The following is a 115343-nucleotide window of genomic DNA, read 5'->3' on the forward strand; positions in this document are numbered from 1 at the left end:
TCGTCCTCGGCGCGGTGATGGTGCTCGGCGCCTTCACCTTCCTCTGATCCACCCGTGACCTCGTTCCTCGATTCCATCGGATACAACGGCTGGATCCTGCCGGCGCTGCTCGGGCTGCCGCTGGCAGGCGCGGCCGTGCTGTTCGCCCGGGCCGGACGCCAGGGCGATGCCGCAGCCGTGATGGCCTCCGACCGGCAGTTGGCGCTGGGCATCTTCCTGCTCGAAGCGCTGCTCTCCCTCGGCCTGTGGTGGTCCGTCGACACCACGCTGGCCGGCTGGCACGCGGTGGTGGACTTGGCGTGGATCCCGGCCTGGGGCGTGCGCTTCACGGTCGGCGTGGACGGCATCGCGTTGATGCTGGTGCTGCTGACGACGCTGCTGATGCCGCTCGCCGTGCTCGGCGGCTGGACCAGCATCCGCGAGAAGACCGGCTGGTACTACGGCCTGCTGCTGGTGCTCACGACCGGGATGCTCGGCGTGTTTATGGCGCTGGACCTGGTGCTGTTCTACGTGATGTGGGAAGTGATGCTCGTACCGATGTACCTGATCATCGGCGTGTGGGGCGGCCAGCGGCGCCTCTATGCGAGCCTCAAGTTCTTCCTCTACACGATGGTCGGCTCGCTGCTGATGCTGGTGGCCGTGGTCTGGCTGGGCCTGCAGGCGGGCGTGGACGGCGTGCCGAACTTCTCGTACGACGCCATCCTCTCGCTGTCGAAGGGCAGCTGGTGGAGCGGCTCGATCTGGCTGTTCGGCGCCTTTGCGCTGGCCTTCGCGGTGAAGGTGCCGATGTGGCCCTTCCATACGTGGTTGCCCGACGCCCACGTCGAGGCGCCCACCGCCGGCTCGGTGATCCTGGCGGCGATTATGCTCAAGATGGGCACCTTCGGCTTCGTGCGCTTCGCGCTGCCGCTGTTCCCGGCCGCAGCAATGCACCCGACCGTGCGCGGCGTGATGCTCGCGCTCGCGGTGATCGGCATCGTATACGGCGCGCTGGTGGCGTTGGTGCAACCGGACTTCAAGAAGCTGGTCGCGTACTCCTCCGTCAGCCACCTGGGCTTCGTGATGCTCGGCATCTTCGCCGGGACGGTGGAGAGCGTGCAGGGCGCCTTGGTGGTGACCATCGCGCACGGCATCTCGACCGGCGCGCTGTTCCTGCTCATCGGGATGATCTACGAGCGGCGCCACACGCGCCTGGTGGACGACTTCGGCGGCATCGCCAAGGTGATGCCGATGTTCGCGGTGTTCCTGACCATCGTCGCGCTCTCGAGCATCGGCGTGCCCGGGACCAACGGCTTCGTGGGCGAGTTCCTGGTGCTGATCGGCTCGTACAAGACGATGCCCTTCCACGCCGTCATCGCCGCCACCAGCGTCATCTTCGCGGCGGCCTACCTGCTCTGGGCCGTGCAGCGCATCATCTACAATCCGCTGGTCAAGCCGGCCAACCAGGCCCTCGCCGGAATGGACCTGAACCGGCGTGAGATCGGCCTGCTGGTACCCCTCGTGATCGGCATCCTCTGGATCGGCGTGTATCCCAAGCCCCTGCTGCAGAAGACCGAGACGGCGGCCACGGCGCTGGTCCGGATGCTTGACGCCGTCCCCGTGCGCTCGATGCTGGGGGCGGGCCGATGACCTTCGATCTCGCGCTGCCGCTGCAGCTCGCCTCGGCGCTGCTGCCGGACATCGTCCTGATGGTCGGGGCGATGGTCCTGATGCTGTACGCCGCGTGGCGGCCGGACTCCGTGGCGCACCAGCGCTCGGTCGGCGTCGCCGCGATGAGCCTGCTCGTCGCCACCATCGCGGCCGTCGTCTATATGGCGGCGCGCGGCGACGCGTCCGGCGCCGGCATCATCGCCACCGACGGCCTGCGCTGGACCATCGACCTCGTCGTGCTCGTCGCCGCGCTGGGGACGGTGGCCCTGGCCATCGAGTACAACGACAAGCACGGCATCCCGCACGGCGAGATGCACGTGCTCGTCTGCTTCGCGACGGCCGGGATGATGATCCTCGCCGCCGGCCGCGACCTGATGGTGATCTTCCTCGGCATCGAGATTATGTCGGTGGCCGTGTACGTGCTGGCCGGAATGAACCGCCGCAGCGCCAAGGCGGCCGAGTCGTCGCTCAAGTACTTCCTGCTCGGCGCCTTCGCGACCGGCTTCCTGCTCTACGGAATGGCGCTGGTGTACGGCGCCACTGGAGAGACGCAGCTTACCGCCATCGCCGACCGCGTGCTCGGCTACGCCCTCGGTGACCATCCGATGTTGGTGGTCGGGGTGGGGCTGTTGACCATCGGTCTCGCGTTCAAGGTGGCGCTGGCCCCATTCCATATGTGGGCGCCCGACGTGTACGACGGCGCCCCGACGCCGATCACGGCGTATATGGCCGCCGCCGTGAAGGCCGCCGCGTTCGCCGGTTTCGCCCGCATCTGGTACGAGTGCTTCTTCCTCGTCACCGCTTGGCCCTTCGTCTTCTGGATCCTCGCCGTCGTCTCGATGATCGTCGGCAACGTCGTCGCGCTGCGGCAGCAGAACATCAAGCGGATGCTGGCCTATTCCAGCATCGTGCACTCCGGCTACTTGCTCATCACCATCCTCGCCTCCACCGCGATCGGCACGACGGCGCTGATCTTCTACGTGCTGGCATATACGCTGGCCACCTTCGGCGCTTTCGCCGTGGTGTCGGTGATGCAGGACGGCAGCGAGCGCAGCCCGATGATCGGAGACTACGCCGGGCTGTGGCACGTGCGTCCGATGCTGGCGGTGGGGATGTCCGTGTTCCTGCTGGCGCTACTCGGCTTCCCGGTGTTCGGCGGCATCGGCTTCTTCGCCAAGTGGTACTTGGTTAGCGCGGCGCTTTCGTCGCCGTTCAAGCTGTATTCGCTGGCGGCAATCCTGGTGCTGACCTCGGTCATCTCGGCGGGCTACTACCTCCAAGTGGTGCGCGTGATGTTTATGCAGCCGCGTCCGGAGGGAGCGCCGGCCGTACCCAGCGCCGGTCCGCTCACGCGGCTGGTGTTGGTCGGCACCGCGACGGCGATCCTACTCTTCGGCATCCTGCCCGGTCCGGTGGCCAATTGGGCCTCCGGCGGCGCGCAGTTGCCGATGAACGCCACACACAGCGCGCCGAATCAGCTGTGGCGGTGATCGCCGCCGGGATCTTCCGGCAGTACGACATCCGCGGCGTCGTCGGTCAGGACCTGACTCTCGAGGCCGCGGAGGCCATCGGGCGTGCCTACGCGGTGCTGCTCGCGGAGCGTGGCATCGTCGGCGCGGTCGCCGTCGGCCGCGACAACCGGCCCAGCGGGGCGGGGCTCCGCGACGCGCTCGTGCGAGGGCTTACCGAGAGCGGCGTCGACGTCATCGACGTCGGCATCGTCCCGACGCCGCTGCTCTACTGGTCGCTGCACCACCTCCCGGTGGTGGCGGGCATCCAGATCACCGGCTCGCACAATCCGCCGGAGTACAACGGCTTCAAGTGCTGCGTCGGGACCACCTCGCTGCACGGCGAGGGCATCCAACACCTGCGCGGCCTGATCGAGTCGGGCGCCGCGCGCAGCGGGAAGGGACGCGTCCGCCACGAGGACATCCTCGACCGCTATGTCGCCGACATCGTCGCGCGCATCGGGCCGCTACCGACGGATCTCAAGGTCGTCATCGACTGCGGCAACGGGGTCGGGGCCGTGGTGGCACCGAAGCTCTTCGCCGCCCTCGGCGTCACGCCCACGTGGCTCTTCGCCGAGAGCGACGGCAGCTTTCCGAACCACCACCCCGATCCGACCGTCGTCGAGAACCTGCAGGATCTCATTCGCGCCGTGCGCGAGACCGGCAGCGAGCTGGGCATCGGCTTCGACGGCGACGCCGACCGCATCGGGATGGTGGACGGCGACGGCAGCATCGTCTGGGGCGACTACCTGCTGCTGCTCTATGCCCGCGACGTGCTCGCGCGCACGGGGAAAGGCCAGTCGATCATCTTCGACGTCAAGTGCTCGCAGGCCCTGCCGGACGGCATCGCCGCTGCCGGAGGCAATCCGGTGATGTGGAAGACCGGCCACTCCCTCATCAAGGAGAAGATGAAGGAGTTGCAGGCGCCGATCGCCGGCGAGATGTCGGGACATATGTTCTTCACCGAGGGCTTCTACGGCCACGACGACGCGCTCTATGCCGCCGCGCGCCTGCTGCGCATCGTCGCCGACGCACGTCAGCCCGTGAAGACCCTGCTGGCCGACGTGCCGCGCTTCGTCTCCACGCCGGAAATCCGTGTGGACTGCCCGGACGACCGCAAGGAGGCCATCGTCGCCGAGGCGCTGGCCTACTTCCGCAGCAAGTACCCCGTGAGCGATGTTGACGGCGTGCGCATCCTCTTTGACGGCGGCTGGGGCCTGATCCGGAGCTCGAACACGCAGCCCATCCTCGTGATGCGCTTCGAGGCCTCGAGCGCGGAGCGGCTGGCGGAACTGCGCGGCGAGGTCGAAGCCTGGCTCGTCGCCCGCGGCGTGTCCCTGACCGCCGCCGGCCACTGAGCTGAGCGTGCGGGGGCGGCGCAGCCTCCTCGGGTTCCTCGCCGGGGGCGCACTGGCCCTGCTGGCCGGCCGGGCCGTGGCCGGCATCTACGCGGACTGGGCGTTCCACCAGGCACTGGGCTTCGGCGAACTCTGGGAGCTCAAGGCCGCGACCGTGCTCGCGCTCCGCAGCGGAGCCTTGGTCGCCGCGACGCTCTTCGCCTTCGCGAACCTCTACGCCGTCCGGCACTCGATCGTCTCGCTGGTGCTGCCGAGTCAGTTGGGCGACCTAGAGATCCCGGAGGCCGTGCCCACGCAGCGCCTGACCTTGGTCGCGGCGCTGCTCGCGCTGCTCGTGGGAAGCCTCTTCGCGCTCCTGCCGATGGACTGGCACCAGGCCGCCTTGGCTTGGGAAGGGGTGCGCTTCGGCGAGATCGACCCGTACCTCGAGCACGACTTGGGGTTCTACGTGGCGTGGTTGCCTTGGGAGCGCGCGCTGCAGGCCCGCCTGATGTCGCTGACCATCGTCGTGGCGGCACTGGTGACGCTGCTGTATGCGGCCACACCGAGCATCCGCTGGACCGCGTCGGGCCTGTACGTCTCGACCTGGGTACGGCGGCACCTCTCGGTGCTCGGCGGGCTGGCGGTCGCGTTGATCGGCTGGGGCTGGCGTCTCGACCGCTTCGAGCGCCTCAGCCCTGGCAGCGGGGTCTGGCTCGACGCCACGACCGAGGCCGTGTTCACGAGCTTCGACCACCGCATAGCCCTGCCGTACCGCGCCTTCGCCGCATTTGCCACGCTGCCCCTGGCGGCGGTGCTTGTCTACGCGGGCTGGCGTGGATACCTCCGCAGCGCCGTCGCGATGCTCGGGATGCTCATCGCGTTGGGGCCCATCGCCAGCGCGCTCCTCCCGGCGGTGGCCAAGCGGCCCCTGAATTCCGCCGAGGGCCGCCAGCAACAGCGTCCGTATCGCAACACGTCCGCCCTATTCACTCGCCGGGCCTTCGGCGTCGACCAAATCGCCACCGCGCGCGCGTCCCTCGGCGTGGTGCCAGCATCCCGCGTGAGCCGCAGCGTGAGTGCGTGGGATCCGGCCGCCCTGGAGGCGCTGAGCGCCGACGGGCAGCGCCGTGACTCCGTGGTGGCCATCGGCTGGCACGGTGGCCGCGACGGGCTCGAGGCGCTGGCACTGCTGCGGCCGCGGTCGCCGCGCGATGGCGACTGGCACGCGGCGCGGTACCTCGCGCCCAGCGCCGACGACGCCGGTCGGCCCTTTCACGCTCCGTCGCTGGGGGACGGGCGACTGCCCGAAGTTCTGATCCACCCGGGCGCGGCCCGGGTCGCGCTCATTTCGGACCTGCGTGGCGACCTTGCTGGCGCGCCCTTCGAGACCACGTGGCAGCGCATCGCCCTTGCGTGGGCGGAGCAGGATCCCAGGCTGCTCGCCCGTGACGCGCCGTCGCCGCGGCCGGAGCTCGTGACGGCGCGCGACGTGCTGCGCCGCGTTGCCGCCGTGGTGCCGTTCCTCGAGGCGGGACCGACCATCCAGCCGTATGTGCGCGTGGACTCGCTGTACTGGTTCGTGGAGCTCTTCAGCACGGCGACGCGCTATCCGCTCAGCGAGAGCGTCACGTTCAACGGCCGTGAATGGCGTTACGTGCAGCACGCGGCGACGGCCGTGGTGCAGGCGCAGACGGGGCAGGTGACCATCATCCCCGTGGAGCGGCCCGATCCGGTGCTGCGGGTCTGGCTCGAGCGGGCGGGCAGCACGTTCACGCCGCTGGCCGCCGCGCCGGACTGGATGCGCCGCGAGCGCCCCCCAGTGGTGGACTGGATGGTGGTGCAGGGCAGCGCGCTCGCCAGGGTGGGCTTCCAAGGCGACACCCTGGGCGCGCGCCGCTTGACGCGCCCGGACGATGCCGATGCCGACCTCGCCGTCGGTGGACCGACGCCGTTTCAGCTCGACAGCAGCGGCGCACTGGGCTGGGCGCTCCCGGTGGACATTCCGTGGGCGGGGCGGACGCTTGGCGTGCTGGTCGCGCGTGGTGGGACGGAGCGCCGCAGCGAGTTCCACGAGGACGCGCGGCCGCGGTGGACGACCATCCTTGAACGGCTGCAGGGCGCGGCGGACGAGGCGGGCTTCGGACGGACGCTGCCGAACGTGCGGCGAGGCCGGGTCCAGAGCATTCCCACAGCGGACGGCGCGCTGTGGGTCCAGAGTTATTACGAGTGGCCACGCGACGGTGTCCCGCGGTTGGCCGGCGTGGTCGTGAGCAGCCGTGCGCAGACCGTGGCGGCCCGCACGCTCGGCGAGGCACTCGGCGAACGCCGGCCGCCGACGCGGCTCGATGGCGACGCATTCCGCGCGCGGGTCTCGCGGCTCTACGACGCGATGCAGGCCGCCCAGCGCAGCGGGGACTGGCGCGCCTACGGCGAGGCGTGGACCGCCCTCGGACGCCTGCTCGAACGCCCCTGATTCCCTGCGCGCGGCGGTGCCGTTCGCGCGCGTGATGGGCTATTTTTGTAGGCTATTCCACAACTCGATTCCACCACGGAGACCGTGTGAACATCCACGAGTATCAGGCGAAGGAGATCCTGCGCGGCTACGGCGTGCCGATCCCGCCGGGCGAAGTCGCCACGACGCCGGCGCAGGCCGAAGCGATCGCCACCAAGTACGGCACGGCCGTGATGGTCAAGGCCCAGGTGCACGCCGGCGGGCGCGGCAAGGCCGGCGGCGTGAAGTTCTGCAAGACCCCGGCCGACGCCAAGGAGAAGGCGACGGCGATTCTCGGGATGACGATCAAGGACCTCACCGTCGAGAAGGTGCTGGTGACGGTCGCCGCCGACATCGGCAGCGAGGCCTACGTCGGCATCATCGTCGACCGCGCCACCAAGAAGCCGGTGTTTATGGTGTCTGCCGCGGGCGGCATCGACATCGAGGAAGTCGCGGCGAAGACGCCGGAGAAGATCCTCTACGTGCCGGTGGACGTGCGCTACGGCCTGCCGACCTATGACGCGATGCGGATGGGCTTCTTCCTCTACGAGGACGTGAAGCTGGCCCGTGCCGCCGCGAAGATTATGCAGCAGCTCTACGCCGCCTTTATGGCCGCCGGCTGCTCGCTGGCCGAAATCAACCCGCTGGTCGTCACGCCGACGGGCGAGCTCATCGCGGTTGACGGCAAGATGGTGATCGACGACAACGAGCTCGACCGCAAGCCGGAGATCGCCGCGCTGCGCGACGAGTCCAGCGAAGAGCCCTCCGAAGTGGACGCCCGCAACTCGAACCTCACGTTCATCAAGCTCGACGGCGACGTCGGCTGCGTGGTGAACGGCGCCGGCCTCGCGATGGCGACGATGGACCTCGTGAAGTACTACGGCGGCGAGCCGGCCAACTTCCTCGACATCGGCGGCTCGTCGAATCCCGAGAAGGTGGTGAATGCGCTGCGCATCATCACCGCCGACCCGAACGTGAAGGCCATCCTGTTCAACATCTTCGGCGGCATCACGCGCACCGACGACGTGGCCAACGGCATCGTGACGGCCACGAAGCAGAATCCGCTGAAGGTGCCGATCGTCATCCGCCTCACCGGCACCAACGAAGAGATCGCGATGCAGATCCTCAAGGAGAACGGATTCTCCGCCTCCAGCGATATGGACACGGCCGTCAAGAGCGCGGTCGAGCTCGCCAAGGGAGGCAAGTGAGATGAGCGTCTTCATCGACAAGAACACCAAGCTCGTCATCCAGGGCATCACCGGCCGTGACGGCTCGTTCCACGCCAAGCAGATGATGGAGTACGGCACGCAGGTCGTCGCCGGCGTCACGCCGGGCAAGGGCGGCCAGAAGTTCGAGGGCACGGTGCCGATCTTCAACACCGTCGCCGACGCCGTGAAGGCCACCGGCGCGAACACCAGCGTCATCTACGTGCCGCCGCCGTTCGCCGCCGATGCGATTATGGAAGCGGCCGCCGCCGGCGTCTCCCTCGTCGTCTGCATCACCGAAGGCGTGCCGGTGCTCGATATGACGAAGGTCTACCCCTTCGTGAAGGAGCGCGGCGTACGCCTCCTCGGTCCCAACTGCCCGGGGCTCATCACGCCGGGCGAGAGCAAGGTCGGCATCATCCCCGGCCGCATCTGCCTGCCGGGCCCCGTCGGCGTGGTCTCGCGCTCGGGCACGCTCACGTACGAGGTGGTGTACCAACTCACCCGCGCCGGCATCGGCCAGACCACCTGCGTCGGCATCGGTGGCGACCCGATCAACGGCACCAACTTCATCGACTGCCTCGAGGCCTTCGAGAAGGACCCGAAGACCAAGGCCATCGCGATGATGGGCGAAATCGGCGGCACCGACGAGCAGGAAGCGGCCGAGTTCGTCAGGAAGCATATGAAGAAGCCCGTCGTCGGCTTCATCGCCGGGCAGACCGCACCGCCGGGTCGCCGGATGGGCCACGCGGGTGCGATCATCTCCGGTTCGGCTGGTACCGCGGCCGAGAAGATCGAGGCCTTCAAGGCCGCCGGGATGGGCGTGGCGGCGCGGCCGATTGATTTCGTTGAGCTGATCCAGGCGCGGCTCAAGTAACGGCAGTTCACCACAGAGGGCACAGAGGACACAGAGAACGGCAACAGCTGTTCTTGGGGGTGTGGCGCCGGAGCATTAGTGCGCGCCCCCTCCGCTCCTGTTGTTCTCTGTGTGCTCTGTGCCCTCTGTGGTAAAGCGCAGTTCCTCGACCCCGACACCCGACCCTCGTATGGCACTCAACTACACCTTCTCCATCATCAAGCCGGACGCCTTCAACACGGGCAAGGCCGGCAAGATCCTCGCGCACCTCGAGGCCCAGGGCTTCACCCTCAAGGCGGCCCGCGTGGTGCATATGTCCAAGCAGCAGGCCGAGGAGTTCTACGCGGTGCACCGCGGCCGCCCGTTCTTCGGCGAGCTGGTGGCCTTTATGAGCTCCGCGCCCTGTATGCCGTTCGTGCTGCAGAAGGACAACGCCGTGCACGCCCTGCGGGACGCCATCGGCGCGACGGACCCGGCCGAGGCCGCGGCCGGCACGGTCCGGAAGCTGTACGCGGAATCGAAGGGCAAGAACGCGATCCACGCCTCGGACTCCGACGAGAACGCGCTGCGCGAGAGCCGGTTCTTCTTCGCGGAAGCGGACACGATCTAGCGGACAAGACGGAAGACTGAAGACGGAAGGAGTTCGCGTCCGGGCACCTTCCGTCTTCAGTCTTCCGTCCCGTAGCTAAGCCGTTGCAACGCCCCAGTTTATCCGCTTGACCAACCCCTCACAGCGCGATTAGTTTACTTGGCTATGCTTTCGTTCCCCATTCGCACCCTGGCGCAGGGCGCGGCGCAGGTTGAAGGTGACCTCGCCTCCGACGACGCGGTGTGGCTGGAGGGCGACGTTCGTCCCGTTGGGGCGGTCCGGGTCACCGGACGCCTGAGCGGGGCGGGGGCAGGGCGGTATTACTTCTCCGGCGGGTTCCACGGGACCGCGGCCGGCGAGTGCCGCCGCTGCCTCACGCCGGTGGAGTTCGTGGTGCAGAATGAGGCCCACATCATCTTCGCCGACGCGGACGACGAGAACGCGGACGAGCCGGATGTCTACCCGCTCGCCGAGGCCGGGACTTCCCTGGACCTCAGCCCCGCGATTCGCGAGCACTGGCTGCTGGATGCCTCTGGGTTGCCGTTGTGCCGTCCTGACTGCAAGGGACTGTGCCCGACGTGCGGCGCGGAGCTCAATGCTGGACCCTGCGCCTGCCCCACCGCAGCCGCGTAGGCATTCTCTCCGACTGTTCGTTCCACTCACTCTGCAGAACCGAGACTCCGATGGCCGTCCCGAAGCGCCGTACCTCCAAGCGCAAGAAGCGCGCGCGCAACACCCACAAGGTGGCGCCGAAGATCAATATCCAGGCCTGCCCGAAGTGCGGCGCGATGAAGCGCCCGCACCACGTGTGCGAGGAGTGCGGGTTCTACGCGGGTGAACAGCGGGTCGCGGCGCGCGACGCCTGATTATGGCCCGCATCGCGCTGGACGCGATGGGGGGCGATCACGCGCCCCAGGCCCCGATCGCCGCCGCCCTCCTGGCGGCGGCCGAGCTGGGCCCAGACCACACCCTGCAGCTCGTCGGTCAAGAAGCGGTCATCCGCGAGGAGCTCGCCAAGCAACTGGCTGAGGCCTCGGCGGATGTCCGTGCCGCCGCCGAGCGCTTCGAGATCATCCACGCCCCGGACGTCATCACGATGTCCGACAAGCCCTCCGTGGCCATCCGCGGCAAGCCGAACGCCTCGATGGGTGTGGGCCTGCGCCTGCAGCCTGAGGGCAAGAGCGACGCCTTCGTCTCGGCCGGCAACACCGGTGCCCAGATGGCCGCCTCGGTGTTCATCCTGCGCCTGCACGAGGGGCTGCAGCGCCCCGCCATCGGCACGGTGTTCCCGACGGCGACCCAGCCGGTCGTGGTCCTGGACTCCGGCGCGAACGTGGACTGCTCCCCGCAGGAGTTGCTCAACTTCGCACAGCTCGGACACGTGTACGCCAAGGACATCCTCGGGCGCGCCAATCCCGCCATCGGCCTGTTGTCCGTGGGCGAGGAAGCGGAGAAGGGCAGCGCGGCCGTCAAGGAAGCGCATCAACTGCTGCTCAAGAGCGGCCTCAACTTCGTCGGCAACGTCGAGGGGCGCGACATCCCGCTCGGCGCCTGCGATCGCGGCCCGATTGACGTCGTGGTCTGCGATGGCTTCACCGGCAACGTCCTGCTGAAGTTCTATGAAGCGGCGCCGAAACTGTTCGGCGGCCTGATGCTCAAGGCCGGGGTCTCCAAGGAGACGCTCGGCGCGGCGCTGGGCCAGCTCGACTACGCCAAGTACGGCGGCGCACCGCTGCTCGGCGTGAAGGGCGTGAGCATCATCTGCCACGGCAAGTCGTCGCCCGAGGCGCTCAAGAACGGCATCAAGGCCGGCCTGCGCGCCGTGGTGTCAGGGATGAGCCGCCACATCGGTGAGGAGGTACACGCGTGAAGCGCCCCGTCGCGATGTTGGGCCCCACCGCGCACGCGGTGCCCGAGCGCATCCTCAAGAACGCCGACTTTCCGGCGATGGGGATCGACACGTCGGACGAGTGGATTCGCGAGCGCACGGGCATCCGCCAACGCTTCATCTGCGGGGAAGGCGAGAACCTGACGTCACTGGCGACGCAGGCCGCGAAGGACGCGATGGCGGCCGCTGGCGTCACCGCGGCGGAGCTTGACGCAATCATCCTCGGCACGGCCTCGCCGGACCGGCTGCTGCCGTCCACGGCGGTGGAGGTGCAGGCCGCGCTTGGCGCCACGCGTGCCGTGGCCTTCGACATCGACGCCGCCTGCTCAGGCTGGCTCTACAGCGCCCAGATCGCCGAAGGCCTGATCGCGACGGGGGCCTACGAGACCATCCTCGTGATCGGCGGCGAAGTGCTCAGCCGCATCATCAACTGGAAGGACCGCAACACCTGCGTCCTCTTCGGCGACGGTGCCGGCGCGACGATCGTCAAGAAGTCCACCAAGGGACGTGGCATCCTCTCGGCGTATATGCGGTCCGACGGAACCCTCGCCGACCTGCTGCATCGTCCGAAGGGCGCCGGCAACGCGCCGGTGACGCCCGAGATCATCCTCGAGGGTTCGCACTACATCCAGATGGCCGGCCGCGAGGTGTTCAAGAACGCCGTGCGCTCGATGGCCGACGCCGCCGACCGCGCGCTGGACGGCGCGAAGCTCTCCGCCAGCGACATCGACGTGCTGATTCCGCATCAGGCCAACATCCGCATCATCGAGGCCACGGCCAAGCACGCCAACATCCCGGCCGAGAAGGTCTTCGTGAACGTGGACCGCTACGGCAACACCTCGGCGGCGTCGATTCCGATCGCGCTCAGCGAGGCAATGGCCCAGGGACTCGTGAAGGAGGGCACGACCGTGATGTTCGTGGCCTTCGGGGCGGGCTTCACCTGGGGCTCGATGGTGGTGCGCTTCTGATGATCCTCCTGTTCCCGGGGCAGGGCTCGCAGAAGCCGGGGATGGCGAAGGACCTCGCCGAGGCCTTCCCGGTGGTGAAGGACGTGTTCGCGCGCGCCGACGAGGCACTGGGCGCGCCGCTGAGCACGCTGTGCTTCGAGGGCCCGGCCGAGGAGCTCACACTGACGCACAACGCGCAGCCGGCGCTGCTCGCGCACGGCGCCGCCGTCTGGGCCGTGGTGAAGGAGCAGTTGGGCTCCAAGGTGCAGGGCGCGGCGGGACACTCGCTGGGCGAGTTCTCGGCGTACCACGCCGCAGGCGCGCTGGGGCTGGAGGACGCCCTCAAGCTGGTCCGCCGTCGCGGCGAGCTGATGTATCAGACCGGAGTGGACGTCCCCGGCGCGATGGCTGCGATTCTCGGCGAGATGTCGCGGACCATTGAAGAGATCTGCGGCGAGGCGTCGGCGGCGGGCGTGGTCGTGCCGGCCAACTACAACGCGACCGAACAGATCGTGATTTCGGGCGAAGTGGCTGCCGTGGAGAAGGCGATGGAGCTGGCCAAGGCGGCCGGCGCCAAGCGCGCCCTGCGCCTGCCGGTGAGCGGGGCATTCCATTCGCCGCTGATGCAGCCCGCCGCAGGCGGACTCGAGACGGCGCTGGACGCTGCCCGCTGGCGGGACCCCTCGTGGCCCGTGTGGAGCAACGTCACTGCCGAGGCGGTCGGCGACGCGGCGACCGCGAAGGACCTGCTGCACCAGCAACTCACCAGCCCGGTGCGCTGGGTTGAAGTGGTCCGGAATCTCGCGGCGCGCTTCCCCGGCACGACCTTCGTGGAGATGGGCCCTGGCGCGGTGCTCAGCGGTCTCGTGAAGCGCCTCGCCCCCGGCTGCACGACGATGACCTGCGGCACCGTGGCCGAGGTCGAAGCGCTGCTCAAGCTGTGAACGCGCACTCCTTCCGTCTTCAGTCTTCCGTCCCGATTTCCCAATGAAGATCGATTTGAGCGGCAAGGTCGCCCTCGTCACCGGCTCCACCCGCGGCATCGGCCGCGCCATCGCCGGCACGCTCGCGTCCTGTGGCGCGACGGTCGCGATCGTGGGCCGTGACCAGGCCAAGGCGGATGCCGTGGCGGCGGAGATCGGCGGCGGGGCCAAGGGTTTCGCCTGCGACATCAGCGACGCGGCGCAGGTGCAGGCGCTGGTCGAGGGCGTCGAGCAGGCGCTGGGCGGCTGCGACATCCTCGTCAACAACGCCGGCATCACGAAGGACAACCTGATGCTGCGGATGAAGGACGAGGACTGGAACGCGGTGCTCGAGACCAACCTGCGCTCGGCGTTCGTCGCCATCCGCGCCGCGCAGCGCGGGATGATGAAGAAGCGCTGGGGCCGGATCATCAACATCGCCAGCGTGGTGGGGCTGATCGGCAACGCCGGCCAGGCCAACTATGCAGCCAGCAAGGCCGGGTTGATCGGCCTCAGCAAGTCGGTGGCGAAGGAGCTGGCCAGCCGCAACGTGCTCTGCAACGTCGTCGCGCCGGGCTTCATCAAGACCGATATGACCGACGCGATGGCCCCCGAGGCCGTCGCCAAGCTCTCCGCGCAGATCCCGCTTGCGCGTTTCGGGACCCCGGAGGACATCGCCGGCGCGGTGGCCTTCCTGGCGTCCGACCACGCCGCCTACGTCACCGGGCAGGTCCTGACGGTGGACGGCGGAATGGTGATGTAGCGCGCGATTTCCCGCTATATTTTCCGACAGTCACCGCAGCGCCCACCCCACAGGAGCAACACCCAATGGCCGACCATTCCGCGAAGGTCAAGGACATCATCGAGAAGGAGCTCGGCGTCGAGCGCGAGAAGCTGACCGACGGCGCGTCGTTCATCGAGGATCTCGGAGCGGACTCGCTCGACATCGTCGAACTCGTGATGGAGTTCGAAAAGGAGTTCAACATCGACATCCCGGACGAGGATGCCGAGAAGCTCCGCAACGTGGGCGACGCCATCGCCTACCTGAACGGCAAGCTCGGTTAAGCGGTGGCATCGACGAAGCGCCGGGTCGTCATCACGGGGGCGGGCGTCGTCACCCCCGTGGGCAATGACCTTCCGTCGACGTGGGAGGGGCTGCTGGCCGGCAAGTCCGGCGGCGCGCCGATCACGCGGTTCGACACCACGGACTTCAAGGTGAAGTTTGCCTGCGAGACCAAGGGGTTCGACCCGGCGCTGTATATGGACCGCAAGGAAGTGAAGCGGTCCGACCTGTACACGCAGTTCGCGATGGCGGCGTCGGTGCAGGCGATGACCGATGCCGGCCTGGCGGAGGGGGGCTTCGACCCGCTGCGCACGGGCGTCGTGATCGGCTCGGGCATCGGCGGCATCGCCACGTTCGAGGACCAGCTCAAGGTGTACCTGTCGAGCGGCCCGAATCGCATCTCGCCGTTCTTCATCCCGATGTTCATCGGCGACATCGCCGCCGGCGTGGTCTCGATGCGCTTCGGCGCCAAGGGACCCAACTACGCGGTGCAGTCGGCCTGCGCCACCAGCGCCCACGCCATCGGTGACGCCTTCCGGATGATCGCCTACGGCGATGCCGACGTGATGATCGCCGGCGGGTCGGAGGCGGCGGTTACGCCGATGTCGATCGGCGGCTTCGGCAATATGCAGGCGCATTCGACGCGCAACGACGAGCCGGCGACGGCCTCGCGGCCTTTCGACGCCACTCGCGACGGCTTCGTGCTCGGCGAGGGCGCGGGCATCGTGGTGCTGGAGGAGCTGGGGCACGCGGTGAAGCGCGGCGCCCGGATCCTGGCTGAGATCGTCGGCTACGGCGCCACCGGCGACGCCTATCACCTCACGGGGCAGCCCGAAGACCACGAGGGCCTGCAGCGCGCGATGCGCCGCGCCCTCGAGGACGGCGGCCTGGCACCGGAGGAAGTGCAGTACGTCAACGCGCACGGCACTTCGACGCCGCTCAACGACCCGAACGAGATCCGTGCCATCAAGAAGGTCTTCGGTGCGCACGCCACGGCGCTCAATGTGTCGTCCACGAAGTCGGCGACGGGACATATGCTCGGCGCCGCCGGCTCGGTCGAAGCCGTCTTCACGACACTGGCCATCGTGCACGGCGTCGTCCCGCCGACGATCAACTACAAGACGCCGGATCCCGAGTGCGATCTGGACATCACGCCGAACACGCCCGTGAAGCGCGAGGTGCACGCCGCGCTGAGCAACTCCTCGGGCTTCGGCGGCCACAACGTCTCGATCGCGCTCCGGCGATACACGGAGTAGGCCTCCGATGCCCGATGCGCTGACGATCCCGTTCGAGCGCATCACCGACAAGGTGGTGCGCCGCATCGCGGAGCGCGTAGCGGCCGGGGAGCGACTGGCGCAGGCGGACGGCGTCGCGATGTTCGAGTCGCGCGACCTGACGGGCATCGGGCTGCTGGCCGATGCCGTGAACCGCGCCAAGCACGGCGACGTGGTCACCTTCGCGTCCAACCAGCACATCAACCCGACGAACATCTGCACGCTGCGGACAACCTGCGTGTTCTGCGGCTATGCGCGGCTTCCGAAGGAGGAGGGCGCCTACCGCTACACGCTCGAGCAGGTGATGGCCGAGGCGCGGCAGGCCAAGGACTCGATGACCCGCGAGTTCCACATCGTGGGCGGCCTCGATATGCAGGCCGGGCTCGAGTACTACACGACGATGTTCCGGGCCATCAAGGCCGAGCTGCCGCACGTGCACATCAAGGCGCTCACGGCGGTGGAGATCGCGCACATCGCGCGGATCGAGAAGAAGTCCTGGGACGAGGTGCTCATCGCACTGCGCGAGGCCGGGCTCGATACGATGCCCGGCGGCGGCGCCGAGACCTTCTCGGCGGCCGTGCGCGAGGAGATCGCCCGCAAGAAGCTCGGCGCCGGCGACTATGTAGGCGTGCATCGGACCGCGCACAAGCTCGGCATCCGCACGAACACGACGATGCTCTATGGCCACGTCGAGACCTACGCGGACCGGATGGAGCACCTGCAGATGCTGCGCGACCTGCAGGACGAGACCGGTGGATTCCTCGCGTACATCCCGCTGGCCTACCACCCCGACGACAACGAGCTCGGCAAGACGCTGGGGCGCACCGGCATCGCGACCAGCGGCACCGACGACCTCAAGAACCTCGCCATCGGGCGGCTCTTCCTCGACAACTTCGAGCACATCAAGAGCCACTGGATTATGGTCTCGCCGTTCCTGAGCCAGATCGCGCTGCACTACGGCGTGAACGACCTCGAGGGCACGGTGGTGCGGGAGAAGATCTACCACGCGGTGGGCGCCACGACGCCGCAGGGGATGACGTTGGAGGCGTTGCTGAAGCTGATTCGCGGGGCGGGGAAGGTTCCCGTCGAGAGAGACTCGTTCTACCGGCAGGTTCGCACGTTTGATGATGGACGGATGACGGATGACGGAAGCCGCACGGATCGGAGCATCCGTCATCCGTCATCCGTCGAAGCCGACACGGCGGCATAAGTGCGCGTCGGCCGCATCCCCTACATCAACTGCTACCCTGTGTACGGTGGCGTCGACCGCGGTCTCGTGCCGCTCGACGCCACGCTCGTCGATGGGGTGCCGACGGCGCTGAACCGGATGATGGCGTCCGGCGAGCTGGACGTCTCCGTGGTCTCCGCGGTGGAATATGCCCGGGACGCCGAGCGCTACCTGCTGCTGCCCGAGCTGGCGATTTCCTGCGACGGGCCGGTGCGCAGCGTGATGCTCTTCTCGACCGTGCCGGCGGAGCAGCTCGGCGGCCAACGGGTGCTGGTGAGCCGCTCGTCGATGACTTCGGTGCACCTGCTGGAGCTGCTCTTCGAGCACGTCTGGAAGGTCGCGCCGGAGTTCGTCCCCGGCGACGCGGAGGCCGACGCGGTAGCCGCGGGTGCCGCCGCGGATGTGGCGGCCCGGCTCGTCATCGGCGACGCGGCCCTGATGCTGCAGAGCGCCGAGCATCCCGTCGCGCGTGGGCACGGCCGGGTCTACCCGCACGTGTACGACCTCGGCGCCGAGTGGAAGCGCTGGACGGGGCTGCCGTTCGTCTTCGCGGTGTGGGTGGCGCAGCGCACCACGCCCGTCGAGGCCGCCCTGAAGGTGCACGCGGCCTTGATCCGCTCCCGGGACTGGGGACTCGCGCACCTGGATGAGCTCTCCGCCCAAGCCAGCCGCAACACCGGAGTCAGCCTCCCGGAGTGCCGCGAGTACTTCGCCGGCCTCGACTGGCGGCTCACGATGCCCGACCTCGAGGGCCTCACCGAGTTCCTGCGCCGCCTCCAACTCGCTGGACGCGTTCCGAAGGGGAAGCTGGCCTTCTTGCCGGCCGCGAACTCAGGCCGCTAATCAGGGATTTGCTTAGATTGGGACGGAAGACGGATGACGGATGCAACACCGAGTCCGCATTAGCATCCGTCATCCGTCATCCGTCAAGGGCCCAACTCGGAAATGTCTGAACATACCGACCTTCTCGATTACTACGAGCGCTCTCCCCTCCTCGAGCTCGGCGCCGCCGCCAACGCGGTGCGCACCCGGCTGCACCCCGAGCCGATCGTCACGTACATCGTGGACCGCAACATCAACTACACGAACGTCTGCGTGGCCGACTGTGGCTTCTGTGCGTTCTACCGGCGGCCCAAGGATGCCGAGGGCTGGACGCTGTCCTACGAGGAGATCGGCGCCAAGATCGACGAGGTGAAGGCGCTTGGCGGCGTGCAGATCCTCATCCAGGGCGGGCACAACCCGTACATCCCGTTCGAGTGGTATCTCGAGCTGCTCAAGTACATCAAGCGCCACCACCCCATCCACGTGCACGGCTTCAGCCCCAGCGAGGTGGACTTCTGGGCGACGCTGTACCGAATGGACGCCCGCACGGTCATCCAGGAGCTGGTGAAGGCCGGCCTGGATTCGATCCCCGGCGGTGGCGGCGAGATCCTCGTGCAGCGCGTGCGTGACAACGTGGCCAAGAAGAAGGCTGGCGCCGACCGTTGGCTCGAGGTGATGGAGATCGCCCATCAGGAAGGCCTCAGGACCTCGTGCACGATGATGTACGGCATCGGCGAGACGAAGGCCGAGCGTGTCGAGCACCTGCTGCGCCTGAAGGAGGTGCAGAAGCGCACCAACGGCTTCACCGCGTTCATTTGCTGGCCGCTGCAGCCGGAGAATACGCCCGAGATGAGCCATATGCCGAAGACCGACGCGGTGGAGTATCTCCGCACCACGGCCTTCGCGCGCACGGTGCTCGACAACATCCCCAACATCCAGGCCAGTTGGGTGACGATGGGGATGAAAGTCGGCCAGACGGCGCTGCACTACGGCTGCAACGACTTCGGTTCGCTGATGCTCGAGGAGAACGTCGTCTCGGCGGCCAACACGACGCACCGCACGACGATCGAGGAGATGGAGACGCTGATCCGCGAAGCCGGGTTCACGCCGCGCAAGCGCAAGCAGGACTACTCGCTGCTCGACGCCGCGCCCGAACTGGTGGGCGCGTGACCACGCCCGTGCGAGTTGGCATCGGCTACGACTCGCACCGCTTCGTGGAGGGTCACGGCGTGCTACTCGGCGGCGTGTTGATTCCCGCCACCGTGCGCTGCACCGGTCATTCCGACGCCGATGCCGTCTGCCACGCCCTCACCGACGCCATCCTGGGCGGCGCTGGCCTCGGGGACATAGGCGAGATGTTTCCGGACACGAAGGCAGAGAATGCCGGCCGCGACAGCCTCGAGATGCTCCGCCTGGCCGTGGCGCGCGTCCGCGCCGCCGGTTGGGCCTGCGCACAGGCCGACCTGACCGTCATCGCGGAGTTCCCGAAGATCGGGCCGCACCGCGACGCCATCCGCGAAAAGCTCGGCGCCGCACTCGGCATCCCCGCCGCCGACGTGATGGTCAAGGGCAAGACCAACGAGAGTATGGGGTGGATCGGCCGGGGGGAGGGGATCGCGACAATCGCGGTCGCCACTCTGGTCCGTGCTGCCTAGCCTCTCCGCATTCCAGCCGGTGCTCGACCGGCTCGAAGGGCTCAGCGTCGGCTCTATGTACGTGGTGATGGGGGTGCTGGCCTTCTTGGAAGGCGCACTCCCTCCCATTCCCGGCGACGTCGCAGCGGCCTTTCTCGCCTTTCTCTCGGCGCGCGCCGGCGGACTCTGGTTGCCGACGACGCTGATCATCACGACGGGCAGCGTCGGCGGCGCCTCGGTGCTCTGGTGGATCGGCAAGAGCTTTGGCGCCGAGTGGCTGACACACCAGCTGGGGCGGCTCGGTCTTGCCAAGAGCGAGCTGAAGGCCGAACGCGCCGAGCACCGCATCGAGGACGCCTACCGGCAGTACGGCTGGGTGGCGCTGTTTCTTAGCCGTTTCATCCCCGGCGTGCGGGCTATGGTGCCGATCGCCGCCGGCGCGATGCGGGTGCCGCTGTGGGAGACGCTCGGCATTATGTGGGTGTCCTCGCTGATGTGGTACAGCGTGCTGGTGTGGATCGCGATGCGCCTCGGCCGCGATTGGGAAGGCGTGAAGGCCGGGATGCAGCAGTTCGCGCAAGGCGCCGGACTCGGCGCGCTGGGCCTCGCCGTGATCCTCGGCATCGTCGGTTGGGTGCTCTGGCGCCGTCGCCGGCGGCTGCCGCCGCAGTAGATTTTGCGGGTGAGCCGCACCAAGGCCCCCGCCATCCCTGACGACATCTCGCGGCGCTTCCTGCTGGAGCGCTTCGCCGAGTACCTGGAGCTTGAACTCGGCTCCAGCGCGCGCACGCGCGAAGCCTACCTGCGCGACGTCGGCCTGCTGGCGGCCTGGGCGACCGAGCGCCATCGCGTGACCGGCGCGCCCGCCCTCGAGGCGGCACACCTCCGCGAATGGGTCTACTCGCAGAAGGATCAAGGGCGGGCCGCGACGACCATCAAGCGCCGCATCTCGGCGCTGCGCACCTGGTACCGCTTCCTGCTGGCCGAGGGCGTGGTAAAGGCCGACCCCAGCGAGAAGTTGGAGAGTCCGCGCGGCTGGCGGCGCCTACCCGACGTGCTGACGGTGCAGGAGGTCGAGCGGCTCATCGATGCCGTCTCGCTCGACGACGACTTGGCGTTCCGCGACCGGGCCTTGCTCGAGCTGGCCTACGGCGCCGGCCTGCGCGTGAGCGAGTGGTGCTCGCTCGAGGTGAAGGACGTGATGCTCGACGAGCTGGTGGTGCGCGTATTCGGCAAGGGCGGCAAGGAGCGGCTGGTGCCGATCGGGCGCAAGGCAGCCGGGGCGGTGGCGATGTACCTGCGCGAACTGCGGCCGCGCCTGGAGCAAGGGAAGGGGCAGAACCGACTGTTCCTGAACTCGCGCGGTCGCCCGTTGCAGCGGATGACGGCCTGGCTGACGCTCAAGAAGATCGTGGAGCGCAGCGGGCTGACGAAGCCCGTGACGCCGCATACCTTGCGACATTCCTTCGCGACGCACCTCTTGGAGGGCGGCGCGGACCTGCGAGCGGTGCAGGAGATGCTTGGGCACGCCGACATTTCGACCACGCAGCTGTACACGCACGTGGACCGGGAGCACCTGCGGCAGGTGCACCGGCAGTTTCATCCGCGGGGCTGACAACTTTTCGCGCGCCAGAGGTGTCTGTTCAGTAATGCTCCTCGTCCTCGACAATTACGACTCCTTTACCTACAACCTCGTCCAGTACCTGGGCGAGTTTGGCGCCGAGCTGCACGTGGTGCGGAACGACCAGGTAACGCTGGACGAGGTTGCCTCGATGCGCCCGCAGGCCATCGTGCTCGGGCCTGGCCCCGGCACCCCGGCCGACGCGGGCGTCACGGTACCCGTCATCCGGCGGTTCGGTGAAACGATTCCGATGCTCGGTGTCTGCCTGGGCCATCAAGCAATCGGCGAGGCGTATGGCGGCGAGGTCATCCGCGCCCCACGCGGCGTGATGCACGGCAAGACCTCACGGATCCGGCACGACGGCAGCGGGCTCTTCGCCGGCATCGACTCGCCGGCCGAAGTGATGCGCTACCACTCGCTCGTCGTGAAGCACCAGTCGTTGCCGGCGTCGCTGGAAGTCACGGCGACGGCCAGCGACGACCCCACGGAGATCCACGCGTTGCGCCACCGCGAGCATCCGGTGTACGGGGTGCAGTTCCACCCGGAGTCCATCGGCACGGCGGCAGGCAAGCGGATGCTGCAGAACTTCCTCACCCTCGCAGGAGTCACCTGATGCAGAAGTGGATCGCTGGGTTGGCCCTCGTCGCGGCCGCGAGCGCCTGCGGCGTCTCGGATAGCGGACGCGAGATCTCCGATATGCCGTGGCAGACCGCGGTGGACAGCACGGGCGACACGATCCAGGTGCGCATCACCGGTCCGGTGCCGGACGACCTCGTCCGCACGCTGGTGACGGAGCTGGCCGTCGGCGAGACCGACGGCGAGGAGGAGTACACGTTCGGGCGCGTGGGGGCCGTGCTCGAGGGCCCAGGTGGGGGCCTCGTAGTCTACGACGCCCACAATACGAGCGGTCTCATCCGCATCTACGACGGGGAGGGGAAGTACCTGCGCACTGTGGGGGCAAAGGGCTCGGGGCCGGGCGAGTACCAGCAACTGAACGGCTTGGTCCGCCTCCCCAACGGTCAGCTCGTGATCTGGGACGGCAACAACACGCGGCTGACCCGCTACGCGGCCGACGGCAGCTTCCTGAACTCGTGGACGCTCTCGATGGGGGGATGGTTCACCTCAAACGGCCTCCACACCGACGCGTCCGGCTTCGTGTACCGCTGGACCATCATCGACCGCGGCGACGAGGCGAACGGCATCCCGTCCACCTCGGGCCTCATCCGCAGCGATAGCGTGGGCACTGTGCTCGACACGCTGGTGTATCCCCGCTGGTCGCCGGGCGTGCCTCCGTTCCTTCAGGCCGCGAGCCCCGACGGCCGGATGATGACCCGCACGTCGCCGCCATTTATGCCCGGCACCGCGGTGCGCGTCGGGCACCGTGGCGGGCTGGTGAGCGGTCCCGGCAACCCGTACGTGATCTATCTGCTGCCACCGAACGGCAAGCCGACGCGCGTCGAGCGCGAGCACACGCCGGTGCCAGTGCAGGCAATCGAAAGCTCGGAGCGCCGTGCGCAGATCGAACGGATGATGAAGGGCGTGAATCCGTCGTGGTCGTGGACCGGCCCTGGCATTCCGTCCACCAAGCCGGCGTACACGGGGCTCGAGGTGGCCGAGGATGGGCGCATCTGGGTGCGCCTGAGCACGGCAGGGGAACCGATCCCTGAGGCCGAGCTCCCGCCAGTGCCGTCGGGGGTCACGCCGCCGCCGGTGCGCCTTACGACGCGCGACCCGGTCGTGTACGACGTGTTCTCGCCGGAGGGCAGGCTGCTGGGCCGAGTGAAGTTCCCGCCGCGGACCAGCTTCAACCGAGCGCGCGGCAATTGGGTCTGGGGGCTCCAGCGGGACGAGGACGACGTCGAGCGGGCGGTGCGGATGCGAGTTGATCCAGCGTTTCCGTAGCCTCGGCGGGCCGTGGAAAGCACGGAGGGACAAGGATTTGTGATACCCTCTTGTCCCTCAAATCCCCGTCCATAGATTCCTCTGGCGTGGATTTTGCTACGGCCGCCGCCCGCCGGGAGGTGCTGAGATGAGCATCCTGGCCGTCATCCCCGCTCGACTCGGGGCCACTCGGCTCCCCCGCAAGCCCCTCCGGCTCTTGGCCGGCACTCCGCTGGTGCTGCGCGTACTGCAACGGGTCGAGTCACTCAAACTGGCGGACGAAGTCGTTGTCGCGACGGAGTCCGAGGAAGTCGCCAAGATCGTCCGCGAGGCCGGCGGGCGGGCTGTTCTGACCTCCGAGGCACACCCGTCGGGCACGGACCGAGTGGCTGAAGTCGCTGCCAGGCCTGAGTTTACGGCCCACGACATCATCGTAAATGTGCAGGGCGACGAGCCCTTTATGCGCGGCGATGCGATGGCCGGGGCGATTGCGATGGTGCGCGAGCGCGGCTTCGAGCTGGGCACGGCTGCCGGCAAGCGGGACGGGGCCATTCTCGCGGACGCCAACTGCGTGAAGGTCGTGCGGGCCGACGACGGCCGTGCGCTGTACTTCTCGCGCGCACCGATTCCATTCCTGCGCGAGGCGGCGGACGCGCCGATGCGGGACGGACTGATCCTGCAGCATATGGGCATCTATGCCGCGCGGCGCGAAGCGCTCGCGCGCTGGGTGTCGCTGCCGCCGCACCCGTTGGAGTTGGTCGAGAAGCTTGAACAACTGCGCGCACTCGCCGCCGGAATGGCGATGGGCGTCGCGATCGTCGATGCCCCGTCCTGGGGCGAAGTGAACACCGAGGACGACCTGGAGAGCGCCAATGCGCACTGGTCGGCCCTCCACGCCGGATGACCTGATGACCCCGACTTCTTCGCATTCGTCCGCCAAGTACATCTTCGTGACCGGGGGCGTCGTCTCGTCGCTCGGCAAGGGCATCGCGGCCGCCTCGCTGGGCCGCCTGCTCGTCGAACGCGGCCTGCGCGTGACGATGATGAAGCTCGACCCCTACCTCAACGTGGACCCGGGCACGATGTCGCCGTTCCAGCACGGCGAGGTGTTCGTGACCGACGACGGCGCCGAGACGGACCTGGACCTCGGGCACTACGAGCGATTCCTCGACCGGTCGCTGACGCAGGCGAACAACATCACGACGGGGCGGATCTACTCCAACGTCATCACGAAGGAGCGCCGCGGCGAGTACTTGGGCTCGACGGTGCAGGTGATTCCGCACATCACCGACGAGATCAAGTCCGCGGTGCGCCGCGTGGCGCCGGACAACGATGTGGTAATCGTGGAGATCGGCGGCACCGTGGGCGACATCGAGTCGCTGCCGTTCCTCGAAGCCATCCGCCAATTCCGCCACGACGTGGGGCGCGAGAACACGCTCTTCGTGCACCTCACGCTGGTGCCGTTCATCGCCGCCGCAGGCGAGGTGAAGACCAAGCCGACGCAGCACTCCGTGCGCGACCTGATGGAGATCGGTATCCAGCCCGACGTGCTCATCTGCCGCACCGAGCGCCCGCTGGCCGAGGACGTGAAGCGCAAGATCGCGCTGTTCTGCAACGTCGAGTTCGGCGCGGTGGTCGAGAGCCGCGACGTGAAGACCATCTACCAGATCCCGCTGGCCTTCCGCGAGCAGGGGCTGGACGACCTCGTCTGCCGCAAGCTGGGCATCGATTCACCGACGCCGGACATCTCCAAGTGGCAGGCGATGGTGCAGCGCGTGATTGCGCCGGCGCGTCGCGTACGCATCGGGGTGGTCGGCAAGTACACCGACTACGTGGACTCGTACAAGAGCGTGCAGGAGGCGCTGGTCCACGGCGGCATCGCGAACGACGTGGGCGTGGACATCGCCTGGACCTCGAGTGACCTGTTCACGGATGCCGCCCGCGCCAAGGAGCTCGTCGCGGGCTTCGACGGCCTGCTGGTTCCCGGCGGCTTCGGCGTGCGTGGTGTGGAAGGGATGGTCGAGGCCATCCGCGCGGCGCGCGAGACGGGCACGCCGTTCTTTGGCATCTGTCTCGGGATGCAGGTGGCGATCATCGAGTTCGCGCGCAACGTCTGCAAGCTGGACGATTCCAACTCCAGCGAGTTCGCGCCGGAGTGTTCGCACCCGGTCATCGCCTTGCTCGAAAGTCAGCAGGGCGTGAAGGATATGGGCGGCACGATGCGTCTGGGCTCGTACCTCTGCCGGCTCAAGCCGGGCTCGAGGGCGGCGGAGATCTATGGGCAGCCGGAGATCAGCGAGCGCCACCGCCATCGCTACGAGGTGAGCAACCAGTACCGCGAGCAGTTCCAGCAGGCGGGGATGCGCCTCGCGGGGCTCTCGCCCGACGGCTCGCTCGTGGAGATGATCGAGCTGGTGGACCATCCGCACTTCGTGGCCTGCCAGTTCCATCCGGAGCTGAAGTCGCGCCCGACGCGTCCGCATCCGCTGTTCTCGGCGTTCGTCGCGTCGGCGGCCAAGCGAGCCTCGGCGGCGCCGGCCGCGGCGCGTGGCGCGGCCCTCGCCGAGGCGAACTGAGCCCGATGCCGCACCGCGCGACGTTCCCTAAGGACCGGCTGTTCCTGATCGCCGGGCCCTGCGTCATCGAGAACGACGACATACTGTTCGCGGTCGCCGATCGCCTCGCCGAACTGGCCCAACTCCTGCCCGGCGGCGTGATCTTCAAGGCCAGCTTCGACAAAGCGAACCGCTCCAATGCCGGCGCCTTTCGCGGCCCGGGCATCGAGGAGGGACTGCGCGCATTGCAGCGCGTGCGCGAGCGCACCGGACTGCCCGTGCTCACCGACGTGCACCTTCCCGAGCACTGCGTACTGGCTGGGCAGGCGGTGGACGTGCTGCAGATTCCGGCGTTCCTCTGCCGGCAGACCGACCTGCTCGAGGCCGCCGGGGCGACGGGCCTAGCCGTGAACGTCAAGAAGGGCCAGTTCCTGCATCCCGAGGGGATGGCGGGGGCGGTGAAGAAGGTGCTCGACGCGAATCCGGAGGGCCTCGTGACCCGCGAGGGGCACTGCGACGTGGCGGTGACGGAACGCGGGACCTTCTTCGGCTACGGCGACCTGGTCGTGGATATGCGGGCCTTCCGTCGGATGCGTGAGGCGACCGGTGTGCCCGTGATCTTCGACGGCACGCACTCGGTGCAGCAGCCCGGCAAGGGGCAGGGCGGGGCCAGCGGCGGGCTTCGGGAGCACATCCCGGCACTGACCTATGCCGCCTGCGCCGCCGGTGCGGACGGGCTGTTCCTGGAAACGCACCCGACGCCGGACTCAGCGCCGAGCGACGGGCCGAATATGCTGCCGCTCGACCAACTCGAGGGCGTCATCCGCAAGGCGGTGGCGTTCTGGGAGCTGGCGCAGGGATGATCCTCGGCCTCGGAGGCGGTCCGGCGGGGTCGCACCTGGATGCCGCGCTGGCGGCCCGGATCCGGCTCGTCTGTTTCGACGTCGACGGGGTACTCACGGACGGCGGCATCGTCCTTGGGGACAGCGCCGGGAAGCGGGTCGAACTCAAGCGCTACGACATCCAGGACGGATTGGGCATCAAGATGCTGCAGCAGGCTGGAATCCTCACGGCGATCATCACCGGTCGCGAATCCGAGAGCGTCGCCCTTCGCGCGGCAGAGCTCGCGGTGGACGACGTCGTGCAAGACAACCAGGCCCGCAAGGTCCCGGCGCTGCGTCGCATCCTGCAGCGCCGCGGCCTCGACTGGAGCGAAGTCGCCTTCGTGGGCGACGATCTCCCGGACATCGGCGTGATGCGCCTGGTCGGGTTACCCGTCGCGGTGGGCAACGCCTCGCCTGATGCCGTCCGCGTGGCCAAGGTCAGCCTGACGCGCAGCGGCGGCGCCGGCGCGGTGCGTGAGTTCTGCGAACTGCTCCTGCGCGCGCGCGGCGAGTGGGACACGCAGGTCGAGCGCTACGTCGCGAGCCGCTCGGAGGAGCGATGAGCGAGTCGGCACGGATCGTCGCGCGCGGCAAGCGCGTGCTCGAGCTGGAGCGTGATGCCGTCGGCGAGGCCGCTGCGCGGCTCGATGACGCCTTCGCCGAGGCCGTGCGGCTGATCCAGCAGGCCAAGGGCCGCGTGATCGTGGCGGGCATCGGCAAGAGCGGGCTGATCGCGCGCAAGATCGCCGCGACGATGACCTCGACCGGCACGCCGGCGTACTTCCTGCACCCCACCGAGAGCGTGCACGGCGACCTCGGCATCGTCAGCGACCAGGACGTGGCCGTGCTGCTCTCCAAGAGCGGTGAGACGCAGGAGCTGCTGCCCTTGCTCGAGCAACTCACGCGCCTCGGCGTGCCTTGCATCGCCATCACCGGCAACCGCGAGTCCACGCTGGCCCGCAACAGCCGCGTGGCGCTCGATGGCTTCGTGCGCGAGGAGGCTTGCCCGCACGATCTGGCGCCGACGACGAGCACCACACTGGCCCTCGCGCTCGGCGATGCGCTGGCGGTGGCCTTGCTGGAGGAGAAGGGCTTTCGCCGCGAGGACTTCGCCAAGTTTCATCCGGGCGGGGCGCTCGGGCGCAAGCTGTTGCTCCGGGTTCGCGACGTGATGGTGCCGGAGCCGCTGCCGACGCTGGACGCCGACGCCACTATGCGCGCCGCCATCGTCGTGCTGGCCAAGCAACGCGGCCTCGCGGTTGTGCTCGAGGGCGACGGGCAGCTCGCCGGCTTGCTCACCACCGGCGACCTCACCCGCCTGATGCAGCGCGACGGCGATGTGATGGGCATCCGCGTCGGCGACGTGATGACGCGCCGCCCGCACACCGTGGACGCCGACGCGCTCGGCAGTGCCGCCGTGCACACGATGGAGCAGTTTGGCGTGATTGCGCTGCCGGCGCTGGACGCCGACGGGCGCGTGGTCGGCATCGTGCACCTGCACGACCTGATGCGCGCGGGGGCCGCCTGATGCGCCGTGCCGTACTGCTCCTGGCCGTGGCGACTGTCCTCGCGGCGGCTTGCTCCAAGAACGAGACGCAGCTCGGTACGCTGGGCGACGGCGGCCTGCTCGACTCCGCCGACCAGGTCGCGTTCAACTCCCGCACGGTGCTCACCGACGCGGGAATGCTGCGCGCCGAGATCTTCGCGGACACCACGCTCTTCCTGCAGCAGAACACGCGGATTGCGATGCGCGTCGTGCAGGGCGTGTTCTTCAACGCCCAAGGCTCGCGCGACGGCACGATGACCGCCGATCGCGCCCACTACGATTCGCGCGCCCAAGTGCTCGAGGCCTACGGCAACGTCATCGTCACGTCAGTGGACGGCCGCGTGCTCAAGTCGCCGATGCTGCGCTTCGAGAACCTGCAGAACCAGCTCTATTCGGATTCGGCCTTCGTGCTCACCGAACCCGATGGCAAGGAGATGCGGGGCGTCGGCTTCCGCGCCGACCCGAACCTCGAAGTCGTGACCGTGCTCCGCGTGGATCGCGGGCGCGGCGGGACGGTGCGGTTGTCGCCGTGATGCGTCGCCTGCTGCTGCTACTCGCTCTCGCTGCGGCGGGGGCGCCGTCGGGCGCGACCGCACAGGATTCGCGCCCGTGCTCGCTCTTGCTCACCGGCGTTGAGAGCGGCCCGCGCATTACGCGGATGCGCTCGGTCGAGCTGCCGTCAGGCGCGCGCAACACCTTTGTGGGCGGAGCGGTGGATGCCACCTGCGAAGGGCAGGGGAATCGTCTGTTGGCCGACAGCGCCGAGCACTACGCCGAAACCGGCGTGCTGATCCTCTTCCACAACGTGCGCTACACCGAGCCGCGAGTGACCATCAACTCCGATCGGATGATCTACTACACGGTCGAGGAACGACTGATCGCGGAAGGCAACGTGCGCGGCGTGACCGCCTCGGGCACGCGGTTCAACGGCCCCAAGATGGACTACTACCGCGCCAAGCCCGGATTCCGCGAGGAGAACTTCTGGATCGCGACCGGGCGGCCCTTCGTGCGGATGAGCCCCACCGAGGGCGGAGGCGCACCCGGAGCGGGCAGCGATTCCACCGACCTCACCGCCGACTTCGTGCGCTCGCAGAACGATTCGCTGCTCTACGCCAGCGGGCGCGTGGTGCTCGACCGCGAGGATATGCGGGCCACCTCGGACTCGGCGTTCGTGGACAACGGCATCGAGTTCGTGCGCTTCATTCGCGAACCGCGCATCGTCGGCAAGGGCGAACGTCCCTTCGAACTCGATGGCGTCCTCATCGAAGTCTGGTCGCGGGAGCGGGAGCTGCAGCGCGTGCTGGCTTCGGGTGACGCCCGAGCGGTCAGCGACTCGATGACGATGACCAGCGATTCGATCGACCTGCGTTTCGAGGAGCAGCAGATCGCCCGCATCTTCTCCTGGGGCGGCCGCGCCAAGGCCGAGGGCGGGCCGCAGCTCATCGAGGCGGATTCGATGGACCTGCGGATGCCGGGCCAGCGCCTCGAGGCGCTGCACGCCGTCGGTTCGGCGGTGGCCTTCTCCGATCCCGACAGCCTGCAGATCATCACCAGCGAACGCGACTGGATTGTCGGGGACACACTGATTGCCCGTTTCGAGGCCATCGTGGACTCGCTCGGTGCATCGCAGACACGGATGCGCGATGTGGAGGCCATTGGGAATGCGCGGGCGTTCTATCAACTGGCACCGGCGGGCGGGACGCGCGGTGCGCCCAGCCTCAGCTACAACCGCGGACGGGTCATCAAGGTCCAGTTCGCCGACGGGGAGATGTCCAGCGTGATCGTGAGCGAGCGAGCCTCGGGGCTCTATCTGGAGCCGGCCACGACCGATACCGCGGCGACCGCGGCGAGGCCTGCGCGCGGGAGGCGCCCGTGAGCCACGATCTCGTGATGCGGCTGACGGCGGGCGACCGTTCGGAAGCGCTCTGCCTCCTGGCGCTGGCGCAGAACGCAGACGCCGGGGGTGCGGCGACCCTGCACGACATCGTGGTGAGCTACCGCGACGACTACCTCAAGGCGCTCGAGGCGGAAGGGCGTGACGTCCAGTCTGAAGCCGGCCGCCTCAGCGTGGACGAGGTGCGTACACACCTGACGGGCACGGTGGTGCCACGGCTTTCGGCTGCTGGCGTCGTACGGGTCTCGGCCACGCACATCAGCCTCGCCGGTGAGGCGTTGGCGGCGTTCCAAGCAGACCGCAACGCGCTGCTCGCGGCGCTCCAGGAGACAGGGGAACACCCCAGCGCGCGCGTGCGTCGCCACACCGGCCCCATCGAAGGCGGGAGCGTCCTCGCGGCCACCGGCCTGGTGAAGACCTACAAGAAGCGCCACGTCGTGAACGACGTCTCGCTGGAACTGCGCCAGGGTGAGATTGTCGGACTGCTTGGCCCCAACGGCGCCGGCAAGACGACGACGTTCTATATGGTCGCCGGTCTCATCCCGCCCGCAGCCGGGAGCATCCTGCTCGACGGCGAGGACATCACGCGGATGCCGATGTTCAAGCGTGCGCGTCGCGGCATCGGCTACCTCTCGCAGGAGCCGTCGATCTTCCGCAAGCTCACGGTGGAGGAGAACATCCTCGCCATCCTCGAGACGCTGCCGCTGTCGCGCCAGGAGCGCGAGCATCGCCTCGAGACGCTGCTCGACGAGCTCAAGATCAAGCACCTGCGCCTCAGCAAGGCCTTCGCGCTCTCTGGCGGCGAACGCCGCCGCCTCGAGATCACCCGGGCGCTGGTGACCACGCCGAAGTTCATTATGCTCGACGAGCCCTTCGCCGGCGTCGATCCCATCGCCGTGAACGACATCCAAGGCATCGTCGCCTCGCTGCGCGACCGCGGCATCGGCGTGCTGATCTCGGACCACAACGTGGAGCAGACGCTGGACATCGTAGACCGGGCGTACATTATGTTCGAGGGTCAGGTGAAGGTGGCTGGCCCGGTCCGCGAGTTGATCTTCGACGACACGGTCTCGACCGTGTACTTCGGGCCGACGCTGACGGCGCGACTGCGCGCCCGCTTCACGGACGGCGGATGAAGGGAGGAATGCAGCAATCCGCGCGACTGGGACAGGAACTGCGGGCCAACCCGCGCCTGTACCAAGCGATGGATATGCTGTATATGCCCTTGCTTGACCTGCAGCAGCATCTCAAGGCGGAACTGCAGGAGAATCCCTTCCTCGAGCTCATCGACGAAGAAGAGGAAGAGATCGTCGAGAGTCCGAGCGTCGAGCTGGCCGAGTCGCAGAGCGTCGAGCCGGAGCCCGAGGAAGGCCTGCCGAAGGAGGAGCGCGAGGACGATTCCCGTTGGGAAGAGATTCTCCTCGACGGGATGGAGTCCGGCGGAATGCCGGAGCCGCGCGACGACCGCGAGCCCTACGAGCCGGTCACGGTGGAGTCTCGCGGCCTCGACGATCACCTGCGCGACCAGATCGCGCTGCTCGACCTCTCCGACCGCGACCGCCTGCTGGCCGAGGAGTTCATCGGCAACATCAACGAGGACGGCTACCTCGCGGCCGACCTCGACGAGATCCTGCGCGGCATCAACGACGTGGTGCTCCGCGCCGCCGAGGCCGAGGACGAGGAGCGCGAGATCCCGCTCTTCACGCCAGCCGACGCCGAGCGGATGCTGGGCATCGTGCAGGGATTGGACCCTGCCGGCATCGCGGCGCGGACGCTGCAGGAATGCCTCACGCTGCAGCTGCCCGCGGCCGGGCTCGAGGGCACGCTGGCGGCGCGGATGGTCCACGAATGCTTCGCCGAGCTGATTGCGCACAAGTGGGCGGATGTCGGCCGGAAGCTGGGCTGCAGCCCCAGCGAGGCACAGGCCGCGGCCGATGCGCTGGCCAGGCTCAACCCCAAGCCCGGGCGCGCCTTCGCCGAGGGTGACGGGAACTACGTGGTACCGGATCTCATCGTCGAGAAGGTGGACGGTGAGTATCTCGTGTTCACCAACGATCACAACCTGCCGCGCCTGCGCCTGTCGAAGTCGTACCAGGACATCGCGCGTGACAAGAAGCGCTTCGACGCCGAGCACAAGGAATTCATCACCAGCCGGCTGAGCGCGGCCCAGTGGCTGATCCAGGCCATCGAGCAGCGCCGCCAGACGATGCTCAAGGTGATGCACTTCATCGTCGACCGGCAGCGCGAGTTCTTTGAGAAGGGCGAAAAGGGCCTGCGGCCGCTCACGCTGCGCGAGGTGGCGGACGCCATCGGGATGCACGAGTCCACGGTCTCGCGCGTCACCAACGAGAAGTACGCGCAGACCCCCCGCGGCGTGCTACCGCTCAAGGGCTTCTTCTCCGCCGGCCTCAAGAGCACGGACGGCGAGGACGTCTCCTCGCGGAGCGTGAAGGCCACCATCCAGAAGCTGGTGGCGGCCGAAGATCCCCGGCAGCCCCTCACCGACGACGCCATCGTCAAGCGGCTCGCGGCGGACGGACTGCAGATCGCCCGCCGCACCGTCGCCAAATACCGCGACGAACTCGGCATCCTCAAGGCGCAGATGCGCAAGCGGCTCTGACCCCCCGATGACCACTCCCACCGCCGCCCCGCAGGTCTCCGTGCTCGTCCCCGCCAAGGACGAGGCCGAGAACCTCCCGACCTTCCTCGAGCTCTGCGACGCGATGATCCGCGCCGCAGCCGCCCCCTACGAAGTAATCGTCGTGGACGACGGCAGCACCGACGGCACGCCGGCGCTGCTCGCCGCGCTGGGCGCCAAGTATCCTTGGCTGCGGAGCGTGCGGCACCGCGCCCAGCGTGGCATCGCCGAAGCCCTGCGCAGCGGCTACCTCGCATCCCGCGGTCGCATCCTGGTGTTCTATCCCGCGGACCTGCAGTTCAAGCCCGAGGACATCCCGCGCCTGGTGCAGCCCATCCTGGACGGTCAGTCCGATATGGTCACCGGCTTCAAGCAGGGACACTACGAGAAGGCCTTCGTCTCACGCATCTACAACGGCCTCTCGCGCGCGCTCTTCGACGTGCCCGTGCGCGACCTCAACAACGTGAAGGCCTATCGTCGCGAGATAATGGCCGACCAGCCGGCCCGCCCGGACTGGCATCGGTATATGATCGTGCTTGCGCACGCGCAGGGCTACAGCGTGAGCGAGATCCCCGTCCCGCTGTACCCACGCAGCGCGGGCAAGAGCAAGTTCGGGCTCAGCCGCATTCCGATTGGCGTGCTGGATATGCTGGCTGTGTGGTTCGAGCTGCGCTTCGGCCAGAAGCCCTTGCTCGCGTTCGGGATGCTGGGCGCCGCGCTGTTCGCCGTTGGCGTGCTCGCCGGCGTCGCCGCGCTCATCGTGCTGCTGGTGCAGGGCATCGGTCTGCGCTGGATCTGGACCTTGATCCAGACCTGCCTGCTGCTCGGCTCGATCTTCTTCGCGACTGGGTTGCTGGGCGAGCAGGTCGCCGTCACGCGCGCCGAGCAGCGGGAGCTGCGTCGGCGCCTCGACGCCCTGCGCTCCGACACGGAGCGATGAGCGCTCGACGCGTCCTCTTCGTCACGCACGCCTACCCGCGGCACGCCACGGACGGGGCAGGGTCGTTCTTGCACCGGCTGGCGCTCGGGCTGCAGGCCGGGGGCTGCACGGTGCGGGTCCTCGCTCCCAGCGGGCCCAAGCTGCCGCCGCGCGAAGCGCTCGAGGGCGTGGAAATCCGTCGCTATCGCTACGCGCCGGCGGGGATGGAGTCGTTGGCCTACACCGGCACGATGGCCGAGCAGGTGCTCGGGTCGTTGAGCGGGACGGGCGCGATGCTCGGGATGCTCACCGCCGGCACGATGGCCGTCCGCCGGGCCATCGAGGACTTCGACCCCGATGTGGTCCACGCGCACTGGTGGTTCCCCTCGGGCCTGCTGGCCATCGGCGCCGACAGCGAGCGCCCGCTCGTGACGACGATGCACGGCTCGGACGTGCGACTGGCGCGCAAGCTGAAGCTCTCGCATCCGTTCTTCCGGCGCGTGATGGCGCGTTCGTCGGCCGTGACGGTGGTGTCGAGCTGGCTTGCCGGTGAGGCGCGCGCGATCGCGCCGACCACGGACTTCCGCGTCGCGCCGATGCCGGTGGATACCGCACTGTTCACGTCCGAGAGCGTCACCCGCGTTCCCGGCCGCTTTCTCTTCGTCGGACGGCTCAACGCGCAGAAGGGAGTGCGGGACCTGCTCGAGGCACTGTCCTGGGCGCCGGCCGCCACGAGCCTCGACGTCGTCGGCGCTGGGGAAGACCGCGAGGCGCTCCAGGCGCGCGCGCGTGAGCTCGGCGTGGATATGCGGGTGCATTGGCACGGGCACCTCGATCGGTCGGCGCTCCCGGCGCTGTACCGCCGGGCGCAGGCGGTCGTGATGCCTTCGGTGAACGAGGGGCTCGGCCTGGTCGCGGTGGAGGCCCAGCTCGCCCGCACGCCAGTCATCGCCTACCGCTCCGGTGGCCTGCCGGATGTGGTGGACGCATCGTGGGGAGGCATTCTCGTCAAGAGCGGTGATGTGCGGGAGCTTGCCGCGGCGATGGCCCGCGTACACGCCGACCCCGCTGCGGTGGACGGCTGGGGCGCGGCCGCGCGCTCGGTGATGCTCGACCGCTTCGCGCCGAGTGTCGTGTGTGCGGGGTATCGCGCGCTCTACGACCGCGTCGTCCGATGAGTGCGTCGCGCCTGCGCGCCCCGTTCGCCAGCGAGCGTGGGCCGGAAGCTCGCTTGATGGGCTCCACCGCGTTGGGCCAACTGCTGGCATTGGCCGTCGCGCCACTGCTCGGCCGCCTCCTCGGACCCGAGGCGTTCGGCAGCTTCGGCATCTATCTCGCGGTACTCGGCACTGTGGGGGGGGCTGCCTCGTGGCGGCTGGGACTTGCGGTTCCGGTGCCACGCGACGACGATGCCGCCCTGGACGTCGTGGCGGCTGGACTCAGCGCCACCGCAGTGTCCGGCGCCGTCGCGCTTGGGCTCGTCTGGGCGCTCGGATCGCCGCTGGCAGGGACCCTTGGAGCACCCGACGCAGCGCCGCTGCTGTGGTGGATCCCGATCAGCATTGTTGGAGTCGGCGTCACCGACGTGCTCTCGGGCTGGTGTTTGCGGTACCGCGAGTTCCCGGCGCTGGTGCATCAGCGCGTGGTGCGCGCCGTCGGCACAAGTGTGTGGCAACTCCTGCACGCGCTGCTCATCCGGGCCTCCGCGATTCCGCTGGTCATCGGCGAGGCACTTGGGCGCCTAGCGAGCATCCTGGCAATGGCGGGCATCATCTGGCGGCGCGAGCAGGCGCGCTTTCGCGCCATCACGGCGGCGCGGATTGCGGGGGCGCTGGGCGCGCAGCGAGCCTTTGTGCTGGTGGCCACGCCCTCGCATCTGGTGAATATGCTCGGACAGTGGATTCCGGTCTTCCTGCTGACCTACTGGTGGGGTGCTGCAGCTGCGGGGCTCTACGTCGTCGGGCAGCGAGTCATCGGCATTCCGATCGGCCTGATTGGCGACTCCGCAGGGCAGGTGTACCTCGCCGACCTCGCGGCGCGCTCGCGCAATGCGCCAGCCGAGATGCCCGCGCTCTTCCGCGAGGTGGCGCTCCGGCTTGCCAAGCTTGCCGCCGTCATTGCCATCGTCCTGATTGCACTCGGTCCGATTGGTTTTTCGCTGGGCTTCGGGTCGGTATGGACCGACGCCGGTCGGATGGTCCGCTGGCAGGGGCTCGCGCTGGCCGCCCAGATGGTCGCGATTCCGATGGCGCACACGCTGGTGGTCCTGCGCTTCCAGCGGCGGCAGTTGCTGTGGGACGTGTTCCGGCTTGTGTTCACCAGCGGCGGCTTCGCGCTCGCCCGTCGGCTGGGTGCGGACGCCGTCAGTGCCGTGGCCATCCACGGCGGCGTGACCGCGCTGCTGTACTCGACGCTCGTGTGGCTCAGTTGGCAGGCGGTGGTACGACGCGGCAGCGACGATCCGGGTGCCGCGACCTAGGGCGACGCTTACCTTACTTTCCTATGGCTGATACTCCTCGGCGGTTTCCGATTCACCCAGGCATCGCCTTTGCGATTGGCTGGGCCCTCCTCCTCGGCCTCCTGTTCGCTCCGCTGTTTTCGGGCGGCGTGATCGTCAATCCGATGAGCGACGGCAAGGACGGCTACGTGACACGCCACTTCGCCGCCGTGGTGATTGCCCAGTGGGGCGAGGTCCCGCGCTGGAATCCATACATCTTCGGCGGGATGCCGTTCTTGGGCGCGATGCACGGCGACCAGGTGTATCCCATTTCGGTCGCCTTGCGTGCGGTCTTTGCGCCGGCGCTCGGCATTGGGCTCGGAATGGTGCTGCACGCCTGGCTCGGGGCGGTCGGCCTCCTCGCCTTCCTGCGGAAGCAATCGCTGAGCTGGAGCGCGGCCGTTGTCGGAGCCACGGCCTATGGAATCAGCGGCCCGCTGCTCTCGCTGTTCTATCCAGGGCACGACGGCAAGATCTACGTCCTTGGGCTCACGCCTTGGGCCCTGTTGGCAATCGCCGAGGCTTGCCGCACCCGCCGGCCGCATTGGTTTGCGCTCTGGGGCCTCTTGGTCGGCCTGATGCTGCTTTCGCCGCATTTCCAGATGACGTATTACTCGTCGCTGCTGATGGGCGCCTTCTTGTTCTTCACACTGTTTACGCAGACAGAACGCCCGGCACGACTGGTGGTCCTGGCAGGTTTCGGCGTGGCCAGTGTCCTCGCCCTGGCGACGGCCGCAGCGCAGTTGATGCCGTTCGCCGAGTATCTGCCGTTTAGTCCGCGCAGTGCAGCCGGTTCCACTTCCACCGGATGGGAGTACGGCACCAGTTGGGCGATGCCGGCCATCGAACTGATCGGAACAATGTGGGGCGGTTTCAACGGTTGGCTGCTCCAAAGCTATTGGGGAACCAACACCTTCAAGCTCCACTCGGACTACCTCGGCCTCTTGGTCGGTGTGCTGGCGTTGACGGCCATCCTGCGCACGCCAGCCGGGGCCGAGCGCAAGCGCCTCTGGTTTTGGGTGGGTTGCGTGATCTTCGGAACGCTCTGGGTGCTCGGCGGCCAGACCCCGTTCTACCGGATTCCGTATCATCTTTTCCCGATGATCAGCAAGACGCGCGCCCCGTCAATGATGTGGGGTCACGTCGCGCTGTGTTTTGGTGTGCTGGCCGGGCTCGGGATGCAACAGTGGCTGTCGATGGCTGGTGACGCGCGCGCGCGCTGGGCCAAGCGACTGGCCATCACCGTGGGGGTCGCGGCCACGGTTCTGCTCGCGGCAACCGATGGACTCATCACGACATTGGCACCGGACTTCCGTACCGATGCCGCATTTCTCGCGGTGCGCGATGCACGCCTCGGCCTGCTGCTCGGTGCTGCGACGGTGCTGACGTTTGCGGCGGTGGCGTGGCGGGCGCCGCGCTGGCTCCCGGGCGCCGCGGTTGTGCTGCTCCTGGCCGATCTCGGCACGCAGGTGCGCCGGTTCATCGTCATTGACGAACGTGGGGCGGAGGTGTTCGCCGCGGATGACGTCGTACAGGCGCTGCGGCGGGACGCTGACGGCACCACCCAGCCGTGGCGCGTGCTGCCGCTGGGGCGTTCGTATATGGACGACTATCTGATGGAGCACCGCGTCCGCTCCGTGCTTGGCTACCACGGGAACGAACTCCACACCTATGACGAAACGCTCGGCGGCAAGAATCGCTGGGTGAATCGCGGGAACCCACAGTCGTGGCGGCTGTTCGGTGTGCGCTATGTGTTCGTCGACGAGGTGCCGCCGCAGCTTCCGCCCGGCTTCACCGTGGTCGGCGAGCGCTTGCGGACGTGGTTAGGCGAGCAGACGGCCGTGTTACGCGTGCCCGAGCCAGGGGAGTGGGCGGTCATCGCGCCGCTGGCCTTCAAGCTCGACGATGAAGAGGCGACGATCGGCACCGTGATGAATCCGCAGTTCGACCCGCGGCGCATCGTGCTCGTGGCTGGCGATGCCGCCTTCGGCGACACCACGCCACCGCAGGCACTGCCGGCGCCGATCAGTCCCGCACCACAGATTGTGGTCGAGGAACGGCAGCCCGGAGTCTATGTGCTGCGGGTCGATACGCTGGCGCAGGACGGCTACCTCGTCGTCAGCGAGAACCACCTGCCGACGTGGACCGCGACGGTCGATGGCGTGGCTGCCCCCGTGGCACGTGCCAACGGCACGTTCCTCGCCGTCCCCGTGAAGGCCGGTAGCAAGGAGATCGTGCTTTCGGTGGAATCGCGCGGCGACCAGCTCGGCCTCAAGGTCTCGCTTGCCGGTCTCGGAGGCCTGGCGCTGCTGGCACTGGCTGGTCTCTTCGTGCGGCGACGCGAAGGCGAGGCGGGACGTGACTGAAGTCCGGGTGGTGCCATTCGAGGCCCGGCACACCGAACCCGTACTCGACCTGATGCGCCGCTGGAGCCCCGAGCATCCGGAGCTGGCCGAGCGGTCGTTGCTTGAGTGGCAGCGCTGCGCCCGCTTCGTGGCGCTGCGCGGCGAGGATGTCGTGGGGCAGATTTGCCAGGTCGCACACGAGTTTCGCTACAACGACGAGCGGCCCAGTGTGCAGGTCGGGTGGGGAATCACCTTGGTGCTCGATATGTCGGACGACGCGACGCGCAAGGCGGCTGGACGGCAGCTACTCGCCGCTTGCGAGAACGCCGACGGTCTCAAGTACGGCGCGGTCGGCGTCGTCCCAATGATCGAGCCGGCGTACCTGCGTCGCGGGCATCGGCTCACCCGCGACTCGTCAGCCTACTTCGCACGATTCTTCCGGCCGGGGAAAGCCCTCGCGTACTGGAAGAAGCCGACGTTCGTGGCACCGGCGGTGCACGTGGGGAACCTGTTCCACCGGCCACAGGGACCAAGCGGCGCGGAGCGGACTGAACGCATCGAGCGCTTTGATCCGGCGTGGGACGCGACGTGGGACCGGCTGCTCCGCGCCCGCTATGAGTTGAGCGGCACGCGGACGGCGGACTATCTCAACTACAAGCTGTCGCAACCGCGCCGGGAGTACCACACGCGCGTCCACCGCGATGCCGAGGGCACGGTGGATGGCTACCTCGTGTGGCGCCGCGCCAAGCACCTCACGCGGGATCTTGATCTCGTGAAGATCTGTGACTTCGTCGGCACCGATGCCGCGCTCGACGCGCTGCTGCCAGAAGCCGTGCGATTCGCACGCGACGAGCAGGCCCGCGGCACTTATGGCATCGTCGCCCTCAGCGCGATGCGTGACGCCCCGGCGCTTAAGCGCGCCGGTCTCTGGGTGCGGCGCCCGTACCCCGTCGTGCTCGCGGGCGGCACCGAAGGCGCGATTCGTGTCTCGTTCTTCGATTCCGACCTCGATGATCTCTGGTGAGCCGCCGGTAGACTGGCGCATCCCGATTGTTATCGGCTGCGACACCGACCCGGATCGCAGCGGTTTCGTTGGCGCGCTGCCGAGCGATCGGCTCGTCTGGCGCGGAATGCTCGAGGGCATTCCGGCCTTGAAAGACGCCGTCCGCAACCTCCGCGACGACGCCGGTTGCGCGCCGCGGTTCACGTGGTTGCTGCGTGCCGACGAACAGGTCCGCGACCTGATGGGGAGCTATTCGTGGTGCCTCGAGGCCCACGGCGCGTTCCTCTCGCAGTTGGTCGCCGACGGCGATGCCCTAGGCTGGCACCCACACTTCTGGCGACTCGACCGTGGGACCAGCCGCTGGTATCAGGAGGTCGAGGACCGCGAGTGGCAGGTCGCGATGCTGCACGCCGCACATCACGCGCTGCAGACGGCGGGCCTCTCGCCCGCAAGCGCCCGGATGGGGTGGACGTACCACACCAGCGAAACATTCAACACGTTGGACGCGCTGGGCGTGCGCCTCGAGTTCTCACCCTTTCCGGGACTGCGCAGCTACCGGAGCCGACCTGCGACTCGCTCCGAGAACCAATTCGACTGGAGCATCACGCCGACGCAGTCGTTCTTCGCCAGCCGCCGCGACCCGCGCAAAGCGGCGGGGGCAGGGGAGCCTGCCTGCCGGATGCTAACGCTGCCCTGTTTCGTGGCGCAGCAGCGCGCCTGGGGGTTCGTCGCCGGCGTACAGATGGCGCGCAAGTCCGCGTCGCCGGGGCCGATCTGGGATGCCATTCGCCGCCCGAGCTACGTCATCAACCTGACGGCGCGCCCGACGCTATTCGCGCCACTGGTGAACCAGTTGCGCGATTCGGTGCACTCGGCGCGTGCCGGGCGTCGACCTGCACCGGCGTTTGCAACATATTTCCATCCCGACGAACTCATTCCGAATCGCAGCACGATGTACGCGCTGCAGCACGTGCGGGAGAACATCGTGGCGCTCGTGGATTGCATTCGCAGCGCCGGCGCATCTCCGGCGTTTGTTACCGCAGACCAGTATGTCAACCTGTGGGGCGCGGAGACGCGATCCACCTCTTGAGCGATATGCCCGAAGCGACGCAGCGGGGACTGGTCATCGTCCCCACATATAATGAAAGCGAGAACATCCGCAGCCTGATCACGGCCGTGCTGGCCGCCGACCCTCGGCTCGAGATGCTCATCGTCGACGACAACTCACCGGACCGCACCGGTGACATCGTCGAGGAGATCCAGCGCGGCGAACCGCGCGTGCACATTCTTCGCCGCCCCGGCAAGATGGGACTCGGAACGGCCTACCGAGACGGTTTCCGCTGGGCCTTGGCTCGCGATTACGAGCTGATCTTCGAGATGGACGCCGACTTCAGCCACAGCCCGGCGCACCTCACGGAGTTTCTCAAGGCGGCCGAAACCGCCGACTTCGTGCTGGGCTCGAGGTACCTCAACGGAAAGGTCACGGTGGTGAACTGGCCCATCAGCCGGTTGCTGCTCAGCTACGGGGCCAACATCTATGCCCGCATCGTGACTGGAATGAAGCTCTGGGACGGCACCGGCGGCTTCAAGTGCTTTCACCGACGCGTGCTCGAGGCCATCGACCTCGGCGACGTGCGCTCCAACGGCTACGCCTTCCAGATCGAGATGTCGTTCCGTGCGATGCGGAAGGGCTTCAAGCCCGTCGAGATTCCGATCGTCTTCACGGACCGGACTGAGGGTGAGAGCAAGATGTCTGGACACATCGTGCGGGAGGCCGTGCTTATGGTGTGGCGCCTCCGCTGGTGGGCGATGACGGGGCGTCTGTGAAGTTCTACAAGATGTCGGGGTCGGGAAACGACTTCGTCTTCATCGACGGCATCGGCCAGCCAGACCAGGCGACGGTGGCGATGGACCCCGACTTCGTCCGCACGGTCTGCGCCGCGCATACGGGTGTGGGCGCGGACGGGCTGGCGGTCTTCCTGCCGGACGCCGAGCTCGAGTTCTCGCTGGCCTACTTCAATAGAGATGGCAGCGTCGGCGAGCTCTGCGGCAATGCGTCGCTGTGCGCCGTTCGGCTGTCGAACGAGCTGGGACTGGCCCGCCAGTCCGGGCTCCGCTTTCGCACCCCGGCCGGGGTCATCAACGGCCGGATCCGCGACGGGCGCCCGGAGGTCGACCTGCAGGCGGTGCAGGGGCTCCGGCCGGACGCCGGCATCCCGCGGCGGAGCGCTGAGCGAGCCCTTGGCTTCGTCGACTCCGGGGTCCCGCACCTCGTGGTGCGGGTGGACTCCCTCCAGGGCATCCCATTGGATTCCCGGGGCCCGGAACTCCGCCACCACGCCTCGCTGCCGGCCGGCGCCAACGTCAACTGGGTGGCCAAGGACCCGGTCGGAGCCTGGGAGATTCGGACGTTTGAGCGTGGGGTGGAAGCCGAGACCTTGGCCTGCGGGACCGGTGCGGTGGCGGCGGCCGTGCTGTTGGAGGCTTGGGGCGAATCAGGGGACTCGACGACCCTCCGTACCAAGTCGGGTCAGCCTTTGCAGGTGCGCCTCAAGGCCGCCGGAGGGGGGACAATCCCGACGCTGGCGGGCGAGGGGCGGATCGTGTTTGAAGGGACACTTCGGGAGCTCTAGGCAGACGCCGTGGGGAAATCTCCTGGTTTTCCCCAGAGCGATTATACATAATACATATTATACGTAGTTACTGGATTGAACAGACAGTCCTCCACGCCGTCCATTTTCCGGGCCACCAAGGCGACAGCGCGCTGCGTGAATCAGGCCACGAAAATGGCGGGGTCAACGATCGTCGACCCCGCCTTTCTGATAATCCAGTTGAACTGACTACGCCTTAGCTCTTGCCTCGCCTAGTCTTAGGCGCGCCTCACCTGCGAACGGTGAGTCCTCTCGGCTGGAAATCTCGGCGTAGATGGCGGCTGCGGCAGCCGCATCGCCTCCAGTCATCAGCGAGCGCGCTGCTTCCATCCGATATCCGTCCTTGTCCGCCGGGAACCGGGCGGCCGCCGCCGCAGCCTGGTAGTCCGCAGCTGCCCCGCTGTAGTCGCCCTTGATGGACTTCCCAGCCGCCTGAAGCGCCAGCAGCCCAGGACGCAGATGCCGCGGGGCCTTCGGCATCACCATCGCAATCACCGCGAGACCAGAGTCGGCCTGCTCGATCTCGTAGTGCCACTGGGCGGAAAGCATAGCCGCCGTGGTCCCGGCGTTCGTCCCCGCGTAGCGCACGATGACCCGGGCCAGCTCCGGCTGGGCAGCGGCGGGGCCGCCCGTGTTGTAGGCGCCCTCAGCGGCCGCCACGGCAGCCGATGCACGCTGCTCCTTGATCTGGGCCGAGCGCTGGGCCATCCAGTAGCCGCCTGCCCCGAGTGCGAGCACGATGGCCGCGATGCCGATGGGACGCTGATAGCGCTGGAGCAGCTCGATTCCGGACTCTTCGTCATCGAGGACAATGGGGGGCCGCGCGGCGTCGCCGGTCTTGGTCATAGCTGGGACTGTTAATGAAGGATGTCAGGTGCCCGAAACGGGCCTGGGCCGGATTGCCGGCGCACGGCCGAAAGTTAATGGACCCTACGCCCACTCTCTATGCCCCCGGGCGGACTCGAACCGCCGACCTGCGGTTTAGGAAACCGTCGCTCTATCCACCTGAGCTACGGGGGCCACTCGCCTACCAACATAATGCCATCGGCGTGAACGATTACAGGGTTCGGGACGTATCTAACGTGCACGCAGGATTCCCCGAATTTCGCACCCTCAGGCGATGCGCCTCCTCACACATACAACCCTCGCCGCGCGCGCCGCGGTCCTCCTCACCTTCGCGGCCCTCGCGGCCTGCGGAACCGACACCGCGTCGTCGGCCACGCCGGGCAGCACCGGCGGCGGACCTGGCGGCCCCGGCGGCAACCGCGGCCCTGGCAACGGCCAGCCGGCCCCCGTCGAGATCACCACCGTCGAGCGCGTGCGGATGTCGCGCACCTCGATGGTCGCCGGGCAGCTCGCGCCGCTGCGCGTCGTGGGCGTCACCTCGCAGGTCGGCGGTGCCCTGCTCCGCGTGCCGGTCGAGGAAGGCTCGCGCGTCAGCCGCGGCGACATCCTCGCCGAGCTCGACTCGCGCGAACTCGATGCGCAGCTGCGTGCCGCGGAGGCGAACCTCACGCTGGCCCGCACCACCGCGCAGCGCTCGGAGCAGCTCCGGCAGAACGGCGTCGTGACCGCGGCCGAGTACGAGCGCGACCAGGCCACGCTGGTGGCCGCCGAAGCCACCGTCGCGCAGCTCGAGACGCGGGTGGGCTTCACCAAGATCCGCGCGCCAATCGACGGCGTAGTGACCCAGCGCTTCGTGCAGGCCGGCGACATCGTCGGCGGGCAGACGCGGATGTTCACCGTGGCTGACGTCGCAACGCTGGTGACGCAACTGCCCGTCTCGGAACTCGAGGTGCCGCGCCTCACGGAAGGCTCCGCCGTCGAGGTCCAAGTCGACGCACTCGGCGGCCGCGCCGTGCCCGGCCGCATCCGCCGCATCTTCCCCGCCGCTGACAGTGTCAGCCGACTCGTGCCGGTGGAGATCGCCATCAGCGGCGCCGAGCGCTTCCAGCTGAAGCCCGGTTACTCCGTGCGCGTCACGCTGCAGCTCGATGAGCGCGACAATGCCCTCGTCATCCCGACGCGGGCCGTGGTCGGTGCCGCCGGCAGCCAGAGCGTCTACGTGATCCGGGACGGCCGCGCCGAGCGCAAGCGCGTGCGCGTGGGCCCCGACGCGGATGGCCGGATGGAGGTCTACGAGGGCCTCGCCGCCGGCGACACCATCATTACAACCGGCAATGCCCTGCTCCGCGACGGCGCGCAGGTCCGCATCGTGCAACCGCTCGCGCCCGAGGCGCCGTCGGCGTCGCGCACCGTTCCTGCCACGAACCCGGGAGCCCGTCCGTGAGCAACCAGAAGCGACGCGGGATCTCCAGCTGGGCCATCTCGCGCCCAGTCGGCACCTTGATGCTCACCAGCACGTTGCTGGTGCTGGGCGTGGTGTACATCGGCCGGCTGCCGGTGGACCTCCTCCCGCGCATCATCTACCCGCAGGTGCGCGTGAACGTCAGCAACCCGGGCGTGGAGCCCGTGGTGCTCGAGGAGACGGTTGCCAAGCCGCTCGAGACCGCCCTCGCGACGGTCGAAGGCCTGCAGCGCCTGCAGACCAACGTCAACGAAGGCAGCGTCTCGGTTGAGCTGAACTTCGCCTACGGCACCAACGTCGACATCGCGCTGCAAAACGCCGCCACCGCCGTCGAACGCGTGCGCTCGCGGCTGCCGATCGAGGCCTCCGCGCCGACGGTCAGCAAGTCCGACCCGTCGCAGATGCAGATCTTCCAAGTCGCGTTCTCCTCGTCCGAGCGCGACCTGGTCTCGCTGCGCCAGTGGATTGACCAGCGCCTGCGGCCGCAACTGCTCGCCGTCGAAGGCGTCGCCTCGGTGGATCTCTCGGGCGGCCTCGTCCGCGAGATCCAGGTCGAGATCAACCCGGAACGCCTGCGCGGCTTCGGGCTCTCGGTCTCCGACGTCCTCGGCTCGCTCTCCGGCGAGAACCAGAACATCGCCGGCGGACGCGTCATCGCGCCCGACCGCGAGATCGTCTCGCGCACCACCGGCCGCTTCACGTCCACCGAGGAGATCAAGGGCGTCCTCCTCACCGGCGCCGGCGGCACGCGCGTGCCCCTGAGCGAGATCGCCACCGTAAGAGACACCTCGGCCGACCAGCGCTTCTGGGCCCGCCTCAACGGCACGCCGGCGGTGCGCATCGGCATCCAGAAGCAGCCCGAGTCCAACACCGTCGAGGTCGTGGACCAGGTACGGGCGCAAATCGCGCGTCTGGAATCCTCGCAGTTCATCCCGCGCGACATCCGCTATCAGGTCACCTTCGACCAGTCCGGCTTCATCCGCGACGCACTGAGCTCGGTGCGGAACTCGGCGCTCATCGGCGCCTTCCTGGCCGCCATCGTCGTGCTGGTGTTCCTGCGCTCGATCCGCAAGACGTTCATCATCGCGGTGTCGATCCCGCTGGCCATTATGGCGACCTTCGTGATGATGGGCGCCGGCGGGCTGACGCTCAACATTATGTCGCTCGGCGGCCTCGCGATGGGCACGGGCCTGTTGCTCGACAACGCCATCGTGATGCTGGAGAACATCTACCGGCGCCGCGAACTCGAGGGGCTCGACCCGGAAGAAGGCGCGCACGTCGGCTCGGCCGAGGTCACCAGCGCCGTCGTCGCCTCCACGACCACGAACCTCGCCTCGGTGGCGCCGTTCCTGCTCATCGTGGGCCTCGCCGCGCTCATCTTCCGCGAACTGATCCTCACGATTTCGTTCGCCATCCTCGCCTCGTTGCCGCTGGCCTTGACGCTGGTGCCGATGCTGGCCGCCCAGTTGGGCAAAGTGAAGTTCAAGAGCGGGCTCGAGAACAACCGCTTCCTGCTCGCCTTCGACCGCTGGTTCAGCCGGATGGGCGGGCGCTACGAGCGCGCGGCCGAGTGGACGGTGCGGCACAAGTTCATCGTGCTGGGCACCGTGGTGCTGGTCGCCGGTGCCCTGTTCGCGCGGGCGCGCTCGATCCCTTCGGAGTTCCTGCCGCAGGTGGACGACGGCTCGGTCGGCGCCTTCGTGCGCCTCGCCCCGGGCTCCACGCCGCAGCAGACGGACCGCATCACCCGCGAAGTCGAAGGCATCGTCGCCAAGATGCCGCACGTGGAGGCGGTGTTCGCCACGGCCGGCGGCTTCCTCTTCGGAGGCTCGTCGTCAGCCAACGCCGGTCGCGGCTCGCTCGACATCCTGCTGGTCCCGGTATCGCAGCGGAATATGTCGGCCGACCAGTGGGTGCGCGCGTTGCAGGACTCGGTCAACGCACGCGGCTTCGCGGGTGCCCGCGTGGGCGTCCGTCCGCCGCGCATTCGCGGCCTGCGCACCTCCTCCAGCGGCGAGGCCGTCTCGGTCGCCGTGCTCGGAGACGACATCCTCACGCTCAACGAGATCGCCCTCGCGGTCGCCCGGCGGGTGCAGGGCATCCCGGGCCTCGAGAACTTCCAGAACCCGCAGGACGAAGGGTCTCCCCTGCTCTCGATCGAGTTGGACCGTGAACGCGCCCGCGCCCGCGGCCTGAACGTGCAGCAGGTGGGCGCCGCCGTGCGCACCGCGCTCGACGGCACCGTCGCCACGCGCTACGCCGAAGGAAACTTCGAGTACGACGTGCGCGTGTTCTTCCCCCGCGGACGCTTCCAAAGCACCACCGACCTGCTCGACATCCCGCTCGTCGCCACGCGCGGCGCGCCGGCCATCCGCCTCGGCGACGTGGCCGATGTGAAGACCGTGCTGGGCCCCAATGGCATCACCCGCGTGAACCAGAGCCGTCAGGTGCAGATCAACGGCGATGTCATCACCGAGATCGCCACCGTCGGTGCCGTCAGCGACTCCATCCGCGCCCGGCTGGCCGAGCTCGAGCTGCCGGACGGCTACGGCCTCATCATCGGCGGCGAGCAGGAGGCCATCGACGAGAGCAACCGCCAGCTAGCCCTCGTCATCGCGCTCGCCATCTTCCTGGTCTTCGTCGTACTGGCGGTGCAGTACGAGAGCTTCATCAATCCCTTCGTCATCCTGGCGTCGGTCCCGCTCGCGATGATGGGCGTGTTCGCCATCCTGCTCATCACCGGGACGCCGTTCAGCGCGCCCGTGACGCTCGGGATGATTATGCTCGCCGGCATCGTGGTGAATAACTCCATCCTCTTGGTGGAGTTCGCCGAGAACTTCGTCGCGGAGCAGCACTCGCGGCTCGAGGCCATCGTCAAGGCCGGTGGGGCGCGCCTGCGCCCTATTATGATGACGACGTTCACGTCGCTGGTCGGCACGCTGCCGCTGGCGCTGGGCCTCGGCGAAGGCGGCGAGCTGATGCGCCCGCTGGCCATCGCGGTGGTGGGCGGCCTGTCGGTATCGACCTTCCTCACGCTGTTCGTGGTGCCCTGCACCTACCTGATCGCGCACGCCATCGGCGACCGCGTGAAGGGGTTGCTCTATGGTGGAGCCGCCGCGACGCCGAGCGGCAGGGTAGCCGAGCAGCGCGGCTAAATCGCGACGCGGGCCGGACACAGAGCTACGGGGTGCGCGGCTTGGCCGTGCGCCCCGTCGTGCTTCCGCCCGATCCACCGCTGCGCACGCTTCCGGAACTGCCGGCCGAGCGCGTCAGCGCACCGCTCGAGCTTGACGGCCTCGGCGAGCTCGCGGTGCGGGTGCTGCCTGAGCTGCCCTGCGAGTAGCCCTCGCCCTTCACCACACGCCCGCCGCTGGCGGGAATGCGGCGGGAGCTGACATCAACCCGCACCGGCACCCCGACAAAACCCGGCCGTACGCCCTGGAACCCTTGGCCGACCCAGAAGCCGGACATCGACCAGCGCGAGTAGAAGCCGAGTGGCGCACACTGGCGGAGCCAGTAGTTGCCGGACATTCCCAGCATCGGAAATCCCAAGGTCCCCCACGGCCCCCACGCGCCCATCGGGAAGTCGTACATCCAGTCCATCATCCACAAGGACGAGCGCAAGCGATCGCACATCGCCAAGGTGCTCATCCCGCTGCCTGCAGCCGACGGCATCGGTTCCACACGCGCCGTCGTGATGACATCGCGCTCGAGTGCGACGCGGAATGCCTGTGGGTTGCCGAGAATGACCGCCATATCGATCACGCGGCCTGGGACGCGCGCGGCGGCCAGCCGCTGCAGGTCGCTGCGCGTCGTACGGAACCCCTCCACGTCCCGACTCGACTCGACCATCCACGCCTCCGCCGCGTACGCATCGACAGCCGCCGCGACGTCGACGATGGCGGCGGTGGACAGCGGCTTCGCCGCGGACACCCTTGCACCGTCAACGCGTCGCAACACGCCATCGAGCGTTGCCCGCACGCCGTCAGGCATCAGCAGCCACGGGAGCGCGCGCAAGCGCTGCACCCGGAGACTGCGCTGATCCCCCACGCGCAACGTGGACACGAGCACGAGGTCGCCGGTCGGGGCGATCGAAACAATCCCCGAACTGCCCTGCGGCGGCACGTCGGCGCAACTGGCCTCTCCTCTGGTGTAGACGCGCGCGCCATCGTTGCTGAAGCGCGCCGACTCCCAGCCTCCGCAGGTTTCGGCGTCGATCTCCACGCGGCGACCGCTGGCATCGAGGCGCGCGCGCTCCAGCACCGTCTCGCCGCGCACGAACAGGCGCTCCGCAATGGCCGGCTGCCCCGCGACGGGCACGAAGCAGGTCAGCGGTCCACTCCCGGCATCGCTGCTCGCGCTCCAGCAGCCAAGGAACGCGGCCCAGGGCAGCGGCTCACCCGTCGCCTGTGCGTCCAGCGGGTCGCCTCCGACGAACAGGCCGGACGATGCGAGTATGAGCAGTGCGCGCCTCATCTCTACTCCTTGCTGAAGCGAAGGGTCAGGCCGAGCGTGGTGCTGAAGCCGGAGAGGTCGAGCCGGTCGAATCCTTCGAACGATGGCCGCCCTGAGGCGCCGGAATGCAGATATCGCACCTCGCCCGTCAGCACGAAATTGGGGCTGAGGGTCCAGCCGGCTCCGGCGCTGGCCTGCAGAAACGACGACCGCCCCTTGGCCGTGAACCGGTCCGTGAACACATCCGATGTCTCGCTGTCCACCCAATCGCCGGCCTGCACGAACTGGTAGCTCATTGTCCCCGCCCCGGCTCCCACCCACGGGACAAATGACGCGGGAATCCACGCGATGGTCCCGATACGCTGGCCGCGCGGCACGAGCGAGTAACGCAGCGACGCGCTGAGCGGGCGCCGCTCGAAGCGCGTCTCCTGCTCGATCGGCAGATCGTCCTGATCGACCCAGTCTCGGAACTCGCTGCGGCTCGTGCGGCCGTTGACGGCCCAGCCCAGCACGAGGTCGGTGCGCGGAGACAGCCGGAACGCGATGTCAACACCACGGTCAAAGGCCGCGAAGTCCCGCCGCGCGAGTGTCAACTCGTCGAAGGTGAAGCCCCAGATGTCTCCCGAGGCACCGGGGAGCGAGACGCCGCCGTAGACCGTCAACGTGACGGGCGGCTCGCTCAGCAAGTAACCCTGCGCGCGCCCACCCTGCGCCGGAAGCAGCGCCGGAGCCAACAGACCCAACAGCAACGGGACGGCAACGCGCACAGGGACTCCGCGTGGGGGTTGCTACACCCCAATGTACCCCAGGGGCCGCTCCGCCGTTCCCCGAGATCAGGCTCGCGTCCGACTCAGGAGAAGCTGACCAGCGTCTCCACGTGCACCCCCGCCAGCGCCTTGCGCCACGGCAGAAAGGCGAGGTCGATCACCACGCCGATGCCCGCCACGCCTGCACCGAGCCGATGCGCCAGTCGCCGCGTGGCCGCGGCCGTGCCACCGGTCGCGAGCACATCGTCGATGATCAGCACGAGCGAGTCGGCATCGATGGCGTCCGTGTGCACCTCCACCGCGTCCTCGCCGTACTCGAGCGCATAGTGCTCGGTGACGTGCGCGTGCGGCAGCTTGCCGGGCTTGCGCACCGGCACCAGCGCCGCCCCGAGGTGTTGCGCCACCGGCGCGCCGAACAGGAACCCGCGCGATTCAACCGCCAGCACGTGCGTGATGCCCTTTCCTCGCCACGGGGCCGCCAGGGCCGCCGTCACATCGGCGAACAGCACGGCGTCGTGCAACACCGGCGTGATGTCCTTGAAGACGATGCCCGGCTTCGGGAAATCCGGGACGTCACGGATAGCGGACTTGAGTCGGCTGGACAGGTCGGACATCGCTGGGAGGGCTGGGGTCTGAAGGGACGCGCTCAGGTCGCGAAACCGTGCTCACCGATCAAGGGCACGAATCGCATCGCGTCGAGCCGGTGGGTCACGAATCCCTCGGGGGTGCGCCGGATGCGCAGGAGCTGCTGCGTGTCGCGGTCGCCGACGGGAATCAGCAGTTGGCCGCCCGGTGCCAGTTGCTCGAGCAACGGCTCCGGCACGTCTGGCGAGGCGGCACCCACGAGAATCGCGTCGTAGGGTCCGTACTCCGGCCAGCCCAGCGTGCCGTCGCCGACGCGCTGGATCACGTGGTCGATCCCACAGCGGCGCAACGCCTCGCGCGCGGCCTCGGCGAGCGGCGCGAGGCGCTCGACGGTGAACACGTGACGGGCAAGCCTGGTCAGCAGGGCCGTCTGGAAGCCGGAACCGGTGCCGATCTCGAGCACGCGCTCGTCGCCCGTGAGCTCCAGCAACTCGAGGTACTTGGCGTGCACCCAAGGCTGCGAGATGGTCTGCCCGTGCCCGATGGGCAGCGGCGCATCCTCGTACGCGCGGTGTCGCAGCCCGGAGGGCACGAACTCGTGCCGCGGCACGTCGTCGAAAGCCTTGAGGACGCTGAGGCTGCGGATGCCCTTGCGCTGCAGCTCTTCGATGAGACGCCGCCGCGCTCCGCCGAACTGCGGCGTCAGAGCGGCCGCCACCACCGCTCCGCGTCCTCCAACCGATCGCGCGCCGTGAGGTCCAGGTGCAGCGGCGTGACCGAGACGTAGCCGTCCCGCAGCGCCTGGAAGTCCGAGTCGTCCGAGCCACTCCACTCCACCGACCCGCCGCCGATCCAGAAGATCTCGCGCCCCCAGGGGTCCTTCATCGGCGTGAGCGAGTCGCTGAACACGCGACGCCCGAGCCGCGTGAGCTTGACGCCCTTCACGTCCTTGGCGGGAATCGCCGGCAGGTTCACGTTGAGCAAGGTGTCGGCCGGGAACGCCGGCAGCGACGTCAGGTGCCGCAGCAGCGTCGTGAGCGTCTTCACGTGGTCACTGAGCAGCGAGTCGTCTGCGCGCAGCACGCGCCCGCCGAAGGACACCGCGATGCTCGGGACGCCCAGGGCGAGCCCTTCCATCGCCGCGGCGACGGTCCCCGAGTACAGCACGTCCTCGCCCATATTCGGGCCGTGGTTGATGCCGCTGAGCACGAAGTCGGGCCGCGCCGGCAGCAGCGCCTCGATCGCCAGCATCACGCAGTCGGTGGGCGTGCCGTCCACCTGCCACCGCTGGGCGCCCAGTTGCACCGGCCGCAGCGGATGATGCAGGGTCAGCGAGTGGCTGGTCGCGCTCTGCTCGCGGTCCGGCGCCACCACCCACACGTCACCAAGGGGACGCGCCGCGCGCTCGAGGCACTCGAGGCCTCGCGCCAGGATTCCGTCGTCGTTGCTGATCAACAGCCGCATTCAGTCCTTCCGCTCCAGGATGTCGAGGATGGCCTGCAGGTCCTTCTCGAGAAGCTGCACCGTCTCGGCGTCGAGCCCCTGCCGCGCCGCCGGCTTCACGCCGCCGCTCTTGCGGTGCTCGTCCACCTTCTGCTTGGCGCCCTCGATGGTGTACTTCTCCGTGTACAGCAGGTGCTTCACCAGCATCACCAGTTCCACCTCGCGCCGCGTGTACACGCGATTGCCCGAGCGGTTCTTGGCCGGCGAGAGGAACTTGAACTGGCTCTCCCAGTAGCGCAGGACGTGCGGCTTGAGTTCCGTGAGCTCGCAGACGTCCCCGATGGAGAAGAACTCCCGGATCGGCTCCGATCCCGAGGCCATCAGTCTCGCTCTCCCTTCAGGTCGCGGGTCATCAGTTCCACCAGGGCCCAGCGCGCGGGCTGGCGCTCGAACAACACCTTGTGCACGGCGTTCACGATCGGCATCTCCACGTCGTGTCGCTCGGCCAGCCGCTTGGCGGTCTCCGTCGTCGTGACGCCCTCGGCCACGGTCTCGCGGCCCTGCAACACCTCGTTGAGCGTCGCGCCGCGACCGATCTCGAGGCCCACCGAGCGATTGCGCGAGAGCGATCCCGTGCAGGTGAGCACCAGGTCGCCGATGCCGGCCAGGCCGGCGAAGGTCTGCGGGTCGGCCCCGAGCTTCACGCCGAGCCGCGTCATCTCGGCGAGACCGCGCGTGATCAGCGCCGCGCGGGCGTTGTAGCCGAGCTGCAGCCCGTCCGCGATGCCGGTCGCCACCGCCATCACGTTCTTGAGCGCCCCGCCCAGCTCCACGCCGATCACGTCCGACTGCGTGTACACGCGGAAGGCCGAGGTGCTGAGCGCGCGCTGCGTCAGCAGCGCCGCCTCAAGGTTCGCCGACGCCGCGACGATGGCCGTCGGGAGGTGCTGCGCCACTTCCATCGCGAAGCTCGGGCCGCTGAGGGCGACGATCGGATGCCCGCCGATCTCCTCGTCGACGACGTCCGTCATCAGCGAGAGACGCTCGCGATCGATGCCCTTCGTGGCCACGACCAGCGGAATCCCCGTCGGGGTATGCCGCGTGCAGCCCGCCGCCACCTGCCGCAGCACGTGCGAGGGCGCGACGAACAGCGCCAGCTCAGCGCCCTCCAACACCTGCTCCTCGAGGCTCGAGGCGCGGAGGTTGGGATGCAGCGGCACACCGGCGAGGAAGCGACGGTTCTCCGCCGCCGTGTTGATGGTTTCGACGACGTCGGGCTCGTAGGCCCAGAGCATCACGTCGTGCTCGTTCTCGGACAGCAGGCTGGCGAGCGCGGTGCCCCAGGCCCCCGCGCCGATCACGGCGACTCTCACTTGGCCTCCCGTGGCTTGCCGAAGGTCTTCGGCTCGGTCCCGGCGCGCAACCGCGCGATGTTGGCGCGGTGCGACCACACGACGAAGGCGGCCACCATCACCGCCACCAAGAACACCGGCGACTTCACGCCCATCGTCACGGCGACGGCGATCGGCAGGACGACGGCAGCGGCGATGCTGGCCAGCGAGACGAAGCCGCTGCCCGCCACGACGGCGACAAACAGGATCAATGTCACGCCGAGCGCCTGAGGCGCGAGCGCGGCAAACACGCCCGCCGCGGTCGCCACACCCTTCCCTCCCCCCTTCCACAGGAGGAAGATCGGCTTCGCGTGGCCGAAGATCGCAGCCACTCCGCAGGCGAGGCCCCACCACAGAAGGTCGTTCGTCTGAAATCCAAACACGCCCGCGATGCGCACCGGCAGGTAGAGTACCGGCAACGCGCCCTTCAGCGCGTCCAGCAGCAACACGCCGATCGCCGGTACCGCCCCGAGATTCCGATAGACATTGGTCGCGCCGAGGTTGCCCGAGCCGACGGTGCGCAGGTCCACGCCCTTGAGCAGGCGCCCGGCGAGGTACGCGCTCGGCAGCGAGCCGCTCAGGTACGCGAGCGCCAGCGCCAGCGACCAGTGCATCCCGCCGCCGAAGTACTCACTCATTGCGACCGCCCTTCCGGCGCATCAGCACCCGCAGCGGATTGCCGAGGAATCCCCACTTCTCGCGGAAGCCGTTGTGGAGATAGCGCACGTAGTGCTCCTGGACGAGATCCGGATGATTGCCCATCACGACGATGGCCGGCGGCGACGTTTCCACCTGCGTAGCGAAGTTGAGCTTGACCTCGTGCCCGGCGGCCTGCGGCGGCTGACGGCGTGCCAGCAGTTCCTGCAGGGCATCGTTCACCTCGGACGTCGAGATGCGTTTGCCACGCTCTGCCTCGACTTCCAACAGCAGGTCCAGCACCTTCGTCACCCGCTGGCCCGTGACCGCGCTGGTGAACAGGAACGGTACCCACTTCAGGTAGGGCGCCTTCTCCACGCACTCCTTCTCGAACTTCGCGGCCGTCTTGTCGTCCTTCTCTTTCAGGTCCCACTTGTTGACGACGATGATCATTCCGCGACCCGACTCCCAGGCCAGCGTGGCGATCTTGAGGTCTTGGTTGTGCAGGCCCTCGACCGCGTCGATCATCAGGATGCAGATGTCGGCGCGCTCGATGGCGCGGCGCGTGCGCAGCGAGGAGTAGAACTCCACGCCGTCGTCGATCCGGCTCTGCCGCCTGAGGCCCGCCGTGTCCACGAAGATGAACGGCCGTTGGTGGTACGTGAACGGCGTGTCGATCGAGTCGCGGGTCGTCCCGGCCACTTCGCTGACGACCAGCCGTTCCTCGCCCAGCAGGCGATTGATGAACGAGCTCTTGCCCACGTTCGGGCGGCCGATCACGGCCACGCGCAGGACCTCCGGGCCGGGCTCCGCCTCGTAGTCCGGCAGGCGCTCGACGACGCTGTCGAGCAGGTCACCGGAGTTCTTGCCGTTGGCCGCGGACACGGGGATCACGTCTCCCGCCCCGAGGTTAAAGAACTCGAAGAAGTCCGTGCTCTTCGGGTCGTCCACCTTGTTGGCCACCAGCAGCCACGGCTTGCGGGAGCTGCGCAGCATATCGAGGATGCGAGCGTCGCTGGGATGCAGACCCGCCTTGGCATCGACCGTGAACAGCATCAGGTCCGCCTCGGCGATGGCCTCGCGCACCTGGCGCTTGATCGCCACGTCCATCGGCAGGTCGGAGTCCTCGACGAGGCCGCCGGTATCCACAAGCCAGAAGCTGCGACCCTGCCACTCGCAGCGCGCGAAGTGCCGGTCGCGCGTCGTGCCGGCCTCCTCGCTCACGATGGCCGTATCGTCGCCGATCAGCCGGTTGAACAGGGCGGACTTGCCCACGTTGGGGCGGCCGACCAGGGCCACCACGGGGATGTTGCTCATCGCACACTCACCGTCGACGCGCCTTCGTGCTCGAGCACGTCGATGAAATCGTAGGAAGGATAGACCGGCATCGGCAGCGACTCGCGCACCTCGACGAAGGTCGCGTCATCGAGGAAGATGCCGTCTTGGTTGATCGTCTCGGCCGGGATCAGCGCCAGGTCGAGGTCGGCGCGACCATCGAGTGCACGGCGGATGTCCGCACCCACGAGCAGGCCGGCCGTGGTGACCGTCGGGCCGAACAGCGAGTTCTCGGTCTCGATCATCTCGAAGCTCGCACCCGTGGCGTCGTGCAGCTGCGCCAACAGCTCAGGCATGATCGTCGGGGCCATCGCCTTGCCGGTGACCACGCCGATGCGGCGTCCGTCCAGACGCGGCAAGCGCCCGAGGCCAGCGCCGACGCGCTCGCGCAGCGACGTGATGGCCCCGACGCCGTTCTCGATCTGCGAGAAGTCCCCGTAGTGCGCCGCCGCCGGCAACGTGCGACCGGCGAGCAGGTACAGCTCGTCCGAGCCGTATACCCACACCTCGCCGCGCTCCGCTTGCGCCCTCGCCGCCCAGCGTTCAGCCGTCTCGAGAATGCGCGTGGCGTTCTCGCGGTCCATCGACTTGCCGGTGTAGATGTGCGAGAACTGCGTGAGGCCCACAGGCACCAGGGCCACGCTCAGGCAGTGCTCGCCAAAGGCGTACAGGTCGGCCAGCGACTGCTCCAGCACGTCACCGTCGTTCAGGCCCGGCACCACGACCATCTGCCCGTGGAACTGGATGCCGCCCTCGGTGAGGCGCGTGAGCTGCTCCACAATGTTCGGCACGCGCGGATTATTGAGCAGCACCTTACGGGCTTCCCAGGGCGTCGCGTGCACGCTCACGTACAGCGGGGAGAGCCGGTACTCGAGAATGCGTTGGAAGTCGCGTTCCTTCAGGTTCGAGAGCGTCGCAAAGTTGCCGTAGGCAAACGACAGCCGGTAGTCGTCGTCGCGGATGTACAGCGGCTTCCGCAGGCCCTTCGGCAGGCCCTCGATGAAGCAGAACTCGCAGCGGTTGGCGCAGCGGCGCACGTTGGGCGGCTCGAGTTCGAGGCCCATCGGTTCCCCACCCTCGCGCTCGATCTCGAAGACCACGTGCTCGCCGTCCGGAAGCTTGGCCTCGAGCTCGAAGGCATCGTCGGCCGTCAGGAACTCCCAGTCAAGGAAGTCGTCCAAGGCGCGACCGTCCACGGACAGCAGCTCCGTCCCCGGGGTAATCCCCAGCTCGGCGGCGATGCTTTCGGGCTGGACTCTGCTGACGCGGACCATTGAACGGACGACCGAGGCGAGGACAAAAAAAACCGCGTGGCGCGGCTAAGAAAAACTATTAGACGAGCGGCCCGAAAGCAATGCGGCGCAGGCACTTGCGCCATTTCTCCCAGTTACCAGTTGGGCCCAAGGCTCGGCCACACATCCGCAAGGCTGGCACGAGGTTCGCGCGCAACGAAGATGCGCACGTCGCGCTCTTCCGGCACGGCTCGTGGGTCGGCCAAGGCGTCTACTTCCTCCACCCGCGCAAAGAAGGCCTCAAGATCGGCACGGGCGTCCGGACCGGCCAACAGCAGCAAGACCTTCCCGCTTCGACTTCCAGGCCCCCAAGCGTGGAAGTCGCCGGCCGTACTGACGGGGTACGGATACCCAAAGCGCGCCACGTATCGGGCCAGCGCACCTGCCTGTCCATAGTTGCCGCCGACAATCACGACCTCGGCGCGATCCGCCTCGCTCAAGGCCCCGTACGCTCGTGCGACGGCCTCGGCCTTGGCGCGCCAGCCGAGCATATCGGCGTAATCCTGCGGCAGCGTCAGTTCCACGCCGCGATTGGTCGTCGTGCCCACGCCCAGCCGGGTGGCGTATGCTGCCATCTCCGACGGACCGAGCATCGGCACGCCCATCGGCAGCACGGGAACGCCCAGCGCGAGCATCGCAGACGCGGCTCCCGGGATCAGCCAGCGCCGGCGCGCGCTCGCGATAACGGCCGCACCGAGGCCGATCAGCACCGGGTACGCCGGGGCGGCGTAGTAGGCCTTCCCGCCCTGCCACAGCACCAGGGCGAGCAGCCCGACGGCGAAGCCTCCAGCGACGATCGACGCCGCGCGGAGTCGCTCTCGGGCGAACAGTGCGGCTCCGACCATCAGCGCCGCCGGCATCAGCAGTAGCGGCTGCTCGGCTAACGTCCCCAACACGGACGTGTGGGCGAACTGTCCCTGCTTGAGCGTGTCCAGCTGTTGGAGGAAAGGCCAGCCGTGGTGCATCTGCCCGACAAGGGTCGGCGCACCAAGCAGCAGCGCCGTCGCGGCCGCCGCCCACGGCCACGGCGTCACGAGATGGCGCCGCAGGCCCGGGTGCAACAGCGCGACCGCGAGGATGGCTGCCCCGTACATCAGGCTCGACATCTTCGTCAACAGCCCGCAGCCGAGTGCGGCGCCGACCAGCAGCCACCAGCGCGGGGAGTCCTCTGTGGAGGCGAGCACGAGCGCGGCGACCGCCAAGGTCGCCCACAGTTGGTCGAACACGACCGGCTGGAAGAGCACGCTTGACCGCAGGAATACCGGTGCCAAGGCCAAGCCCAGCCACGCCAGCACCATCGCCCAGGCGCCCGCGCCGAGGCGACGAAGCAAGCAGAGCACGACGCCTGTCAGGGCGGCTCCGCCTAGTGCCGCCGGAACTCGCGCGGCCCACACGCTGTCACCGAAGGCGAGCGTGCTCAGCTTGGCGAGTCCGGCGATGAACGGCGGAAACTGCATCCGCCACGCGAGGTGGTCGCCCATCGCGAAGTAGAGCAACTCGTCGCGATGATACTCCCACGCAGGAGCGAGCAACCACAGCGGCAGGACGGCCCGCGCGACAACCAACGCCGCGATGAGTGCGGCGACGCGTCGGCCCGAGTTCACGCGCCGCGCCAGGCGGCGAGTGCGTCGTCGGCCACGGCGAGCCACGGGCGACCGAGGGCCGCGGCCGCTCGCGAGACGTCATCCGCCTCCGGCTTGGCCGTGCGCTGACCGTCGGGACGCGTCACCACCTTCAGCGCGATCGCTTGCCCACCGACGTGCACGACGGCCCGCTCGCGGGCCAAGACGCGTCGGGTGCCGGCGAACGCGCGCACGCCGATGCTGGACGATTCGGTGAGCAGGAGCTGCTCCAGCGTGCCTGCGCGATCCGGCGTCGCCAGCACCTCCACCCGCACCCCGGGCCGCCCCTTCTTCATCAGCGTCTGCAGCAACACCACGTCGAGTGCGCCCGCAGCGCGCAGTCGCTCCGCCACCGCCGCGACTTCTTCACCGCTGCCGTCGTCGATGTCCGCGACGAGGTGGACGACGTGCTCGCGGCCCTGCTCCGGCGATGACAGCACCGACGGATCTGTATCCGCGATGAAGATGCGCAACGCATTCGCGCGGTCCTTGAAGTCCTTGGTCCCCGCCCCGAAGCCACTGCGACGCACCACGAACTTCGCCGGCGGCGGCCCTGCGCTCAGCACCCGCACCAGCGCCGCGCCCGTCGGCGTCGTCAACTCACCGGAGCCATCCGGTCCCGGACGGACGGGCAACCCTTCGAGGAGGCGCAGGGTCGCGGCGGTAGGCACGGCCATCCGACCGTGCTGGGTGTCCACGAAGCCGTCGCCAAGCGGGATGGTGCCGCAGTAGACGTGCTCCACGCCCAACTGCTCCAGTCCCCAGATGGTCCCGACGATGTCGAGGACCGCATCCACGCTGCCGACCTCGTGCAGGTGCACGCGCTCCACCGTGGTGCCGTGGATGGCCGCCTCGCACTCGGTGATCAGCGTGAAGGCGCGGATGGCCTTCTCCTTGACCGACGCCGGCGCAGGCGTGGCCTCGACCATCGCCGTCAGGTGCTTGAGGTGCCGGCCGTGCGGCTGCGGCGGGATGGTGAAGTCCACCTTCTTGCTCGCGATCTGGCCCCGGAGCACGGGCTGGATGCTCACGCCGATGTCGGGAATGCCCAGGGCCTGCGGCAGGTCTTGGATGAACTGCTCCGGCAGCCCGCAGTCGATCAGGGCGCCGAGGCACATATCGCCGGCGATGCCGGACATTGGGTCGAGGATGGCGATGCGAGGCATTGCGATGAATCTACCGTCTTGCCGCAGCGAAGAGCAGGCGCCGTTAGATTGCGCGGCGTGACCGCCATCGGCCCTGACCGCACCCCGTACACGCTCATCGGCGGAGAATCCGGCGTCCGCCAGCTCGTCGACCGCTTCTACGACCTGATGGACAGCGCTCCGGAGGCCGTCGACGTACGGAGGTTGCACGCGACCAGCCTCAAGGTCTCGCGCGAGAAACTGTTTCTCTTCCTCACCGGATGGCTCGGCGGCCCGCAACTCTACGTGGAGCGCTTCGGCCATCCAATGCTGCGGGCCCGGCACCTGCCCTTCGCCATCGCCGAGCGCGAACGCGACCAATGGCTCTGGTGTATGGAGCAGGCCATCGCCGAGCAGGCGATGCCCGACGACCTGAAGGAGTTTCTGCGCAGCAAGCTGCGCCCGCTCGCCGACCATATGCGCAACCAATGAATCGCTCGTTCGTCGCTCTCGCCCTTACGACCGCCGCGCTCCCCGCGGCGCTTGGCGCACAACGCATCGAAGGCCAACTCCGCACCGCGCAGGGAACGCCTGCTGGCGGCGCCGTGCTCACGGCCCTCGCCGCTGACGGCGCGGCCATCGGCCGCAGCGTCACCCGCGACGACGGCAGCTTCGTGCTGTACCTCGACCGCGAGGGCGCTGCGCGCGTCGTCGCGAAGCGCGTCGGCCTGCTGGCCGACACGCTCGACGCCCCCGCAGTCGCCGGCGAAGCCGTGGCAACGCTCGAAGCGACGCTTAGCGACCGCCGCCTCCTGCTCGGCGGAGGCCGTCCCTCGGGCGCCACCTGCGACCGGACGGAGCGCGGACGCGCTTCGGCAATGACCGTCTGGCAGGAGATTCTGGCGGCGGCTACGGCCGCCAGGTACCGCATCGGGCGCAGCGACACCCAGGGCCGCTGGGTCTCCACGCAGTTCCGTGTCGCCAAGCAGACGGACGACACGTTGCGCGCGGCATTGCGCCGCGGGTCCGGCTCGCTGCCCAATCCCTTCCCCGTCGTCACCCCTGAGCGCCTCGAGGATGTCGGCTTCTTCGCCACCGTCGGAGGCGACCGCACGTTCTACGTGCCGGACTTGGAGATCATCGCGACGGATTGGTTCCTTGAGACGCACTGTGTGCGGCTTCGCCGGCTGGACGGCGACTCGCTGCTGGTGAGCTTCGAGCCCACGCGGATCCGCCGCGGCCGGGTGGACGTCGCCGGCGAGCTTACGCTGGATCATCCCTCGCTTGCCGTGCGCTCGATGCGCTTCCGCTACGTGGACCTGCCAGCCACCGAACGTGAGTCGGGCGCCGGTGGCAGCATTCGCTTCGCCCGCACCAACACCGGCGGCTGGCTGGTGTCCGAGTGGTGGCAGCGCACGCCGTTCCTCAACTACTTCGCCGGCGAGGGCAACACCACCTTCATCCGCACGCAGATGACGCTGGTGGACGTGGTCGCGCACTTCGTCTCCGGCGGCCGCGTGCTGGCCGTCGCCGACGATGGCGGGCTGCGGTACCAGCGCGACCCCTTCGGCGTGCGGATCGCCGGCACGCCGTTCGCGCGCTACTGCACCGAGCGGACCAGCGCGCTCCCCACCGCCGCCGTGCACGGCGTGCTCCTCGCCGACTCCACCGACATCCCCTTGCCCGGCACCGTGATCCGGGCGTCGTGGACCGTTCCCGTCATCGTCAACCGCACGGAGCTTACCGACCGCGAGGAAGTCCGCGAGGCGACCACGGCGGAGGACGGCTCCTGGGCCATCTGCGACATCCCCGTGGACCGCGACCTCGTCATCCGCTGGGAGACCGGCAGTGAGGAACGCCGCATCCCCGTGCGCGTCACCCAGCCGCTCTCCTTGACGCAGGTGATGCCGCCCCGCGGCTAGAAGCGGTAGCTCGCGCCCGATCCGGTGTTGAAGACCACGACCTCGGCCGACGCCTTGAGGCGCCCCGCGGCCACGAGCTGACGCGTGGCTTCGAGGGCGGCCCCACCTTCCGGCGCCGCATCGATCCCGCTGCGGCTCGCGAGCAGCAGCGTTCCTCGACGAATGGCCTCCTCGCTGACGGCCTCCGCGTCGCCCTGGCTCTCGCGCAGCGTGCGCAGCGTCATCCGATCGCCCAGCGGGCCCGGGACCCGCAGTCCGCTCGCGTGCGTCGTCGGATCCGCCCAGGGCGTCGCCTTCTCCTCGCCCGCGTGGAAGGCACGCACCAAGGGCGCACAGCCTTCCGCCTGCGCGATGATCATTCGCGGACGCCGCTCGTCGCGAGGCATCCAGCCCCAGTCGCGCATCTCGTTGATCGCCTTCCAGATGCCGATGGTTCCCTCACCGCCGCCCGTCGGATAGACGATCGCGTCCGGGAATCGCCAGCCCAGCTGTTCGGCGACCTCGTACCCCATCGTCTTCATTCCTTCTACGCGGTACGGCTCGCGCACCGTCGCGACGTTGAAGAACCCGCTCTCGGTGGCGAAGGCCATTGTCGCCTTGCCGGCGTCGCCGATGTGTCCGGACACGAGCACCAGGTCGGCACCGAAGGCGCGGATCGAACCGAGAATCGGCGGTGGTGTGGTCTCGGGCGCGTAGATCCGGCAAGGCAGGCCTGCCGCCGCCGCATACGCCGCCAACGCGATGCCCGCATTCCCCGCCGTCGGCACACACACGCCCGGCAAGCCGAGCGCCTTGGCCCGCGTCACCGCCATCATCAGGCCGCGCGCCTTGAAGCTCGCCGTGGGATTCAGCCCTTCGTCCTTCACCCACAGGCGGCGCACGCCAAGGTCCTGCGCGAGCTGCGGCAGCTCGATCAGCGGCGTCATTCCCTCGCCGAGGCTGACCGGCGTCTCGCCAGGGAGCAGTGGCAGCGCCGCGCCGTAGCGCCAGAGGCTCGCCTCTGCCGTGATGGCCGTGCGCGGCACCGCAGACGGATACTCGACGAGCAACGGCTGTCCACAGGTCGGGCACAGAGACGCCAGGCGAGTGCCGTCGGGCTGGGTATAGTCGCAAGCAGTGCAGCGGAGAGACCAAGACATTGAGTACGGGACGGATGACGGATGACGGAGGCAGCGGCGCTATGACTCCGCGGGCGGCGGCGCCACGCCGAGTCCTTCGAGCAACTTGCGCGCGCTCGCGTCGCTGAACCCTTCTAACGCAGCGATCTGCTCCACCGTTGCCTCCTTCACGCCCTGCAGCGAGCCGAAGGCCTGCAGCAGTGCACGGCGCTTGACGGGACCGACGCCAGGCAGGCGCAGCAGTTCGCTGGTGACGGTGCGCATCGTGCGCCGCTTGCGGTTGTAGGTGACGGCCGTGCGATGCGCCTCGTCGCGGATCTGCTGTAGCAACCGCAGCGCAGCCGAGCGTCGCGGCAATCGCAGCGATTCACGACGGCCACGCACGAAGATCTCCTCCTCGCGCTTCGCCAGCCCGATGAGGGGCAGCGCACCGAGATCCAGCGCCGCCAGCGCCTCGTCGGCGGCGCTGAGCTGACCTTTGCCGCCGTCCACGACGACGAGGTCCGGCAGCGAGCGGTTCTCGTCGAGCCGGCGACGAAAATAGCGGCCGACAACCTCGCGCATCGCCTGGAAGTCATCGGGGCCGGCCGACTCCTCGACGCTCTTCACCTTCATCGTGCGGTACTCGCTGCGCCGCGGCCGTCCATTCTCAAACCAGACCACCCCGCCGACGCTGTCCTTGCCCTGCGCCGTGGAGTTGTCGAAGCAGACGATCGTCCGCGGCAGCTTCTCTAGGCCCAGTGCCTGCCCCAACTCATATACCGGGTCCGCCGCGCGCTCGTCCGTCTCCTGCTCCGCCAGCTTGAACTCCTCCAGCAGGTGCCGCGCGTTCTGTTCCGCGAGGTCGAGGAGATCCCGCTTGGGCCCGCGCTGGGGCACGAGGACCTTCGCCGCGCCCTCAAGCGCCTGCTCGAACAGCGGGCGGTCCTCGAAGTCGAACGGCAGCAACAGCTCACGCGCCCGCGCCGGCGCCTTGAGATAGCCGCTCACCAGGTACGTGGCGAGCACCTGGCCATCAGGCTCGCCCTCCACGCCCTCGAGGAAGCGGTGCTCCCTCGCCACCAGCTTGCCGCCGCGGATGCGCAGCAACGTCGCCGCCGCGTCGTCGCCATCGCGCGCGTACCCGACCACGTCGCGGTCCCCGCCCTCCACCTCGGCGACCACGCTGGGCTCCTCCATCCGCTCGAGCCGGACGATGGCGTCGCGAAGCTCTGCGGCGCGCTCGAAGTCCATTGCCTCGGAGGCGGCATCCATCAGGCCGCGGACGCGCTTGACCACATCGTCCGTGCGGCCATCGAGGAAGGTCAGCACCTCGCCGATCATCGCTCCGTAGTCGGCCTCGGATTGCAGTCCCACGCAGGGCGCCTTGCAGCGGCCGATGTGGTAGTCGAGGCAGGCGCGCTCCGGCATCTCCCGCGGCATATCGTAGCGGCAGGAGCGCACCGTGAAGATCCGCTTTACCACGTCGAGCGCGCGGCGCATCGCCGCGACGTCCGTGTACGGCCCGAAGTACCGCGCCCCGTCCGACTGCAGGCGCCGCGTGACGAACACGCGCGGATAGCGCTCCTGCACCGTCACCTTGATGTACGGATAGGTCTTGTCGTCCCGCAGCATCACGTTGTACTTGGGCCGGTGCTCCTTGATCAGGTTGTTCTCGAGGATCAGCGCGTGTGCCTCGTCCGGCACGACGATCGTCTCGAGATCGGCGATGCGCGCGACCAGTCGCTGCGTCTTGGGGCTGTCGGGGTGGTCGGAGCCGAAGTAGCTGCGCACGCGCGGCCGCAGGCGCTTCGCCTTCCCCACATACAGCACCGTGCCCTCGGCGTCCTTCCACAGGTACACGCCTGGCGTGTCCGGCAGGTGCGCCAGCTTCTGCGCGACTGCCTCAGGCGCGTCGGGCATCGTCGAGTCCCGTCACGCGGGCGAGCGCGAGGTACAGCGCTCCGAACCCGCCACAGATCACGGCGCCGCGCAGCACCGGATGCCAGTCGGGCAGCAGGAGCGCGAGCGTGGTCACAAGCGCCGCCGCCACGATGGCCGCGCCCCACAGCCCGGCCGTCTCGCGCCGCCGTGCCGGCACGGCGCCCACGCGAAGCGCGACGCTGCGGCGCAGCAGCAGGAACTCGCCCCACGCGGCCAGGCCCGACACCGCCGTCAGCACGCCTACGCCCCACTGCGGTGCAATGCCGAGCATCCGCGGCAGCTGTGTGGCCGCCAGCACGCCAAGCACGCCACCGACGAGCACGCGGCCCGCTGCCAGCCGCGCTGGCGTGGCCGTGTCGTGCAGCGCGAAGAGCGCGGATGAGTAGAGCCGCCCGCGGGTGCTCGCCAGCAGCCCCACGCCCGAACCGGCGAGCGCCGCCCAGACCCAGGCCGCATCCCCGCGCGAGAAGGCACCGCCTTCAAACAGCGCACTCGCGAGCACCCCACCCAGCACGACGAACGCCACCGCTGAGGGAATCACGAAGTACGCCATCCGCCGTGCGCCGCTCGCCAGCCGGTTGCGCAGCGCAGCCGACACCGCGGCCTCGTCGCCCGTAGCCTCCGACATCGTGGGCAGTTCACTCGCCGCGATCGACATTCCGAACAGCGACACCGGAAGCAGCGAGATCGTCTGCGCGTACGCCAACGTCGCCAATGCACCGGCGCCCAGCAGCGACGCGATCATCGTGTCCACCCACGCGCTGAGCTGCACCACGCCGCGGGCGCTCACCGCCGGCCAGAAGTTGCGCAGCACGGTCTGGACCTGCGCCGCGGCCTCGCCCGCCCGCAGCCGCAGCTGCGGCTCGAGCCGTAGCACCGCGGGCACCTGCACCGCCAACTGCAGCACGCAGCCGACCACGCTCGCCATCGCCACAGCGACGGCGATCTCCTCGAGCAGGGCCCCGGGCCGCAGCGCGTGCCATACCAGCACCGCGACGATTGCCGCATTCCACAGCACCGGCGATGCATACGAAAGGAAGAATCGCCGGTGCGAGTTGAGCACACCGAGGCACCACGCCGAGAGCACCAGGATCGCGACGCCCGGGAAGATGATGCGCACCAGCACGATCGTGAGCTCGCGCATCTCGCCGCTGAGCCCGGGGGCGATCACGCCGACCAGCGCCGGCGTGAACAGCACGCCCAGTAAGGTCACGAACGCGACGAACGACGCCAGAAGGCCGAACACCGCACCGGCCACCCGCCCCGCTTCGTCCCGGCGGCCCTCGGCTATCAGCTTGGCATACACCGGGATGAAGGACGCGGAGAGCGCGCCTTCACCGAAGAGATTCTGCAACAGGTTGGGGATGCGAAAGGCGGCGGCCAGTGCGTCCGCCACGGGGCCCGCGCCAAGCACCTGTGCGATGGCCCGCTGGCGCACCAGCCCGAACAGCCGGCTCAGGAGAATCCCGGCCGCGACGAGCCGCGCGCCGCCGCTGCGCATCAGCCGCCGACCAGCGACCCGGCGTGCATCGCCGCACCCGCCTTCAGCTGCGCGAGCAGCAGGTCTCCGTGCCGCGCGAGCATCGGCACCGGATTCAAGCGACGCTCCTGCCGCTGGTTGTCCGGCATCAGCGATGCGCGCACCGTGTTGAGGTCCTGCACCGCCTCGGTGGCGCGGTCGCGGGACGCGGCACGCAATCGGCGCTCCAGGCGATCCACGCGGTGCAGCATCTGGTGCCGCGCGCCCTCGATCACGCGGTCCGGTACGAGGTGGTCCAACGACGTCGACACGGCACCCAGTGCATCCAGGCGCTCGGCGAGATCGCGGCGCAGGCCGTCCAGCGCGTCGCGCACGGCCGCCGGCATTGCACGATCGCCGATGCGGCGCTCGGCCGCGTGCGGATCGCGCAGATCGTCGAGCACCATCCCGAGCCGTCCCAATCGTCGGTCGATGCTCGGCTCCACCACCGTCGCCGCCCAGCGCGGCACCGCCAGCGGCGCGGCCACGCCCAGCGCATCAGCCACCGCGCTCACCTGCGAGAAGTAGGCCAGTTCGCCGGGGCCAGCCACGTAGGCCACCGTCGGCAGGATGCGCGTCTCCACCACCGGGCGCAGCAACACGTTGGCCGAGAGGATCGAGTCTGCGCGATGCGCGACCTCCGAGGCCTGCGAGATCGGGATCCGTTCCTTCACGCCCGCCAGCGAGCGGAACACCAGCGAGAGCCGAGGTACGCGAGCCACCTGCGCGCGGAACCCCGCGCGCTCGATCGCCACCACACGCAACGCCAGCGCCTCATCCACGCTGGGGGCACGTCGCAACGCCTCCACCAGCGTCGGGCGTGCCGCCGCACGGGTGGCGGGATGCCACGCGTCCAGCACCGCGATGCCGTGCGGCTCGAGCAGGCTGCGCAGGAAGCGCACGTAGGCACCACCGATCGTGGCGTCCGGATGGTACGCCGCCTTGAGCGCGTCGAGGATGGCGCCGTGCGGCGCCGAGCCGGCCGCGGTCACCAACTGCTCGAACTGCTCTCCGGTGTCGCCCAGCGGCATCTCGGCCATCACCACGCCTTCGTTGCCGCGGCGCGGGATCGCGAGCCGATGCACCTGCCCCTCGCCGGCCACGGCCGTCCAGGAGGCCTCGGCGAAGTCGCCGTCATCCGTCGCGGCCCAGAACACCGGTGCGGTGGGAATCCCGGTCTCGCGCTCGATGCGATCGGCCAGCGTGAGCGCCGACAGCGCCTTGAGCAGCGTATACATCGGCCCGCCGAACAGTCCGGGCTGCTGCCCCGTGGTGACGACGATGCCATTGGCCTCGGCGACACGCTCGAGGCGCTCTGCTGCGGCCCCAGAGGGGTCGAGCGCGGGCCGCAGGCCCGCCAGCCATCGCGAGCCGCTGAACTCGCCGCGCACGCGCTCGGCGCGTTCGCGCCAGGCCGCAGCACCGCTCGGGCGCGCCGGGAACCAGTCGGCCGGCGCCTGTCCCTCCTGGGCCGCCCGCGACAACGGCGAACCACCCAGCGTCTCCGTCACGAGGCGCGGCGCGCTCACCGCACCCCGCCCGGCATCATCCACCGACATCGCTGCATCAACGGTCGCATCAGGTCGTCGCTACTTGTGGTAGGGTTCACCGCGCCCAAGCGTGCCGGCGCGATAGATCTGTTCCATCAGGACCAACCGTGCGAGTTCGTGCGGCAACGTCCACGGGGCGAGGCTCAGCCGCCGCCGGGCCCGCTCCCGCAGGGCCTCACTGACCCCGAACGCCCCGCCGATCACGAACGCCACGTCCTGCGCCCGTTCGCGCTGCGCCTGCAGAAACGCCGCGAACCCTTCGGACGTGAACCGCTCGCCATCAGACGGGTCGCAGAGCACCACCTGCGCCGCGTCAGGAATCCGCGCCAGCAGGCGCTCGCCCTCGCGGGCCATCACCTGCGCCGGCGCCAATCCGCGGCCGCCTTCTTCCTTCACTTCGACGATCTCGAGCGGCCAGTAGTGCGCCGCCCGTTCCTCGTACTGACGAATGGCCGCCGCGAGCGCCGCATCTCGCGGCTTCCCGACGGCGGCCACCAGCACCTTCATCGCCGCCCCGGCCGCGCCGAGGCCCGCGACTCACGCATAGATGCCGCGCAGGCGGTGCACCGTCGCCACGCGGCTGATGGCGACCATATACGCCGCCGTCCGCATATTGACCTTGTGCTGCTGCGAGAGCTTGAGCACGTCGGCGAAGCTCTTGTCCATAATGCTCTTCAGGCGGTCGTTCACCGTCTGCTCGTCCCAGTAGTAGCCACCGCGGTTCTGCACCCACTCGAAGTAGCTCACCGTGACGCCGCCGGCGTTGGCGAGGATGTCCGGGATCACGAAGATGCCCTTCTCGTCGAGGATGGCATCGGCGGCCGCCGTCGTCGGCCCGTTGGCGCCTTCGCAGATCACCTTGGCCTTCACCTTCTTGGCGTTCTTCGTGGTGATCACGTTTTCCAACGCCGCCGGCACCAGCACGTCCACCTCGAGCTCCAGCAGCTGCTCGTTCGTGATGACGTCGCCCTTGTTGTAGCCTTCCAGCGAGCGGTGCTTCTTGACGTGCGCGATCGCGTCGTCCACGTCGATGCCCTTCGGGTTGTGGTAGCCGCCCGTGCGGTCGCTGATGGCGACGACCTTGCAGCCCTCGCGCGCCAGGAGCTGCGCCGCCACCGAGCCGACGTTGCCGAAGCCCTGCACCGCCACCGTCGCACCCTTCACGTCCATCTTCAGGTGGTCCAGCGCGTCGAGCGCCGTGAACATCACGCCGCGCCCGGTCGCCTCGCGGCGGCCCAGCGAACCGCCCATCTCGACCGGCTTGCCCGTGGTCACCGCGTTCACGGTGTGGCCGACGTGCATCGAGTACGTGTCCATCAGCCAGGCCATCACGCGCTCGTTGGTGTTCACGTCCGGCGCCGGCACGTCAGAATCCGGGCCCAGCGTCGAGATGATGCCCGAGGTGTAGCGGCGCGTCACGCGCTCGAGCTCACCCACCGACATCTTGAGCGGATCGCAGATCACGCCGCCCTTGGCGCCGCCGAAGGGGATGTTCACCACGGCGCACTTCCAGGTCATCCACGCCGCGAGCGCCTTCACCTCGTCCAGCGAGACGTTCATATCGAAGCGGATGCCGCCTTTGGCCGGCCCGCGCGAAGTGTTGTGCATCACGCGGATGCCGGTGAACACCTCCACCTCGCCGTTGTCCATCAGCACCGGGATCGACACGGTGATTTCCTTCTCCGCGCTGCGCAGGACCTTGTAGATCCCGGGCTCGAGGTCCAGCAGTTCGGCCGCGCGGTCGAAGCGCGACATCATCGCTTCGAACGGGTTCTCCTCGTTCAGGAAGCGGTCTTTGTCCGGGCGGACGATGGGATTCGTGGGAAGCCGAAGATCGGGCATCGATTCGAGGGTGCAACGCCGGGCCGTGCCGGCTGAGGAGGGTCGGACTTCAGGGCTGCGATCCGGGGACGAGCCGACGCAGTGCCTCGTGCAGTGGCGCTGCGCCCCGCTCGACCTCGACAGCCTGTGAAAGATACCACAGCGGGGGGGCGTGGCGAGGCCAGAGCGGAGCCAGCTTGACCGCGTCCTTGAGGGTGCACACGGCTCGGTCCACCTCCGCGGCCCTGGCTGCCAGCACCGCCGCATCCTGGGCCGTAAACGCGTGGTGGTCTGGGAAGCTCGCCGAACTCACGACTGCGCCAAGGGACTCCAACTGACGCGCGAACGGCCCCGGTGCCCCGATCGCCGAGATGGCCAACACTTGGCACCCTGCCAGCACATCCACCGGCAGCGGCGCGGCCGCGTTGTCACGGGCGTCGTGCAGCGCCCCCGGCTTCAGCGCAAGGATGGCCATCGGCGGCGCGCCGGCATACCCAGTCCAGGCCGCCGCCACGGCCTCGGCCTCCGCCAAACTCGACGACTTGCGCGTCACGAGCACCAGGCTCGCGCGCCGAATGCCCCCTGCGGCTTCCCGCAGGGGGCCAGCCGGCAACACACGCCTCGGCGTCCCCTGCTCCGCCGCCAGCAACACGAGATCCAGGTCGCGCTTGGCGCGCCGGTGCTGGAAGGCATCGTCGAGCACCACGACCGTGGCGCCGCCGGCCTTGGCTTGGCGCGCCCCGGCCACGCGGTCGGCGTTCACGATGACAGGCACGTCCGGATTCAAGCGCCGATGGACGAGCGGCTCGTCGGCGCCGTAGCCGCGCATCACGATCGCGGGGCGCGCGCCCAGCTGCCGCAGCTCGGCCGCGATCCACGCGGCCACCGGCGTCTTGCCCGTGCCGCCGACACTCAGGTTTCCCACGCTCACCGCCGGAACGCCCAACGGGTGGCTGCGCAGCAGGCCCACATCGAAGAGCGTGTTCCGCAGGCCGGTAACCGCTCGGTACAACCACGAGAGCGGCGACAGCGCCCAGGCGGCTGGGCCGTCTTCCGCCCAGATCTTCTCGATCGATCCGCTCATCGCGCTGCCCCGCCATTGGGCGCAGGCCCGAGCCGGCGCGTCAACTCGGCCATCGACGCCGCGCTGGTGTCGGGCGGCACCCAGGGGTCACCATAGTGCACGCGAATGCGCGCGAACGGCTTGGGCAACTGGAAACGGTCCCAACTGCGCAGGTGCCAGGCGCGCGGAATCTCCGACCACACCGGGACGATCGGCGCCTGCGCCCGCACGGCCGCGATGAGGGCGCCCGGCTGGGGCACGCCCGCAGGTCCACGGGGGCCATCGGGCGTGATCGCGAACGCGCTGCCTCGCCCGAGCTCACTGACCATCGCGTGCAGTGCATCGCGCCCGCCGCGTGAACTCGATCCGCGGATGCCACGGTAGCCCCACCCGGCTATCACGCGGAAGATGATCTCGCCGTCACCGTGCTGGCTGACCAATGCACAGATGTCGCGAAACCGATTGGCCCAGAGGTGCGGCAGCAACTGGCCGTGCCAACACGCGAGAATGAACGGCCGACGGGCCGCGCGCAGCGCAGCCACAGGGCCGTAATCCACCTCTTCGACCCGCCAGGTTCGTCCGAGCAGCTCGAGCAGCGGCCGTCCTAGCGCCACGCTCCAGCGCGTCTTGCGCGCCCGCTGTGCCGTCCGCTTCGCCGCAGCGGCGTCCACACCTCGTGCCGCCTCCGGCGCGCTCACCGGAGCATCTCCGCCGCGATCTCCGCCACACGCAGCGACGCCCCGGGCGTACCCAGTCGCGCACGCACGTCGGCGAGGCCGGCCAGCATCGTCTGGCGCACCGCGCCGTCGGCATCGAACAGCGGCTCCAAGGCATTGGCAACCGGCTCGGTGCGGAACGCGCCCTGCACGAACTCCGGCGCCACACGCCGTCCCGCCACGATGTTCAACAGCCCGATGTGCTCGATCTTCACCAGGCGCTTGGCGATCGCGTACGAGATCGGGCTCGTGCGGTAGACAATCGCGCAGGGCGTTCCCGCGACCGCCGCCTCGAGCGTCGTCGTACCGCTCTTGCACAACGCCACGTCGGCGGCGCGGAGCACGTCGAAGCTCGCCGAGCGCACCAGCGGAACCGGCACGTCGTCATCGCGCAGCGCGATCGTCGGCGCGACGCTGAGCACCACCTGCAACCCCGGGCGGCGGCGGCGCAGCTCGTCGGCCACGGCCAGGAAGTCCGCGAGATGCCGGCGAATCTCCTCGGCGCGGCTGCCCGGAAACAGCGCAAGCAACTCTCCCGTGGCGGGCAAGCCGAGCCGGGCCCGCGCCTCGGCCTGCGTCGGCAAGGTCTGCGCGCGGTCCAACAGAGGGTGGCCTACGAAGGTCGCATCGATGCCCGCCTCGCGGAGCATCGCTTCCTCGAACGGGAGGATCACCGCCGCCTTCCGGATGACGCGCGCCATCTGCTTGAGACGCCCAGCGCGCCAGGCCCACACCTGCGGCGTGATGTAGTACAGCACGGGAATGCCCCGCGCCGCCGCCGCGGCGGCCACGCGCATATTGAACCCGGGGTAGTCGATGCAGACCACCAGGCCCACCGCGCCAGAAGCGAAGCGTGCCTCGAGCCGCTTGAACAGCCGGTAGTGCGCGGGGATGTGCCGCAGCACCTCCACGAACCCGACCACGCCCTCGTGTTCCTCGAGCATCGTGACGCCGGCGGCGCGCATCCGCGCGCCCCCCGTGCCCGTCAGCGGCACGCCCGGCCGCAGCGCGCGCAGTCGCTCCGCGAGGATGGCCCCGTGCAAGTCGCCCGAGGCCTCCCCCGCGAGGATCAGAATCTCACGCACCGCGCCCCGGCAGGTGGCCGCGCAGGGCGGGCAGCGCCCGCTCGATATCGCCGACGATCCGGAGCGCCACGGCCAACGCGTCGCGGCCGGCGCGGCCGCTCACGGCCACCGGCGCCTCGCCCTTCACCGCCGCCACAAAGCTCTCGAGCTCCAGCCGAAGCGGCTCGCCCTCGGGCGCCTCAATCGCCACGCGCTCCACGAACGCCTCCAGCGGCTGCGCCTGCTTGGCCAGCGCCGCGAGATCCACGTCGCCGCGCAACCGGTACAGCTCGCCCGTCCCTGAGGCGAGGTCCAGAGACATATAGCCGTTCCGCTGGAAGATCCGCAGCTTGCGCGTGCGTTCGCGCGAGACGCGACTCGCCGTGATCGTCGCCACCGCGCCGGAATCGAACGTCACGCGGGCATTCGCGATATCGATGCTCGGCGTCAGCACTGGGAGCCCCGCGGCCTGCACGTCCTTCACCGGCGACCCGATCAGCGTCAGCACCAGGTCGATGTCGTGGATCATCAGGTCCAGCACCACCGCCACGTCGGAGCCCCGCGGATTGAACGGTGCGAGCCGGTCGCTGTCGATGAACAGCGGTGTGTCCACATAGGGCAGTGCCGCCCGGATCGCCCGGTTGAAGCGCTCGATATGGCCGATCTGGATCAGCTTGCCGACGCGCTCGGCGATCGCCAGCAACTCGTCCGCTTCCTCGATCGTCACCGTGATCGGCTTCTCGATCAACAAGTGCTTGCCGCTCTCGAGCGCCTGCTTCGCCACCGCGTGGTGGTGCGTCGTCGGGACCACGATGCTCACGGCGTCCACGTCGTCGAGCAACGCCTGCAGATCCGGATACGCGCGGATGCCCAGCTCACGCGACACCGTGCCGGCGCGATCGGCATTGGCCTCGAAGAAGCCCTTGAAGACGATGCCGGGCAGGTCGCGCAGGATCCGCGCGTGATGGTAGCCGAGGCTCCCGGTGCCGATCACGCCGAGACGCAGGGGATGGCTCACGTCACCACCCCCCGGCCGCTCGCGTCCACGAACTCCACAAAGGCCTGCACCTCCGGGAACTGCTTCAGCTCGCCGGCCTTGGCCAGCGCCTGGGTAATGTTCAGATCGGAACGAAAGAACAGGCGATACGCCTTCTTCAGCTCGCTCACGACCTCCTCCTTGAATCCGCTGCGCTGGAGCCCCACCGAGTTGAGCCCGTAGAGCTGCACCGGGTTGCCCACCGCCTTCACGAATGGCGGGATGTCCTTGGAAATGCGCGAGGCCCCGCCGACGAAGGCGTGCCGCCCGATCTTGGCGAACTGGTGCACCGCGCAGATCCCCGAGATGATCGCCTTGTCGTGCACCGTCACGTGGCCGGCCAGTTGCGTGCCGTTGGAGATGATCACGCCGTCACCGACGTGGCAATCGTGCGCCAGGTGCACGTACGACATCAGGAAGCAGTTCTTCCCCACCGTCGTCTTGAACGACTCGCTGGTCCCGCGATTGATCGTGAGGTACTCGCGCAGCGTCGTGCCCTCGCCGATCTCCACCGTCGTGACCTCGCCCTTGAACTTGAGGTCCTGCGGCCGCCCCCCGAGCACTGTGCCGATGCCGACCGTCACCCGCGGCGCGAGGATCACGTGCTCCTCCAGCGTCGCCCGCATCTGGATGACGCTCCCGTCCCCGACCACGCAGTGCGGCCCGACGTAGGCCCAGGGCCCGATCTCCACGTCCGCGCCAAGCTCAGCCTTGGGGTCGACGATCGCCGTCGGATGGATGCGCGCGCTCATCGGTCGCGTACCATCGCGGCCATCTCGGCCTCGCAGACGACCTGCCCGTCCACCTTCGCCTTGCCGGCGATGCGGCAGACCTTTCCGCGCAGTTGGATGATGTCCACTTCGAAGCGCAGCTGGTCACCGGGCTTCACGGGGCGCCGGAACTTGATGTTGTCGATGCTCATAAAGTAGACGACCTTGCTTTCCGGGTCGTCCACCGTCCCCATCAGGAGCACGCCACCGGCCTGCGCCATCGCCTCGACGATCAAGACACCGGGCATGATCGGGTGCCCCGGGAAGTGGCCCTGGAAGAACGGCTCGTTGATCGTGACGTTCTTGATCGCCACGACGCGCTTGTTGGCCTCCATCTCCACCACCCGGTCCACCAGCAGGAACGGGTACCGGTGGGGGAGGATCTTCATGATGTCTTCGATCTCGAGCACGCCTGCCTCCTCGTGAGCGGGCCCCGGCGACGCCTCGGCGTGCGCGAGCATCTCGCGCACCAGCGTCACGGTCCCGCGGTGGCTCGGCTTGGTCGCCGAGATCCTTGCCTGAATCCGCTGCCCCGCCAGCGCGAGGTCGCCTACCACATCCATCGCCTTGTGCCGCACGAACTCATCCGGCCAGCGCAGCGCGCCGTCCACCACGCCGCGCTCGTCGAGCACGATCGTGTTCTCCGCCGACGCCCCCTGAATCAACCCCTTTCCGCGCAGCTCTTCCACCCACGACAGCATCCCGAACGTGCGCGCCGGCGACAGCTCCTGCGCGAAGCTCGCGTCCGTCACCGTCCAGCGCCCCTCCTGCGTGCCGATCGAAGGATGCGCGAAGTCGATCTTCACCTCGAGTTCGAAGCGATCCGCCGGATGGGCCACGTACACCGACTCGCCATCCACCACCCGAACCGACTCGCGCAACCGCAGCACCTGCGGCGCGCCCGCCTGCTCCGTCACGCCAGCCGATACCAAGGCGGCGCGGAACGGTTCGGCCGATCCGTCAGCGATCGGCGGCTCGGCGCTGTCCATCTCAATCAGCAGGTCGTCAATGCCGAGCCCCGCCACCGCCGCGAGCACGTGCTCCACGGTGTGCAACGCCGCCTCGCCCTCGCCAAGCTGCGTCCGGCGCTCGGCCGCCACCGCCACTGAGACGTGCGCCGGCGTCTCCGGCTGGCCCGGCAGGTCCGTACGCCGGAAGCGCAGGCCCACCCCGCTGGCCGCCGGTACGAATCGCAGCGTGCACGGCCGCCCGAGGTGCAGCCCGACCCCGCTGACGCTCACCGCCTGCCGGATCGTGCGCCGGCTCACGCGCCGTCCTCGCGGTCGAGCAAGCGCTGGAGGCGCTTCAGCAGGCCCGGCAGCTTCGCCAACGCCGCGTAGCCGCGCAGCGAATCCTTGTGCGGCCGCGCCGGATAGCCACCCCAGACCTCGCCCGACGGCACGTCGGAGATGATGCCCGCCTGCGCCGTGAGCGTAGCCTTGTCGCCCACGCTCACGTGCCCCGACACGCCCACCTGGCCCGCCATCACCACCCCGTCGCCAATGCGCACGCTCCCAGCGATTCCCACCTGCGCCGCCATCAGGCACAGGCGCCCGATGCGGACGTTGTGTGCCACGTGCACCAAGTTGTCGAGCTTGGTCCCGTCACCAATCACCGTTTGGTCGATGCTGCCGCGGTCGATCGTGCAATTCGCCCCAATCTCCACGTCGTTGCCGATGATGCAGCCCCCGACGTGCGGAATCTTCTGGTGTGCGCCGCCGTGGAAGACGTAGCCGAAGCCATCAGAACCGATCCGCGAGCCGCTGTGGATGGCCACACGTGAGCCCAACTGCACCCCCGGATACAGCGTCACCTGGGGGTACAGGCGCACGTTCTCTCCGACCGTCACGCCCTCGCCGACCACACAGTGCGCGCCGATCCACGCACCGCGCCCGACTCGCGCACCAGCGCCGATCACCGCGTACGGCTCGACGCAGGCGTCGGCGTCCACTTGAGCCGAGGGATCCACCACCGCCGTGGCGTGCACGCCAACGAAGGGGCGCTCCGGCTGGCGGTACAGGCGCGGCAGCAGGGCAAGAATCGCCTCGTGGGGCTTGGCGACGACCACGCGGTTGGCGCAGCCGCCCGGTGCGTCCTTGAGGTCAGGCGAGACCAAGATCGCCCCCGCCTGCGTACCCGCCAGCAACTTCAGGTACTTCGGCGACGCCAAGAACGACAACGCCTCCCCATCGGCACGGTCGAGCGGGGCGATGCGGGACACCCGGGTCTCCGGGTCGCCCTGCACCGTCCCGCCAACGGCGGCTGCAATCTCCGCGAGCCGCAGGCCTGCACCGTGCGTCTGGGTCATCGCCTGGTGGGGAGGCGTGCCGTCGGCGCCCTTACGGGCGCCGCACGCCCGACGGCTGGGCCACTGGCCCGGCCGTCGGCGGCCGCTGCGCAGCCGGCGCCGCGGTCGGCGCGGCCGCCGGCGGGGTCTGCTGCGGTGGGCGAGCCGTCGCGCGCGCGCGGATGTTGCGCAACACCCGGTCGGTCACGTCCGCGTTCCGGTCGAACGCCACGATGTTCTGGCTCGACTCGCGCGCCAGGTCGAGGATCATCACGAAGCCCTCGGCCGCCCGCAGTTCCTCCAGCGCCTCGCCGATGCGGTCGAACAGCGGCTCGAGCACCTCCTGCTGCATCTCGGCGCTCTCGCGCTCGAGCACCTCGAGCGTGTCGCGGTACCGACCGTCCATCTGCTGCATCACCACGAAGCGCGCCGTCCGCGTCGCCTGGTCCATCCCGGCGGAGTCGCGCTCGAAGGCGGCCAGCAACGCATTGAGCGAGTCGGCCATCGTGCGCTGGCGCTGGCCGAGCGCGTTCAGCCGCTCACGGATGAGGTTCTGCGCCTGCTCGGCGCCCGGCATCTCGGCGAGCACGCGCTGCGTGTTCACGAAGCCGACCTTCTGCGCGGCTAGCGGGCTGGCGGCGACGACGGTGAGGAGGGCGGCCAACCACGCGCCGCGGAAACGTGCGAACATACGAGACTCCAGGGTTAGAAGAACTGTCCGAGGCGGAAGTGCAACTGCCACCGCGGGTCGGGATTGCCAAGGTTGTCTAGCCGGTCGAAACCATAGGCCAGGTCGAGGCCGAGCGGACCGAGCGGACTGAGCGTCGACGCGCTGAATCCGGCGCCGCGGAACAGCCGCGTGGGATCGAAGTCGCGGGGGCGGTCCCAGATGTTACCCGCGTCGTAGAACATCGCGATATACAGATTGGTGTTGAAGCGCAGACCCACTTCCGCCGTCGTCGTGAAGAACGCGCTGCCGAACGACTCCCGCTGCGCGTTGAACGTCCCCGCCGCCGTCGTGAACCCGCGCGGCGTAATCGAGAACTCCGGATAGCCGCGCAACGGCTCGCCGAACTGCACGCCGCCCAGCGAGAACTGCTGCGACCAGAAGAAGTCCTTGGGATCGCCGATGACTGCGCCAGCCCGCGTCGACAGACCCATCGTCAGGCGCAGCGGGGACGAGCCGGGAGCCGAGCCGCCAATGCGGCCCAACAACGTATAGTTGCGCAGTTCAGTGGTGTAACGCTGGAACGTCGCGCGGCCGCCCAGCGGCCCGCCGTTGAACTGTGCGCTGATCGTCTGCAGACGACCGTCAGTGGCGAACGGCATATCCACGCGCGTGTCCCGCGTGACGTCCACGCCGAGCGTGCTACGCACGCAGCCTTGGCAGCCATCCTGATTCACCGAGCCGAGGAGGCCGCCGGATCCGAATCGCACCGACTCCACCCCGTACGAAGTGAACACGCGTGTCACCCGCGAGTTCGGGAACGGAAAGCCGATGCGGACGTTCGAGCCGATGCGCGTCGTCTGGCCGAAGTCGGCGATGCGGAACCGCGCCTGCGAGTGATACGCCGTGATCTGGCCTGAAATCAGTGTGCCGCGAATGCCCGGGTCCGTGTACGACGTGTTGAAGTCATTGATGAAGCGGCCGTACTGCCACTGGATGGAGCCGCGCTTGCAGCGTCCAAACAGGTTCGGCTGGTCCAGGCCCACGAAGCCGCCGAGACCCGTACCCTGCCCGGCCGAGGCGCCGAAGTTGATGTTCCCGGTCCGCTTCTCCTTCACGCGGAAAATGATGTCGATGTCGCCTTCGTCGTTCGCCGGACGCGTGTCCGGAAACGCCAGCGGCGTCTCGAAGAACCCGAGGTTGCCGATTCCCTGCCAGCTGCGGATCAGGCGATCCTGGTTGAACACGTCGCCGGGGATGATGAACAGCTGGTCACGGATGCAGTTCTCGACCGTGAAGTCATTGCCGATCACGTCCACGCGATTGATGATCGCCGGCGTCCCCTCGCGGATGTCCCAGCGCACTCGCACCACGGCCGAATCGCCCGGCTCGCGCTCCACCACCGGGTTCACCTGCGCGTAGATGTAGCCTTCGTTGCTGTACGCGGTCTGTACCTGCCGCGTGGCGTCTTCCCAGCGCGTCCGGTTGAACACGTCGGGGTCCTGCGACTGCCGCCGCACGATGGCACGTGCACGCTCGGTCAAGGTCGGCGAGCGATCACCGAACGGATACAACGACTGCAGGCGCTCAGTGCTGAAGTGCCGGTTCCCGACGATCTCCAGACCCGACACACGATACTGCGGGCCCTGACGCACGTTCAGTTCCACCAGCGCCTTGCCCAACTGCTCGTTGACCACCAGCGTATCGCGCTCAAGCTGGAAATCCACGTACCCGCGTTCCGCGAAGTACTTCGGTACCCGCTCTCCGAGGTCGCCCGCATAGACGTCCTCGTCGAACTCACCCTTCTGCCACCAGAAGAAGCCCTCCGGCCGCGTCTTCATCGCGCCGGCGACCTCGCGAGGCGTCACGCCGGTCGTGCCGTTCACCCGCAGCCCGGAGACGGCCAATCGCCGCCCTTCGTCCACGTGGAACGTGATGCCGACCCGGTCTCCCATCGGCGTCGTATCCGGCCGGATGCGCGCGAGGTAGTAGCCGCGCGCCTTGTACAGCGAGTCAATCCGCCGCATCGAGACCGCGATCTGCGCCGGGTCCGCCGGACGGCCGATCAGCACCGTCACGCGCTCCTCCACCGACCGGGGCTGCAACGCCTTGGGTCCGAGGACGGTCACATCGCCGACGATCGGCCGCTCCGACACCGTGATGAAGATCGCCGCGCCTGTGCCGCCGCCCGTCAGGCCGCAGGAGATGTCGACGTTGTCGAAGTCCCCCATCGCGTACAGGTCGCGGATTGCGCGCTGGATGGACGGGAAGTTGAGCGAATCGCCAGCCTGCAGCCCGCTCGTCGCCAAGACGGTCGCGCGGCCGATGCGCTGATTGCCCCGTACGCTGATGGAGTCGGGGGTGAGACAGCGGCCGATTTGGTCCTGCGCAAGCATCGGCGTCGCGAGGCTCAAGGCCAGCAACGCCAAGAAGATACGGAGCATAGAGGGAATATACACGGGGCGGGACCGGACAGGTTCCAAGGGTCCGGTCCCGCGGGACGTGCTGGGGTGGAGTATCAGGCCTTCGGGGTCGCGGCGGGGGTCCGGAACTCGAGCTTCGCGCCATCCGCCGAGACATCGACCTCGATCTCGTCGCCGCGGCTGAATTCGGCCAAGAGGATCCGCTCCGACAGCGGGTCCTCGATCCATCGCTGGATGGCCCGCTTGAGCGGCCGGGCCCCATAACTCTGGTCGTACCCGTGCTTCACCAGGAAGTCCGTCGCCGCGTCGGTCAGCTTCAGCGTGAGTTCCTCCTCCCCCAGACGCTTCTGGACGTCCTGCAGGAGAATCGCCACGATCGAGCCGATGTGCTCGCGCGTGAGCGGGTGGAACACGATCACGTCGTCCAGCCGGTTCAGGAACTCGGGGTTGAAGGCGTGCTGCAACTCCTCCTTCACCTTGTCCGCCATCCGCTCGAAGTCCTGCCCGCCGGACGACGAACCGAAGCCCAGCGTGCGGTTCTTCGTGATGTCCTTCGCGCCGACGTTCGACGTCATAATGACGACCGTGTTCTTGAAGTCGATCATCCGGCCGTAGTTGTCGGTCAGGTGGCCTTCGTCGAGCACCTGCAGCAGGATGTTGAACACGTCCGGATGCGCCTTCTCGATCTCATCGAGGAGGATCACCGAGTACGGCTTGCGGCGCACAGCCTTCGTGAGCGTGCCCGAATCCTCGTAGCCCACGTAGCCCGGCGGCGCGCCGATGAGCCGCGACACGGAGAACTTCTCCATATACTCGCTCATATCCACGCGGATCAGCGCCGAGGTGTCGGCGAAGAGGAACTTGGCCAGTGAGCGCGCCAGCTCAGTCTTGCCCACGCCGGTGGGGCCGCAGAAGATGAACGACCCGATCGGCCGGCGAGGGTCCTTGAGCCCGGCCCGGCTGCGCCGGATCGAGCGCGCGATCGCCTTGATGGCGTCTTCCTGCGCCACCACCGAGGCGTGCAGCTCCTCCTCCATCCGCAGTAGGCGCGTGGTCTCGGCCTCCTGCAGGCGCGTGACCGGGATGCCCGTCCAGCGCCCGACGATGAACGCGATCTCCTCCTCGCCGAGCACCGGACGCATCGACTGGCGCTTCTGCTCCCACTCTTCCTGGCGCGCGCGGATGTCGCCCTGCAGTTGCCGCTCGGTGTCGCGCAACGCCGCCGCGCGCTCGAAGTTCTGGTCGCGTACCGCAGCGTCCTTCTCGGCGTTGACCGCCTCGAGCTTCGCCTTCAAGTCCGCCACTTCCGGCGGCGGCACCTGGGCGGCCAGGCGCGCCCGCGCCCCCGCCTCGTCGATCACGTCGATCGCCTTGTCCGGCAGGAAGCGGTCCGTGATGTAGCGCTCCGAGAGCTTGGCCGCGATCGTCAACGTCTCGTCGGGGATCGTCACGCGGTGGTGGTCTTCGTACTTGCTCCGCAGCCCGCGCAGGATCTCCACCGTCTCGTCGATCGATGGCGGATCCACCACGACGGTCTGGAAGCGGCGCTCCAGCGCCCCGTCCTTCTCGATGTACTTGCGGTACTCGTTCAGCGTCGACGCGCCGACGCACTGCAGCTCGCCGCGCGCCAGCGCCGGCTTCAGCATATTGCTGGCGTCGATCGCCCCCTCGGCCGCGCCCGCGCCGACCAGCGTGTGCAGCTCGTCGATGAACAGGATGATCTGCTTGTTCTGCGCGATCTCGTTCATCACCGCCTTGAGCCGCTCCTCGAACTGGCCGCGATACTTGGTGCCGGCGATCACCGCGGCCATGTCCAACGAGAGCACGCGGTGGTCGCGCAGCGAGTCCGGGCACTCGTTGTTGGCGATGAGCTGCGCCAGCCCCTCGACGATGGCCGTCTTGCCCACGCCCGGCTCGCCGATGAGCACCGGATTGTTCTTCTTGCGGCGCGAGAGCACCTCCATCACGCGCTCGATCTCCTTGGCACGGCCGATGGTCGGGTCCAGCTGGCCCTCCGACGCCAGCGTCGTCAGGTCGCGGCAGAAGTGGTCGAGCGCCGGCGTCTTGGACTTCTTCTCGCCCTTGGCGCTGGCCGGCGCCTGCGGCGTCCCCGGCGCGGCATTGGCGCCGCCCGGCGGCATCTCCGTGCCCAGCAGGCGCAGCGTCTCCGCGCGCGCCGCCTCCAAGTTCACCCCGGCGTCGCTCAGCACCTGCGCCGCGATGCCCTTCTCCTCGCGCAGCAGGCCGAGCAGCAGGTGCTCGGTGCCGACGTAGGAATGGTTGAGCTCGCGGGCTTCGCCCATCGCCAGCTCGAGCACCTTCTTGGCGCGCGAGGTATACGGCAGGTCGGGACCGGTGGTCTGGGCGGCTTTGCCCTTCTTCACCGTGTCCTCGATCTTCTGCTGCACCTCCTCGAGGTCCACGCTGAGGTTCTGTAGCACCGCCGCCGCGACGCCCTCGCCCTCGCGGATCAGCCCGAGCAGGATATGCTCGGTACCGACGTATTCGTGGTGCAGGCGGGCCGCTTCTTCGCGCGCCATCGCCAGGACCTTCCGCACCCGCTCCGTGAAGTTGTAGCCGTTCATCCGTTGCCTCGACCGCTGCGCTCCCCGAGGGTCAATCGGGAAGGCGTGCCTCGTTGGCGAGTACCTGACGCACGTAGCGGGCCCGCGCCAGGTTCGCCTCGCCGTCGGTCAACATCCGTCCCGCCGAGTGCGAGAGGTGCGCCGACTGGCTGAAGATCAGGAGCTTGTTGAGCGTGTAGACCGAAAGTCCGGACACCAACTGCAACCCCGCCGCCAACCGCAACCCGCTCAGCAGGTTCATCGCTTCCTCTGCCGGCAGGCTCCGGGCGTGCCGCAAGGTCCCGTACGCGCGCCACAGCTTGTCCTCGATAATATAACCCGCGTCACGCGCCAGAACCCCGCGCGCCTCCTCCTCCCGCTCGATCACCCGGCGCACCACCCGCACCAACTGGTCCGCCAGGTCCGTCTCCGACCGCCCCAGCGTCGTCTGGTTCGAGATCTGAAACAGGTTGCCGAGCACGTCGCTGCCTTCGCCGTACAGTCCGCGGTACGTCAGGCCCATATGCTGCAGGCCCTGCAGCACCTTGCCGATCTCCTGCGTGAGCACCAAGCCCGGCAAGTGAATCAGTACCGACGCCCGCAAGCCGGTTCCCGTGTTCGTCGGGCACGCCGTCAGGAAACCAAACTCCGGATGCGCCGCGAACGGCAATGCCTCCGCCAACTCCGCGTCCAGCGCCTCGGCCTGCAGCAGCGCCCCAGGCACGTCGAACCCGCTCCTGAACACTTGGACCCGCAAATGGTCTTCTTCGTTTACCATCACGCCGGCGTCGCCCGTCACCAGGACCCCAGCCGCCGACGGCGGCTCCCCGGGCCGATCCAGCCCGACCAGCTCCCGACTCACCAAGTGCCGCTCGTGCAGCAGCTGCCGCTCCACCGGGCTGCACTCGTCCACCCGCACGAACGCCGCGCTGCGCAAGGTCGGCAACCGCGCCGCGGTCGCCTTCACCTGATGCAGCACGCGCAGGCGCTCGCCCTCCCGGGCGCGCGTCGGAAACGCGAACCCCGCAAGGTTGCGGGCAAGACGAATCCGGGACGAGAGCACGATGCCCGAATGGGCGCCATTCCCAATCAGCCAGTGCAGGCCGCCGTCCGGCAGCAGCGTGAGGTCCAGGCTCACTCCATCCCCCGAATCTGGTCGCGCAAGGCGGCGGCCTCCTCGAAGGCCTCGCCCTCCACCGCCTTCGCGAGCCGCGAGCGTAGCACCTCCAGGGTGGCCTCTCGCGCGACCAAGTCGGGATCCGCCGCCGCGTGCCGCCACCCCTCGTGCCGCGTGCTGCCGTGGATGCGGCGCAGCAACTCCCGCAGGCTCTGCTCGAACGCGCCATAGCACTGCGCGCAGCCCAAACGGCCGCTGGCCCGGAAGTCCCGCAACGACGTCCCGCAGTAGGCGCATCGTGCGGCGTCGCCGGGCATCTGGGCCGCCTGTTGCTGCACCGCCTGCAGGAAGTCGCCCAAGGGGTGCTTCGGGACGGCGACGGTGGTCTCGATGCCCCGCGCCGCCGCGCACTGCTCGCAGAGATGGACCTGCGACACCACCGCCTCGACGATCTGCGTGAGGTGCACCACGGCGTCGCGTTCGCGGCAGTTGTCGCAGACCATCACACCCCCCCGGCCGAGGGCGGCGCCGGATGCAGGCGGCCGTCCTCCAGGTGCAGCACCCGATGGGCACGCTCGGCCAACGAGCGGTTGTGCGTGACCACGACGATGCCCAACCCCGACTCGCGCGTCAACTCCGCGAAGAGGTCGTGCAGGCGTTCGGCGTTGTGATGGTCGAGATTGCCCGAGGGCTCGTCCGCCAGCAGGATCGGCGGCTGCAGCGCCAAGGCGCGCGCGACAGCCGCCCGCTGCTGCTCGCCACCCGAGAGTTCCGCCGGTCGATGATGGAGCCGCGCCCCCAAGCCCACGCGCTCGAGCAACTCGGTCGCCCGCGCACGCGCCTCGGCGTCCGATCGCTCAGCGATGCGCATCGGCATCATCACGTTCTCGAGCGCCGAGAACTCCTTCAGCAGGTGGTGGAACTGGAACACGAAGCCCACGCGTTGGTTGCGGAGCGTCGCCAAGGCTTCATCGCTGGCCCCTGACGTCGAGCTGCCGCCCAGGCGCACCACGCCCGCATCCGGGCGCTCCAAGGCCCCGACGACGTGCAGGAAGGTGCTCTTGCCGCTGCCGCTCGCGCCGACCACGGCCACCATCTCGCCGGCGGCGACCGTCAGGTCCACGCCGTCGAGCACGCGCAGCGTCGCGCCGTCGCCGCCGCGATAGCCCTTCACCACGCCCAGCGCCTCGAGCACCGGTGCGGTTCCGGCTGCGCTCGCGGAAGCGGAGTCGATGGGCGCCGTCATTCGCTGCGGATGGCCTCGATCGGGTAGAGCTTCGCCGCCGTCGCCGCCGGATGCAGCGTCGCCAGCACGGCGACGCCCACGCTCAGCAACAGGATGATGCCGACGTCGAAGACTTCCAGTCGCACCGGCAAGTGATCGATGAAGTACACCGACGGGTCCAGCGCGATCAGCTTCCAGCGCTCGAGCGCGAGGCCGGTGCCGAGTCCGAGCGCCAACCCGATGCCCGTTCCCACCGCGCCGATGAACATGCCCTGCAGCAGGAAGATCCGGCGGATCGAGTCGGCGCGCATCCCCATCGCCTTCAGGATGCCGATCTCCCGCGTCTTGTCGCGCACGACCATCGTGAGCGTGCTCACGATGTTGAACGCCGCGACCATAATGATCAGCGCGAGGATGACGCTCATCCCCAGCTTCTCGAGCTTGAGTGCGCGGAACAGCGAGCTGTTCTGCTGCTGCCAATCTTCGGCCCGGTACGGCCAGCCCAGCAGCTCGACGATGCGCGCCGCGACGTCGGGCGCCACCCAGCGATCCGTCGTCTTGACCTCGAGTCCGGTCACCGCGGAGTCCAAGCCGGCCAGACGCTGCGCATACTCGAGCGGGACGTAGGCGTAGTTGTTGTCGTACTCGTACATCAGCGTTTCAAAGGTCCCAGTCACCTCGAACTGCTGCACCACGACGCCGCGCGCGAAGGCGCCCAGCGGACCCGCCCCGCCGATCGCCTGCCCGATGGCGCTCGACGAGTTCGCGCCCGCGGTCACGATCGTGATGCGCATTCCTGGGTAGGCGCCGAGGCGGTCCGCCAACAACCGTCCGAGCACGACGCCGTTCGTCAGTGAATCGGTGGTGACGAAGCTGAACGCCCCCGGCGCCGCGTGGTCGCGGATCGTCGTGACCTGTGCCGACGCCGAGTCCCCCGGCAGGATCCCCGCCACCGTGACCGACTCGTGGTGACCGCGGCCGGCCGTCGCCAGACCCTGGGTGATCACGAACGGCGCCACGCGCACGACGTCGCCCACACCCTCGACCCGCGCCTGCGCCTCCTGCCAGCGCTCCATCCGCAGCGACTCGCCATAGGTGAGCACGCGGATGTCCGGGCTGCCGACGAGGATCTTCTCCCGCAGGTCCGTCTGCAGACCGTTCATCACGCCCATAATCACGATGAGCGCGCTCACGCCGACGGCCACGCCCGCCACCGCGATCACCGAGATGAACGACAGCAACCGCGACCCGCGACGGCTGCGCAGGTAGCGCCAGGCAATCGAGAGTTCGAGCCCGCGCATCACTCCGGCCGCATCAGCGGGAACAGGATCACGTCGCGGATGTGCGGCGTGTCCGTGAGGTACATAAAGAGGCGGTCCAGCCCGATGCCGACGCCGCCCATCGGCGGCATCCCGTATTCCATCGCGCGCAGGTAGTCCTCGTCCACCCCCGTCGCCTCCTCGTCACCCGCCGCCTTGAGCCGCGCCTGCGCCTCGAAGCGCGCCCGCTGGTCCAGCGGGTCATTGAGCTCGGAGAACGCGTTGGCCAGCTCCTTCCCCTTGGCGAAGAGCTCGAAGCGCTCCGTCAGGCCTGGCTTCGTGCGGTGCGGCTTGGCCAGCGGCGAGAGCTCGACCGGATAGTCGAGCACGAAGGTCGGCGTGTCGATCTTGCTCTCCACGTGATGCTGGAAGAGCTCGTCCATCAGCTTCGGACGCGAGAGCTTCGGGATGTCGTGGACGCCGGCCTGCTCCGCCGCCGTCGCGAGCTGCGCGTCGCTGAGCTGCATCGCGTCCGCCACGCCGAGCGCCTGCGACAGCGCCGGCACCCACTCGATGCGCGGGAACGGCACGACGAACTCCGGCACCGGGCCCGCCTCGGTCCCGTCGAGGCGCGTGCGCGGCGCGTCGCCCAGTGTCTCGCGCACCGCCGTGGCGGCCGTGATCAGCAGTTGCTCCACGCGGCCCATCATCACCGTGTAGTCGGCGTAGGCCTCGTAGAACTCCAGCATCGTGAACTCCGGATTGTGCGTCCGGTCGATGCCCTCGTTGCGGAAGTCGTGGCCGATCTCGTACACGCGGTCGAAGCCCCCCACGACGAGGCGCTTCAGGTACAGCTCGTCCGCGATGCGCAGGTAGAGCGGCATATCCAGCGCATTGTGGTGCGTCGTGAACGGTCGCGCCGCCGCGCCGCCATACAGCGGCTGCAGCACCGGGGTCTCGACCTCGAGGTAGCCCAGCTCGTCCAGCGCGCGGCGGATCGCCGTCGTCATCCGCGAGCGCGCGGCGAAGTGTCGCCGCACCTCCGGGTGCACCGCGAGGTCCGCGTAGCGCTGCCGCGAGCGCTGCTCGCCGTCGGCGAACCCCGAGTGGCGCACGGCCTTGCCGTCCACCTGCTCTTCCTTGCCGAAGGGCAGCGGGCGCAGCGACTTCGCGAGCAGCGTCGCCTGCGTCACGTGCACCGTGACTTCGCCAGTGCGCGTGCGGAACAGGTAGCCCTCAACGCCGACCACGTCGCCCAGGTCGAACAGCTCGACCAGCGCGAAGGCCTCGCCCAGCACATCCTTCTTGAAGTAGAGCTGGATGCGGCCGGTGTCGTCGGCGACGTGCGCGAAGATCGTCTTGCCGTGCCCGCGCAGCGCCACCAGGCGCCCCGCCACGCGCACCGTCGGCCCCTGCTCCGCCTCGCCCAGTAGCGGCAGCGCCGCGCCACAGCCGTGCGTGCGGTCGTAGGAGTAGGCAAACGGCGCGACGCCGAGCGCCGCGAGGGCCTCGAGCTTCTCGCGCCGCGCGCGCATCACGTGGTTGAGTTCGTCGCTCATCGTCTGCCTACGCCGCGGCGCCCGAGGCGCCCTGCTTGAGGAATGCCTCGATGAACGGATCGATCGCCCCGTCCATCACCTTGTGCACGTCCGTCACCTTCAGCTCCGTGCGATGGTCATTGACCATCGTGTACGGCTGGAACACATAGCTGCGGATCTGCGAGCCGAACGACACGTCCATCTTGTTCGCGTCCATCGCCGCCTTCACCGCCGCCTGCTTCTCGATCTCGCGTTGGTACAGCTTGTTCTTCAGCTGCTTCATACACGTCGCCTTGTTCTTGAACTGCGAGCGCTCCGACTGCGACGCCACCACGATCCCCGTCGGCAGGTGCGTGATGCGCACCGCCGAGCTGGTCTTGTTCACGTGCTGGCCGCCGGCCCCCGAGGCCCGGTAGACGTCGATCCGCAGGTCCTCTTCGCGGATCTCGATGTTGATCTCCTCGTTCACCACCGGGTACACGAACACCGACGCGAAGCTCGTGTGCCGTCGCGCCTGCGAGTCGAAGGGCGAGATCCGCACCAGGCGGTGCACGCCGCTCTCCGGTCGCAGGAAGCCGTACGCGTACTCCCCCTTGATCTCCAGCACCGCGCCCTTGATGCCGGCCTCCTCGCCCTCGGACAGGTCGATGATGTCCACCCCGAAGCCCTTCCGCTCCGCCCAGCGGGTGTACATCCGCATCAGCATCTGCGCCCAGTCCTGCGCCTCGGTGCCACCGGCGCCAGCGCTGATCTCCAGCTGCGCATCGCGGAAGTCATCGCGCCCCTGCAGTAGCGTCTTGAGCTCGAAGGCGTCCGTCTCCTCCCGGATCGCCGCCGCCTCGCGTGCCACCTCAGCCGCCATCGCCTCATCCGGCTCGAGGGCCAGGAGCTCGAGCAACTCGCGGGTGCTCGTCAGTCGGGCCGAGAGCCGGTCCCACGGCTCGATCCACCCTTTCAGCGTCTTTACCTCCTGCACCGTCTCCCGCGCGCGCTCCTGGTTGTTCCAGAAGCCGCCGTCGCTCATATCGTGCTCGAGGGCGTTCAGGCGCTCGCGCTTGCGATCCAGGTCAAAGGTACCTCCGGAGCTCGACCAGTCGCGCTTCGTCGTGCGTCAGGGAGGCCTGCAGGGCGGATTCGGACATCGGGGAGACTCAGGGTGAAACGCGGCGAGCCGTGTGCAGCGTGGCGCACACGGCTCGCGGCGACTGCGCGAAAGATAGCCATCCGCCGCGGGACTTCGTAGCCCTGCGGCCGCCCGACCTAGAACATCTTCTGGCCGCCGGCCAGCAGGTCGTTGAGGGCTTCCTGGAAGTGCGACGTGGAATCCGCAAACTCCTTGCCCACCTGGTCCACGTACTCCTCGTAGCTCTTCTTGATCTCTTCCTTGAACAGTGCCTTCAACGTCCCGTCCTTGAGCCCCTGCTCTCGCTTGTCCGGCAGGTAGGCCATCATATCCGAGACCAGTGCGCGAGCCAGCCGCCGCGCCTTCAGGTTCGGATCGTTGGACAGGAACGGATTTACCGGCTTCCGCCCAGGGGCCCCCGCCGCGGGCGCCGCGGGCTTGGCCGCTTGCGAGACCCGCGGAATCGACAGCGGCGACGGTGACGCGGCAGGCGCCGACACCGCTGGGGCTGCAGCCGCAGGCTTGGCCGGCTGAACTGGCGGTGGCACGGTCGACCGAGCGAGCGACGGGCGCGCCGCCGGACGGACTGGAGTCGGCATCACAGGCCGCGCCGGGGGCGCGCCCGCAGCGGGTGGCTTCGGCGCCAGCGGGGACGGCGTCAACGCCCGCGCCGGGGGCGGCATCACAGGCCGCGCCGCTGGCGGAGGAGCCACGGGCGGCACGGCGGGAGGCACCGCCTGCGCCGGCACCTGCGGTGTCATCAGCGGCGGGCGGGCCTGCGTCGTGCGCCCCGGTGCGCTGGGGGCCGTCGGTCGGGGCGGCGTCGACGGAATGGCCGCACCGGGAATGGGCGGCGTCAGCTTCCCCGCCGAGGTCCGCAACGGCGGCGCCGGACGCGAAGCCGGCGCTGCCGCGGGCACCGGCACTGCGGCCGGCGGGAGCGGAGGGGTGGCGGCTGCGGGGGGACGAACCGGCGTGGCGGTGACACGCGGCGCCGTAGGAGCGGCCGGGGCCATCGGTGTCGGCGTCGATGGGCGCTGCGTCGCAACGCCCAGGCCTGCCATCGCCCCCACCCGCAAAACCGCGCCGCAGACCGAGCACCGGGCCCGGATCCCGCCGGCAGGCACCTTGGCCGGATCCACCCGGAACACCGACTGGCACTCCCCGCACGTCACGTTCAAGTCCGATCCCCCGCGTTGGCCGACCGATGGTTCGGCAACGGTGTGTCGCTGGCCGGACCGTCGCCGCGACGGTCCACCGAGTACACCGAGCCGTGCAGTGTCTTCGCGTAACTCTTCATCTCCGTCGCCAGCTCGCTGACCTGCCCCGCGTGCGCGAAGACGCGCCGCTCGTTGGTCACCACTCCCACCGAGAGCGTCATCAACGGCACCTTGTGCAACTGGCCGCGCCGATCCTTGCCGAAATAATAACCTGCCCGTCGATCCTGCTCCGAGTACTGGTACGGAATCAACGTATCGAAGACCTCGACCACCGTGCCGCAGGTGGTCACGATATCGTCCACCGGAATAATGAACAGAAAGTCATCGCCGCCGATGTGCCCCACAAACCCCCGCTCCCCACAAATCCCCTTCACGATGTCGTGCAGGATCCGCGACAGGATGCGAATCACGCGGTCGCCGTCGTAGTAGCTGTAGCGATCGTTGTATTCCTTGAAGTGGTCGAGGTCAGCATAGCACACCGCGAACGGTACCTTCGCCTCGATGCGCCGCGTCATCTCCTGCTCAATCTCGATGGTTCCCGGCAAGCGCGTGGACGGGTGCACGAAGGTGTCGCGGTCGCTGCGCCGCAGCATCGCATCCAGGCGCAACGTCACCTCGTGCGCCCCGAGCCCCTCACGCAGCACTTCGTCTGCGCCGGCATCGAACGCCGCGGCAAAGGAGGCGTCGTCATCCCGGCTCGCCAACATCACGGGCACAATCCCCGTGAAGGAGTCCTGCTTCAGTCGGCGGCACATCTTGAGCGCCGCCACCGGGTGCTGCCGTGCGTCCACCAGTACGAGGCGCGGGCGCCCGCGCAGGGCTACCTGCATCACCTCGTCGGCGTCGCTGAACCGCCGCGTCGGGACGCTGCGGCTCTCCAGCCACGCCCGGATCGAATCCGGCAACGGCTGGCCATCGGGGGTGAACAGCAGTGCGGCGCTCTGGGACACTCGGTCAGCGCTGGGGTGAAGGGGGAAACGTAGGTTCTCCCGAGAGTAGTGTCAAACTAAGCATTGACAAGCAGTTGCACGTCTTGGCACCCCTGGCGTCAGCGGGACGCGAGCGGTATGCCGCGCTCGGCCAGAAGCACCGGAATCCCACCCTCGATGGGGTAGACGAGCCCGCAGGCGTCGCAGGCCAGGCCGTGTGCCTCGGCGTCCGCCGCGTCCCGCAACGGGCCGCGGCACCGAGGGCACACCAGCAGCGCGCGTACGGCCGGGGGGAGGGGGGTCATCGCCGAGGTTCCTCGGGCATCGCGAAGCCCAGCCGGGCCAGTGCGTGGATGTCCTTCCGCCAATTCTTCAGCTCCTTGACCCAGAGGTCGAGGTAGATGGGGCGCCCGACGAGCGGCTCGATGCGCGCGCGCGCCGCCTGCCCGATCGCCTTGATGCGACTGCCGCCGGCGCCGATCACGATGCGCTTCTGGCTCTCGCGCTCCACATAGAGCACCGCCCGAATGTACACAGGATCCTCACTTTCCCGAAACTCATCGATGCCGACGGCGATGCCGTACGGCACTTCGTCCTCCAGCTGTTCGAGGACCGTCTCACGCAGGAACTCGGCCACGAAGAAGCGTAGGTGCTGGGTCGAGACGTCGTCCTGGTCGTAGAGGAACGGACTCTGCGGCAGTCGCGCGCGGACCGCAGCGAGCAACGCCTCGACGCCCTCCCCTGTGGCGGCGGACACCCAGAGCCCGTCGGGCGCCAGCGCCGCCAGCTCCTCGCGGCGAACCGCGGACACTTCATCGAGTTTGTTGAACACGACCAGCACCGGGGCGCGGGGCGCCTGCGGCAGCTGGGCCAGCGCCATCAGGTCCTCGGGCTTGTCGCGCGTCGCGTCCACGAGATAGAGGATGACATCGGCGTCCTCGATGGCCTTGTGCGCGCTGTGCAGCATCGCGCGGTGCAGCGCGTAGCGCGGCTCGAGCAGCCCTGGCGTGTCGAGAAAGATGATCTGTGACGTCTCGTCGCTGAGGATTCCGACGACCCGCTCCCGCGTGGACTGCGGCTTGGGCGACACGATGGCCAGCCGCTCGCCGACGAGGCGATTGAGCAGCGTGCTCTTGCCGGCGTTGGGCCGACCGACGAGGGTGACGAATCCGGCGGAGGTAGCCATACGGATGGAGACGAGCCACGAGGGGGAAACGGAACGCACGAAGGCCCCAGCCGAGTGAACGACTGGGGCCTTCAATGAGGTGCCGGCGACGGCCTACTCTCCCGCGTCCTCTCGGACGGAGTACCATCGGCGCTGTAGGGCTTAACGATCGTGTTCGGGATGGGAACGAGTGTGGCCCCTACGCTCTAGTCGCCAGCGAAGTGGAGACAACGGAGGAGATGGTAGTGTTCGTGTAGTGGCGAATCGTACGATTGTTAGATCGTGCGAAGCTCTGCGGTTGTATTCCTGCCCAGTTTCGAGAAACTGGGGAGTAGTCAAGCCGCACGGGCGATTAGGATGGGTTAGCTCGGAGGTCATTGCTGACGTTCCACTCCCCACCTATCGACGTGGTGGTCTCCCACGGCCCTTCAGGGGACTCAAGGTCCCAGGGAGAGTTCATCTTGGGGACAGCTTCCCACTTAGATGCTTTCAGCGGTTATCTGTGCCGATCATCGCTACCCGGCGGTGCCACTGGCGTGACAGCCGGGACACGAGCGGATCGTCCGACTCGGTCCTCTCGTACTAGAGTCCGCGCCCCTCAACTCTCCAACGCCCACAGCGGATACAGACCGAACTGTCTCACGACGTTCTGAACCCAGCTCATGTACCACTTTAACCGGCGAACAGCCGGACCCTTGGGACCTTCTCCAGCCCCAGGATGTGATAAGCCGACATCGAGGTGCCAAACCGCGCCGTCGATGTGAACTCTCGGGCGCGATAAGCCTGTTATCCCCAGCGTACCTTTTATCCGTTGCGCGATAGCCGATCCACACCGGGCTACCGGATCACTACGGCCCACTTTCGTGGCGGCTCGACCCGTCGGTCTCGCCGTCAGGCTCCCTTGTGCCGTTACACTCTAGAGCGCGAATATCGTCCGCGCTGAGGGAACCATGCGCGCGCCTCCGTTACTCTTTCGGAGGCGACCGCCCCAGTCAAACTGCCCACCTGCCACGGTCCCAGCCGAGGTTTGCTCGCGCGTGGTGAGGACGTTACATGAGCCAGGCTGGTATTTCACTGATGCCTCCGCCCGAGCTAGCGCCCGGGCCTCAACGGCTCCCAGCTATGCTACACAGTCACATGCGACGTCCAATGACAAGCTGCAGTAAAGGTGCATGGGGTCTTTTTGTCCTGCTGCGGGGACTCGGAATCCTCACCGAGACTGCTATTTCGCCGAGCACCGGGTCGAGACAGTGCCCAAGTCGTTACGCCATTCGTGCAGGTCGGAACTTACCCGACAAGGAATTTCGCTACCTTAGGACCGTTATAGTTACGGCCGCCGTTTACCGGGGCTTCGGCTCAATGCTTCGCCTTGCGGCTAACATCTCCCCTTAACCTTCCGGCACCGGGCAGGCGTCAGTGAGTATACGGCGCCTTGTGCGGCTTGGCACTCACCTGTGTTTTTGCTAAACAGTCGCTTGGGCCGATTATCTGCGACCAATCGAAGCCTGCGACGCGAAGTCGCCAACCTCAATCGGCATCCCTTCTTCCGAAGTTACGGGATCATTATGCCGAGTTCCTTGACCCGGTTTCACTCGTTCACCTTAGGCTACTCGCCTTGCCCACCTGTGTCGGTTTGCGGTACGGTCATCTGCAGCATTCCCCGCAGGAGCTTTTCTTGCCTGTCGACTCTACACGACTCGGAGTTGGGTTGCCCCGCCTCCTCGTACTCGGGTCTCGGTTGCCCTACACCCTTGAACGGCCAATCCACAAAGCCGCTCGCGCTTCGTTCCAGGGTCCCTCCTGGGTTGTTAACACACTGCAGACGGGGCCGGAATTTTAACCGGCTATCCATCGGCTACGCCTCTGGGGCCTCGCCTTAGGGTCCGCCTCACCCTGCGCTGATTGCCATGGCGCAGGAATCCTTGGGCTTACGGTGTGCGGGGTTCTCACCCGCATTTGCGCGTACTCAATCCGGCATCCTCACTTCCGTACACTCCACGGCACGTTTCCACGGCCGCTTCAAGGCGTACAGAACGCTCCCCTACCCCTCTAGCAAAGCTAGAAGACCAAGCTTCGGCGGGCCGCTTAATCCCGACCATTCTCGGCGCATCCCCACTGGACTGGTGAGCTATTACGCACTCTTTAAAGGAGTGGCTGCTTCTAAGCCAACCTCCCAGTTGTCAGTGTAGAGACACATCCTTCGCTATACTCAGCGGCCACTTTGGGGCCTTAGCTGTGGTTCTGGGTTCTTTCCCTCTCGCCGTTGGACATTATCGCTCAACGACTGCCTCCCGAGATACATATGACAGGTATTCGGAGTTTGGTTGGTGTTGGTACCGGCTATGCCAGCCCGCGACCATCCAGTCGCTCTACCCCCTGCATACAATTGCTCGAGGCTCTACCTCAATAGATTTCGGGGAGAACCAGCTATCTCCAGGCTTGATTGGCCTTTCACCCCTACCCACAAGTCATCCGAACGGTTTTCAACCCATACCGGTTCGGGCCTCCACTGCGTGTTACCGCAGCTTCACCCTGCTCATGGGTAGATCGCCCTGGCTTCGGGTCGTACCCCCAGGAACTTCGTCGCCCTCGTTACAGGACTCGCTTTCGCTGTGGCTCCGCGGCTGAACCGCTTAGCCTCGCTCCTGAGGAGTAACTCGCCGGATCATAATGCAAAAGGCACGCAGTCAGTCGTGACAGGACCGAAGTCCTGCCCAACCTCCTACCGCTTGTATGCATGTCGTTTCAGGATCTATTTCACTCCCCGCACTGGGGTGCTTTTCACCTTTCCCTCACGGTACTCGTTCACTATCGGTCACACGAGAGTCTTTAGGCTTGGAGGGTGGTCCCCCCGGTTTCACGCCCGATTACTCGAGTCGGGCGTTACTCAGGAACTCCACTACGCAACGTGCATAGCCTTCGCTTACCGGGCTGTCACCGTCTTTGGCGCCCCGTTCCAAGGGACTTCAGCTGGCATCTCGTTACGCGTCTGTGGGTCCTACAACCCCGAAGTCACAAGGACCTCGGTTTGGCCTCTACCCCGTTCGCTCGCCGCTACTTGGGGCATCTCGGTTGATTTCTCTTTCCACCAGGTACTTAGATGTTTCAGTTCCCTGGGTTAGCTCGGCTTGCGCCGTAACCGCCATTCCTGGCGGCTGGGTTGCCCCATTCGGAGATCTTGGGATCAAAGCGTGTGTGCCGCTCCCCCAAGCTTATCGCAGCTTACCGCGTCCTTCGTCGCCTTCGTGTGCCAAGGCATCCTCGACATGCATTCGCTCGCTTGACCACAATATCTAGTCCAGCAGAGCACGCGCGATCTACAACGAGTGTACAGAAATCGGTGTGCTGCTTGCGCAGCATACGTCGAAATATGTCACTAGTGTGATTCGTTATCCCACGAACACTACCATCTTCCGTTGTCAAACAGCGGGTCATACGCAGCCCCTGGGGTGTCCCCACAGCGACCGCCAGACTGCTATGCACTGAGATCGAGAGAGATCGCGCAGCGTACGAGACGTGCGACTATCCGGTAGCGCTTTCGTCCATCCGAGGACAAGTCCGTCCGATGGCTACTCGCTGCTCCGTTAAGGAGGTGATCCAGCCGCAGGTTCCCCTACGGCTACCTTGTTACGACTTCGCCCCAGTCATTGCGCTCGCCTTAGGCGGCTTGGTCCCTTGCGGGTTCCGACACCGACTTCGGGCGCTCACAACTTCCATGGCGTGACGGGCGGTGTGTACAAGGCCCGGGAACGTATTCACCGTAGCGTAGCTGATCTACGATTACTAGCGATTCCAGCTTCATGTAGTCGAGTTGCAGACTACAATCCGAACTGAGGACCGGTTTGGGGATTGGCTCACTCTCGCGAGTTGGCGACCCTCTGTCCGGCCCATTGTAGCACGTGTGTAGCCCTAGACGTAAGAGCCATGATGACTTGACGTCATCCCCACCTTCCTCCGGTTTGGCACCGGCAGTCCCCCTAGAGTCCCCGGCTTTACCCGCTGGTAACTAAGGGTGAGGGTTGCGCTCGTTGCGGGACTTAACCCAACATCTCACGACACGAGCTGACGACAGCCATGCAGCATCTGTGCTGGAACTCCGAAGAGGGGCTCACGTTTCCGCAAGCTTTCTCCAGCATGTCAAGCCTAGGTAAGGTTCTTCGCGTTGCGTCGAATTAAACCACATGCTCCACCGCTTGTGCGGGCCCCCGTCAATTCCTTTGAGTTTCAGCCTTGCGGCCGTACTCCCCAGGCGGGGTACTTCATGCGTTAGCGCCGGCACCCAGGGGGTCGCTCCCCCAGACACCTAGTACCCATCGTTTACGGCGTGGACTACCAGGGTATCTAATCCTGTTTGCTCCCCACGCTGTCGCGCCTCAGTGTCAGCTACTGCCCAGCAGGCCGCCTTCGCCACTGGTGTTCTTTCGGATCTCTACGCATTCCACCGCTACACCCGAAATTCCACCTGCCTCTACAGTGCTCAAGCTCAGCAGTTCGCACGGCAGATCCGGGGTTGAGCCCCGGACTTTCACCACACGCTTACCAAGCCACCTACGCGCCCTTTACGCCCAGTGATTCCGGACAACGCTCGCACCCTCTGTATTACCGCGGCTGCTGGCACAGAGTTAGCCGGTGCTTCCTCACCCGGTACCGTCAGTCCTCTCGAAAGAGGAGGTTCGTCCCGGGCAACAGTGGTTTACACCCCGAAGAGCTTCATCCCACACGCGGCGTCGCTGCGTCAGACTTTCGTCCATTGCGCAATATTCCCCACTGCTGCCTCCCGTAGGAGTCTGGGCCGTGTCGCAGTCCCAATGTGGCTGGCCATCCTCTCAGACCAGCTACCCGTCGTCGCCTTGGTGGGCCGTTACCCCGCCAACTAGCTGATAGGCCGCGAGCGCCTCGATTTCCCCCGGAGGTTTCCTCACCAGACGATGCCGCCTAGTGAACGTATGCGGTATTACCCGGCCGTTGGGCCGGCTATCCCCCAGAAATCGGTAGCTTGCTCACGTGTTACGCACCCGTTCGCCGGTTGCCCTTGCGGGCCCCCGTGACTTGCATGTGTTAAGCACGCCGCCAGCGTTCGTCCTGAGCCAGGATCAAACTCTCCAATAGAGAATCCAATAGGCTCTTCCGAATCGCTGTCACGCTGTCGCATGACAGCGTTATTTCGGAATCACAAAAGTTTTCAGGTCATGAACTCTCGGTGAGCGCCTGATCGCTCTCACGTCATCGAGTTCGCCTCGCACACTTTGCGATTTCTCTCGTCTCAATTTTCAATCAGCGTCGTTGTGCTCGCCGCGATTTCCGCGACAGCCTCTAAGCATACTCACTCACCAACCGTTCGTCAAGGCCTTCCGAAAACTTTCTTGCCCAGACTCACGCGGGCGTCGCCGCCCCGGTGACCTCTCGCAGCAATCCGCGAAAAGGACGCTGAAGATACTCGCGAATCCACGCCCTCGCAAGCCCCGCCGCACCCCTCCACGCACCGCCTACCACCGATGCGAAAGGCCCCGACTGCCTGCGCCGAGGCCCCGCCAATGCGCCGTGTAGGAATCGAACCTACAACCTAGTGATTAAGAGTCACTTGCTCTGCCAATTGAGCTAACGGCGCGTGCGATCCTGCTCCATCTCCACTGCATCTCGCGAAGCGCGCCAGGAGGGAATCGAACCCCCGACCCACAGCTTAGAAGGCTGTTGCTCTATCCAACTGAGCTACTGGCGCTTCACCAGCGATGACCGGACGATCCTCGCGAGTCCCTGCCCTCGCGCACACCATCGGGGCGGCCGGATTCGAACCGGCGACCTCCTGCTCCCAAAGCAGGCGCGATACCGGGCTACGCTACGCCCCGCAAGACAGACACCAAGGATAGTCAGTCGTTTCCCTTCGGTCAACTGACGGATTGCAGCTGCGCGCGCAACACCGCGCCACCGCGCGCGAGCACCGCACGCAGCGCGCGCGCGCGATGACTCACACGCGCCTTTTGCTCGCGCGACGCCTCGCCGAAACTGCACCCCAACTCCTCACTGAAAAACCACGGATCGTAGCCGAATCCGCCGTCGCCCCGCGGCGATTCGAGGATGTGGCCCTCGACGCGGCCCTCGCCGATCCACTCTTCACCCGCAGTGACACACACGGCGACGCACGCATAGCGCGCCCGCCGATCCATCGCGCCCGTCAGCGCGCGCGCCAACGCCGCGTTGTTCTCCGCGTCGAGCGCCACGCCTGTCGCGGTGCTGCCCGTCCACCGCTTGCTGCGCACCCCCGGCCCGCCGCCGAGCGCATCCACGACGAGCCCGGAATCCTCCGCGAGCACGATGCGGCCCGGAAGCAGCGCCGCGAAATGCTGCGCCTTCGCGCGCGCGTTCTCGGCGAAGGTCTCGAACACTTCGAGCGTGTCCTCCGCCGAGGCTTCCGCGATGCCCAACGCCTCGAGTGTCTCGACGGCGATGTCCTCGGCCGCGCAGAGCGCGGTGAACTCGCGGATCTTCCCGGTGCTACGCGTCGCGAGCACCAGCGGGTGCCGCACGGGTGGCGGCGCAGCGCCCACCACGCGACTCAGCCGAGCCCGAGCGCGCGCGCCTGCACCGCGTCGAGCGCACGGATACCGGCGTGCGCGAGGTCGAGCAGCGTCTCCAACTCCCCGCGTGCGAACGTGCCGTTCTCGCCTGTGCCCTGCACCTCGACGAAACGCTCGGCGCTGGCCATCACGACGTTGGCATCGACGTCGGCGCGGACGTCCTCGGCGTACTCGAGGTCGAGCACGGGACGACCACCCACGACACCGACGCTCACGGCGGCGACGCGGCGCTGCACGGGCGACCGTTGCAGACGGCCCGTGCGGCACATCCACTCGAAGGCATCCACGACCGCGACCGAGGCGCCGGTGATGGCGGCGGTGCGCGTGCCGCCATCGGCCTGCAGCACGTCGCAGTCCACCTTGAGCGTGAACTCGCCCCAGGCGAAGTCGTCGAGCATCGCGCGCACGCTGCGCCCGATGAGGCGCTGGATCTCCTGCGTGCGGCCCCCGACCTGGCCGCGCTCGCGCGGCGAGCGCGTGTGCGTCGCGCGCGGCAACATCGCGTACTCGGCGGTTAGCCAGCCCTCCCCTTTGCCCTTCTTCCAGCCGGGCACCCCATCCTCGACCGAGACGGCACAGAGGACGCGCGTGTTGCCGAAGCTGACGAGGCAGGAGCCTTCGGCATTGGGGACGGCGTGGCGTTCGAGGGAAATGGGACGCAGCGCGTCGTGCGCGCGACCGCCGGGACGGGAGTCAGCCATTGCGGAGCTTCTGGACGGTGGCAGTGGTGGAGTGGCCTGGCGTCAGCGGGATAATGACGATGCGGCCACCGCGTGCGCGGACGGTGTCGCCTCCGGCGACCTCGTCAGGGCGATAGTCCCCGCCCTTCACGAGCACGTCGGGCTGCAGCGCAGCGACGAGTTCAGCGGGCGTGTCTTCGTCGAAGACGACGACACAGTCTACGGCGGCGAGGGCGGCGAGCACGTAGGCGCGCTCGCGCTCGCTGCGAACGGGACGCTCCGGCCCTTTGCCCAAGCGGCGGACGGACGCGTCGCTATTCACGCCCACGACGAGGTACGCTCCCTCGGCGCGCGCGCCTTCGAGCACGTCGACGTGGCCCGGGTGCAGCAGGTCGAACACGCCGTTGGTAAAGACGACGGGGCCGCGGCACCGCGCGCGCCACGCGACGGCCTCGTCACGCGTGCGCAGCTTGCTCGCCGCCAGTGCAGGTTGGCTCAAAAGGTGCCGACCGCGCGTGGTTGGAAGTGAAACTCGCGCACGATACCGGGCAGCTCGATGTTGACGTAGTAGTCAGCCCAGATCTCAATGGTGCCGGAGCGCCGGCGCACGCGGACGCGCTGGGCGGCCTCGGGCAGCTTGAGCGAGTCGGCATACTCCGCGAGGCGCCGTTGGATGGTGAGGTCACTGCGCTTCGCGGCGAAGCGCGCCTCCTGCGCCATCCGGTCCTGGAACTTGTAGTTGTGCCAGAACGGCCGGCCTGCATTCACCCCAAAATAGACGATTGCGATGACGAGAAAGATCGAGAAGAGACAGCCGAGCGTGCTGGCCCCGCGTCGCGAGCAAATGCGACTCACCATTGTGACTGCGCTCCGTCGATGACGTCGTTGACGATGCGGTCGATGGCTTGCCTGCGTCCAGCGGGCTCGTTGCCCTCTGCATACTCGCCGTCGGCCGACATCCCGTTCTTGGACCAGAGCACGCGCCCGGTCACTTGATCGACGATCTCCACGTTCACTTGGACACGGAGGCGCCGCCGGGCCGAGGTAGCCTGGGCCGGGTTGGCGGAGAACGCCGCGGCGATGTCGAACTCGTAGCGGGTGACCACGCCGCGGACCACGGCGTGGGCACGCGCTTCGGGGGCGTCACGGAGGCCCAGGCGCGACTGCAGGCCCTCGCGGAGGGCATCCTGGAGTTCGCGGGGGAGTTCAGGGCTGGAGGCCTCGTTCTCGAAGGGCAGCACGGCCACCGTACGCACGTGCGACGGCAACCCGCCGCCGGCGAAGCCGTAGCAGCCGGCGCCGGCCACAATCAGGGCGGCCGCGACGAGGAGCCGGGTCACGCGGCCGCCCGCTCGAGGAGCGCGCGCAGGTCCGCCGGGAGGCTCGTCGGGCGTCCCTCCGGGTCAATGGAGACCAGCGTCGTCGAGGCCGTCGCGAGGCGCTCGGCCGCGTCGCCGTCCGCGCCGACGCGCGAGAGCGTGTACTCGAAGGTCACCATCCGGGAACGTACCCCGGCGAGGCGGGTCTCGATCCGCACGAGATCGTCGTAGCGGGCACTGGCGTGGAAGCGCAGGTGCGCGTCGGCGACCGCGAGGAGGACGCCGCGACGCTCCATCTCGGCATACGGCATCCCTGCCTCCCGGATGAGGTCGGTGCGGCCCACCTCACACCACACGAGATAATTGGCGTGGTAGGCCACGCCCATCTGGTCGGTCTCGGCGTAGCGGACGCGGATTTCGGTGCGGCTCTCCATCGCGGCGAGTCTACCGGAAGTCCGCGCCATTTGTAAAGGGCCGCGTGCCTGCATAGGATTCGCGGATGCTTCCCGGCCCGGTCTACCTGCTCTCCGACGCGCACCTCGGCGTGGCCCCGGCGGAGACCGAGCGCGAGTTGGTGAGCTTCCTGCGCCACCTGCCCGCCGATGCGGGTGCGCTGGTCATCAACGGCGACCTGTTCGACTTCTGGTTCGAGTGGCGACACGTGATCCCGCGGACGGGGATCCGGGTGCTGGGCGAGTTGGGGCGCCTCGTGGACGGCGGCCTGCCCGTGCTGTGGATCGCGGGCAATCACGACTGCTGGGGCGGTGAGGTCCTGCGACGCGACATCGGGGTGACCTACCACGAGGGCCCCTGGCGCGGGACACTGGGCGGCTGGGACACGTTGATCGAGCACGGCGACGGCCTGCGCGAGAAGGAGGACGCGCCCTACCGCCGTCTGCGCGCCGTCCTGCGGCACCCGTGGGCGATCCGCGCGTATCGCTGGCTGCATCCGAACTGGGGCACGGCGCTCGCGCTGCGCAGCTCGCACACGAGCCGGAATATGCGCCCTGGCGACGGCGGCGAAGGCCTGCGACGCGTGGCGCACGCGCGGTTGGGCGCGGCTGATGCTCCGCAGCTCCTGGTGTTCGGGCACTCGCACGTGAGCACCCTCGAGCGGGTGGGCCGGGGCGTGTTCGCGAATCCCGGGGCCTGGCTGGATGCGCCGCAACTGCTGCGCGTCTCGCCGGAGGGCGTGGCCCTCTGCCGCTGGGACGGGCACTCCGTGCGCCAGGAGCAGGCCCTGCCCCCGTACGGGCCCGGACGTTAGCGCCTCGGCGGAGCCCCGAAGCGTAGCGTGGCGGTCAGGGCGGGCCCGAACGGCGTCGGCCGCAGCGAGACTTTTTCCGGCAGGTCCCAGAGCTGTGCCGCGACGAAGGCGTCGGCGCCGGCGAAGAGGTGGTTGAAGAACAGCACCGCAACCCAGTCCTCGACGTGGAGGCGGCGCGTGCGCACCCAGCCGGCGGAGTACCGCGAGCGCTGCCACTCGGTGACGATCGCGTTGCCGAGCGAATCGCGGGCGACGACGCCGGTCACGGGATCCGTCTGATACGCCGAGGGCATCGAGTCCCGCGAGAAGCGTCGTGCGAGGCGGAGATCCTCAGCCGACCGATGCAGCATCGTGAGGGACAGCGCCTCGACGAGCAAAAAGACGCCGCCGGCATAGGGGCGGTTGAGCGCCGCCTGCCCGACGCCGGGCATCACCAACGACGTGAGGAAGGCTCGCCGCGGCGTGATGGGCGGCTGCGGGGTCAGCGAGTCGGCGCGCGCGGCGGATTGCCGCGGCGCCGGAGGGGAGGCAGTCGCGCCCACGCGCAGCCCCTCGGCGGACTGCGCGCGCAGGGGCGGCGCGCTCGCGCTCAGCAGCGCGACGGCGACGAGCAGCCGCGGGACGCGCCCGTCGCGCACGGTCAGCCCGGGAGCTTGGCGACGAGTTCGACTTCGACGTTCACGCCGCGCGGCAGCGCGCTGACCTGCACAGTGGACCGCGCCGGACGCGCCGCCCCGAGCGTTGCCGCATAGATCTCGTTGAAGCGCGGGAAGTCGGCCATATCGGTGAGGAAGACGGTCGTCTTCACGACATCGCCCCACGAGGCGCCGGCGGCCTTCAGCACCGCCGCAAGGTTTGCGAGCACCTGTCGCGTCTGCGGCTCGACGTCGCCAGCGACGATCTCGCCGCTGGCGGGGTCGAGCGGGATCTGGCCGGCGGTGAAGAGAAAACCGCCGGCGACGGTGGCTTGCGAGTACGGACCGATGGCGGCCGGCGCTTCGGTGGTGCTGATGAGCTTCACGGAGTTCGGCATTGGCAGGGCCTAGAAGAGTCCCGAGATGGAGCCGTCGGGATGGATGCGCATCCGTTCGGCGGCCGGCTGCTTCGGCAGGCCGGGCATCGTCATAATCTCGCCGCACTGCGCCACGATGAATCCGGCGCCGGCGACGGGATACACGTCATTGACCGTCACCTTGAAGCCGCTCGGGCGGCCGAGCTTCGTGGCGTCGTCCGAGAGCGAATACTGCGTCTTCGCCATACAGACCGGCGTCTCGGCGAGTCCGATGCTCTCGAGATACGCGATGGCGCGCTCGGCCTTGGCGCTGTACTCGGCGCCGTCGCCGCCGTACACCTTCTTCACGATGGTGTCGATCTTCTGCTTGATCGGCAGCTTGGCGTCGTAGATCGGCGCGAACTTGCTGCCGCCCTTGGCGAGGATGTCGAGCACCTCGTTGGCAACGGCGATGCCGCCTTCTCCGCCCTTGGCGAAGACTTCGCTCAGCGCGACCCGGGCCCCGGCCTTCTGCGCGGCCTCGGTCACCATCGCGATCTCGGCGTCGGTGTCGGTGTGGAAGCGGTTGAGCGCGACGACGAGTTCCATCCCGAACTGGCGTACGTTGGCGATGTGGTGCTCGAGGTTGACGACGCCCTTCTTGAGCGCGGCGAGGTCTTCCTTGGCCAGCTCGGTCTTCTTGGCCCCGCCGTTCATCTTGAGCGCGCGGATCGTCGCGACGAGCACGGCGGCATCGGGCTTCAGGCCGCCGAAGCGGCACTTGATGTCGAAGAACTTCTCGGCGCCGAGGTCCGAGCCGAAGCCGGCCTCGGTGACGACGAGGTCGCCGACGGCCAGCGCCGCGCGCGTGGCGAGGATCGAGTTGCAGCCGTGGGCGATGTTGCCGAAGGGTCCGGCGTGCACGAAGGCGGGGCCGCCCTCGAGCGTCTGCACGAGATTCGGCCGGATGGCGTCCTTGAGGAGCATCGCCATCGCGCCCTGCGCGTTGAGGTCGCGGGCGTAGATTGGCTTGCGGTCCGCGCCGTAGGTGGAGCCGACGATGATGTTGCCGAGGCGCTCCTCGAGGTCGGCGGCGCTGGTCGCCAGCGCGACGATCGCCATGATCTCCGACGCGGGGATGATGACGAATCGCTCCTCGCGCACGACGCCCTCGGCCGGCCCGCCGAGTCCGATGATGACTTTGCGCAGGGCGCGGTCGTTCATATCGATCGTGCGCGGCCAGGTGATGCGGCGCGGGTCGATGTTGAGCGCGTTGCCTTGCTGCAGGTGGTTGTCGAGCATCGCGCTGAGCAGCGCGTGCGCCGAGCTGATGGCGTGGAAGTCGCCGGTGAAGTGCAGGTTGATGTCGTCCATCGGCAGGACCTGCGAGTACCCGCCGCCGGCGGCGCCGCCCTTGACGCCGAAGACCGGACCGAGCGAGGGCTCGCGGATGCAGAGCACGGCGTTCTTGCCGAGCTTGCGGAAGGCCTGCGCGAGTCCCACGGACGTCGTGGTCTTCCCTTCACCGGCCGCCGTCGGATTGATGGCCGTGACGATGACCAGCTTGCCCTTGGCCGGGCGCGTGGTGAGCTCGAGGGCGACCTTGGCCTTGTACTTGCCGTATTGGTCGATGTCATCGGGCCCGAGGCCGATGTCTGCGGCGACGTCGGTGATGGGACGCAGGGTGGCCGCTTGGGCGATTTCGATGTCGGACGGAACGGTCATCGGCGATTCCTACACCTCAGCTGGGGGGTTGGACGAACTCGCGAAACCTAGTCAGGCGAGCCCGAAGAGTCTGCGGGCATTGGCGACGGTGGCCGCGCCGAGCGCCTCCGGATCCTCCGAGCGGACCTCGGCAAGGCGTCGAACCGTGTACGCGCACCACGCCGGTTCGTTGCGCTTGCCGCGCCGCGGCACGGGCGCGAGGTACGGGCTGTCGCTCTCGACGAGGATCCGGTCCTGCGGCAGGGCGCGGACGACGTCGTCGCGCTCCCACTTCTTGAACGTGGCGACGCCGGCGAGGGAGAGGTACCAGCCGGCCCCGAGCCCGGCCTCGGCCAGCGCCATCGAGCCGCCGAAGCAATGCAGCACGCCGCAGATGCCCGCCTCGCCGGCTTCGCGGACCATCGCGATGGTGTCGGCCTCGGCCTCGCGCGTGTGGACGACGGCCGGCCGTGCGTGCTGCGCGGCGAGGGCGAGTTGAGTGGCGAAGGCGCGGCGCTGGAGTGCGCGCGGCGAGTGGTCGTAGTGGTAGTCGAGCCCGCACTCCCCGACCGCCACGGCGCCGGCGACCAAGGCCGCGGCAATCGCGTCACCGTCGCGTGTGGGGTCGAACCCCGCGGCATCGTGCGGATGTACGCCGGCCGTCCACCAGACGAAGCCGGGATGCGCCTCGGCGATGCGGCGGGCTCGTGCGGCCGCCTCGAGCGACTCTCCGATGCACACCACGCCAGTGCCGCCGGCCTCGCGCAGGCGCCCGAGGACGTCGCCGAGGTCCTCGGCGAAGGCGGCGTCGCCGAGGTGGGCGTGGCTATCGAGAAAGGGGACGGCCGGAACGGACGAAGCCCCGTCACGCGCGTCGGCGTGGCGGGGCCCCGGTGCCGACACGGCGGCGCTCAGGCGCGCGCCGCGGGGACGCGCGTGTGCGGCGTCGCGTCCGTCTCGCGCGGCCACTTGCGCTCGATCCAGAGCACCAGCGGCGCGGCCACCCAGATCGAGCTGAACGTGCCGACGATGATGCCGAAGGTGAGGATCAGGGCGAAGGGCCGGATGACGGCGCCGCCGAGGATGATCAGCGCCAGCAGCGAACCGAGCGTGGTGACGCCCGTCATCACCGTGCGCGGCAGCGTCTCGTTGATGGAGGCGTTGACGATGTCGCGGAACGGCTTCTTGCGGTTCAGGCGCAGGTTCTCGCGGATGCGGTCGAAGACCACGACGGTGTCGTTCATCGAATAGCCGATGACCGTCAGGATGCCGCCGACGACGAAGAGCGAGATCTCGATGTCGAGATACTTGATGAACGCCAGCGTGGCCAGCGAGTCGTGCAGCGTGCCGAGCACGGCGGCGACGCCGAAGCGCCACTCGAAGCGCCAGGCGAGGTAGACGAGCGTGAGCGCGAAGGCGATGACCGTGGCGATGATGGCGTTGCGGCGCAGCTCGGCGCCGACCCGCGGGCCAATGCCCTCGGAGGCGAGACGGCGGAAGCCCTCGGCGCCATAGCGCTCGCGCAGCGCCTCCTCGATCTGCTCGGCGACCGTCAGGGCGCCGGCTTCCTGCTGCTCGACCTGAGACTTGTCCTGCGCCCGGATGCGGATCTCGTTCGGGGAGCCGAAGGTCGTAATCTCGGCGTCACCGACGGGTGACGCCGCGATGGCCGCGCGCACGTCGGCCACGTTCGGGGCCTCGGTGAAGAGCAGCCGCAGTTCGGTGCCGCCCGTGAACTCGATGCTGTAGTTGAAGCCGCTGAAGGGGACGAGCACGATGGCCGGGACGACGAACACGACGACCGTGATCAGCGCCAGCTTCCACTGGCGGACGAAGTCCCACGAGGTGTTGTGGAGGATGCGAAACATCAGATGCTCAGGGTCGTGGGGGGCGTCTTCTGGCGGTTCAGCCACACGTAGAAGAGCGTCCGGACGAAGAAGATGGCCGAGACCAGCGAGGCGGCGAGGCCCGCCAAGAGGGTGACGGCGAAGCCCTTCACCGGTCCGTCACCGAACTGGTAGAGGATGGCCGCGGTGAGGGCGGTCGTGACGTGCGTGTCGACGATGGCGCTCCAGGCGTGGTCGAAGCCTTCGTCGATGGCCATCCGGATGGACTTGCCCGTATCGAGCTCCTCGCGGATGCGCTCAAAGACGAGGAAGTTGGCGTCCACCGCCATACCGATCGAGAGCACGAAGCCGGCGATGCCGGGCAGCGTGAGCGTGGCGTCGAAGACGGTGAGGATGGCCAGCGTGATCAGCGTGTAGAACGCCAGCCCGAGCACCGAGAGGAAGCCCGAGAAGCGGTAGTAGCCAACCATGATGATGATGACGAGCGCGACGGCCGTGATGCCGGAGCGCACGCCCTGCGAGATGGCGTCGGCACCGAGCGAGGCGCCGATGGTGCGCGCCTCGACGACCGTGAGGGGCACCGGCAGCGCACCGGCGCGCAGCACCAGGGCAAGGTCCTGCGCCGACTGGATGTCGCGCCCGCCCATCGTGATCTGGCCGCGCGTGCCGATGGCGCCCTGGATGACGGGCGCGCTCATCACGCGGTCGTCGAGGACGATGGCCATATTGTTGCCGATGTTCCGACCGGTCTCGTTGCGGAAGCGTCGGCCGCCTTCGTTGTTAAGCTGGAAGGTGACCTTGGCGCCTTCCATCGGATCCTGCTCCGGCTTGGCGTCGACGAGGTACTCACCGGTGATGATGTCCCGGTTGTCGAGGACGTAGAGCGGACGGTACCAGGCGGTCGAGAGGCTGACCGAGTCGGCGCCCCAGCGGATCACCTTGCCCGGCGGAATCGCGGCGCGCACGGCGCTGTCGGCAAGGAACCGCTCGAACATCCGGACGTCGCCGACGGCGATGAAGTACTGGCCCGGCAGGCTGCCTGGTGCGACGAGGCGCCGGAACGGGCCTTCGGGGCCCGCCGCCTCGGCGGAGTCGGCGGCGGTGCTGTCGGCGGGGTCGAAGAGCCCAGTGAGTGCACTGCGACGTGCCGTGTCGCCGGCGACCGTCTGCGGCGCCGTGCGCTCGAGGCCGCGCGCCTTGACGATCTGGTCGAGCCGCGGCGCCACGCGCTCCAACGCCTGCGTGCGATCGGTGATCTGGAAGCGCAGGTAGGCCGAGCGCTGCACGACGGCGGTGGCCCGCTCGCGGTCGTCGATGCCCGGCAGTTCCACCACGATGCGCGAGTCACCCACGCGCTGGATGATCGGCTCGGCAACGCCGAACTCGTCGATGCGCGAGCGCACCACGCGCAGCGCACGCTCGAGCGCGTCATCGACGTCGCTGACCTGCTGCTGCGACTGGTCGATCTCGAGGGCGAGATGCATCCCGCCGCGGAGGTCGAGCCCGTACTTGAGGGGGACGCGGGTGTAGGTGGTGTCCACCATCTCGCCGTCGCGCTGGAAGCGGTCCTCGACGGTCCGCGGGAAGAGCGTCCAGGCCGACGCAACCACCATTGCAGCGATTGCGAGCAGGCGTGCCTTCAGGCTGTTCATCTGGAGCAGGAAAGTGTGTGAAACCCGGGGGAAACTAGAACCTTGAAGAGTACCCGCCGGGAACGGGCAAGTCAATCAGAGATAAGGGGTTGGACGCTCTGGTCACGCGGCCGGCGGCGGTCCGTTCTCGGCGACGGTCGCGAGCACGGCCCGGGCCTGCGACTCGTCCTTCGCCAACTGTGCCCGTAGCGCGTCCGGGCCATCGAACTTCTGCGTCTCGCGCAGCCGCGCGAGCAGATCCACTCGCACGCGACTGCCGTACAGCTCCCCGTTCATCTCGAAGCAGTGCACTTCGAGCGCGCTGATCGGATCGCCGAAGGTCGGGCGCGGTCCGAGGTTCATCATCCCGCCGAAGGTCCCGCGCGGCGTCTGCACGCGGACGGCGTACACGCCCTCCGGCGGCAGGAGCTTGCGCGGCGACGGCGCACCGAGGTTGAGCGTCGGGAAGCCGATGGTGCGGCCCCGCTGGTCGCCTTGGCGCACGACGCCCCCGATGCTGTAGGCGCGGCCGAGTCCGTCCGCGGCACGGGCGAGGTCGCCGCCAGCGATGGCACGGCGAATGGTCGTGCTGGAGATGGGACGACCGTCGCTGCCCTGCACCGCCTCGACGACGGCGACGTCGAAACCCCGCGACGCGCCCAGGCTCCGCAGGACGTCCGCGTCACCGGAGCGGGCGCGCCCGAAGCCGTGGTCGTAGCCGATGAGCAGCTCGCGCACTCCGAGATGCTCGATGAGCACGTGATCCACGAAGTCCGCGGCCTCGTAGCGCGCCAGCGTCGGCGTGAAGGGCAGCACGACGACGTAATCGATGGGGCTCTCCGCGAGCACTTCACTCTTCTCGCTGCCGAGCGTGAGCAAGGGCGGCGCCGCGGCGGGGTTCACCACCTCGAGCGGATGGGGCTCGAAGGTGACGAGCACGGCCGGCAACCCGTGCGCGCGGGCGCGTGCGGCCAAGCGCTCGAGCACCAACTGGTGGCCGCGGTGCACGCCGTCGAAGGTGCCGACGGTGCAGACCGTGCCGCGCAGCGACGGCGGAAGACCGAAGGCGGGGTCAGGCCTCACGCATCACCACCCGCGGCTGCCAGCGTTCGCCGCCGGGCTCCCAGGGCTTGCCGCGCCGCTCCGCGAGCGCGACGAGCGTCCGGCCATCGTCGCGCACGAGCGCGCCCCAAGGCCCAGGCACTGCGGCCGCGACGTCGATGCCGCGTGCAATCTTCGTCACCTCGTCATCGCTCAGCGGCTGCACCGGGAAGCCCGGCAAGGCCTCCAGCGCCGGCCTGAGCGCCACCCGGCCTTCGCGGAGGTCCTCCAGCGTGGCCGCCTCCTCGACGCGGAACGGACCGGTCGCGAGACGCCGCAGCGCGATGAGGTGCGCCGCGCTCCCCGCCATCTCGCCCCAGTCGCGGGCCAGCGAGCGCACATAGGTCCCGCCACCACAGACCACGCGCATCGTGGCCTCGGCCACGCCGCCGTCGGTGCCGAGTGCGATGTCCGGCACGTCGATGCGGAAGACCTCGATGGGCACCGGCTCCGGCGTGACCGCCTTGCCGGCGCGCGCCAGTTCGTAGGCGCGCTTGCCGCCGACGCGCTTGGCCGAGTACGCAGGCGGCGTCTGCCACATCTTGCCCTGGAGGAACCGGAGGGCGTCGAGCAACTCGGCCCGTTGGGGCAGCGCTGCCTCCCGCGTGACGCCCCCGTGCAGGTCCTCGGTCTCCGTCTCGCTGCCGAACCTGACGCGCGCTTCGTAGACCTTGGGTTCGTCCGGCAGGTGCGGCAGCAACCGAGTGGCGCGGCCGACGAGGAGGACGAGCAGCCCGGTGGCGAAGGGATCGAGCGTGCCGGCGTGGCCGATGCGGCGCTCGCCGAGCGCGCGTCGCGCGGCGTTCACGACGTCGTGCGAAGACACGCCCGCCGGCTTGTCCACGAGCAGGACGCCGTCAGCCGTCGCGGTCGGCGTCACCGGATGTCGGCGGCGACTCGTCGCGCTTGACCTGGGCGAGCAGCGTCTCGATCCGCGCCGCCCGCTGCACCGACTCGTCGAGCCGGAAGGTGAGCTCCGGCGCGAACTGCAACCGCAGGGCACGACCGACGCGCCCACGCAGATGCGGCGCGGTGTGCTGCAGCGCTTCGACGGTCTGCGTCTTGGCCGCCTCATCGCCCATCACGCTGACGAAGATCATCGCGTGCCGAAGGTCGCGGGCCATCTCCACGGCGGTGACGGTCACGAGCCCCGAGATGCGCGGGTCCGTGGCGTCGCGGGCGATGAAGGCAGCGACCTCCTCGCGCACGGCCTCACCGACGCGGTCGGCGCGGCGCGGATCCCGTGGGGGCATCAGCGGACTCCGGTGTGCGGGGCGCTCAGCCGGCCGAGGCCGGCTGGAGCGTCCGCGCGACTTCTTCGGTGCGGTAGGTCTCGATCACGTCGCCGACCTTGAGGTCGTTGAAGTTCTCGATGCCGATGCCGCACTCGTAGCCTTCCTTGACTTCCTTCGCATCGTCCTTGAAGCGACGCAGCGAGCCGATCGTACCGTCGTAGACCTCGACGCCGTCGCGGACCACGCGGACGCGGCCCTGGCGGTTGATGACGCCCGAGCGCACGTAGCAGCCGGCGATGACGCCGATCTTCGGGACCTTGAAGGTCTCGCGGACCTCGGCCTCGCCGACGACGACTTCCTTGGACTCCGGCCGCAGCAGGCCTTCGAGCGCGGCGCGCACGTCGGCGACCGCCTCGTAGATGATGCGGTAGAGCTTGATCTCGACGCCTTCGCGATCGGCAGCGGCGCGGGCCTTGGTGTCCGGCCGCACGTGGAAGCCGATGATGATGGCGCCCGAGGCCTTGGCGAGGAGGATGTCGCTCTCGGTGACGGCACCGACGGCGCGGGCCACGACCTCGACCTGCACCTCCTCGTTGCTGAGCTGCTGCAGCGCGTCGGCGAGCGCTTCCGCCGGACCGCCCTGATCGGCCTTGATGAGCAGCTTGAGCTGCCGCTTCTCGCCCGAGCCGGCCTGCGCCATAAAGTCCTCGAGCGACACCGCACCCTTGGCGGTGCGGCGGCTCTTGGCTTCGCGGTCGAGCCGCTCGCGGCGCTGGGCGATCTCGCGCGCTTCCTGCGCGTCGGCCACGCAGATGAACTGGTCGCCGGCCATCGGGACGCCGGTGAGGCCGAGCACCTGCACCGGCACCGCCGGGCCCGCCTCCTTGACCTGCTTGCCGCGCTCGTCGAGCAGCGCACGCACGCGGCCGGAGTGCAGGCCGCAGATGAAGTCGTCGCCGACCTTGAGCGTGCCGTTCTGCACGAGGATCGTCGCGACGGCTCCCTTGCCCTGGTCGAGCTGGGCTTCCACCACCGAGCCCGTCGCGCGACGGTCGGGGTTGGCCTTGAGGTCGAGGATCTCGGCCTGGAGGAGGATCTGCTCGAGCAGGGCGGGCACGCCGGTGCCCTTCTTGGCGCTGATCTCCGAGGCCAGCGTCGTGCCGCCGAAGTCCTCGAGCACCACGCCGTGCTGCAGCAGGTCCTGGCGGACCTTCATCGCATTGGCGGTGGGCAGGTCGATCTTGTTGATGGCCACGATCATCGGCACGCCGGCGTTCTTGGCGTGCGAGATGGCTTCGATGGTCTGCGGCATCACGGCGTCGTCCGCGGCGACGACCAGCACGACGATATCCGTCACCTGCGCGCCACGGGCGCGCATCGCGGTGAAGGCCTCGTGGCCCGGCGTGTCGAGGAAGGTGATCTGGCGGCCGTCGGGCAGCGACACGTGGTACGCGCCGATGTGCTGCGTGATGCCGCCGGCTTCGCCGGCGACGACGGTGGCCTTGCGGATGTAGTCGAGCAACGAGGTCTTGCCGTGGTCGACGTGACCCATAATGGTCACGACCGGCGGGCGCGGACGCAGGTCCTCGGTCGCGTCGACCTCGACTTCCTCGGGCGCCGCGGCGTAGTCCTCTTCGCGCACGGCGATGAAGCCGAACTCGCTCGCGATGAGCTCGATCTGGTCGAAGTCCATCCGCTGGTTGATGGTGACCATCAACCCGAGATGCTTGAACGCGAACGAGACGATCTGCGTGGCCGGGACCTTGAGGCTCTCGGCGAGCTCGCTGACCGTGATGAACTCATTCACGCGAATCGTCGTCTTCTCGCGCTCGGCGATCTCGGCGCGCATCGCGGCGAGCTCCTCGCGGGCGGCGGAGTCATCGCGGCCGCCGCGGCGCTTGGACGTGCCGCCGCCCATCTGGCGCATCGTGCGCGAGATGTTGGCGGTGACCTGTTCCTGGTCCACGCGCTTGCCCTTCTTGCCGCGGCGCGGCCCCGACGACGGGGCCGCGTTGGGCCCGAAGCCGGTTCCACCGCCGGGGCCGGCCGTGCGGCCACGGTCGTCGCGACGTCCCCCACCGAGGCCGCCCCCCGGCGTGGCCGAGGCGATCGGGCGCGGCGGGAGGTTCATCCCGCTGACCGGACGCGGGCGCGGCGGAGCCGGCGCGATCGGACGCGGACGCGCCGGCTCGCTCGCCGCCGACCGCGGCGTGGCTGCCGGCGGCGCGGACGCGCTGGGGGCGTCTGGTGCCGCGGGGGCTGCGGTCGGCGCCTGGGCGGCGAGCTCGGCCTGGCGCTGGCGCTCGGCTTCGTCGGCACGGGCACGGGCGGCAGCAAGCTCCTCGGCTTCCTTGGCGGCCTTGGCGGCAACCTCGGCTTCCTTGGCGGCACGCGCGGCACGCTCTGCTTCGGCGACGGCGGCGGCAGCCTCGGCGGCAGCGGCTGCAGCCGCCGCTTCTTCCTCGGCCTTCTGCACGTCTGCCGCGCGGCGGCGACGGGTCGTCTTCACCGGCTCCTCCGCAGGTGCCGGTGCAGGCTCGGGCTCGGCCTTGGCAGCCTTCTTGGCGGCGACCTTCTTCTTGGCCGCGGGCTTCGCATCCGCGGACTTGGCCGCCGCCTTCTTCTTGGGCGCGGCCTTCTTCTTGGCCGGCGCGGCCTCGGTCTCGGTGCGGTTGCGCTTCTCGCGCTCCCATCGGGCACGCGCGCGCGCCACGTGGTCGTCCGCCAGCGGTGACGCCGGCGTCCGTGCAGGAATGTCCATCGCGCGCAGCATCGTCAGCACTTCATCGGCGCCGATGCCAAACTCCGCTGCCAACTCACTTACCCGGATCTTGCTCAAACCCCGCCTCCGTTAGGCCTCTCGTCCTGCGTCCGCCAGTCTGGCGGCCGCCAGGATCCCCGCAGCCAACTTGTCGTCCACCACGCCGATGATGGCCGTGGTCTCGCGTCCCGCGACCTGCCCGAGCGTCGCCGCCGAATCCACCTCGAGGGTCGGCACCCCCCGTCCCGCCAACAACCCGTCCACCTTCTGGCGGGAGTTGGGCGAGGCGTCACGCGCGACGACCGCCACCCGCACCTTCCCACCCTTCACCGCCTCCCGCACCCGGTCCACCCCGACCAGCGCGAGCCGTCCGCGTACGCCGAGTCCGAGGAGCCCGAGCACCTTCTTCTGCCGGGCCTCGTCCACGGGACCCGCCCCTACTCCGCCGCCGATTCGCCACCGACCTCGGTGAGCTCATCGAGAATGGCCATAATGCGATCGGCTTCCTCGGGCGCGATGCCCGGAAGCTTCAGGAAGTCGTCGCGGTCGAGATCGATGATGTCGTTGAGCGTGCGGTAGCCGCCCGCCTCGAGCACCGCGACGGTCGCCGTGGCCATCCCCTCGATGTCGGAAAGCGGCACGTCGGCCGCGTCTTCGTCCGGCAGCGGCGCGAAGAGCGGGATGTCGCCACCGCGCTCCAGCCACTCGCGGCTTGAGTACAGGTCGATCTTCCAGCCCGTGAGCTCCGACGCCAGACGCACGTTCTGCCCGTTGCGGCCGATGGCCAGCGAGAGCTGGTCCTCGTCCACGACGGCCTGGATCGTCTTCGCCGTCGGGTCGCTGAACACGCGCGCGACCTTGGCCGGCGCGAGCGCCAGCTTGGCGAAGCGCTCCGGGTCGTTGGACCAAGGCACGATGTCGATGCGCTCGCCGCCGAGCTCCTGCACGACGGCCTGCACGCGGGCGCCCTTGAGGCCGACGCAGGCGCCGACCGGGTCGATGGCATCGTCCTTGGAGACGACGGCGATCTTGGTGCGGCTGCCGACTTCACGCGAGGCCGCACGCACCTCGACGATGCCCGACTGGATCTCGGGGACCTCGAGGCGGAACAGCGCCTGCACGAAGAGGGCGTCGGCGCGCGAGAGGATCAGGCGCGGGCCCTTCGGCGTCTCCTCGATGCGCTTCAGCACGGCGCGCACCGGCTCGCCCTGCGAGTACGTCTCGCGGTGGTTCTGCTCGCGATACGGGATGATGGCTTCGGCTTCGCGGAACTTGTTGAGCATCACGACGATCTTGCCGCGCTCGATCTGCTGGATCTCGCCGGAGAGCAGGTCGCCGACACGGCCGGAGAACTCGTCGCGGATCTTGGTGCGCTCGCCCTCGCGGACGCGCTGCACGATGCGCTGCTTGGCGGCCTGCACGGCGCTGCGTCCGAACTCCTCGAAGGAGACCGGGATCTCCATCAGGTCGCCGGGCTGGTAGTCGGGATCCTCGTAGCGGGCTTCCTCGAGGTCGATCTCCGTCACCTCGTCGGCCACTTCCTCGACGACCTTCTTGAGGATGACGATGCGGATGTCTCCCTTGGCGTCATCGATGTCCACCTCGGCCTGCACGGTCGGGCCGTGCTTCTTGGCCAAGGCGGCCAGGATGCCGTCCTTGAGCAAATCGTGCAGTTCCCCGCGCTGGATCTGCTTGCTGTCCGCCAGCTCGCGCAGCGCCATCAGGATCTCGGCTGAACCCGCCATCCCCAACTCCGTTCGAAAAAAGGCTCTATGGCTTCCAGTGAAACGCGAGCCGCGCGTCCGTGACGTCGGCCAGCGCAACCACGTGCTCGGTACCCTTCGCATCCCGCAGGCGCAGCGAGACCGCGGGGGCCTCGCCTTCGACTGCGACGATCTCCACTTCCTGCCGCCCGTGCAGCTTCAGGCTGTTCACGCTGGCCCGACGCCCCACGAACCGCCGCCACTCGCGCTCGTCGCGCAGCGGCCGATCCATCCCGGGCGACGACACCTCGAGCACGTAGCGCGAGGTGATGAGGTCCGGCTGAGCATCCAGCCGGGCCTCGATTGCCCGCGACGCCCGCTCGCAGTCGCCGACCTGCACCTTCTGGAGGTCTAGGCGATCCACCCGGACATCCAGCACCGGCCGCCCTTTCGACCCACCGAACCTGAGCTCGACCAGCTCGAGGCCAAGCGGTGTAAGTTCATTCACCACAATGGCTTCCAGCTCCTGCTTGTGCATCTTTACTTCCTCACAGAGAACAAAAAAAGTGCGGGGAGACCTGCCCCCACACTCCGCGACTGCTTCCGGAATGTCTCCCGACTCAGGGAGAATACCGGCCGGGCGCTAGCCAGTCAAGGCGCACCACTATAAATGCAGGCGACTTGTCGCCCCGCATCACCCGCGCGATGCGAGAAGAAATCGGCGTTGTCGCAGCGCGTGCATTCGCCGCTCGCCGACCATTTGGCCACCCCGAGCTGCGCGGCCTGTTCGCCGAGGATCGCGCGCAGGTCCACGTGCCGCGGCCGCTTGGTCTGCCACCCGGTGAGCTGCTCGTACACGTCGCTGCCCACCTCGTAGCAGCGGCCGCAGATGCTCGGGCCCAGATGCACGTAGCACTCATCCACCGGACAGCCCAACTGCGCGAACAAGCGCAGCGCCTGCGGCAGGATGCCGCCGGCCACTCCACGCCAACCGGCGTGGACGATGCCCACCACGCCGCTCGGATGTGCGATGAACGCCGGCACACAATCGGCGATGGTGATGGCCGCCGCGCCGGCGCCGATGACGATGTGGCCGTCGGCTCCCTCGACGCGCAGCCAGCCTTCCCAGGTCCCGTCGTGCACGAGCACGCGGGTGCCGTGCACCTGCACGGCAGACGCGAGCCGAGGTGCGCCCTGCGCCGCGAGCGCTTCCTGGAGCCCGTGCCAGCGCTCGCGGGCGCCGCTGCCCTCCACGCCCAGGTTGAAATCGCCGGCGTCCCGCGTGGTGGTGAAGGCGCCGACGCCGAACGCCGCGAACGCCGGGATCTCGAGCCGTGGCGGAAGCGCGCCCACTAGTCCTGCACGCGGCGGATGCTGGCGCCGAGGGCGTTGAGGCGCTCGTCGATGCGCTCGTAGCCGCGCTCGATCTGGCCGATGTTCTGGATGACGCTGGTGCCCTTGGCGCAGAGCGCCGCGATGAGCATCGCCATCCCGGCGCGGATGTCGGGGCTTTCGACCTGGGCGCCGCGCAGCTGCGTGGGACCACTGACCAGCGCGCGGTGCGGGTCGCAGAGCACGATGCGCGCGCCCATCCCCACGAGCTTGTCGACGAAGAACAGGCGCGACTCGAACATCTTCTCGTGGATGAGGATGATGCCCTC

Annotated in this window: 106 protein-coding genes, 4 tRNA genes and 3 rRNA genes (2 of these 113 cut by a window edge); 46 read left to right on the top strand and 67 right to left on the bottom strand. The window is 68.4% G+C overall.

Annotated elements, in window-relative coordinates; all coding sequences use genetic code 11:
- The 41 genes from nuoL to KF689_06780 all read left to right on the top strand — a co-directional run.
- Positions 1-47: the final stretch of an NADH-quinone oxidoreductase subunit L gene (gene nuoL / locus KF689_06580; protein MBX3133037.1), read on the top strand. 2149 nt of this gene lie to the left of the window's left edge; 47 of the gene's 2196 nt are visible here — the last part of the coding sequence; the start codon falls outside the window, past its left edge; its stop codon occupies positions 45-47.
- Between the two features lie 7 nt (positions 48-54).
- Positions 55-1629 carry an NADH-quinone oxidoreductase subunit M gene (locus KF689_06585; GenBank protein ID MBX3133038.1) on the top strand — a complete coding sequence of 525 codons (1575 nt, stop codon included), beginning with the start codon at positions 55-57 and terminating at the stop codon, positions 1627-1629.
- Positions 1626-3140, top strand: a complete 1515-nt coding sequence (locus KF689_06590; GenBank protein ID MBX3133039.1) for an NADH-quinone oxidoreductase subunit N — start codon at positions 1626-1628, stop codon at positions 3138-3140. The genes KF689_06585 and KF689_06590 overlap by 4 nt, the downstream gene beginning before the upstream one ends.
- A complete protein-coding gene (locus KF689_06595) occupies positions 3131-4516 on the top strand; it encodes a phosphomannomutase/phosphoglucomutase (protein MBX3133040.1) in 1386 nt (461 codons plus the stop codon). The genes KF689_06590 and KF689_06595 overlap by 10 nt, the downstream gene beginning before the upstream one ends.
- A gap of 7 nt (positions 4517-4523) precedes the next feature.
- The gene (locus tag KF689_06600; protein MBX3133041.1) at positions 4524-6971 is read left to right on the top strand and encodes a UPF0182 family protein; all 2448 of its coding nucleotides are present in this window, start codon (positions 4524-4526) and stop codon (positions 6969-6971) included.
- Between the two features lie 86 nt (positions 6972-7057).
- Entirely contained in the window at positions 7058-8197 is a 1140-nt protein-coding gene (sucC, locus tag KF689_06605; protein ID MBX3133042.1) for an ADP-forming succinate--CoA ligase subunit beta, read from the top strand.
- Between the two features lies 1 nt (position 8198).
- A complete protein-coding gene (gene sucD / locus KF689_06610) occupies positions 8199-9071 on the top strand; it encodes a succinate--CoA ligase subunit alpha (protein ID MBX3133043.1) in 873 nt (290 codons plus the stop codon).
- 169 nt (positions 9072-9240) lie between these two features.
- A complete protein-coding gene (gene ndk / locus KF689_06615) occupies positions 9241-9660 on the top strand; it encodes a nucleoside-diphosphate kinase (GenBank protein ID MBX3133044.1) in 420 nt (139 codons plus the stop codon).
- A 144-nt stretch (positions 9661-9804) separates the two neighbouring features.
- Positions 9805-10272, top strand: coding sequence for a DUF177 domain-containing protein (locus KF689_06620; protein ID MBX3133045.1), 468 nt, complete (start codon positions 9805-9807; stop codon positions 10270-10272).
- A gap of 50 nt (positions 10273-10322) precedes the next feature.
- A complete protein-coding gene (rpmF, locus tag KF689_06625; protein MBX3133046.1) occupies positions 10323-10505 on the top strand; it encodes a 50S ribosomal protein L32 in 183 nt (60 codons plus the stop codon).
- A 2-nt stretch (positions 10506-10507) separates the two neighbouring features.
- On the top strand, positions 10508-11509 hold the full coding sequence (gene plsX / locus KF689_06630; GenBank protein MBX3133047.1) for a phosphate acyltransferase PlsX: 1002 nt from the start codon (positions 10508-10510) through the stop codon (positions 11507-11509).
- Entirely contained in the window at positions 11506-12495 is a 990-nt protein-coding gene (locus KF689_06635) for a ketoacyl-ACP synthase III (GenBank protein MBX3133048.1), read from the top strand. The genes plsX and KF689_06635 overlap by 4 nt, the downstream gene beginning before the upstream one ends.
- A complete protein-coding gene (gene fabD / locus KF689_06640; GenBank protein MBX3133049.1) occupies positions 12495-13418 on the top strand; it encodes an ACP S-malonyltransferase in 924 nt (307 codons plus the stop codon). Before KF689_06635 ends, fabD begins: the two co-directional genes overlap by 1 nt.
- 43 nt (positions 13419-13461) lie before the next feature.
- The gene (fabG, locus tag KF689_06645; protein MBX3133050.1) at positions 13462-14199 is read left to right on the top strand and encodes a 3-oxoacyl-[acyl-carrier-protein] reductase; all 738 of its coding nucleotides are present in this window, start codon (positions 13462-13464) and stop codon (positions 14197-14199) included.
- Between the two features lie 65 nt (positions 14200-14264).
- On the top strand, positions 14265-14501 hold the full coding sequence (locus KF689_06650; GenBank protein MBX3133051.1) for an acyl carrier protein: 237 nt from the start codon (positions 14265-14267) through the stop codon (positions 14499-14501).
- Positions 14502-14504: 3 nt separating this feature from the next.
- On the top strand, positions 14505-15755 hold the full coding sequence (fabF, locus tag KF689_06655) for a beta-ketoacyl-ACP synthase II (GenBank protein ID MBX3133052.1): 1251 nt from the start codon (positions 14505-14507) through the stop codon (positions 15753-15755).
- A 7-nt stretch (positions 15756-15762) separates the two neighbouring features.
- A complete protein-coding gene (mqnE, locus tag KF689_06660; GenBank protein ID MBX3133053.1) occupies positions 15763-16983 on the top strand; it encodes an aminofutalosine synthase MqnE in 1221 nt (406 codons plus the stop codon).
- Positions 16984-17844: a menaquinone biosynthesis protein gene (locus KF689_06665; GenBank protein MBX3133054.1), complete on the top strand. Its 861-nt coding sequence runs from the start codon at positions 16984-16986 to the stop codon at positions 17842-17844.
- A gap of 102 nt (positions 17845-17946) precedes the next feature.
- Complete coding sequence (gene mqnC, locus KF689_06670) at positions 17947-18993, top strand: dehypoxanthine futalosine cyclase (GenBank protein MBX3133055.1); 1047 nt, start codon at positions 17947-17949, stop codon at positions 18991-18993.
- Entirely contained in the window at positions 18990-19478 is a 489-nt protein-coding gene (gene ispF, locus KF689_06675; protein ID MBX3133056.1) for a 2-C-methyl-D-erythritol 2,4-cyclodiphosphate synthase, read from the top strand. Before mqnC ends, ispF begins: the two co-directional genes overlap by 4 nt.
- Entirely contained in the window at positions 19468-20130 is a 663-nt protein-coding gene (locus KF689_06680) for a DedA family protein (protein ID MBX3133057.1), read from the top strand. Before ispF ends, KF689_06680 begins: the two co-directional genes overlap by 11 nt.
- On the top strand, positions 20131-21072 hold the full coding sequence (gene xerD / locus KF689_06685) for a site-specific tyrosine recombinase XerD (protein ID MBX3133058.1): 942 nt from the start codon (positions 20131-20133) through the stop codon (positions 21070-21072).
- Between the two features lie 34 nt (positions 21073-21106).
- A complete protein-coding gene (locus tag KF689_06690; protein ID MBX3133059.1) occupies positions 21107-21691 on the top strand; it encodes an aminodeoxychorismate/anthranilate synthase component II in 585 nt (194 codons plus the stop codon).
- Entirely contained in the window at positions 21691-22980 is a 1290-nt protein-coding gene (locus KF689_06695) for a 6-bladed beta-propeller (GenBank protein ID MBX3133060.1), read from the top strand. The genes KF689_06690 and KF689_06695 overlap by 1 nt, the downstream gene beginning before the upstream one ends.
- Positions 22981-23107: 127 nt before the next feature.
- On the top strand, positions 23108-23863 hold the full coding sequence (kdsB, locus tag KF689_06700) for a 3-deoxy-manno-octulosonate cytidylyltransferase (protein ID MBX3133061.1): 756 nt from the start codon (positions 23108-23110) through the stop codon (positions 23861-23863).
- 4 nt (positions 23864-23867) lie between these two features.
- A complete protein-coding gene (locus tag KF689_06705; protein ID MBX3133062.1) occupies positions 23868-25535 on the top strand; it encodes a CTP synthase in 1668 nt (555 codons plus the stop codon).
- 5 nt (positions 25536-25540) lie between these two features.
- A complete protein-coding gene (kdsA, locus tag KF689_06710) occupies positions 25541-26377 on the top strand; it encodes a 3-deoxy-8-phosphooctulonate synthase (protein ID MBX3133063.1) in 837 nt (278 codons plus the stop codon).
- The gene (locus KF689_06715; GenBank protein MBX3133064.1) at positions 26374-26961 is read left to right on the top strand and encodes an HAD-IIIA family hydrolase; all 588 of its coding nucleotides are present in this window, start codon (positions 26374-26376) and stop codon (positions 26959-26961) included. The genes kdsA and KF689_06715 overlap by 4 nt, the downstream gene beginning before the upstream one ends.
- Positions 26958-27926, top strand: a complete 969-nt coding sequence (locus tag KF689_06720) for a KpsF/GutQ family sugar-phosphate isomerase (protein ID MBX3133065.1) — start codon at positions 26958-26960, stop codon at positions 27924-27926. Before KF689_06715 ends, KF689_06720 begins: the two co-directional genes overlap by 4 nt.
- Positions 27926-28477, top strand: coding sequence for an LPS export ABC transporter periplasmic protein LptC (lptC, locus tag KF689_06725; protein ID MBX3133066.1), 552 nt, complete (start codon positions 27926-27928; stop codon positions 28475-28477). The genes KF689_06720 and lptC overlap by 1 nt, the downstream gene beginning before the upstream one ends.
- A complete protein-coding gene (locus tag KF689_06730) occupies positions 28477-29820 on the top strand; it encodes a hypothetical protein (GenBank protein ID MBX3133067.1) in 1344 nt (447 codons plus the stop codon). The genes lptC and KF689_06730 overlap by 1 nt, the downstream gene beginning before the upstream one ends.
- A gap of 371 nt (positions 29821-30191) precedes the next feature.
- Complete coding sequence (gene lptB, locus KF689_06735; protein MBX3133068.1) at positions 30192-30974, top strand: LPS export ABC transporter ATP-binding protein; 783 nt, start codon at positions 30192-30194, stop codon at positions 30972-30974.
- Between the two features lie 8 nt (positions 30975-30982).
- On the top strand, positions 30983-32458 hold the full coding sequence (rpoN, locus tag KF689_06740; GenBank protein MBX3133069.1) for an RNA polymerase factor sigma-54: 1476 nt from the start codon (positions 30983-30985) through the stop codon (positions 32456-32458).
- A gap of 7 nt (positions 32459-32465) precedes the next feature.
- A complete protein-coding gene (locus KF689_06745) occupies positions 32466-33416 on the top strand; it encodes a glycosyltransferase family 2 protein (GenBank protein ID MBX3133070.1) in 951 nt (316 codons plus the stop codon).
- Complete coding sequence (locus tag KF689_06750; GenBank protein MBX3133071.1) at positions 33413-34573, top strand: glycosyltransferase; 1161 nt, start codon at positions 33413-33415, stop codon at positions 34571-34573. Before KF689_06745 ends, KF689_06750 begins: the two co-directional genes overlap by 4 nt.
- Positions 34570-35874, top strand: coding sequence for an oligosaccharide flippase family protein (locus KF689_06755; GenBank protein ID MBX3133072.1), 1305 nt, complete (start codon positions 34570-34572; stop codon positions 35872-35874). The genes KF689_06750 and KF689_06755 overlap by 4 nt, the downstream gene beginning before the upstream one ends.
- Before the next feature lie 23 nt (positions 35875-35897).
- Positions 35898-38258 (top strand): hypothetical protein, encoded by a 2361-nt coding sequence (locus KF689_06760; GenBank protein MBX3133073.1) that lies wholly within the window; start codon positions 35898-35900, stop codon positions 38256-38258.
- On the top strand, positions 38251-39261 hold the full coding sequence (locus KF689_06765; protein MBX3133074.1) for a hypothetical protein: 1011 nt from the start codon (positions 38251-38253) through the stop codon (positions 39259-39261). Before KF689_06760 ends, KF689_06765 begins: the two co-directional genes overlap by 8 nt.
- The gene (locus KF689_06770) at positions 39248-40330 is read left to right on the top strand and encodes a hypothetical protein (protein ID MBX3133075.1); all 1083 of its coding nucleotides are present in this window, start codon (positions 39248-39250) and stop codon (positions 40328-40330) included. Before KF689_06765 ends, KF689_06770 begins: the two co-directional genes overlap by 14 nt.
- A 5-nt stretch (positions 40331-40335) precedes the next feature.
- Positions 40336-41067: a polyprenol monophosphomannose synthase gene (locus KF689_06775; GenBank protein ID MBX3133076.1), complete on the top strand. Its 732-nt coding sequence runs from the start codon at positions 40336-40338 to the stop codon at positions 41065-41067.
- Positions 41064-41873, top strand: coding sequence for a diaminopimelate epimerase (locus KF689_06780; protein MBX3133077.1), 810 nt, complete (start codon positions 41064-41066; stop codon positions 41871-41873). Before KF689_06775 ends, KF689_06780 begins: the two co-directional genes overlap by 4 nt.
- A gap of 207 nt (positions 41874-42080) precedes the next feature.
- Here the strand turns inward: KF689_06780 and KF689_06785 are convergent, their stop codons facing one another.
- Together KF689_06785 and KF689_06790 are read right to left on the bottom strand one after the other, a co-directional pair.
- Entirely contained in the window at positions 42081-42737 is a 657-nt protein-coding gene (locus KF689_06785) for a hypothetical protein (protein MBX3133078.1), read from the bottom strand.
- Between the two features lie 100 nt (positions 42738-42837).
- Positions 42838-42911, bottom strand: a tRNA-Arg gene (locus tag KF689_06790).
- Positions 42912-43011: 100 nt separating this feature from the next.
- Between KF689_06790 and KF689_06795 the strand changes: the two genes are divergently transcribed.
- Together KF689_06795 and KF689_06800 are read left to right on the top strand one after the other, a co-directional pair.
- Complete coding sequence (locus KF689_06795; protein ID MBX3133079.1) at positions 43012-44181, top strand: efflux RND transporter periplasmic adaptor subunit; 1170 nt, start codon at positions 43012-43014, stop codon at positions 44179-44181.
- On the top strand, positions 44178-47354 hold the full coding sequence (locus KF689_06800; GenBank protein MBX3133080.1) for an efflux RND transporter permease subunit: 3177 nt from the start codon (positions 44178-44180) through the stop codon (positions 47352-47354). Before KF689_06795 ends, KF689_06800 begins: the two co-directional genes overlap by 4 nt.
- A gap of 25 nt (positions 47355-47379) precedes the next feature.
- Here the strand turns inward: KF689_06800 and KF689_06805 are convergent, their stop codons facing one another.
- The 12 genes from KF689_06805 to larC form a co-directional block, all read right to left on the bottom strand.
- Positions 47380-48675, bottom strand: a complete 1296-nt coding sequence (locus tag KF689_06805) for a hypothetical protein (protein MBX3133081.1) — start codon at positions 48673-48675, stop codon at positions 47380-47382.
- Between the two features lie 2 nt (positions 48676-48677).
- On the bottom strand, positions 48678-49421 hold the full coding sequence (locus tag KF689_06810; GenBank protein ID MBX3133082.1) for a hypothetical protein: 744 nt from the start codon (positions 49419-49421) through the stop codon (positions 48678-48680).
- An 83-nt stretch (positions 49422-49504) separates the two neighbouring features.
- Entirely contained in the window at positions 49505-50035 is a 531-nt protein-coding gene (locus KF689_06815) for an adenine phosphoribosyltransferase (GenBank protein MBX3133083.1), read from the bottom strand.
- Between the two features lie 32 nt (positions 50036-50067).
- On the bottom strand, positions 50068-50727 hold the full coding sequence (locus KF689_06820) for a protein-L-isoaspartate(D-aspartate) O-methyltransferase (protein ID MBX3133084.1): 660 nt from the start codon (positions 50725-50727) through the stop codon (positions 50068-50070).
- Entirely contained in the window at positions 50709-51470 is a 762-nt protein-coding gene (gene surE, locus KF689_06825) for a 5'/3'-nucleotidase SurE (GenBank protein ID MBX3133085.1), read from the bottom strand. Before surE ends, KF689_06820 begins: the two co-directional genes overlap by 19 nt.
- Complete coding sequence (locus tag KF689_06830; protein ID MBX3133086.1) at positions 51471-51830, bottom strand: MerR family transcriptional regulator; 360 nt, start codon at positions 51828-51830, stop codon at positions 51471-51473.
- Complete coding sequence (locus KF689_06835) at positions 51830-52900, bottom strand: NAD(P)-dependent glycerol-3-phosphate dehydrogenase (GenBank protein MBX3133087.1); 1071 nt, start codon at positions 52898-52900, stop codon at positions 51830-51832. The genes KF689_06830 and KF689_06835 overlap by 1 nt, the downstream gene beginning before the upstream one ends.
- The gene (gene plsY, locus KF689_06840) at positions 52819-53478 is read right to left on the bottom strand and encodes a glycerol-3-phosphate 1-O-acyltransferase PlsY (protein MBX3133088.1); all 660 of its coding nucleotides are present in this window, start codon (positions 53476-53478) and stop codon (positions 52819-52821) included. Before plsY ends, KF689_06835 begins: the two co-directional genes overlap by 82 nt.
- Positions 53471-54793: a ribosome biogenesis GTPase Der gene (gene der / locus KF689_06845; GenBank protein MBX3133089.1), complete on the bottom strand. Its 1323-nt coding sequence runs from the start codon at positions 54791-54793 to the stop codon at positions 53471-53473. Before der ends, plsY begins: the two co-directional genes overlap by 8 nt.
- Positions 54790-56085: a DUF512 domain-containing protein gene (locus KF689_06850; GenBank protein MBX3133090.1), complete on the bottom strand. Its 1296-nt coding sequence runs from the start codon at positions 56083-56085 to the stop codon at positions 54790-54792. Before KF689_06850 ends, der begins: the two co-directional genes overlap by 4 nt.
- A 113-nt stretch (positions 56086-56198) precedes the next feature.
- The gene (locus KF689_06855; protein ID MBX3133091.1) at positions 56199-57707 is read right to left on the bottom strand and encodes a glycosyltransferase family 39 protein; all 1509 of its coding nucleotides are present in this window, start codon (positions 57705-57707) and stop codon (positions 56199-56201) included.
- Positions 57704-58891 carry a nickel pincer cofactor biosynthesis protein LarC gene (gene larC, locus KF689_06860; protein ID MBX3133092.1) on the bottom strand — a complete coding sequence of 396 codons (1188 nt, stop codon included), beginning with the start codon at positions 58889-58891 and terminating at the stop codon, positions 57704-57706. Before larC ends, KF689_06855 begins: the two co-directional genes overlap by 4 nt.
- A gap of 66 nt (positions 58892-58957) precedes the next feature.
- Between larC and KF689_06865 the strand changes: the two genes are divergently transcribed.
- Together KF689_06865 and KF689_06870 are read left to right on the top strand one after the other, a co-directional pair.
- Entirely contained in the window at positions 58958-59341 is a 384-nt protein-coding gene (locus tag KF689_06865) for a group II truncated hemoglobin (GenBank protein MBX3133093.1), read from the top strand.
- The gene (locus KF689_06870; GenBank protein MBX3133094.1) at positions 59338-60771 is read left to right on the top strand and encodes a carboxypeptidase regulatory-like domain-containing protein; all 1434 of its coding nucleotides are present in this window, start codon (positions 59338-59340) and stop codon (positions 60769-60771) included. Before KF689_06865 ends, KF689_06870 begins: the two co-directional genes overlap by 4 nt.
- Here the strand turns inward: KF689_06870 and KF689_06875 are convergent.
- The 38 genes from KF689_06875 to KF689_07060 all read right to left on the bottom strand — a co-directional run bounded on the left by KF689_06875 (position 60768) and on the right by KF689_07060 (position 99876).
- The gene (locus KF689_06875; GenBank protein MBX3133095.1) at positions 60768-61910 is read right to left on the bottom strand and encodes a threonine synthase; all 1143 of its coding nucleotides are present in this window, start codon (positions 61908-61910) and stop codon (positions 60768-60770) included. The two genes, KF689_06870 and KF689_06875, sit on opposite strands and share 4 nt — an antisense overlap.
- A gap of 39 nt (positions 61911-61949) precedes the next feature.
- Positions 61950-63791, bottom strand: coding sequence for an excinuclease ABC subunit UvrC (gene uvrC, locus KF689_06880; GenBank protein ID MBX3133096.1), 1842 nt, complete (start codon positions 63789-63791; stop codon positions 61950-61952).
- Complete coding sequence (gene murJ, locus KF689_06885; protein ID MBX3133097.1) at positions 63775-65313, bottom strand: murein biosynthesis integral membrane protein MurJ; 1539 nt, start codon at positions 65311-65313, stop codon at positions 63775-63777. Before murJ ends, uvrC begins: the two co-directional genes overlap by 17 nt.
- The gene (gene bshC, locus KF689_06890; protein MBX3133098.1) at positions 65313-66890 is read right to left on the bottom strand and encodes a bacillithiol biosynthesis cysteine-adding enzyme BshC; all 1578 of its coding nucleotides are present in this window, start codon (positions 66888-66890) and stop codon (positions 65313-65315) included. Before bshC ends, murJ begins: the two co-directional genes overlap by 1 nt.
- A 30-nt stretch (positions 66891-66920) precedes the next feature.
- Positions 66921-67388 (bottom strand): 23S rRNA (pseudouridine(1915)-N(3))-methyltransferase RlmH, encoded by a 468-nt coding sequence (locus KF689_06895; GenBank protein MBX3133099.1) that lies wholly within the window; start codon positions 67386-67388, stop codon positions 66921-66923.
- Between the two features lie 30 nt (positions 67389-67418).
- Positions 67419-68441 (bottom strand): Glu/Leu/Phe/Val dehydrogenase, encoded by a 1023-nt coding sequence (locus KF689_06900; protein ID MBX3133100.1) that lies wholly within the window; start codon positions 68439-68441, stop codon positions 67419-67421.
- Positions 68442-68772: 331 nt separating this feature from the next.
- A complete protein-coding gene (gene lpxK / locus KF689_06905; GenBank protein MBX3133101.1) occupies positions 68773-69786 on the bottom strand; it encodes a tetraacyldisaccharide 4'-kinase in 1014 nt (337 codons plus the stop codon).
- Positions 69783-70463 carry a lysophospholipid acyltransferase family protein gene (locus tag KF689_06910; GenBank protein MBX3133102.1) on the bottom strand — a complete coding sequence of 227 codons (681 nt, stop codon included), beginning with the start codon at positions 70461-70463 and terminating at the stop codon, positions 69783-69785. The genes lpxK and KF689_06910 overlap by 4 nt, the downstream gene beginning before the upstream one ends.
- A complete protein-coding gene (gene lpxB / locus KF689_06915) occupies positions 70460-71566 on the bottom strand; it encodes a lipid-A-disaccharide synthase (GenBank protein ID MBX3133103.1) in 1107 nt (368 codons plus the stop codon). Before lpxB ends, KF689_06910 begins: the two co-directional genes overlap by 4 nt.
- Positions 71559-72563 carry a Gfo/Idh/MocA family oxidoreductase gene (locus KF689_06920; protein MBX3133104.1) on the bottom strand — a complete coding sequence of 335 codons (1005 nt, stop codon included), beginning with the start codon at positions 72561-72563 and terminating at the stop codon, positions 71559-71561. The genes lpxB and KF689_06920 overlap by 8 nt, the downstream gene beginning before the upstream one ends.
- A complete protein-coding gene (gene lpxA / locus KF689_06925; GenBank protein ID MBX3133105.1) occupies positions 72560-73333 on the bottom strand; it encodes an acyl-ACP--UDP-N-acetylglucosamine O-acyltransferase in 774 nt (257 codons plus the stop codon). The genes KF689_06920 and lpxA overlap by 4 nt, the downstream gene beginning before the upstream one ends.
- The gene (locus tag KF689_06930) at positions 73330-74619 is read right to left on the bottom strand and encodes a bifunctional UDP-3-O-[3-hydroxymyristoyl] N-acetylglucosamine deacetylase/3-hydroxyacyl-ACP dehydratase (protein MBX3133106.1); all 1290 of its coding nucleotides are present in this window, start codon (positions 74617-74619) and stop codon (positions 73330-73332) included. The genes lpxA and KF689_06930 overlap by 4 nt, the downstream gene beginning before the upstream one ends.
- Positions 74616-75659 carry a UDP-3-O-(3-hydroxymyristoyl)glucosamine N-acyltransferase gene (lpxD, locus tag KF689_06935; GenBank protein MBX3133107.1) on the bottom strand — a complete coding sequence of 348 codons (1044 nt, stop codon included), beginning with the start codon at positions 75657-75659 and terminating at the stop codon, positions 74616-74618. The genes KF689_06930 and lpxD overlap by 4 nt, the downstream gene beginning before the upstream one ends.
- A gap of 31 nt (positions 75660-75690) precedes the next feature.
- Entirely contained in the window at positions 75691-76329 is a 639-nt protein-coding gene (locus tag KF689_06940) for an OmpH family outer membrane protein (GenBank protein ID MBX3133108.1), read from the bottom strand.
- Between the two features lie 14 nt (positions 76330-76343).
- Positions 76344-78749, bottom strand: a complete 2406-nt coding sequence (gene bamA, locus KF689_06945; protein ID MBX3133109.1) for an outer membrane protein assembly factor BamA — start codon at positions 78747-78749, stop codon at positions 76344-76346.
- Positions 78750-78823: 74 nt separating this feature from the next.
- Positions 78824-81313: an ATP-dependent Clp protease ATP-binding subunit gene (locus tag KF689_06950; protein ID MBX3133110.1), complete on the bottom strand. Its 2490-nt coding sequence runs from the start codon at positions 81311-81313 to the stop codon at positions 78824-78826.
- Between the two features lie 31 nt (positions 81314-81344).
- Entirely contained in the window at positions 81345-82430 is a 1086-nt protein-coding gene (locus tag KF689_06955) for a hypothetical protein (protein ID MBX3133111.1), read from the bottom strand.
- Positions 82427-82912, bottom strand: a complete 486-nt coding sequence (locus KF689_06960; protein ID MBX3133112.1) for a UvrB/UvrC motif-containing protein — start codon at positions 82910-82912, stop codon at positions 82427-82429. The genes KF689_06955 and KF689_06960 overlap by 4 nt, the downstream gene beginning before the upstream one ends.
- Positions 82912-83655: an ABC transporter ATP-binding protein gene (locus tag KF689_06965; protein MBX3133113.1), complete on the bottom strand. Its 744-nt coding sequence runs from the start codon at positions 83653-83655 to the stop codon at positions 82912-82914. Before KF689_06965 ends, KF689_06960 begins: the two co-directional genes overlap by 1 nt.
- Entirely contained in the window at positions 83652-84935 is a 1284-nt protein-coding gene (locus tag KF689_06970) for an ABC transporter permease (GenBank protein ID MBX3133114.1), read from the bottom strand. Before KF689_06970 ends, KF689_06965 begins: the two co-directional genes overlap by 4 nt.
- Entirely contained in the window at positions 84935-86452 is a 1518-nt protein-coding gene (lysS, locus tag KF689_06975; protein ID MBX3133115.1) for a lysine--tRNA ligase, read from the bottom strand. The genes KF689_06970 and lysS overlap by 1 nt, the downstream gene beginning before the upstream one ends.
- A 7-nt stretch (positions 86453-86459) precedes the next feature.
- Positions 86460-87497: a peptide chain release factor 2 gene (prfB, locus tag KF689_06980; protein MBX3133116.1), complete on the bottom strand. Its 1038-nt coding sequence runs from the start codon at positions 87495-87497 to the stop codon at positions 86460-86462.
- 194 nt (positions 87498-87691) lie between these two features.
- Positions 87692-88705 carry a hypothetical protein gene (locus KF689_06985; GenBank protein MBX3133117.1) on the bottom strand — a complete coding sequence of 338 codons (1014 nt, stop codon included), beginning with the start codon at positions 88703-88705 and terminating at the stop codon, positions 87692-87694.
- 26 nt (positions 88706-88731) lie between these two features.
- Complete coding sequence (locus tag KF689_06990; GenBank protein ID MBX3133118.1) at positions 88732-89724, bottom strand: diguanylate cyclase; 993 nt, start codon at positions 89722-89724, stop codon at positions 88732-88734.
- 98 nt (positions 89725-89822) lie between these two features.
- Positions 89823-90008 (bottom strand): hypothetical protein, encoded by a 186-nt coding sequence (locus tag KF689_06995; protein ID MBX3133119.1) that lies wholly within the window; start codon positions 90006-90008, stop codon positions 89823-89825.
- Positions 90005-90889 (bottom strand): GTPase Era, encoded by an 885-nt coding sequence (gene era / locus KF689_07000; protein MBX3133120.1) that lies wholly within the window; start codon positions 90887-90889, stop codon positions 90005-90007. Before era ends, KF689_06995 begins: the two co-directional genes overlap by 4 nt.
- Positions 90890-90969: 80 nt before the next feature.
- A 5S ribosomal RNA gene (gene rrf / locus KF689_07005) occupies positions 90970-91086 on the bottom strand.
- 113 nt (positions 91087-91199) lie between these two features.
- Positions 91200-94154 (bottom strand): 23S ribosomal RNA (locus KF689_07010).
- A gap of 299 nt (positions 94155-94453) precedes the next feature.
- Positions 94454-95977, bottom strand: a 16S ribosomal RNA gene (locus tag KF689_07015).
- The 16S, 23S and 5S rRNA genes sit together here with 3 tRNA genes alongside, the layout of an rRNA operon.
- 426 nt (positions 95978-96403) lie before the next feature.
- Positions 96404-96476 (bottom strand) — tRNA-Lys (locus tag KF689_07020).
- 37 nt (positions 96477-96513) lie between these two features.
- Positions 96514-96587 (bottom strand) — tRNA-Arg (locus KF689_07025).
- A gap of 53 nt (positions 96588-96640) precedes the next feature.
- Positions 96641-96714: transfer RNA gene (locus tag KF689_07030), tRNA-Pro, on the bottom strand.
- 39 nt (positions 96715-96753) lie between these two features.
- A complete protein-coding gene (locus tag KF689_07035; GenBank protein MBX3133121.1) occupies positions 96754-97413 on the bottom strand; it encodes a non-canonical purine NTP pyrophosphatase in 660 nt (219 codons plus the stop codon).
- Between the two features lie 8 nt (positions 97414-97421).
- A complete protein-coding gene (gene rph / locus KF689_07040; protein MBX3133122.1) occupies positions 97422-98144 on the bottom strand; it encodes a ribonuclease PH in 723 nt (240 codons plus the stop codon).
- Positions 98137-98622 carry a D-glycero-beta-D-manno-heptose 1-phosphate adenylyltransferase gene (gene rfaE2 / locus KF689_07045; GenBank protein MBX3133123.1) on the bottom strand — a complete coding sequence of 162 codons (486 nt, stop codon included), beginning with the start codon at positions 98620-98622 and terminating at the stop codon, positions 98137-98139. Before rfaE2 ends, rph begins: the two co-directional genes overlap by 8 nt.
- A complete protein-coding gene (locus KF689_07050; GenBank protein ID MBX3133124.1) occupies positions 98619-98981 on the bottom strand; it encodes a hypothetical protein in 363 nt (120 codons plus the stop codon). Before KF689_07050 ends, rfaE2 begins: the two co-directional genes overlap by 4 nt.
- Positions 98975-99463, bottom strand: coding sequence for a hypothetical protein (locus KF689_07055; GenBank protein MBX3133125.1), 489 nt, complete (start codon positions 99461-99463; stop codon positions 98975-98977). Before KF689_07055 ends, KF689_07050 begins: the two co-directional genes overlap by 7 nt.
- Positions 99460-99876 carry an acyl-CoA thioesterase gene (locus KF689_07060; protein ID MBX3133126.1) on the bottom strand — a complete coding sequence of 139 codons (417 nt, stop codon included), beginning with the start codon at positions 99874-99876 and terminating at the stop codon, positions 99460-99462. Before KF689_07060 ends, KF689_07055 begins: the two co-directional genes overlap by 4 nt.
- Before the next feature lie 65 nt (positions 99877-99941).
- On the opposite strand from KF689_07060, the gene KF689_07065 reads away from it, so the two are divergent.
- On the top strand, positions 99942-100709 hold the full coding sequence (locus KF689_07065; GenBank protein ID MBX3133127.1) for a UDP-2,3-diacylglucosamine diphosphatase: 768 nt from the start codon (positions 99942-99944) through the stop codon (positions 100707-100709).
- On the opposite strand, the gene KF689_07070 is transcribed toward KF689_07065, so the two are convergent.
- From KF689_07070 to murA, 15 genes are all read right to left on the bottom strand, one after another.
- Complete coding sequence (locus KF689_07070) at positions 100706-101347, bottom strand: hypothetical protein (protein ID MBX3133128.1); 642 nt, start codon at positions 101345-101347, stop codon at positions 100706-100708. The genes KF689_07065 and KF689_07070 overlap by 4 nt on opposite strands.
- Before the next feature lie 2 nt (positions 101348-101349).
- Complete coding sequence (locus KF689_07075) at positions 101350-101742, bottom strand: RidA family protein (GenBank protein MBX3133129.1); 393 nt, start codon at positions 101740-101742, stop codon at positions 101350-101352.
- Positions 101743-101751: 9 nt separating this feature from the next.
- The gene (locus KF689_07080; protein ID MBX3133130.1) at positions 101752-103425 is read right to left on the bottom strand and encodes a formate--tetrahydrofolate ligase; all 1674 of its coding nucleotides are present in this window, start codon (positions 103423-103425) and stop codon (positions 101752-101754) included.
- A 51-nt stretch (positions 103426-103476) separates the two neighbouring features.
- A complete protein-coding gene (locus KF689_07085; protein MBX3133131.1) occupies positions 103477-104373 on the bottom strand; it encodes a TatD family hydrolase in 897 nt (298 codons plus the stop codon).
- On the bottom strand, positions 104316-105272 hold the full coding sequence (gene secF / locus KF689_07090; GenBank protein ID MBX3133132.1) for a protein translocase subunit SecF: 957 nt from the start codon (positions 105270-105272) through the stop codon (positions 104316-104318). Before secF ends, KF689_07085 begins: the two co-directional genes overlap by 58 nt.
- Positions 105272-106903: a protein translocase subunit SecD gene (gene secD, locus KF689_07095; GenBank protein MBX3133133.1), complete on the bottom strand. Its 1632-nt coding sequence runs from the start codon at positions 106901-106903 to the stop codon at positions 105272-105274. The genes secF and secD overlap by 1 nt, the downstream gene beginning before the upstream one ends.
- Before the next feature lie 102 nt (positions 106904-107005).
- Positions 107006-107965 (bottom strand): bifunctional riboflavin kinase/FAD synthetase, encoded by a 960-nt coding sequence (locus tag KF689_07100; GenBank protein ID MBX3133134.1) that lies wholly within the window; start codon positions 107963-107965, stop codon positions 107006-107008.
- The gene (gene truB / locus KF689_07105; GenBank protein MBX3133135.1) at positions 107955-108863 is read right to left on the bottom strand and encodes a tRNA pseudouridine(55) synthase TruB; all 909 of its coding nucleotides are present in this window, start codon (positions 108861-108863) and stop codon (positions 107955-107957) included. The genes KF689_07100 and truB overlap by 11 nt, the downstream gene beginning before the upstream one ends.
- Positions 108841-109236 carry a 30S ribosome-binding factor RbfA gene (rbfA, locus tag KF689_07110; protein MBX3133136.1) on the bottom strand — a complete coding sequence of 132 codons (396 nt, stop codon included), beginning with the start codon at positions 109234-109236 and terminating at the stop codon, positions 108841-108843. Before rbfA ends, truB begins: the two co-directional genes overlap by 23 nt.
- 25 nt (positions 109237-109261) lie before the next feature.
- On the bottom strand, positions 109262-112057 hold the full coding sequence (gene infB, locus KF689_07115; GenBank protein MBX3133137.1) for a translation initiation factor IF-2: 2796 nt from the start codon (positions 112055-112057) through the stop codon (positions 109262-109264).
- Between the two features lie 12 nt (positions 112058-112069).
- A complete protein-coding gene (locus tag KF689_07120; protein MBX3133138.1) occupies positions 112070-112405 on the bottom strand; it encodes a ribosomal L7Ae/L30e/S12e/Gadd45 family protein in 336 nt (111 codons plus the stop codon).
- Positions 112406-112416: 11 nt separating this feature from the next.
- Positions 112417-113724: a transcription termination factor NusA gene (gene nusA, locus KF689_07125; protein ID MBX3133139.1), complete on the bottom strand. Its 1308-nt coding sequence runs from the start codon at positions 113722-113724 to the stop codon at positions 112417-112419.
- A 25-nt stretch (positions 113725-113749) separates the two neighbouring features.
- Positions 113750-114220 (bottom strand): hypothetical protein, encoded by a 471-nt coding sequence (locus tag KF689_07130; protein ID MBX3133140.1) that lies wholly within the window; start codon positions 114218-114220, stop codon positions 113750-113752.
- 113 nt (positions 114221-114333) lie between these two features.
- On the bottom strand, positions 114334-115035 hold the full coding sequence (locus tag KF689_07135; GenBank protein ID MBX3133141.1) for a polyphenol oxidase family protein: 702 nt from the start codon (positions 115033-115035) through the stop codon (positions 114334-114336).
- Positions 115035-115343, bottom strand: the end of a protein-coding gene (gene murA / locus KF689_07140) for a UDP-N-acetylglucosamine 1-carboxyvinyltransferase (protein MBX3133142.1). The gene runs 978 nt beyond the window's last position; the window shows 309 of its 1287 coding nt (coding positions 979-1287); the start codon falls outside the window, past its right edge; it ends in the stop codon at positions 115035-115037. The genes KF689_07135 and murA overlap by 1 nt, the downstream gene beginning before the upstream one ends.

The organism is Gemmatimonadaceae bacterium (genome assembly GCA_019637355.1).
GTDB lineage: Bacteria > Gemmatimonadota > Gemmatimonadetes > Gemmatimonadales > Gemmatimonadaceae > Pseudogemmatithrix.

Excerpts from the sequence above, each read along its gene's own strand:
- kdsA (MBX3133063.1), top strand. The coding sequence starts at position 25,541 with ATGCCGCACCGCGCGACGTTCCCTAAGGACCGGCTGTTCCTGATCGCC.
- KF689_06815 (MBX3133083.1), bottom strand. The coding sequence starts at position 50,035 with ATGTCCGACCTGTCCAGCCGACTCAAGTCCGCTATCCGTGACGTCCCG.
- KF689_06715 (MBX3133064.1), top strand. The coding sequence starts at position 26,374 with ATGATCCTCGGCCTCGGAGGCGGTCCGGCGGGGTCGCACCTGGATGCC.
- KF689_07050 (MBX3133124.1), bottom strand. The coding sequence starts at position 98,981 with ATGGTGAGTCGCATTTGCTCGCGACGCGGGGCCAGCACGCTCGGCTGT.
- fabG (MBX3133050.1), top strand. The coding sequence starts at position 13,462 with ATGAAGATCGATTTGAGCGGCAAGGTCGCCCTCGTCACCGGCTCCACC.
- KF689_06745 (MBX3133070.1), top strand. The coding sequence starts at position 32,466 with ATGACCACTCCCACCGCCGCCCCGCAGGTCTCCGTGCTCGTCCCCGCC.
- KF689_06950 (MBX3133110.1), bottom strand. The coding sequence starts at position 81,313 with ATGAACGGCTACAACTTCACGGAGCGGGTGCGGAAGGTCCTGGCGATG.
- KF689_06970 (MBX3133114.1), bottom strand. The coding sequence starts at position 84,935 with ATGCGCGGGCTCGAACTCTCGATTGCCTGGCGCTACCTGCGCAGCCGT.
- plsX (MBX3133047.1), top strand. The coding sequence starts at position 10,508 with ATGGCCCGCATCGCGCTGGACGCGATGGGGGGCGATCACGCGCCCCAG.
- ndk (MBX3133044.1), top strand. The coding sequence starts at position 9,241 with ATGGCACTCAACTACACCTTCTCCATCATCAAGCCGGACGCCTTCAAC.
- secF (MBX3133132.1), bottom strand. The coding sequence starts at position 105,272 with ATGTTTCGCATCCTCCACAACACCTCGTGGGACTTCGTCCGCCAGTGG.
- der (MBX3133089.1), bottom strand. The coding sequence starts at position 54,793 with ATGAGCAACATCCCCGTGGTGGCCCTGGTCGGCCGCCCCAACGTGGGC.
- KF689_06870 (MBX3133094.1), top strand. The coding sequence starts at position 59,338 with ATGAATCGCTCGTTCGTCGCTCTCGCCCTTACGACCGCCGCGCTCCCC.
- mqnC (MBX3133055.1), top strand. The coding sequence starts at position 17,947 with ATGTCTGAACATACCGACCTTCTCGATTACTACGAGCGCTCTCCCCTC.
- lpxA (MBX3133105.1), bottom strand. The coding sequence starts at position 73,333 with ATGAGCGCGCGCATCCATCCGACGGCGATCGTCGACCCCAAGGCTGAG.
- kdsB (MBX3133061.1), top strand. The coding sequence starts at position 23,108 with ATGAGCATCCTGGCCGTCATCCCCGCTCGACTCGGGGCCACTCGGCTC.
- KF689_06960 (MBX3133112.1), bottom strand. The coding sequence starts at position 82,912 with ATGGTCTGCGACAACTGCCGCGAACGCGACGCCGTGGTGCACCTCACG.
- KF689_06900 (MBX3133100.1), bottom strand. The coding sequence starts at position 68,441 with ATGAACGTCTCGCTGGACGAGGTGAAGGCGCTCGCGGCGTGGATGACC.
- KF689_07080 (MBX3133130.1), bottom strand. The coding sequence starts at position 103,425 with ATGACCGTTCCGTCCGACATCGAAATCGCCCAAGCGGCCACCCTGCGT.
- KF689_07130 (MBX3133140.1), bottom strand. The coding sequence starts at position 114,220 with ATGCACAAGCAGGAGCTGGAAGCCATTGTGGTGAATGAACTTACACCG.
- larC (MBX3133092.1), bottom strand. The coding sequence starts at position 58,891 with ATGCCTCGCATCGCCATCCTCGACCCAATGTCCGGCATCGCCGGCGAT.
- KF689_06650 (MBX3133051.1), top strand. The coding sequence starts at position 14,265 with ATGGCCGACCATTCCGCGAAGGTCAAGGACATCATCGAGAAGGAGCTC.
- KF689_06695 (MBX3133060.1), top strand. The coding sequence starts at position 21,691 with ATGCAGAAGTGGATCGCTGGGTTGGCCCTCGTCGCGGCCGCGAGCGCC.
- KF689_06750 (MBX3133071.1), top strand. The coding sequence starts at position 33,413 with ATGAGCGCTCGACGCGTCCTCTTCGTCACGCACGCCTACCCGCGGCAC.
- KF689_06720 (MBX3133065.1), top strand. The coding sequence starts at position 26,958 with ATGAGCGAGTCGGCACGGATCGTCGCGCGCGGCAAGCGCGTGCTCGAG.
- rbfA (MBX3133136.1), bottom strand. The coding sequence starts at position 109,236 with ATGCCCCCACGGGATCCGCGCCGCGCCGACCGCGTCGGTGAGGCCGTG.
- KF689_06850 (MBX3133090.1), bottom strand. The coding sequence starts at position 56,085 with ATGGTCCGCGTCAGCAGAGTCCAGCCCGAAAGCATCGCCGCCGAGCTG.
- lpxD (MBX3133107.1), bottom strand. The coding sequence starts at position 75,659 with ATGACCCAGACGCACGGTGCAGGCCTGCGGCTCGCGGAGATTGCAGCC.
- KF689_06785 (MBX3133078.1), bottom strand. The coding sequence starts at position 42,737 with ATGACCAAGACCGGCGACGCCGCGCGGCCCCCCATTGTCCTCGATGAC.
- nusA (MBX3133139.1), bottom strand. The coding sequence starts at position 113,724 with ATGGCGGGTTCAGCCGAGATCCTGATGGCGCTGCGCGAGCTGGCGGAC.
- plsY (MBX3133088.1), bottom strand. The coding sequence starts at position 53,478 with ATGAGTGAGTACTTCGGCGGCGGGATGCACTGGTCGCTGGCGCTGGCG.
- KF689_06705 (MBX3133062.1), top strand. The coding sequence starts at position 23,868 with ATGACCCCGACTTCTTCGCATTCGTCCGCCAAGTACATCTTCGTGACC.
- surE (MBX3133085.1), bottom strand. The coding sequence starts at position 51,470 with ATGCGGCTGTTGATCAGCAACGACGACGGAATCCTGGCGCGAGGCCTC.
- KF689_07075 (MBX3133129.1), bottom strand. The coding sequence starts at position 101,742 with ATGCCGAACTCCGTGAAGCTCATCAGCACCACCGAAGCGCCGGCCGCC.
- KF689_06875 (MBX3133095.1), bottom strand. The coding sequence starts at position 61,910 with ATGTCTTGGTCTCTCCGCTGCACTGCTTGCGACTATACCCAGCCCGAC.
- KF689_06755 (MBX3133072.1), top strand. The coding sequence starts at position 34,570 with ATGAGTGCGTCGCGCCTGCGCGCCCCGTTCGCCAGCGAGCGTGGGCCG.
- era (MBX3133120.1), bottom strand. The coding sequence starts at position 90,889 with ATGGCTACCTCCGCCGGATTCGTCACCCTCGTCGGTCGGCCCAACGCC.
- KF689_06795 (MBX3133079.1), top strand. The coding sequence starts at position 43,012 with ATGCGCCTCCTCACACATACAACCCTCGCCGCGCGCGCCGCGGTCCTC.
- KF689_06775 (MBX3133076.1), top strand. The coding sequence starts at position 40,336 with ATGCCCGAAGCGACGCAGCGGGGACTGGTCATCGTCCCCACATATAAT.
- rpoN (MBX3133069.1), top strand. The coding sequence starts at position 30,983 with ATGCAGCAATCCGCGCGACTGGGACAGGAACTGCGGGCCAACCCGCGC.
- uvrC (MBX3133096.1), bottom strand. The coding sequence starts at position 63,791 with ATGCCCGACGCGCCTGAGGCAGTCGCGCAGAAGCTGGCGCACCTGCCG.
- KF689_07065 (MBX3133127.1), top strand. The coding sequence starts at position 99,942 with ATGCTTCCCGGCCCGGTCTACCTGCTCTCCGACGCGCACCTCGGCGTG.
- lptC (MBX3133066.1), top strand. The coding sequence starts at position 27,926 with ATGCGCCGTGCCGTACTGCTCCTGGCCGTGGCGACTGTCCTCGCGGCG.
- KF689_06830 (MBX3133086.1), bottom strand. The coding sequence starts at position 51,830 with ATGGCCTCGGGATCGGAGCCGATCCGGGAGTTCTTCTCCATCGGGGAC.
- KF689_06895 (MBX3133099.1), bottom strand. The coding sequence starts at position 67,388 with ATGAAGGTGCTGGTGGCCGCCGTCGGGAAGCCGCGAGATGCGGCGCTC.
- bshC (MBX3133098.1), bottom strand. The coding sequence starts at position 66,890 with ATGTCGGTGGATGATGCCGGGCGGGGTGCGGTGAGCGCGCCGCGCCTC.
- secD (MBX3133133.1), bottom strand. The coding sequence starts at position 106,903 with ATGAACAGCCTGAAGGCACGCCTGCTCGCAATCGCTGCAATGGTGGTT.
- lpxK (MBX3133101.1), bottom strand. The coding sequence starts at position 69,786 with ATGAGCGGATCGATCGAGAAGATCTGGGCGGAAGACGGCCCAGCCGCC.
- KF689_06690 (MBX3133059.1), top strand. The coding sequence starts at position 21,107 with ATGCTCCTCGTCCTCGACAATTACGACTCCTTTACCTACAACCTCGTC.
- fabD (MBX3133049.1), top strand. The coding sequence starts at position 12,495 with ATGATCCTCCTGTTCCCGGGGCAGGGCTCGCAGAAGCCGGGGATGGCG.
- KF689_06770 (MBX3133075.1), top strand. The coding sequence starts at position 39,248 with ATGATCTCTGGTGAGCCGCCGGTAGACTGGCGCATCCCGATTGTTATC.
- bamA (MBX3133109.1), bottom strand. The coding sequence starts at position 78,749 with ATGCTCCGTATCTTCTTGGCGTTGCTGGCCTTGAGCCTCGCGACGCCG.
- KF689_07060 (MBX3133126.1), bottom strand. The coding sequence starts at position 99,876 with ATGGAGAGCCGCACCGAAATCCGCGTCCGCTACGCCGAGACCGACCAG.
- lysS (MBX3133115.1), bottom strand. The coding sequence starts at position 86,452 with ATGAGCGACGAACTCAACCACGTGATGCGCGCGCGGCGCGAGAAGCTC.
- KF689_06730 (MBX3133067.1), top strand. The coding sequence starts at position 28,477 with ATGCGTCGCCTGCTGCTGCTACTCGCTCTCGCTGCGGCGGGGGCGCCG.
- KF689_06965 (MBX3133113.1), bottom strand. The coding sequence starts at position 83,655 with ATGACGGCGCCCATCGACTCCGCTTCCGCGAGCGCAGCCGGAACCGCA.
- KF689_06995 (MBX3133119.1), bottom strand. The coding sequence starts at position 90,008 with ATGACCCCCCTCCCCCCGGCCGTACGCGCGCTGCTGGTGTGCCCTCGG.
- KF689_06620 (MBX3133045.1), top strand. The coding sequence starts at position 9,805 with ATGCTTTCGTTCCCCATTCGCACCCTGGCGCAGGGCGCGGCGCAGGTT.
- mqnE (MBX3133053.1), top strand. The coding sequence starts at position 15,763 with ATGCCCGATGCGCTGACGATCCCGTTCGAGCGCATCACCGACAAGGTG.
- murJ (MBX3133097.1), bottom strand. The coding sequence starts at position 65,313 with ATGCGCAGCGGCGGCGCGCGGCTCGTCGCGGCCGGGATTCTCCTGAGC.
- sucD (MBX3133043.1), top strand. The coding sequence starts at position 8,199 with ATGAGCGTCTTCATCGACAAGAACACCAAGCTCGTCATCCAGGGCATC.
- KF689_06590 (MBX3133039.1), top strand. The coding sequence starts at position 1,626 with ATGACCTTCGATCTCGCGCTGCCGCTGCAGCTCGCCTCGGCGCTGCTG.
- rph (MBX3133122.1), bottom strand. The coding sequence starts at position 98,144 with ATGGCTGACTCCCGTCCCGGCGGTCGCGCGCACGACGCGCTGCGTCCC.
- rpmF (MBX3133046.1), top strand. The coding sequence starts at position 10,323 with ATGGCCGTCCCGAAGCGCCGTACCTCCAAGCGCAAGAAGCGCGCGCGC.
- KF689_06940 (MBX3133108.1), bottom strand. The coding sequence starts at position 76,329 with ATGTTCGCACGTTTCCGCGGCGCGTGGTTGGCCGCCCTCCTCACCGTC.
- KF689_06760 (MBX3133073.1), top strand. The coding sequence starts at position 35,898 with ATGGCTGATACTCCTCGGCGGTTTCCGATTCACCCAGGCATCGCCTTT.
- KF689_06805 (MBX3133081.1), bottom strand. The coding sequence starts at position 48,675 with ATGAGGCGCGCACTGCTCATACTCGCATCGTCCGGCCTGTTCGTCGGA.